The sequence below is a fragment of the Kitasatospora sp. NPDC091207 genome, from assembly GCF_044768625.1.
Lineage (GTDB): Bacteria > Actinomycetota > Actinomycetes > Streptomycetales > Streptomycetaceae > Kitasatospora.
Genome location: NZ_JBIVVS010000024.1, coordinates 1 through 95,056 on the forward strand (window position 1 = coordinate 1; position 95,056 = coordinate 95,056).

78 protein-coding genes, 1 tRNA gene, 1 pseudogene and 2 riboswitches are annotated in these 95,056 nt (G+C 73.1%); of the genes and pseudogenes, 51 read left to right on the top strand and 29 right to left on the bottom strand.

Annotated features, from left to right (window positions below; all coding sequences use genetic code 11):
* Both ACIQTO_RS30045 and ACIQTO_RS30050 read right to left on the bottom strand, forming a co-directional pair.
* A partial coding sequence (locus ACIQTO_RS30045; RefSeq protein ID WP_402394511.1) for a trypsin-like serine protease occupies positions 1–218 on the bottom strand: 218 nt, incomplete at its 3' end.
* A 208-nt stretch (positions 219–426) separates the two neighbouring features.
* A complete protein-coding gene (locus tag ACIQTO_RS30050) occupies positions 427–912 on the bottom strand; it encodes a hypothetical protein (RefSeq protein ID WP_402394513.1) in 486 nt (161 codons plus the stop codon).
* 480 nt (positions 913–1,392) lie between these two features.
* Between ACIQTO_RS30050 and ACIQTO_RS30055 the strand changes: the two genes are divergently transcribed.
* From ACIQTO_RS30055 to gdhA, 3 genes are all read left to right on the top strand, one after another.
* Positions 1,393–4,962 carry a chemotaxis protein gene (locus ACIQTO_RS30055; protein ID WP_402394516.1) on the top strand — a complete coding sequence of 1,190 codons (3,570 nt, stop codon included), beginning with the start codon at positions 1,393–1,395 and terminating at the stop codon, positions 4,960–4,962.
* Positions 4,963–4,972: 10 nt separating this feature from the next.
* Complete coding sequence (locus tag ACIQTO_RS30060) at positions 4,973–5,377, top strand: hypothetical protein (RefSeq protein WP_402394518.1); 405 nt, start codon at positions 4,973–4,975, stop codon at positions 5,375–5,377.
* Between the two features lie 289 nt (positions 5,378–5,666).
* On the top strand, positions 5,667–7,046 hold the full coding sequence (gene gdhA, locus ACIQTO_RS30065) for an NADP-specific glutamate dehydrogenase (protein WP_402394521.1): 1,380 nt from the start codon (positions 5,667–5,669) through the stop codon (positions 7,044–7,046).
* A gap of 97 nt (positions 7,047–7,143) precedes the next feature.
* Here the strand turns inward: gdhA and ACIQTO_RS30070 are convergent, their stop codons facing one another.
* Positions 7,144–8,634: a hypothetical protein gene (locus tag ACIQTO_RS30070; protein WP_402394523.1), complete on the bottom strand. Its 1,491-nt coding sequence runs from the start codon at positions 8,632–8,634 to the stop codon at positions 7,144–7,146.
* A 670-nt stretch (positions 8,635–9,304) separates the two neighbouring features.
* Here ACIQTO_RS30070 and ACIQTO_RS30075 point away from each other — a divergent pair.
* The 4 genes from ACIQTO_RS30075 to ACIQTO_RS30090 all read left to right on the top strand — a co-directional run bounded on the left by ACIQTO_RS30075 (position 9,305) and on the right by ACIQTO_RS30090 (position 14,082).
* Positions 9,305–9,529, top strand: coding sequence for a hypothetical protein (locus tag ACIQTO_RS30075; RefSeq protein ID WP_402394525.1), 225 nt, complete (start codon positions 9,305–9,307; stop codon positions 9,527–9,529).
* Positions 9,530–9,889: 360 nt separating this feature from the next.
* The gene (locus tag ACIQTO_RS30080; protein WP_402394528.1) at positions 9,890–12,430 is read left to right on the top strand and encodes a tetratricopeptide repeat protein; all 2,541 of its coding nucleotides are present in this window, start codon (positions 9,890–9,892) and stop codon (positions 12,428–12,430) included.
* 195 nt (positions 12,431–12,625) lie between these two features.
* Positions 12,626–13,495 carry a GyrI-like domain-containing protein gene (locus ACIQTO_RS30085; protein WP_402394531.1) on the top strand — a complete coding sequence of 290 codons (870 nt, stop codon included), beginning with the start codon at positions 12,626–12,628 and terminating at the stop codon, positions 13,493–13,495.
* A gap of 83 nt (positions 13,496–13,578) precedes the next feature.
* Positions 13,579–14,082 (top strand): DinB family protein, encoded by a 504-nt coding sequence (locus tag ACIQTO_RS30090; protein WP_402394534.1) that lies wholly within the window; start codon positions 13,579–13,581, stop codon positions 14,080–14,082.
* Between the two features lie 27 nt (positions 14,083–14,109).
* Here the strand turns inward: ACIQTO_RS30090 and ACIQTO_RS30095 are convergent, their stop codons facing one another.
* On the bottom strand, positions 14,110–14,829 hold the full coding sequence (locus ACIQTO_RS30095) for an amidohydrolase family protein (RefSeq protein WP_402394536.1): 720 nt from the start codon (positions 14,827–14,829) through the stop codon (positions 14,110–14,112).
* A gap of 222 nt (positions 14,830–15,051) precedes the next feature.
* On the opposite strand from ACIQTO_RS30095, the gene ACIQTO_RS30100 reads away from it, so the two are divergent.
* Together ACIQTO_RS30100 and ACIQTO_RS30105 are read left to right on the top strand one after the other, a co-directional pair.
* Positions 15,052–15,960, top strand: coding sequence for an NADP-dependent oxidoreductase (locus tag ACIQTO_RS30100; RefSeq protein WP_402394538.1), 909 nt, complete (start codon positions 15,052–15,054; stop codon positions 15,958–15,960).
* A 12-nt stretch (positions 15,961–15,972) separates the two neighbouring features.
* Complete coding sequence (locus tag ACIQTO_RS30105; RefSeq protein ID WP_402394541.1) at positions 15,973–16,740, top strand: VOC family protein; 768 nt, start codon at positions 15,973–15,975, stop codon at positions 16,738–16,740.
* Between the two features lie 34 nt (positions 16,741–16,774).
* Here ACIQTO_RS30105 and lnt read toward each other — a convergent pair whose 3' ends face one another.
* Together lnt and cobN are read right to left on the bottom strand one after the other, a co-directional pair.
* Positions 16,775–18,391, bottom strand: coding sequence for an apolipoprotein N-acyltransferase (lnt, locus tag ACIQTO_RS30110; RefSeq protein WP_402394544.1), 1,617 nt, complete (start codon positions 18,389–18,391; stop codon positions 16,775–16,777).
* Between the two features lie 92 nt (positions 18,392–18,483).
* Entirely contained in the window at positions 18,484–22,098 is a 3,615-nt protein-coding gene (gene cobN / locus ACIQTO_RS30115; RefSeq protein WP_402394547.1) for a cobaltochelatase subunit CobN, read from the bottom strand.
* A gap of 155 nt (positions 22,099–22,253) precedes the next feature.
* Positions 22,254–22,327: riboswitch (cobalamin riboswitch) on the bottom strand.
* Between the two features lie 143 nt (positions 22,328–22,470).
* Here cobN and ACIQTO_RS30120 point away from each other — a divergent pair.
* The 5 genes from ACIQTO_RS30120 to ACIQTO_RS30140 all read left to right on the top strand — a co-directional run bounded on the left by ACIQTO_RS30120 (position 22,471) and on the right by ACIQTO_RS30140 (position 28,706).
* Positions 22,471–23,685 (top strand): cobalamin biosynthesis protein CobG, encoded by a 1,215-nt coding sequence (locus ACIQTO_RS30120; protein ID WP_402394549.1) that lies wholly within the window; start codon positions 22,471–22,473, stop codon positions 23,683–23,685.
* The gene (locus ACIQTO_RS30125) at positions 23,682–24,308 is read left to right on the top strand and encodes a precorrin-8X methylmutase (RefSeq protein WP_402394552.1); all 627 of its coding nucleotides are present in this window, start codon (positions 23,682–23,684) and stop codon (positions 24,306–24,308) included. Before ACIQTO_RS30120 ends, ACIQTO_RS30125 begins: the two co-directional genes overlap by 4 nt.
* On the top strand, positions 24,305–25,819 hold the full coding sequence (locus tag ACIQTO_RS30130) for a precorrin-2 C(20)-methyltransferase (RefSeq protein ID WP_402394553.1): 1,515 nt from the start codon (positions 24,305–24,307) through the stop codon (positions 25,817–25,819). The genes ACIQTO_RS30125 and ACIQTO_RS30130 overlap by 4 nt, the downstream gene beginning before the upstream one ends.
* Positions 25,820–25,909: 90 nt before the next feature.
* Positions 25,910–27,034 carry a cobalt-precorrin-5B (C(1))-methyltransferase gene (locus ACIQTO_RS30135; protein ID WP_402394764.1) on the top strand — a complete coding sequence of 375 codons (1,125 nt, stop codon included), beginning with the start codon at positions 25,910–25,912 and terminating at the stop codon, positions 27,032–27,034.
* A 142-nt stretch (positions 27,035–27,176) separates the two neighbouring features.
* A complete protein-coding gene (locus tag ACIQTO_RS30140; RefSeq protein ID WP_402394556.1) occupies positions 27,177–28,706 on the top strand; it encodes a UDP-N-acetylglucosamine 1-carboxyvinyltransferase in 1,530 nt (509 codons plus the stop codon).
* An 83-nt stretch (positions 28,707–28,789) separates the two neighbouring features.
* Here the strand turns inward: ACIQTO_RS30140 and ACIQTO_RS30145 are convergent, their stop codons facing one another.
* Genes ACIQTO_RS30145 through cbiE form a run of 4 tightly spaced genes read right to left on the bottom strand, consistent with a single transcriptional unit; the run spans position 28,790 to position 32,079 of the window.
* Positions 28,790–29,293: a DinB family protein gene (locus ACIQTO_RS30145; protein ID WP_402394558.1), complete on the bottom strand. Its 504-nt coding sequence runs from the start codon at positions 29,291–29,293 to the stop codon at positions 28,790–28,792.
* A gap of 40 nt (positions 29,294–29,333) precedes the next feature.
* Positions 29,334–30,086, bottom strand: coding sequence for a cobalt-precorrin-6A reductase (locus tag ACIQTO_RS30150; protein ID WP_402394560.1), 753 nt, complete (start codon positions 30,084–30,086; stop codon positions 29,334–29,336).
* A complete protein-coding gene (gene cobM / locus ACIQTO_RS30155; RefSeq protein ID WP_402394562.1) occupies positions 30,083–30,844 on the bottom strand; it encodes a precorrin-4 C(11)-methyltransferase in 762 nt (253 codons plus the stop codon). The genes ACIQTO_RS30150 and cobM overlap by 4 nt, the downstream gene beginning before the upstream one ends.
* Entirely contained in the window at positions 30,841–32,079 is a 1,239-nt protein-coding gene (cbiE, locus tag ACIQTO_RS30160) for a precorrin-6y C5,15-methyltransferase (decarboxylating) subunit CbiE (protein WP_402394563.1), read from the bottom strand. The genes cobM and cbiE overlap by 4 nt, the downstream gene beginning before the upstream one ends.
* Before the next feature lie 187 nt (positions 32,080–32,266).
* On the opposite strand from cbiE, the gene ACIQTO_RS30165 reads away from it, so the two are divergent.
* Positions 32,267–33,727, top strand: a complete 1,461-nt coding sequence (locus ACIQTO_RS30165; protein WP_402394565.1) for a catalase — start codon at positions 32,267–32,269, stop codon at positions 33,725–33,727.
* A gap of 123 nt (positions 33,728–33,850) precedes the next feature.
* Here the strand turns inward: ACIQTO_RS30165 and ACIQTO_RS30170 are convergent, their stop codons facing one another.
* Positions 33,851–34,321, bottom strand: a complete 471-nt coding sequence (locus ACIQTO_RS30170; protein WP_402394567.1) for a gamma-glutamylcyclotransferase family protein — start codon at positions 34,319–34,321, stop codon at positions 33,851–33,853.
* Between the two features lie 168 nt (positions 34,322–34,489).
* Between ACIQTO_RS30170 and ACIQTO_RS30175 the strand changes: the two genes are divergently transcribed.
* Positions 34,490–35,479, top strand: a complete 990-nt coding sequence (locus ACIQTO_RS30175; protein WP_402394569.1) for an EamA family transporter — start codon at positions 34,490–34,492, stop codon at positions 35,477–35,479.
* Here the strand turns inward: ACIQTO_RS30175 and ACIQTO_RS30180 are convergent.
* A complete protein-coding gene (locus ACIQTO_RS30180) occupies positions 35,433–36,038 on the bottom strand; it encodes a dihydrofolate reductase family protein (protein WP_402394571.1) in 606 nt (201 codons plus the stop codon). The two genes, ACIQTO_RS30175 and ACIQTO_RS30180, sit on opposite strands and share 47 nt — an antisense overlap.
* 105 nt (positions 36,039–36,143) lie before the next feature.
* On the opposite strand from ACIQTO_RS30180, the gene ACIQTO_RS30185 reads away from it, so the two are divergent.
* Positions 36,144–36,719: a TetR/AcrR family transcriptional regulator gene (locus tag ACIQTO_RS30185; RefSeq protein ID WP_402394574.1), complete on the top strand. Its 576-nt coding sequence runs from the start codon at positions 36,144–36,146 to the stop codon at positions 36,717–36,719.
* Positions 36,720–36,962: 243 nt separating this feature from the next.
* Here ACIQTO_RS30185 and ACIQTO_RS30190 read toward each other — a convergent pair whose 3' ends face one another.
* Positions 36,963–38,033, bottom strand: a complete 1,071-nt coding sequence (locus ACIQTO_RS30190) for a PhlD (protein WP_402394577.1) — start codon at positions 38,031–38,033, stop codon at positions 36,963–36,965.
* Between the two features lie 656 nt (positions 38,034–38,689).
* Between ACIQTO_RS30190 and ACIQTO_RS30195 the strand changes: the two genes are divergently transcribed.
* Positions 38,690–39,529, top strand: coding sequence for a phytanoyl-CoA dioxygenase family protein (locus tag ACIQTO_RS30195; protein ID WP_402394579.1), 840 nt, complete (start codon positions 38,690–38,692; stop codon positions 39,527–39,529).
* A 105-nt stretch (positions 39,530–39,634) separates the two neighbouring features.
* Positions 39,635–40,213: a DUF6309 family protein gene (locus ACIQTO_RS30200; protein WP_402394581.1), complete on the top strand. Its 579-nt coding sequence runs from the start codon at positions 39,635–39,637 to the stop codon at positions 40,211–40,213.
* A gap of 59 nt (positions 40,214–40,272) precedes the next feature.
* Here the strand turns inward: ACIQTO_RS30200 and ACIQTO_RS30205 are convergent, their stop codons facing one another.
* Positions 40,273–41,022, bottom strand: a complete 750-nt coding sequence (locus ACIQTO_RS30205; protein ID WP_402394583.1) for an SDR family oxidoreductase — start codon at positions 41,020–41,022, stop codon at positions 40,273–40,275.
* A gap of 238 nt (positions 41,023–41,260) precedes the next feature.
* Between ACIQTO_RS30205 and ACIQTO_RS30210 the strand changes: the two genes are divergently transcribed.
* On the top strand, positions 41,261–42,628 hold the full coding sequence (locus tag ACIQTO_RS30210) for an aspartate aminotransferase family protein (protein ID WP_402394586.1): 1,368 nt from the start codon (positions 41,261–41,263) through the stop codon (positions 42,626–42,628).
* A 107-nt stretch (positions 42,629–42,735) separates the two neighbouring features.
* Here ACIQTO_RS30210 and ACIQTO_RS30215 read toward each other — a convergent pair whose 3' ends face one another.
* The 5 genes from ACIQTO_RS30215 to ACIQTO_RS30235 all read right to left on the bottom strand — a co-directional run bounded on the left by ACIQTO_RS30215 (position 42,736) and on the right by ACIQTO_RS30235 (position 49,107).
* On the bottom strand, positions 42,736–43,260 hold the full coding sequence (locus tag ACIQTO_RS30215) for a hypothetical protein (protein ID WP_402394588.1): 525 nt from the start codon (positions 43,258–43,260) through the stop codon (positions 42,736–42,738).
* An 87-nt stretch (positions 43,261–43,347) separates the two neighbouring features.
* Entirely contained in the window at positions 43,348–45,009 is a 1,662-nt protein-coding gene (locus tag ACIQTO_RS30220; RefSeq protein WP_402394591.1) for a dipeptide ABC transporter ATP-binding protein, read from the bottom strand.
* 15 nt (positions 45,010–45,024) lie between these two features.
* A complete protein-coding gene (locus ACIQTO_RS30225) occupies positions 45,025–46,017 on the bottom strand; it encodes an ABC transporter permease (RefSeq protein ID WP_402394594.1) in 993 nt (330 codons plus the stop codon).
* A 146-nt stretch (positions 46,018–46,163) separates the two neighbouring features.
* Entirely contained in the window at positions 46,164–47,921 is a 1,758-nt protein-coding gene (locus tag ACIQTO_RS30230) for an ABC transporter substrate-binding protein (protein ID WP_402394597.1), read from the bottom strand.
* Between the two features lie 181 nt (positions 47,922–48,102).
* Entirely contained in the window at positions 48,103–49,107 is a 1,005-nt protein-coding gene (locus ACIQTO_RS30235; RefSeq protein ID WP_402394600.1) for an ABC transporter permease, read from the bottom strand.
* Between the two features lie 296 nt (positions 49,108–49,403).
* Positions 49,404–49,500: riboswitch (ZMP/ZTP riboswitch) on the top strand.
* Between the two features lie 29 nt (positions 49,501–49,529).
* On the opposite strand from ACIQTO_RS30235, the gene ACIQTO_RS30240 reads away from it, so the two are divergent.
* A complete protein-coding gene (locus ACIQTO_RS30240) occupies positions 49,530–51,038 on the top strand; it encodes a glycine hydroxymethyltransferase (protein ID WP_402394603.1) in 1,509 nt (502 codons plus the stop codon).
* A 129-nt stretch (positions 51,039–51,167) separates the two neighbouring features.
* Here the strand turns inward: ACIQTO_RS30240 and ACIQTO_RS30245 are convergent, their stop codons facing one another.
* Positions 51,168–52,607: an aldehyde dehydrogenase family protein gene (locus tag ACIQTO_RS30245; RefSeq protein WP_402394605.1), complete on the bottom strand. Its 1,440-nt coding sequence runs from the start codon at positions 52,605–52,607 to the stop codon at positions 51,168–51,170.
* Between the two features lie 721 nt (positions 52,608–53,328).
* Here ACIQTO_RS30245 and ACIQTO_RS30250 point away from each other — a divergent pair.
* On the top strand, positions 53,329–54,318 hold the full coding sequence (locus ACIQTO_RS30250) for a class I SAM-dependent methyltransferase (RefSeq protein ID WP_402394607.1): 990 nt from the start codon (positions 53,329–53,331) through the stop codon (positions 54,316–54,318).
* A gap of 113 nt (positions 54,319–54,431) precedes the next feature.
* On the opposite strand, the gene ACIQTO_RS30255 is transcribed toward ACIQTO_RS30250, so the two are convergent.
* Together ACIQTO_RS30255 and ACIQTO_RS30260 are read right to left on the bottom strand one after the other, a co-directional pair.
* Entirely contained in the window at positions 54,432–56,099 is a 1,668-nt protein-coding gene (locus tag ACIQTO_RS30255; RefSeq protein ID WP_402394610.1) for an APC family permease, read from the bottom strand.
* A gap of 292 nt (positions 56,100–56,391) precedes the next feature.
* Positions 56,392–56,476, bottom strand: a tRNA-Leu gene (locus tag ACIQTO_RS30260).
* A 510-nt stretch (positions 56,477–56,986) separates the two neighbouring features.
* Between ACIQTO_RS30260 and ACIQTO_RS30265 the strand changes: the two genes are divergently transcribed.
* Entirely contained in the window at positions 56,987–57,454 is a 468-nt protein-coding gene (locus ACIQTO_RS30265; protein ID WP_402394766.1) for an ATP-binding protein, read from the top strand.
* An 8-nt stretch (positions 57,455–57,462) separates the two neighbouring features.
* Here ACIQTO_RS30265 and idi read toward each other — a convergent pair whose 3' ends face one another.
* Positions 57,463–58,116: an isopentenyl-diphosphate Delta-isomerase gene (idi, locus tag ACIQTO_RS30270; protein ID WP_402394612.1), complete on the bottom strand. Its 654-nt coding sequence runs from the start codon at positions 58,114–58,116 to the stop codon at positions 57,463–57,465.
* Between the two features lie 466 nt (positions 58,117–58,582).
* Between idi and ACIQTO_RS30275 the strand changes: the two genes are divergently transcribed.
* The 15 genes from ACIQTO_RS30275 (at position 58,583) to ACIQTO_RS30345 (ending at position 76,297) form a co-directional block, all read left to right on the top strand.
* Positions 58,583–59,338, top strand: coding sequence for a sugar phosphate nucleotidyltransferase (locus ACIQTO_RS30275; protein WP_402394615.1), 756 nt, complete (start codon positions 58,583–58,585; stop codon positions 59,336–59,338).
* On the top strand, positions 59,326–60,387 hold the full coding sequence (locus ACIQTO_RS30280; RefSeq protein ID WP_402394618.1) for an iron-containing alcohol dehydrogenase family protein: 1,062 nt from the start codon (positions 59,326–59,328) through the stop codon (positions 60,385–60,387). The genes ACIQTO_RS30275 and ACIQTO_RS30280 overlap by 13 nt, the downstream gene beginning before the upstream one ends.
* 91 nt (positions 60,388–60,478) lie before the next feature.
* Positions 60,479–61,216, top strand: coding sequence for a CDP-alcohol phosphatidyltransferase family protein (locus ACIQTO_RS30285; RefSeq protein ID WP_402394768.1), 738 nt, complete (start codon positions 60,479–60,481; stop codon positions 61,214–61,216).
* Positions 61,217–61,281: 65 nt separating this feature from the next.
* On the top strand, positions 61,282–62,127 hold the full coding sequence (locus tag ACIQTO_RS30290; protein WP_402394770.1) for a glycosyltransferase family 2 protein: 846 nt from the start codon (positions 61,282–61,284) through the stop codon (positions 62,125–62,127).
* Positions 62,128–62,320: 193 nt separating this feature from the next.
* Entirely contained in the window at positions 62,321–63,262 is a 942-nt protein-coding gene (locus ACIQTO_RS30295; protein ID WP_402394621.1) for an ABC transporter permease, read from the top strand.
* Positions 63,255–64,064, top strand: a complete 810-nt coding sequence (locus ACIQTO_RS30300; protein ID WP_402394624.1) for an ABC transporter ATP-binding protein — start codon at positions 63,255–63,257, stop codon at positions 64,062–64,064. The genes ACIQTO_RS30295 and ACIQTO_RS30300 overlap by 8 nt, the downstream gene beginning before the upstream one ends.
* A 343-nt stretch (positions 64,065–64,407) precedes the next feature.
* Positions 64,408–65,355, top strand: a complete 948-nt coding sequence (gene hpnC, locus ACIQTO_RS30305) for a squalene synthase HpnC (protein ID WP_402394773.1) — start codon at positions 64,408–64,410, stop codon at positions 65,353–65,355.
* A 41-nt stretch (positions 65,356–65,396) separates the two neighbouring features.
* Positions 65,397–66,254: a presqualene diphosphate synthase HpnD gene (gene hpnD, locus ACIQTO_RS30310; protein ID WP_380576959.1), complete on the top strand. Its 858-nt coding sequence runs from the start codon at positions 65,397–65,399 to the stop codon at positions 66,252–66,254.
* A 145-nt stretch (positions 66,255–66,399) separates the two neighbouring features.
* On the top strand, positions 66,400–67,833 hold the full coding sequence (hpnE, locus tag ACIQTO_RS30315) for a hydroxysqualene dehydroxylase HpnE (RefSeq protein WP_402394626.1): 1,434 nt from the start codon (positions 66,400–66,402) through the stop codon (positions 67,831–67,833).
* 134 nt (positions 67,834–67,967) lie between these two features.
* Positions 67,968–69,056 carry a polyprenyl synthetase family protein gene (locus ACIQTO_RS30320; RefSeq protein ID WP_402394628.1) on the top strand — a complete coding sequence of 363 codons (1,089 nt, stop codon included), beginning with the start codon at positions 67,968–67,970 and terminating at the stop codon, positions 69,054–69,056.
* Positions 69,057–69,063: 7 nt separating this feature from the next.
* The gene (gene shc, locus ACIQTO_RS30325; protein WP_402394630.1) at positions 69,064–71,181 is read left to right on the top strand and encodes a squalene--hopene cyclase; all 2,118 of its coding nucleotides are present in this window, start codon (positions 69,064–69,066) and stop codon (positions 71,179–71,181) included.
* A complete protein-coding gene (locus ACIQTO_RS30330; RefSeq protein ID WP_402394633.1) occupies positions 71,178–71,870 on the top strand; it encodes a 1-hydroxy-2-methyl-2-butenyl 4-diphosphate reductase in 693 nt (230 codons plus the stop codon). The genes shc and ACIQTO_RS30330 overlap by 4 nt, the downstream gene beginning before the upstream one ends.
* Positions 71,871–71,872: 2 nt before the next feature.
* Entirely contained in the window at positions 71,873–72,898 is a 1,026-nt protein-coding gene (gene hpnH, locus ACIQTO_RS30335) for an adenosyl-hopene transferase HpnH (protein WP_380576930.1), read from the top strand.
* A 92-nt stretch (positions 72,899–72,990) separates the two neighbouring features.
* Positions 72,991–74,901, top strand: a complete 1,911-nt coding sequence (gene dxs / locus ACIQTO_RS30340; protein ID WP_402394636.1) for a 1-deoxy-D-xylulose-5-phosphate synthase — start codon at positions 72,991–72,993, stop codon at positions 74,899–74,901.
* Positions 74,891–76,297, top strand: coding sequence for an aspartate aminotransferase family protein (locus ACIQTO_RS30345; protein ID WP_402394638.1), 1,407 nt, complete (start codon positions 74,891–74,893; stop codon positions 76,295–76,297). Before dxs ends, ACIQTO_RS30345 begins: the two co-directional genes overlap by 11 nt.
* 67 nt (positions 76,298–76,364) lie before the next feature.
* Here ACIQTO_RS30345 and ACIQTO_RS30350 read toward each other — a convergent pair whose 3' ends face one another.
* Positions 76,365–76,637 carry a DUF6343 family protein gene (locus ACIQTO_RS30350; RefSeq protein ID WP_402394641.1) on the bottom strand — a complete coding sequence of 91 codons (273 nt, stop codon included), beginning with the start codon at positions 76,635–76,637 and terminating at the stop codon, positions 76,365–76,367.
* Positions 76,638–76,711: 74 nt separating this feature from the next.
* Between ACIQTO_RS30350 and ACIQTO_RS30355 the strand changes: the two genes are divergently transcribed.
* The gene (locus ACIQTO_RS30355; protein WP_402394644.1) at positions 76,712–76,900 is read left to right on the top strand and encodes an I78 family peptidase inhibitor; all 189 of its coding nucleotides are present in this window, start codon (positions 76,712–76,714) and stop codon (positions 76,898–76,900) included.
* Here the strand turns inward: ACIQTO_RS30355 and ACIQTO_RS30360 are convergent.
* A complete protein-coding gene (locus tag ACIQTO_RS30360; RefSeq protein WP_402394647.1) occupies positions 76,851–77,636 on the bottom strand; it encodes a phosphatase PAP2 family protein in 786 nt (261 codons plus the stop codon). The two genes, ACIQTO_RS30355 and ACIQTO_RS30360, sit on opposite strands and share 50 nt — an antisense overlap.
* A gap of 232 nt (positions 77,637–77,868) precedes the next feature.
* A complete protein-coding gene (gene fabG / locus ACIQTO_RS30365; protein WP_402394650.1) occupies positions 77,869–78,636 on the bottom strand; it encodes a 3-oxoacyl-ACP reductase FabG in 768 nt (255 codons plus the stop codon).
* A gap of 393 nt (positions 78,637–79,029) precedes the next feature.
* Here fabG and ACIQTO_RS30370 point away from each other — a divergent pair, with 393 nt between their 5' ends.
* Positions 79,030–79,926 carry a MarR family winged helix-turn-helix transcriptional regulator gene (locus tag ACIQTO_RS30370; protein ID WP_380576937.1) on the top strand — a complete coding sequence of 299 codons (897 nt, stop codon included), beginning with the start codon at positions 79,030–79,032 and terminating at the stop codon, positions 79,924–79,926.
* A 132-nt stretch (positions 79,927–80,058) separates the two neighbouring features.
* Here the strand turns inward: ACIQTO_RS30370 and ACIQTO_RS30375 are convergent, their stop codons facing one another.
* Positions 80,059–80,922 carry an aldo/keto reductase gene (locus ACIQTO_RS30375; RefSeq protein ID WP_402394651.1) on the bottom strand — a complete coding sequence of 288 codons (864 nt, stop codon included), beginning with the start codon at positions 80,920–80,922 and terminating at the stop codon, positions 80,059–80,061.
* A 323-nt stretch (positions 80,923–81,245) separates the two neighbouring features.
* On the opposite strand from ACIQTO_RS30375, the gene ACIQTO_RS30380 reads away from it, so the two are divergent.
* The 11 genes from ACIQTO_RS30380 to ACIQTO_RS30430 all read left to right on the top strand — a co-directional run bounded on the left by ACIQTO_RS30380 (position 81,246) and on the right by ACIQTO_RS30430 (position 91,939).
* Positions 81,246–83,018, top strand: a complete 1,773-nt coding sequence (locus tag ACIQTO_RS30380) for an ABC transporter transmembrane domain-containing protein (protein WP_402394654.1) — start codon at positions 81,246–81,248, stop codon at positions 83,016–83,018.
* Between the two features lie 43 nt (positions 83,019–83,061).
* The gene (locus ACIQTO_RS30385) at positions 83,062–84,834 is read left to right on the top strand and encodes an ABC transporter ATP-binding protein (protein ID WP_402394657.1); all 1,773 of its coding nucleotides are present in this window, start codon (positions 83,062–83,064) and stop codon (positions 84,832–84,834) included.
* A gap of 116 nt (positions 84,835–84,950) precedes the next feature.
* A complete protein-coding gene (locus tag ACIQTO_RS30390; protein ID WP_402394660.1) occupies positions 84,951–85,196 on the top strand; it encodes a LapA family protein in 246 nt (81 codons plus the stop codon).
* Positions 85,197–85,228: 32 nt separating this feature from the next.
* The gene (locus tag ACIQTO_RS30395) at positions 85,229–85,957 is read left to right on the top strand and encodes an amino acid ABC transporter ATP-binding protein (RefSeq protein WP_402394776.1); all 729 of its coding nucleotides are present in this window, start codon (positions 85,229–85,231) and stop codon (positions 85,955–85,957) included.
* 24 nt (positions 85,958–85,981) lie between these two features.
* On the top strand, positions 85,982–86,860 hold the full coding sequence (locus ACIQTO_RS30400; protein WP_402394779.1) for a glutamate ABC transporter substrate-binding protein: 879 nt from the start codon (positions 85,982–85,984) through the stop codon (positions 86,858–86,860).
* A 12-nt stretch (positions 86,861–86,872) separates the two neighbouring features.
* Entirely contained in the window at positions 86,873–87,517 is a 645-nt protein-coding gene (locus ACIQTO_RS30405) for an amino acid ABC transporter permease (protein ID WP_402394663.1), read from the top strand.
* Positions 87,514–88,377 (top strand): amino acid ABC transporter permease, encoded by an 864-nt coding sequence (locus tag ACIQTO_RS30410; RefSeq protein ID WP_402394665.1) that lies wholly within the window; start codon positions 87,514–87,516, stop codon positions 88,375–88,377. Before ACIQTO_RS30405 ends, ACIQTO_RS30410 begins: the two co-directional genes overlap by 4 nt.
* A gap of 113 nt (positions 88,378–88,490) precedes the next feature.
* The gene (locus tag ACIQTO_RS30415; RefSeq protein WP_402394669.1) at positions 88,491–89,405 is read left to right on the top strand and encodes a LysR family transcriptional regulator; all 915 of its coding nucleotides are present in this window, start codon (positions 88,491–88,493) and stop codon (positions 89,403–89,405) included.
* A 120-nt stretch (positions 89,406–89,525) separates the two neighbouring features.
* Positions 89,526–90,092, top strand: a complete 567-nt coding sequence (locus tag ACIQTO_RS30420) for a cysteine dioxygenase (RefSeq protein WP_402394672.1) — start codon at positions 89,526–89,528, stop codon at positions 90,090–90,092.
* A 13-nt stretch (positions 90,093–90,105) separates the two neighbouring features.
* A complete protein-coding gene (locus ACIQTO_RS30425; RefSeq protein ID WP_402394782.1) occupies positions 90,106–91,143 on the top strand; it encodes a YeiH family protein in 1,038 nt (345 codons plus the stop codon).
* An 85-nt stretch (positions 91,144–91,228) separates the two neighbouring features.
* Positions 91,229–91,939 carry a spermidine synthase gene (locus ACIQTO_RS30430; RefSeq protein WP_402394674.1) on the top strand — a complete coding sequence of 237 codons (711 nt, stop codon included), beginning with the start codon at positions 91,229–91,231 and terminating at the stop codon, positions 91,937–91,939.
* Between the two features lie 31 nt (positions 91,940–91,970).
* Here ACIQTO_RS30430 and ACIQTO_RS30435 read toward each other — a convergent pair whose 3' ends face one another.
* Entirely contained in the window at positions 91,971–94,241 is a 2,271-nt protein-coding gene (locus ACIQTO_RS30435) for a glycosyl hydrolase family 18 protein (RefSeq protein WP_402394676.1), read from the bottom strand.
* A gap of 373 nt (positions 94,242–94,614) precedes the next feature.
* Positions 94,615–95,056: pseudogene (locus tag ACIQTO_RS30440) on the bottom strand (hypothetical protein); the annotation flags it as partial.

The window sequence follows — 95,056 nt, forward strand, 5'->3', positions numbered from 1 at the left end:
GACGCGGCGGTGATGATCCAGTTGCGGTCCAGCAGCGCACCGGTGCAGGAGCGGACGTTGTCGCCGATGGTGAGCTTGGCGGTGTAGGCGTAGGCGCCGTCCGCGGCCGGGTCGCCGGCGACGGCGTTGGCGGGGCTGCCGGCGAAGGTGCTGAGTGCGCAGGCGGCGGCAACGGCTGTGCCGAGTGGCCGCGACGAAAAGGGGGCCTTGCGAGACATGGTTCGTTCGCCTCAGGTTGAGAGGGGAGGAGGTTCTCAGGGGGCAGGTGGTCGAGGCGGGAATCGAGGTGACTGCCACGAACGGTCGGAGTGATTCCGGCCTGGACGAGTGCGGCAGGAGAGAATCCAGAATTGACGATCCATCAATTCATTTTCACTGTCGAGATGCCTTTATGGAGCCGCCCCACTATCTGGGTGCAGGGCCGGGTCAGCCCGTGATGCGAAGTTCCACCAGGGTGGAGCGAGATCCACCGATCGTGCCCTCGCCGACGCTCTTGTAGCCACCCTGGGCCACCGTCACATTCTGGGTGGCGCCGGCGGCGGTGAGGTTGGCGCTGATGGGGTGGTCGGCGGCCTCCAGGGCGAATACCCGGGGGATCTCCATCGTCAGAAAGCCGCCGGGGCCGGTGGCCTGGAAGCAGGCATCGCCATTTGTTGTGTAGACCTTGATCTGCTGAGCGGCAGGATTGCAGTCGGCGAGCAGGAGGAAGCCGTTCCCCCGGATGATCTTGATGTTCCGTTCCTGCAGGATCTCTGCGGCGCCGGGGTAGGCGAAGTCCTCGACTGCGGGCGGCTGCAGGTCCGGGTCGGCGGAGGCGGCGGCGGCCGAGGCCGGGGCGGAGGTGGGGGAGGCGCCCGAGGCCAGGGCCGGTGCGGCGACGGCGGCCAGGAGAATGCCGGAGGCCGAAGCCATGAGGATTCGGCGGAGACGGACGGACACAGTGCTTCCCTTCGCGCCGCCCTGTGGCGGCAGTGGATTGTGGTCGCGCATGGCTGACGCCCTGTCGGGAACATGCGCCAAGCTCGCAAAATAGTGGATCCGGCGGATGCTTCGTCAAGTCGCTGTGGTGCTTGTTCGCTGACGGCTGGAGAGTCTCCTCAGATGCACCCTGGTTCGTGTCGATAGGCAGCCAATGGTGGTAATTGCCCTGGTTGTCGCACACTTCGCCCCGGGTGTCGACCAGTGGACACAAACTGATTGGCAAACAGACATGAAGGCGTGTTAGAGATCCTCTTCGGCATCGAGATTCGGTGCTCGCGGCGAGTGTCGCGAATCGACAAGACGGGTGCTACCTTGACGCGAGGAATGCGTGCGAAGGGTGGTGCGGGTCGCGGGTCCGGAGCGATACGCGCGCTGGCCCTTTCTCTGCTCCCAACTACCCTCCTGGCGGGGATGATCGCCTCGCCGCCACAGGCTTTCGCGGACGGCGTGACGCCGCCCGCGGCGGATGCGGGCTCGTTCCCGCAGACCGACCGGGGACGGGTGGTCCAGCTGTGGATGAACGGTGGTCCGGGTGTCCGGGCCGCCGCCGAGGTCGCCCTGACTGGTAGCGATGCCGATGTGCAGAAGTTCCTGTCGCAGGCGTCGGCCGAGCAGTTCCAGGACAACCGGGTCTCCGTCGCCCAGTTCGCCGGTATCGGGGGAACTGGGCTTCAGGACGCTGCCAGGCAGGCCCTCAGAGGGACGCCGGATCAGGTGACCTCCTTTCTGAAGGACGGCTGGAAGGCCCCGCTGTACCAGGACCAGCGCGTCCGGGTCGCACAGATCATCAGCACTGGCGGTCCCCAGGTCCAGGAGGCCGGTCGTGCGGCGCTGAACGGTACTCCCGAGTCGATCAAGTTGTTCCTGGAGGCAGGTCAGTACGACCAGCGTGACCAGGACGAGCGTGTCCAGCTGGCCCAGATCCTCAGCATCGGCGGGCCCTCGGTCATCGCAGCCGGTCGGATCGCGCTCAACGGCACGGCGGACGACATCCACGAGTTCCTCGAAGTCGGCCAGCACGTCGCGCGCAACCGCGATCAGGAGACCCTGACGGTCGCCCAGCTGGCGGAGCAGGCCAAGGCCGCCGGCCTTCAGGCCGCTGCCCAGACCCAAGCAGCCAAGGAGGCTTCGGCCCGAGCGGTCAAGGCCGCCGAATCGGCGAAGGACGCGGCCGCTGAGGCCGCTGCCCAGACCCAGGCCGCCAAGAACGACTCCCAGCGCGCGGCCTCGTGGGCCGAGCGTGCCGCCTCGGCCGCCGAGCAGGCCTCCAACGCGGCGCAGCAGGCCATCGGCGCGGCTCGTGCGGCGAACAACTCGGCCAGGGTAGCGGCGAGTGCGGCCTCCCAGGCCGCGTCCGCGGCGGCGGGAGCCGCCCGAGCGGCGACACGAGCACAGGCGGCGGCGACCGGTGCGGCCACCGACGCCGGCAAGACGGCGGCAGCTCGCCAGGCGGCGACGGACGCGCGCACCGCCGCCGACGGCGCCGACGAGGCGGCCGACGCAGCGGAGCAGGCTGGCGTCGCCGCCGTGGCCGCGGGCTCGGCGGCCAAGGACGCGCTGAGTGCCGGCCAGAACGCCGGTGCCGCGGCGGATGCCGCCGACCAGGCAGGCGGCTACGCCTCTCAGGCCGGTGTCCAGTCCTCGACGGCTTCCCAGGCGGCGGCCGCTACCAAGCGCCACGCGCAGGAGGCCACGCGGGCCGCCAATGCGGCTCAGGTACTCGCGGCCAAGTCGGTCACCGCCGCCAACGAGGCGCGCGATGCGGCCCGGTCCGCTGCGACGCACGCGCGCGCGGCCGCTCAGGCGGCGGACAACGCCGCCGCCCACGCCGGCGAGGCCGCCAATGCCGCGGAGCAGGCGACCAACTACGCCGCCGCGGCGGACCAGTCCGCAGCCGAGGCAACCTCCGCCGTGGCCAAGGCGAAGGCCACGCACGACCTCACCCTGCAGATCGAGGCCGAGGGGCTGACCGCCCGGACCAACGCCGGCGTGGAGAAGGCGAAGGACCAGAAGTGGCAGGAGGACCAGCAGAAGGCCGCGCTGGCCGCCGCGACCCAGAAGTCCAAGGACGTCGAGACCCAGGCCCGGAGCCTTGCTGTCGAGGCCGCCAAGCCGGCCGCCGACCCGGCGGCGATCGCCGTCAAGGGCCGGCAGGTCGCGGTCCTGACCCTCAAGTCCGGTGCGTCATGGGCCCGTACCGCAGCGGGAATCGCCCTGGCCGGCGACGACACCAAGGTCGTCGAGTACGCCCGCACCGGATGGACGACGGCCGGTCAGAGTGACGAGCGCCAGGCCGTCGTGCGGCTGGCCGCCACGACCCGCTCCGATTCGATCGCCGCTGCGGCGCGTACCGCACTGGACGGGAACGATCCTGCCAAGGTGACGGAGTTCCTGGCGAGTGGCCAGTACCAGGCCGCCGTCCAGGAGCTGCGCGTGTTCATCGCGAAGATCATTTCTGTGGGCGGCACGGGCGTTCAGGAGGCCGGTAGGGCCGCACTGGCCTCGGGAGCCACCGACAAGTACCGGGAGTTCATCGCCACCGGGCAGTACGAGGCGCGCTACCAGGACGAGCGCGTACGTGCCGCCCAGCTCATCGACAGCGGCACTCCGGAGGTCGTCAACGCCGCCCGGATCGCACTCGTGGGTCCGGCCGCTTCGCTGCACTCCTTCATCCAGTTCGGTCAGTTCCAGGCCCAGCGCGAGGACCAGTTGGCGGCCGCCCACGCCGCGCAGATCGAGCAGGTGATCGCGGAGGCTTCGGCGGTGGCCGCCACGGCTCGCCAGAACGCCTCGGAGGCGGGACAGGCGGCGGCCACGGCGCGCGGCGCGTCCGAGCAGGCGGCCGAGTACAACCGTCAGGCCCAGGCCTCGGCCGCCGAAGGCCAGACGTACTCCAACCAGGCAGCCCAGTCCGTCAAGGCCGCCGACGCGTCCGCGGCGAGCGCCGCCCAGTCCGCGAAGACCGCGCGCAAGGCCCAGTCCGACGCCGCCGCGGCGGTCAGCCGGGCGATCAACTCCGCCGCGAGTGCGCAGTACTCGGCGAACTGGGCCGGCCAGTCGGCCGGTGCCGCCCGCACCGCCGCCAAGAACGCCTTCGACTCCGCGATCGCCGCTCAGCAGGACCGGGACGCTGCCGATAGGGCCTACCAGGACACCTTCGCCCGGACGGTCGAGCTGCAGCGTAAGGACATGGCCGACTGGCTTCGCCTGCAGGACAACCTTCGCCAGGCGCAGGCCCAGAACCAGCAGGGGCAGCCGCAGGGCGAGAAGGACGACAGCTGGATCCCGTCCTGGCTCTCCGGAGGCGTCGACAAGGCCTGGGACATGGCCAAGCCGTTCTTCAACAAGGACATCTGGATCGGCGCGGGCGAGACCGTTCTCGGCGGGGCCATGGTCGGTACCGGTGCGACGGAGGACTTCGCCGGCGGCGTCGTCTGCCTGACCGGGGTCGGCTGCGTGGCCGGCGCTCCGGCTATTGTGATGGGCACCACGATCATCGCTGGCGGAGCCTACGTCACGGCCGACGGGCTCGATCGGTTCAACAACGGGATCAAGACCGCGCTGCGGGAGGCTCAGGAGAGCGGGAGCGCCAGCCGTGGGGCTTCCCACCCCATCGACGAGTCGCTGAAGACCTTCAGCGAGCCCGAGCGCAAGATCGCTGATCTCCTCGCAGGGGAAGGCCGCCATGTCAAGGCGATCCCGGAGTCGACCGTAGAGGGGCAGAAGATGTACGACGCTCTTGTCGACGGAGTCCCCACGGAGATCAAGAGCCTTAAACCAGGGGCTACCGCCAAAACCGTCAAGAACCGGCTCAACGATGCGAAGGAACAAGCTTTGGATGCTGTCCTTGACGTCCGTGGTACTGGGCTTGACGAGGCTGGCGCCCGTGAGGGTGTCGAGGAATTCCTCACGCGGAACCGCCCGGGACGGATGAACTTCATCCGTGTCGTCGGCGACAACTTCAACATCACGTGGCCGTAGGGGTCGTTCGGTGAGTAGCAGTCATTACCTCTTCCTCCAGCCCGTCGATTCGGGCGTTGACCTCCTCGTCGATCTCGGTACCGCCTGCGGAAGCGAGCTGCGTCGAGTCGACAATGAGTACATGGACCACGTCACGACGGTCGACGGTGGTACACGTGCCGAACTGAGGCTCTCGCACCCCTTCGAGGAGGACCAGGGCATTCCCTTCGAGCGGTTCCAGGCAGTGTTGGAGGTCCGGGACATCGACAGGGACATGGACCGCCAGCTGGCCGTCGCACGAAGGATCGTCCGACACCTCGCGGACACCAAGCGGTACTGGGTCGTCCTCGTGTACGAGCTCCAGTCGTACATCGAGTCGGCGGCACCGGGTGAGACCGGATCGCAGATCTGGCCTCCGGCGGTGAGCCGCCCGTAGGACGGGTCAGGAAGGGGCGGTGGACATCCACGTGGATGTCCACCGCCCCTTCCGCATGCCCGGGGGCAGCGGGCATGGGCCGCCGCCCCCGGACATCCTGGTTTCAGCATGTGGATGGGGTCGGACATCGGGTGTTAACACTGGAAGACTCACCCCCGTAACAGCGGTCCGGTAAGCCGCTTCGGCGTGCCTGACAGTGCGATGCCCTCAATGGCGAGGGGGACCGCCGGCGTTCCCGTGGGGGGCGCCTCGCGCGTGATTTTCGACGACCACGGAAGGTCCAGATCTGATGCCGGTCACCCCGTACTCCTCGGCGTCCTCCGACGCCGGGACCAGTGTCATCGAGTCGCTCTACGCCGAGATCCTGCGCCGCAACCAGGGCGAGCGGGAGTTCCACCAGGCCGTTCGGGAGGTGCTGGAGACCCTCGGGCCGGTGCTGGCCCGGCGGCCCGAGCTGGTCGACGCGCGGATCGTCGAGCGGATCGCCGAGCCCGAGCGTCAGCTGATCTTCCGGGTGCCGTGGTCGGACGACCGCGGCGGGATCCACGTGAACCGGGGCTTCCGGGTGGAGTTCAGCAGTGTCCTCGGGCCCTACAAGGGCGGGCTGCGCTTCCACCCGTCGGTGAACCTCGGCATCGTGAAGTTCCTCGGCTTCGAGCAGATCTTCAAGAACGCCCTGACCGGCATGCCGATCGGCGGCGGCAAGGGCGGCGCGGACTTCGACCCGAAGGGCCGCTCGGACGCCGAGATCATGCGGTTCTGCCAGTCCTTCATGACCGAGCTCCACCGGCACCTGGGCGAGTACACCGACGTCCCGGCCGGGGACATCGGCGTCGGCGGCCGGGAGATCGGCTACCTGTTCGGCCAGTACAAGCGGATCACCAACCGCTACGAGTCCGGTGTCCTCACAGGTAAGGGCCTCGGCTGGGGCGGCGCGCAGGCCCGGACCGAGGCGACGGGGTACGGCTGCGTGCTGTTCACCGCCGAGATGCTGCGCACCCGGGGCGAGAGCCTGGAGGGCCGGCGGGTGGTGGTGTCCGGTTCGGGCAACGTCGCCGTCTACGCGATCGAGAAGGCGCAGCAGCTCGGCGCCACCGTGGTCACCTGCTCCGACTCCTCGGGCTACGTGGTGGACGAGAAGGGCATCGACCTCGCGCTGCTCAAGGAGGTCAAGGAGGTCCAGCGCGGGCGGGTCTCCGACTACGCGCGGCTGCGCGGCAGCCATGTGCGGTTCGTCGAGGGGCCGGGGGTGTGGAGCGTGCCGGGCGAGGTCGCGCTGCCCTGCGCGACCCAGAACGAGCTGGACGAGGCGGACGCGATCGCGCTGGTCCGCAACGGGGTGAAGGCGGTCGCCGAGGGCGCCAACATGCCCACCACCCCCGAGGCGGTGCGGGTCCTCCAGGAGGCCGGGGTGGCCTTCGCGCCGGGCAAGGCGGCGAACGCGGGCGGTGTCGCCACCAGTGCGCTGGAGATGCAGCAGAACGCCTCGCGCGACTCCTGGACCTTCGCCCACACCGAGGCGCGGCTGGCCGAGATCATGCGGCACATCCACGACTCCTGCTACACCACGGCCGAGCGGTACGGCCACCCGGGCAACTACGTGGTGGGGGCCAACATCGCCGGCTTCGAGCTGGTCGCGGACGCGATGCTGGCGCAGGGCCTGATCTGATCCTGAGCGGCCGCGCCCCCGGCCCGTGACCCCTCCTGTGCCCGCTCCGTTCCGCTACCCGACCGGAGCGGGCACAGAACCGGCGCGACCGTCACGCCTACCCGTCGAGCGCCGCCACCAGGCGGTCCAGCACCGGCGGCGGCAGAGCCGGGTTGGCGGCGGCCTCGTGGGCGAGTTCCTCGTCGTCGAGGAGTTCGACGAGCCGCCGCGGCGACAGGCGCGGGTGCCGGGCGGCGTCGGCCCGTACGTCCGGATCGGGGTCCGCGGACAGCTGGGCCACCGTGCCCGGAGGGGTCTGTGGGCTGAGGAGGGCGAGCCGTCGGACCATGGGGTCCGCGGCCCCGGCGTAGCCGGCCAGGTCCTCGGTGGGGAAGTTCGGACGGGTCGTCAGCGACCACCGCTCGCGGCCGGTGTATGCCAGGAAGCTGTCCAGTAGCAGCTCGGCCGGGGCTTGCGGGTGGTTCTGGGCGAGCAGGACCCGCACGCCCGGATCCGCGTCGCACGAGAGGCGTGCCACGAGGTCCGGCGGCAGGCCGGGGTCATGTGCGGCCCGGCGACGCAGCAGAGGGTGACCGCTGAGGGCGTAGTGGCGGGACCGCGCCGGATCGTACATCCGGGCAGGGATGTCGAAGCGGCCGAAGGTCTCGTCCGAGCTCACCCGGTAGTCGATCGCGGCGCGTTCCTCCTCCGTGAGCGCCGGATGCACCGAGATCCGGGTGCGGACCGCCGAGTCGGTGTCGGTGGCGAGGGCCCGCCGCTGTTCAGCCGTCAGTTCCGGTCGGCCCGCGACCGTCTCGCGTACCTGGGGGTCCGGATCCCGGGCGAGCAGCGCCAGGACGTCGAGCGGGAGGCTCGGGTTGCCGGCGATCATCGCCAGATCCTCGCGCCCCACCGGGGCTGCCAGCACCTGTTCCACCACGCGGCGGGAGAGTGCGCCGTGCATCAGCAGGTGGGTCCGCGCATGGCAGGCCCGGTCCGGGAGCACGCGCTCGACGTACTCGGGGTCGAGGTCCCTGCCGTTGCGCAGGGCGTGCTCGCGCACCTCTTCGTCCGGGTCGGCGAGCAGGGCCGACCGTTCCCGCGGGGTCAGTTCCGACCACCAGTCGCAGGCGAAGGCCCTGACCTTCGGCTCGGGATGCGACGGAAACGTCCACCGCGCCGACCTCGGGACCTGTCGGTAGAGCGTGTCGAGGTGTTCGCGGTCGTAGGTCGTGAGAATCCGGACCACCGTGTGCTCCGGGAGTTCGCTGCGCCCGTGCGAGAAACCCGGTCCCTGAGCGAGCCGGGCGCGGACCAGCCAGTGGGCGTCGTCCACCAGTCGCGCGCGCTGGGCGGGGTCGATGTGCGGGTTGGCGGCGAAGAAGCTCCGGGTGCGGTGGTCGGGGTGGGTGAGCACCGCGTTCACCACCTCCTCCGGCAGGTCCCGGTCCCGGCAGAGGGTCATCCGCACGGCGGCCGAGTCGCAGGCGAGCAGTCCGAGCAGCACGTCCGTACCGGCGGTCGGGTTGAGTGCCACCCCGGCGAGCCGACGGGCCGGCAGATCGGCGGCCTGCCAGATCGCCTCGGCCGTGCGTGGACGATGACTCATGACCGACAACTCCCCCTGGACGAGCGAAGCGCCGATTCTAGCCCCGGGAGACAGGTGGGGAGGGCGACGGCGACTGCTCCGACGCGCTGTGCCGTTCAGCTCGTTCTTCACCCTTGGCGTGCTGCGACGGGAGCGGCGCGTGCTGAGCCGGAGGCCGGCCAGACGGTCGATCGTCGGTGCACGGCCGTGGTTCCGGACCGGTCGTGCGCTGTGGCCGGGAGAGCAGGGGGAGAGCAGGTGTCGATCCGTCCGCTCCGCGGGGTCGGTACGACGAGTTGCGATGAGATTGAGCCGGACGCAGCGCTGGTCCGATGGGTGAGGCCCGTCGGCGGACGTGCTCCGACCAGCGTGGATGGTCCGGAGGGCAGTCGTGTTTGTTGCACCGAGGTCCGGACGATCACGCAACAACCCGGGGGTGGCGCGATCTGCGAGCCGAAAACCGGACAGGTGCCGCCCCTTGTGGCCGGCCGGTGCGATGCCAGGGCTCTGATCTGCGGAGATTCCGCGCGGTCGGCGCGGGTTGTTTCAAGGTCTGGCGGAGGCGGCGGACCGGCCGTTCGTCCCGGGCCCGGGAGTGTTCAAGACTTGTCCGCACGGTTCGGTGGGGAGCTGCGACTCCGGCCCGATCCGACATGGTGTGAGGGCTGTCGTACCCGTGGAGGGGATTCTGATGGGAGTACCGCGTAGGCGCGGCCAGGCCCGCGATGGTGACGGGCCGGTCTCCGCCGCCGTCGTTGTCCTGGCCGTCGCGGTGCTGGCCGTGTTCGTCGTGCTGGCGGCGATGGGCTTCTCGATCGAGACGATCATCGCGCTGTCGAGCGCCGCCGTCGTGACGGCCGCGGAGTTGGTGAGGCGGCTGGTCAAGGCCGTCGCCGCAGGACGCCGGCGCGGGTGAGCGTCGGCGATGGGGAGGCCGAGGACAGCGGTCGCCGAAGGGGCGGTCGCCGGGCATCTGGCCGCGTACCTGCAAGCCCTGTGCGCGCGTAGCGGGAAGACGTACGCGCAGATGTCCGCTGAGACGTCGCCGCGTGTTTCGGTGTCGACGCTCTCCCGGGCGGCGTCCGGGAGGCGGCGTCCACGGCTGGATGTCGTGAAGGCCTTCGTCCGTGCGTGCGGAGGTACCGCGTCGGAGCTGCGGAAGGCGGAGCGGCTGTGGCGCAAGACACCGACCGGTGCGGAGGCGGGGCACGGGCGGTCCGGTGTCCGCTGGCGGGAGCCCGAGTCGCTGGGGGAGGCGCACCACCTCGGGGAGGTGATGCGCGCGGCGCTGGCGCTGAGTGGCGGCCCGTCGCTGCGCAGGGTTCAGGAGCGGGCCGAGGCGATGGGTCTGAGTCTGTCGCGGAGCACGTTGGGGGATGCGCTGCGGCCCGGGGAGGTGCCCACGTTGCAGGTGTTCTGCGTGTTCATGCGGGTGATCTCGGGCTTCGACGGTTCGCCCGCCGTGGGGTACGAGGCCGACGTGTGGGAGGAGTTGTGGAGGCGTGTCGAGGCCGGGCGGCGGCCGCGGGCCCGTGGTGTGCCGCCGGCCGGCGCCCCGGTGCGGGCCGGTGCGCCGGCGAAGGGGGCGGGCGAGAGCCGCCGGGGATTGCGTCGACCCCGGCTGGCGCCGCCTCAGGAGTGGGTTCGGCCGGGTCCGGTGAGGGACTTCAAGGACTGGTTGCACACGTTGTACGTGGAGGCCGGGGTGCCGTCGTTGGCGGACATCACGGCCGCTGTCCGGCTGGACGACTCGCTGGATTCGGCTCCCAAGCGGGACAGCGTGCGCAGGTTGCTGCGGTCGCCCCATCCCGGGGGGCAGGCGGACGCCGTGGCGGTGGCGGTGGCTCTCGCCGGTCTCGCGGGGGTGGACCCGGCGGTGGTCGGTGGGCAGGCGAGGGAGCTGTGGATTCGTGCGGCTGCGGTCCGGCCGTACGGGCACGCGGTGAGCGAGGTGAATCCGCTGCTGCTGGGCGTGCGGGAGACGTTTGCGCTGCCGGATTCGGAGCGGGAGTTGCCGGCCCTGGTGCCGTACGTGCGACGTCAGCACGACCAGGTGATCGGCGGGGTCGTGCAGAGGGCCGTCGAGGGCCGCAGCGCAATGATCGTCGCCCGTGGGGGACGGGCCGCCGGCAAGACCCGCAGCTGCTGGGAGGCCCTGCAGGGGTTGCCCCGGAACTGGCGTCTGTGGTTTCCCGCGGATCCGTCGAAGGGCGAGCTGGTGGTCGAGGCGTTGTCCCAGGCCGGACCTCGCACAGTGCTGTGGCTCGATGGCATCGACCGGTACTTGGACCGGGCCCTGTGCCACGTCGCCGGGACGGTCCATGCCGAGATTCTGGAGGCGCTGCACGACCCGCGCCGGGCGCCGGTCCTGGTGATCGGCACCGTCTCGGCCACAGCCAGTGTGCTGACCCGGTCGGGCGGGGCCACCCCACAGGCCGACGCCGCGGCCCGGACCCTGATCAGGGACTCGGCCGTCGACATCCGTGAACGGTTCACCGGGGCCGAGCAGGCCGCGCTGGCCGAGGCGGCCGGACAGGATCCGCGGCTGGCCCTGGCGGAGGCCAACGCCCGTGGTCTGGTGGCCCGGTTCCTGTCCACGAGCCGCAATACCGACCCGCTGCTGAAGGTCCAGACGTTTCACACGGCCGTTGAGCGGGGCGACACGGACACGCTGGTCATGGGTGGGGCGCTGCTGCAGCAGTCGGGGCGGTTGGAGGAGGCGGCGACCTGGTACCAGCGGGCGGCCGAGGCCGGTGATGCGCAAGCTCTCGAACCGGCGGCCGCTCTGCTGAGCGAGAGCGGCGCGCCGTACGAGGCTGTCGAGTGGCTGCGGACCCTGGCGGAGGCCGGGGACGATGTCGCCGCGGTCGCGGCCGCGCGACGGCTGCTGCGGGACGGCCGGGACAACGAGGCGATCGCGGTGTACCAGCAGGCCGCCGCGGCCAACGGGACGGGTGACGCGCTACGGGCGGTGGCCTCGCTCATGCGGCGCAACGGCAGGGCCGAGGAGGCGGTGGGGTGGCTGAGGGCCCGGGCCGCCGAGGGCAACGCGATCGCGCTGCGGGAGGCGGCTCACCTGCTGTGGGAGATGGGGGACACGACCAGGGCCCTGAGGTTCTACTCGGACGCGGGATCGGCCGGCGACCTGGAGGCCTGGCGGGAGGCCGCGGAGCGCTTGCAGGAACTGGGGCGGGACGACGAGGCGGTCTTCATGTACCGGGCGGCGGTACTGAAGGGGGACGACCTGAGCGCGCTGCCGCTGGCCGACCTGCTGGCAACGGAGGGGCGACAGGAGGAAGCGCTGGCGATCTACCTGGAGGCCGCGGCGAAGCCGGACCTGGCGGCGATCCGCCGGGCGGCGGCTCTGTACCGGATGACCGAGCGGGGCGATGACGCGCTCCCGTGGTACCGGCGGGCAGCGGAGCTCGGGGACAGGACGGCGTTCATGCAGATCGGGCTGATCCTGAGGGGCAAATGTGACGCGAACGCGCAACGCGTCGACATGGAGCTGGTGGACGGTGCCGTCGCCGCGTTCACCAAGGCCGCGGGTGTGGGGGAACGACATGCCCACCGGGAGGCGGCGTGGTTGTTGTGGAAGTACCGGGGCCTGGAGGCCGCCATCGCCTGGCTGCAACAGCGCGTGCGTGCGAACGACCAGCTGGCTGTACGGGAGATGGCCGATCTCCTTCGGGAGGCCGGGAGGCCGGAGCAGGCCCTGCCGTGGTACCTGGAAGCGGCCGACGGGGGCAGCCAGTCCTCGGCCGGGTATGCGCTGCGTCTCCAGTCGCAGCTGCCTCCCGGTGAGGCGGACGCCTGAGGACACGCAGGCCGGTGATCGGCGGGCGAACGACCCTGAGCGGCCGTGTCCCCGGGCCGTGAGCCGTCCTGTGCCCGCTGCTGTGCCCGTTCCTGTGCCCGTTCCGGTACCCGACCGGAGCGGGCACAGGATGTCGGGTGCGGCAGGGTGGGTCCTTCCTAGGGTGGTGGCAGTGAAGGGAAGGACGGGGTCGGGATGCTGGAGCAGGTCAACCGGGCCATGGAGTACGTCGAGGAGCACCTGGACGGGGCGATCGACGCGGCCGAGCTGGCGCGGATCGCGCGGACGTCGGAGTACCACTTCCGGCGGATGTTCTCCGCGCTGGCCGGGATGCCGTTGTCGGAGTACGTGCGGCGCCGGCGGCTGACCGTGGCCGGGGCCGAGGTGCTCGCCGGCGAGCGGACGCTGCTCGACGTGGCGGTCCGGTACGGCTACACCTCGGGGGAGGCGTTCGCCCGGGCGTTCCGGGCGATGCACGGCGTCGGCCCGGGGGAGGCCCGGCGCGGCGGTGCGGTGCTGCGGTCCCAGCCCCGGATGTCCTTCCGACTCGTCGTCGAAGGGAGTAGCAGCATGGAGTACCGCATCGTGGAGAAGCCCGCGTTCCGGGTGGTCGGCCGACGGGCCCGGGTCCCGTTGGTCCACGAGGGGGTGAACCCGGCCATCGCCGCGTTCATCCGGGGGATCGCGCCGGAGGTCGTCGACCGGATCGCCGCCCTCTCGGACCAGGACCCGGACGGCGTCGTCTCGGTCACCGAGTTCTTCTCGGACAGTCGCGAGGAGGGCGTCGAACTCGACTACTACCACGCGGTGGTGGCGGGTGCGGACACCGTCGTCCCGGACGGTCTGGACGTGCGGGAGGTGCCGGCCGGCACCTGGGCGGTGTTCTCCACCACGGGGGCGTTCCCGCGGGCGCTCCAGGAGATGTGGCGGGACGTCTACACCCAGTGGTTCCCGTCCAATCCCTACGAGACCCGGCCGGGGCCGGAGATCCTGCGCACACGGTTCCCGTCCGACGGTGTGGCCGAGGCGCAGCTGTGGGTCGGGGTGGAGCGCGCCACCCGGTAGAGCGGGGCGCGCGCGGTGAACTGGGCCGGGCCGATGGGGCGTTGACCGTCCCCATCGGCCCGGCCGCCTGTTAGGGTCCGCGCATGACGAAGCGCGTGCCCTTCCAAGGGGCGGAGAAGGAGAGCCTGTTCGTGGCTCTCGACCGGCACCGCGACGCGGTGCTGTGGAAGCTGGAGGGCCTGGACGACGAGCAGCTGCGCCGGCCGATAACGGCGTCCGGGACGACGCTGCTGGGGCTGGTCAAGCACCTCGGTGGCGCCGAACTCGGCTGGTTCTGCCAGGCGTTCGGCCGTGAGACCGGTCCGCTGCCGTTCGACCTCGACGAGGACGACCAGTCCGACATGCGGGTGCGGCCGGACGAGTCCACGGCCGACATCCTGACCTTCTACGCCCGCGCCCGGGCCAGTGCCAACCAGGTGATCGAGGAGTTCGAGCTCGACGATCTCGGCCGGGCCTGGTTCGGCGACGAGGTGTCGCTGCGCTGGGTGCTGATCCACATGGCGACCGAGACCGCCCGGCACGCGGGCCACCTGGACATCCTGCGCGAGCTGATCGACGGACGGACGGGGGACCACGACCGGGGCTGACGCACCGGGGGCGGCCCGGTGCCGCGGTCAGCCCAGGAACCGGCCGTTGCGGGCCACCACCCGCCCGGCCCGGACGACCAGTTCGCGCTCCGGCAGGTCGACCACCACCTGGGGCAGGCACTCGCCCGTCACCAGCATGAAGTCGGCGGGTGAACCCGGGGTGAGGTCGGCGGCGGGCAGGCCCAGCAGTTCGGCGCCCCCGGCGGACGCGAGGGCGAAGCACTCGGCCAGCTGGGTGTCGGTCCGCGCGTCGGTGGTCCAGCCGAGCAGGTGGGCCCGGTGCAGCATGTCGGCGTTGCCGAACGGGCTCCAGGAGTCCCGTACGCCGTCCGAGCCGAGCCCGACCTGGACCCCGTGTGCCGCCAACTCACGGAACGGCAGCACCTGGTGGGCCGAGGGCGCGACCGTGGTCAGCCCGATGCCGGCGTCGGCCAGCCGCTCGGCCCGCTCGGCGAGCGGGGTGCGCTGCCGCTCGTACAGTTCCACGTCGCCCCGGACGTACTCCGGCAGGCCGCTCGCCGGGCGCCGGCTGTACCAGGGCTCGCCCCAGGCGGTCTTGTCCGGGTGGATGTGCGCGTCCACCAGGGTCGGCAGCGCGATCCGCCCGCCGCCCTCCACGACCTCCACCCGCGCGCCCTCGGGCACCCGCTCGACCAGCAGCCCGCCGGCGGCGATCAGCTCGACGGGTGCGGCGCGGCTGTGGGGCCGGATGTCGCGGAAGACGGTGGCGGTGCTGGCTGTGGTCATGGTTCCTCATGGTTGAGGGGGTTTTGTCGGCGACACCAACCAAACGGATCGGGGCGCGGTTCGTCAACGCCCGCCGGCGGGCGAGGCGCCGGACACCCGGCGCCCCCGCCCACCCCCCGGCGGCTCGCACGCCCGTTCGGCCCAGCAGCGGCGGACCGGCGCCGGTCCGGCCCGCATGCTGGGGCGGGGGAACGGGGGCACCGGCGGAGGAGTGGATCGAGGATGGTCAAGGCGTTCGGGTTCGTCGACTACGGCGGGCCGCAGACCCAGGAGTTCCTGGACCGGCCGGTGCTGGAGCCCGGCCCGGGACAGTTGGCGATCGCCGTCCGGGCGGCCGGCGTGAACCCGGTGGACTGGAAGATCCGGCGCGGGCTCCTGGGGCAGGACCGCGTGCTGCCCGCCGTGCTGGGCCAGGAGGCGGCGGGGGTGGTGGAGCGGATCGGCCCGGACGTCACGGGGTTCACCCCCGGCGACGAGGTGTTCGGGATCGCGGCCGCCGGCGCCTACGCGGAGCAGACCCTGCTGCTCGCGGCGATGAGCGCGGTCAAACCCGCGGGCCTCGGCTTCGCGGAGGCGGCGACCCTCCCGGTGGCGGCGGCGACCGCCGACGACGGGGTCCGGGACGTCGGCGTGGGGGCCGGGCAGACACTGCTGATCCTCGGGGTCGCCGGCGGTGTCGGCAGCGCGGCCGCGCAGATCGCCCGCAGCCGGGGCATCCGGGTCGTCGGCACGGCGAGCGACGCCAACCGCGGCTACGTGGAGTCGCTGGGCGCGGTCCAGGTCCGGTACGGCGACGGTGTGGCGGAGCGGATCGGGGCGGTCGCGCCGGACGGCGTGGACGGCATCCTCGACCTGGTCGGCGGGGCCGATCTGCGGGCCGCGGCCGAGACCCTGGCCGACCGTTCGAAGCTGGTCTCCACCGTCGACCCGCCGACCGTGGCGGAGCTCGGCGGCCGGCTCGTCACCCGGGCCACCACACCCGAGTCCCTGGCCGCCCTGGCCGACCTGGTGGCGGCCGGCGACCTGGACGTGCACCTCACCGGCCGGCATCCGCTGGCCCGGGCCGCCGAGGCACTCGCGCAGGTCGAGTCCGGGCACGCACGCGGCAAACTGATCCTCGAAATCGGCTGAGAGCAGGGCGAGATGAAGCAGCGGACGGTGACGGTCGGCGGTCCCTGCTGGGTGGAGCACGGCAGCTCCGACCCGGCGGGCGCCAAGCGGTTCTACGGCGAGCTGTTCGGCTGGCAGGCCGTCGAACTCGACGCTCCGCCGGAGGCCGGCGACTACACCTTCATGAAGCTGGACGGCGCGATCGCGGCCGCCGTCGCCCCGCTCTACGGGGAGGACCAGCCGACGGCCTGGAGCGTCTCCTTCGCGGTCGAGGACGCGGACGCGTCCGCCGCCCGGATCACCGGCGCGGGCGGCAGCATCGTCGTCGAGCCGATGGCGGCGCTGGGCCTGGGCCGGTTCGCGATCGCCGCCGACCCGTCCGGCGCGGTGTTCGGGCTCTGGCAGGGGCAGACGCTGGCGGGCGTCGAGGTGCTCAACAGCCCGGGCGCGCTCGGCTGGGTGGAACTGCTCACCCGGGACCCCGACCGGGCCCGCGCGTTCTACCCGGCGGTGTTCGGCTGGACGGTCCGCCCCTCCGAGGTCTACCCGCAGTGGGGCCTGGCCGACGCCGACTTCGGCGGGATGCTGACGATGGACGACCGCTTCCCGCCACAGGTGCCGCCGCACTGGCTGCCCTACTTCGCGGTCGCGGACGTGGACGTGACCGCCTCCCGGGCCGCCGCCCTGGGCGCCGAGGTCCTGATGCCGCCCACCTCGATGCCGGACGGGCCCCGGGTCGCCGTGCTGCGCGACCCGCAGGGCGCGGCCTTCGCGGTGCACCTGGCGGGGGCGGAGGGCTGAACCACCCCCGGAGCGGGCCGGCTCGGCCGGCCCGCTACTCGGCCTCCGCCTCCGCGGCGGCCCCGGCCCCGGCCCCCGCATCGGCGCCGTCGCCCCGGCGCGCGCCGCGGCCGCCGAGCCGGGCGGTCAGCACCGCACCGGCCGTCACCAGCAGGGCGGCGGCCGGGACCACGTCGCCGACCCGGTCGTACCAGGTCACCGTGGACGGCGCGGTGAGCGGCAGCCGGACCGTCAGGGCGCCGGTGCGGTCCGTCCCGAACCGGGCCAGTTCGCGGCCCTGCGCGTCGAAGGCGGCCGAGACCCCGGTGAGCGAGGCCTGGACGGCCGGGCGGCCGGTCTCGGCGGCCCGGATCGCGGCCAGCGAGACGTGCTGCTCGGGCGCCCAGGTGCGCTGGAAGGTCGAGGTCGAGGACTGGTAGACCAGCAGCCGGGCGCCGTCCCGGGCGGCGGTCCGGGACATGTCGGGGAAGGCCGACTCGAAGCAGATCAGCGCGCCGACCGGCAGCGGCGCCCCGGTGCGGTCGGTGGCCGGGAGGACGTGGAACGCGCTCCCGGGGGCCCGGTTCTCGCCCGCCGCCCGGCTGACGCCGGCGATCCAGCCCAGCAGCGGGCGCAGCGGGATGTACTCGCCGAACGGCACCAGCCGGATCTTGCGGTAGCGGTCGACCGTCCCGGCGGGGGAGATCAGCACCGCGTCCTTGGAGATCCGTCCGTCGGCCTTGCGGGCGTCCTCGCCCGCCAGGATCTCGGCGCCGGTGACGGCGGAGAGGCGGCGCAGCCGGTCCGTCGCGGCCGGGTCGCGGTCCAGGTCGGCGGTGGTGCTGCTCTCGCCCCAGACGATCAGGTCGGCCGGCCGCCCGCCCAGGGCCGCGGTCGCGGTGGCACTGGCCTCGAACCGGGCCTGCGGATCCTCGACGATGCCGGGCTGGACCAGCGCCACGGTGACCGCCCCGGCGCCGGCGGGCGCGGGGCGCAGCGCGAACAGCAGCGGCCCGGCCGCCAGGACGAGCACCGCGGCCAGGGCCGCCAGGGCGCGGGGCCGCCACCCGGTGGCGGTCAGCACGATCAGCACGCCGGTGTTCACGGCCACCACGGCGGCGCTGACCAGCCAGATCCCGCCGACCGAGGCCAGCGCGAGGACGGCCGGGTGCTGCCACTGGGTGGCGCCGAGCAGCGCCCACGGTCCGCCGAGGGCGTGCCAGGAGCGGGCGTACTCGGTGGTCAGCCAGACCGCGGGGACGACCACCAGGGCGGACAGCGCCCGACGTGTGGTCAGCGGCGGGCGCAGCAGCCGCCACACGGCGTACCCCACCCCCGCCTGCAGGGCCCCGAACAGGACCGCGAGCACCGGCAGCGCCGGCCCGATGGACGGGATCAGCCAGTACATCCCGGTGAGGATGAACCCCGCGCCGAACCACCAGCCGCGCACCGCCGCCTCCCGCGCGCCGGGCGCCCGCTGCATCAGCAGCAGGCCGGGCACCAGCGCGACCCAGGCGAGCGCGGCGACGCCGGGGGCCGGGAAGGCGAGCACCGGCACCGCCCCGGCGGCCAGGGCGGCCAGCCGGGCACGGTAGCGGCGGCCCCGGACGGCACGGTCCGGAGCGATGGACGCCCCGAGGGCAGGCCGGGGCAGCGTGAGGCGGCGGGACATGCCCCGTATTGTCCGCTTCGGCGGCGATCACTGCCAGGGTCCTGTCACCCGAACGGGTGATAGGACCCCGGCAGCGACCGGCCGCGGCCGCGTCAGCCCTCGTCGCCCTCCAGATCGCCCTCGGTCTCCAGGAACGCGGCCTGGAGCTGCTCGATCAGCGCCGGGTCGGGCTGTTCCCAGAGCCCGCGCTCGGCCGCCTCCAGCAGGCGCTCGCTGATGCCGTGCAGCGCCCAGGGGTTGGCCTCGGCCAGGAACTCGCGGTTGACCGGGTCGAGGACGTACTCCTGGGTCAGCTTCTCGTACATCCAGTCGGCGACGACCCCGGTGGTGGCGTCGTAGCCGAAGAGGTAGTCGACCGTCGCCGCCATCTCGAAGGCGCCCTTGTAGCCGTGCCGGCGCATCGCCTCCATCCAGCGCGGGTTGACCACCCGGGCGCGGAAGACCCGGGCCGCCTCCTCGGTCAGCGTGCGGGTGCGGACGGTCTCCGGGCGGGTCGAGTCGCCGATGTAGGCGGTCGGGGCCTTGCCGGTGAGCGCCCGCACGGTGGCGACCATGCCGCCGTGGTACTGGAAGTAGTCGTCCGAGTCGGCGATGTCGTGCTCGCGGGTGTCGGTGTTCTTCGCGGCGACGGTGATCCGCTTGTACGCCGTCTCCATCTCCTCGCGGGCCGGCCGCCCGTCCAGTCCGCGCCCGTACGCGTAGCCGCCCCAGACCGTGTACACCTCGGCCAGGTCGGCGTCGGTGCGCCAGTCGCGGCTGTCGATCAGCTGGAGCAGGCCGGCGCCGTAGGTGCCCGGGCGGGAGCCGAAGACCCGGACGGTGGCCTTGCGCTCGTCGCCGTGGACGGCCAGGTCGGCCTGGACGTGGGCCCGCACGTAGTTGTCGGCGTCGGCCTCCTCCTGGGCGGCGGCCAGGCGCACGGCGTCGTCCAGCAGGGCGACCACGTGCGGGAAGGCGTCCCGGAAGAAGCCCGAGATGCGCAGCGTGACGTCGATCCGCGGGCGGCCCAGCTCGGCCAGGGAGATCGGCTCCAGACCGGTGACCCGGCGCGAGGCGTCGTCCCAGACCGGGCGCACACCCAGCAGGGCGAAGGCCTCGGCGATGTCGTCGCCGGCGGTGCGCATGGCGCTGGTGCCCCAGAGCGAGAGCCCGACCGAGGGCGGGAAGGCGCCGTCGTTGTCGGCGGTGTAGCGCTCGACGAGCGAGGCGGCGAGCGCCTGGCCGGTCTCCCAGGCGAGCTTGCTGGGCACGGCCTTCGGGTCGACGGAGTAGAAGTTGCGGCCGGTCGGCAGCACGTTGACCAGGCCGCGCAGCGGCGAGCCGGAGGGCCCGGCCGGGACGAAGCCGCCGCCGAGCGCGTGCAGCACGGCGTCCAGCTCGTCGGTGGTGGCCGCCAGGCGCGGCACCACCTGGGCGGCGGCGAACGCGAGCACCTCGGCGACGGCGTCCGGCAGCCCGGCGGCGACCTTCTCGACGGCCTCCGGCGCCCAGTCCTCGGCCTCCATCGCCTCGACCAGGGCGCGCGCCTGCGCCTCGGCCGCGTCGGTGGCGCCCAGCGTCAGCGCGGCCTCGTCCAGGCCGAGTGCCTCGCGCAGGCCGGGCAGCGCGCTGACGCCGCCCCAGATCTGCCGGGCGCGCAGGATGGCGAGCACGATGTTGACCCGGTCGGTGCCGGCCGGCGCCTGGCCCAGGACGTGCAGGCCGTCGCGGATCTGGGCGTCCTTGATCTCGCAGAGCCAGCCGTCGACGTGCAGCAGGAAGTCGTCGAAGCCGTCGTCCTCGGGGCGCTCGTCCAGGCCGAGGTCGTGGTCGAGCTTGGCGGCCTGGATCAGCGTCCAGATCTGGGCGCGGATCGCGGGCAGCTTGGCCGGGTCCATCGCGGCGATGTTGGAGTGCTCGTCCAGCAGCTGCTCCAGCCGCGCGATGTCGCCGTAGGAGTCGGCGCGGGCCATCGGCGGGACGAGGTGGTCGACCAGGGTGGCGTGCGCGCGGCGCTTGGCCTGGGTGCCCTCGCCCGGGTCGTTGACCAGGAAGGGGTAGATCAGCGGGAGGTCGCCGAGGACGGCGTCCGGGCCGCACTCGGCGGAGAGCGCGGCGGTCTTGCCCGGCAGCCACTCCAGGTTGCCGTGCTTGCCGAGGTGGATGACGGCGTCGGCGCCGAAGCCGCCGTCCTCCTGGGCGGCCGCGATCCAGCGGTAGGCGGCCAGGTAGTGGTGCGAGGGCGGGAGGTCGGGGTCGTGGTAGATCGCGACCGGGTTCTCGCCGAAGCCGCGCGGCGGCTGGATCAGCACCAGCAGGTTGCCGGAGCGGATCGCGGCCAGCACGATGTCGCCGTCCGGGTTCTGCGAGCGGTCGACGTACAGCTCGCCGGGGGCCGGGCCCCAGTGCTCCTCGACGTTCGCGCGCAGGGCCCCGGGGAGGGTGGCGTACCAGCGGCGGTAGTCGGCGGCCGGGATGCGGACCGGGTTGCGGGCCAGCTGGTCCTCGGTGAGCCAGTCCTGGTCGTAGCCGCCGGCCGCGATCAGCGCGTGGATGAGGGCGTCGCCCTCGTGGGAGCCCTCGTCGACGGTGTCCAGCCCCGGCAGGTCCGTGCCGAGGTCCATGCCCTCCGCGCGCAGGCGCGCCAGCAGGCGCATCGCGCTGGCCGGGGTGTCCAGGCCGACGGCGTTGCCGACCCGGGCGTGCTTGGTCGGGTACGCGGACAGCACGAGCGCCAGCCGCCGCTCGGCGGCCGGGATGTGCCGCAGCCGGGCGTGCCGGACGGCGGTGCCGGCGACCCGGGCGGCGCGCTCGGGGTCGGCGGCGTAGACGGTGAGGCCGTCCTCGTCCAGCTCCTTGAAGGAGAACGGGACGCTGATCAGCCGGCCGTCGAACTCCGGGACGGCGATCTGGGTGGCGGTGTCCAGCGGGGAGAGCCCGTCGTCGCTGGCCTCCCACTGGGCGCGCGACCAGGTGAGGCAGAGCGCCTGGAGGATCGGGCGGTCCAGGGCGGCGAGCGCGCCGGCGTCCCAGGCCTCCTCGTCGCCGCCGGCCTGCGCGTCGGCCGGGCGGGTGCCGCCGGCGGCCAGCACGGTGGTGACCAGTGTGTCGGCCTCGCCGAGCGCGGCCAGCAGTTCGGGCTCGGCGCCGCGCAGCGAGGCGCAGTAGTACGCCCGGGCCTGCGCGCCCTGGTCCTCGATCGCCCGGCAGAGGGTGTCGACGAAGGCGGTGTTCCCGCTCATGTGGTGGGCGCGGTAGTAGAGCACCGCGACGATCGGGCCCTCGGTCGTCCGGGCCTCGCGCTCCAGCGGGCCCCAGGCGGGCGCGGAGGCGGGCGGGGCGAAGCCGTGGCCGGTGAGCAGCACGGTGTCGGAGAGGAAGGAGCCCAGCTCGGCCAGGTTGGCGGCGCCGCCGTGGGCGAGGTAGGCGTGCGCCTCGGCGGCGATGCCGGCCGGCACGGTCGACAGCTCCATCAGCTGGGCGTCGGGCGCCTGCTCACCGGTCAGCACGATCACCGGGCGGGGGCCGGCCAGCAGCGCGTCCAGGCCCTCCTGCCAGGCGCGGCGGCCGCCGAGCAGGCGCACCACGACCAGCTCGACGCCCTCCAGCAGGGCGGGCAGCTCCTCGGGCGAGAGCCGGGCCGGGTTGCCGAGGCGGTAGCCGACGGGGCCCTCGGCGGCACGGGCACTGAGCAGGTCGGTGTCGGATGTCGACAGCAGCAGGATCATGCGAAGGCCCTCCCGGCCTCGATGGCGGGCATGGGCACGGGCGACGACGGGGTCGCCCGTGGAGGCACGGGCGACGGCGGGGTCGCGGGCATGCGGCGGCGCATGGCGTCAAGCCTTCCTCGGGGTCCGCGCCCCGGGCCGGTGGAGGACGGCAGGAGTTCCTGGCTTCCACGGCGTTTGAACCGTGGTCACAGTGGCGGGACCGCACCGGGCTTGCACCGGCTTCCTCCCCTGCGCCGTCGCTGGCGTGCGGGCGGCCCGCGGGGCCGCCCGGCAGCATCGTACGGGGTACGGCTGACCTGGGGGAGAGCGGCCGGGAGTGTGACCGGAAGGACAGGGGCAACCGATCGGATCATCTGTATGCTCGCGGCCATGCCACCGACACCCGACGCGACCGCGCCGGGCGCCGCCGTGCCCGACCGGGGCCGCGCGGACGCCTGCCCGGGGGCGCTTCGTCTGCATACCGCCGCCGACGGCGCCCTGGCCAGGGTCCGCCTGCCCGGCGGACTGCTGACGGTCGATCAGGCGCGGGCGCTGGCCGGGGCCGCGGCGGCGCTGGGCGACGGCGCCCTGGAGATCACCTCACGCGGCAACATCCAGCTGCGCGGCCTCGCTCCGGACTGCGGGGCCGAACTCGGCGAGCGGCTGCGGTCGGCCGGGCTGCTGCCCTCCGACACCCACGAGCGGGTCCGCAACATCGTCGCCTCGCCCGGCCCCGGCGGCGGCTACACCGATGTCCGGGCCTGGGTGCGCGAGCTGGACACCAAGCTGTGCGCGAGCCCGTGGGCGGCGGGGCTCTCCGGCAAGTTCCTGTTCGCCCTGGACGACGGCCGCGGTGACGTGGCCGCGCTCAACGCCGATGTGACATTGATCGCAGGACCGGACGGCAGCGCGCTGCTGCGCCTGGGTCGGTCGGCCGCCGCGCGGCCCGTCCCGGCCGCGCGGGCCGTGGACGCGGCGCTGGCGGTGGTCCGGGACTTCCTGGCCGTGCTGCGCGCCACCGGCCGCGAGGCCTGGCACCTGCGGGAGGTCCCCGACCTGCTGCCGGCCGGGACGGTCAGGCTGCCGGCGTTCGCCGGTACGCCGCCGCCGCTCGGCGCGGTGCCCGGCGGCCTGTCGGTCGCCCAGCGCTTCGGCTCGGCCTCGGCCGCGCAGTGGCGGGTGCTGGCCGACGCGGCCGAGGGGGAGCTGCGGCTCACCCCCTGGCGCGGGGTGGTGCTGCCCGGCGCGCCCGCCGCGCGGCTCGCCGACCTGGCGGCGGCCGGCTTCCGGACCGTGCCCGGAGCCGCCTGGGAGCGGGCCACCGCCTGTACCGGGCTGCCCGGCTGCGGGTCGTCCCGGGCCGATGTCCGGGCCGACGCCGCTGGTGCGCTGGAGGCGGCCGGGACCGGCGGCCTGCCGGTGCACTGGTCGGGCTGCGAGCGCCGCTGCGGTCACCCGGCCGGGCGATGGGTCGACGTCCTGGCGACCGGGCAGGGATACCGGGTGGTGGTGCAGGGTGCCCCGCCGGGGCGGGACACCGCCGTGGCTGTGACGAACGAGGAGATGGCCGAGGCGGTCGCCGAGGCCAGGAGGACCACGAAGTGATCGAGTACGAGAAGGACGGCGCGTCCATCTACCGCCAGTCCTTTGCCACCATCCGGGCCGAGGCCGACCTCGCCGCCCTGCCCGCCGACGTGGCCCAGGTCGCGGTGCGGATGATCCACGCCTGCGGCATGACCGACCTGGTCGAGGACCTGGTGTACTCACCGGGCGCGGTCGCCTCCGCCCGCGCGGCCCTGCGCGCCGGGGCGCCGGTCCTCTGCGACGTGAACATGGTGGCCAGCGGCGTCACCCGCAAGCGGCTGCCCGCCGACAACGAGGTGATCTGCACCCTCACCGACCCGTCGGTGCCCGAGCTGGCGCGCCGGATGGGCAACACCCGCAGCGCCGCCGCCATGGAGCTGTGGCTGCCCCGGCTGGAGGGCGCGGTGGTCGCCGTCGGCAACGCGCCGACCTCGCTCTTCCGGCTGCTGGAGCTGATCGAGGCGGGCGCGCCGCGCCCGGCCGCCGTGATCGGCGTCCCGGTCGGTTTCATCGGCGCGGCCGAGTCCAAGGAGGCCCTGGCCGCGCACCCCTCCGGTCTGGAGCACCTGGTGGTGCGGGGCCGGCGAGGCGGCAGCGCGATCGCCGCCGCCGCCATCAACGCGATTGCGAGTGAAGAAGAGTGACGGACGCTCAGCAGACCGGCCGGCTGTACGGGGTCGGGCTCGGCCCGGGTGACCCGTCGCTGGTCACCGTCCGCGCCGCCGAACTCATCGGCAAGGCCGACGTGGTGGCCTACCACAGCGCCCGGCACGGCCGGTCCATCGCCCGGTCCATCGCCGAGCGGTATCTGACGGGCGGTCAGATCGAGGAGAAGCTGGTCTACCCGCTCACGGTCGAGACCACCGACCACCCCGGCGGCTACCGCGGCGCGCTGGACGACTTCTACGAGGAGGCCGCCGGCCGGCTGGCCGCCCACCTCGACGCCGGCCGCGACGTCGTCGTGCTCGCCGAGGGGGACCCGTTCTTCTACGGCTCCTACCAGCACATGCACAAGCGCCTCGCGCACCGCTACCCCACCGAGGTGGTGCCCGGCGTGACCTCGGTCAGCGCCGCCGCCGCCCGGCTCGGGCAGCCGCTCACCGAGGCCGAGGAGACGCTCACCGTCATCCCGGGCACGCTGCCCGAGGAGGAGCTGACCGCGCGGATCGCCTCCGCCGACTCCGCCGTCGTCATGAAGCTGGGCCGCACCTTCCCCACCGTCCGCCGCGCCCTGGAGCGGGCCGGCCGGCTGGCCGACGCCCAGTACGTCGAGCGGGCCTTCATGCCGGGCGAGCGGACCGGTCCGCTGGCCGACATCGACCCCGGGACCGTCCCGTACTTCTCGGTCGCGGTCCTGCCCAGCAAGGTCGCGCCGCTGGAGCACCCGGCCCCGCCGGCCGACGGCCCCGGCAGTGTGACCGTCATCGGCACCGGCCCGGCCGGCCCGCTCTGGCTCACCCCCGAGGCGCGCGGTGCCCTGGCCGCCGCCACCGACCTGGTCGGCTACACCACCTACCTGGACCGGGTGCCCGCGCGCCCCGGCCAGCAGCGCCACGGCTCCGACAACAAGGTGGAGTCCGAGCGCGCCGAGTTCGCCCTCGACCTCGCCCGGCGCGGCCACCACGTCGCGGTCGTCTCCTCCGGCGACCCGGGCGTCTTCGCGATGGCCACCGCCGTCCTGGAGGTCGCCTGCGAGGACGCCTACCGCGACGTCCCGGTCCGGATCGTCCCGGGGATGACCGCCGCGCACGCCGCCGCCTCCCGGGCCGGCGCCCCGCTCGGCCACGACTACGCGGTGGTCTCGCTCTCCGACCGGCTCAAGCCCTGGGAGGTCGTGGCCAAGCGGCTGCGCGCGGCGGCGGAGGCCGACCTCGTGCTCGCCCTCTACAACCCCGGCTCGCGCTCCCGCACCACCCAGGTCGGCCTGGCCCGTGACCTCCTCCTGGAGTACCGGGCCCCGCGGACCCCGGTGGTGATGGCCCGCGACGTCGGCGGCCCGACCGAGCGGGTCCGCACCGTCCGCCTCGGCGACCTCGACCCCGCCGAGGTCGACATGCGGACCATCCTGCTGATCGGCTCCTCGCAGACGCGGGCCGTCGAACGCGGCAACGGCACCCAGGTCGTCTGGACCCCGCGCCGCTACCCGGAGGCGTGAGCGTCCCGCCCCTTCCCGGTGGCGCCGGGAAGGGGCGGGAGAACCGGGGGGAACACGGAGAATCCGGCGGCCCGGACAAGGCGAGGAGCGATCGGCGTGGCTGAGGTCGGTGGACGGGCCGGGCAGCTGAAGAGCAGCGGGCTGCGACCCGGATGGACGACGGGCGCCTGCGCGACGGCGGCGACCAAGGCGGCCTACCAGGCGCTGCTGACGGGCGCGTTCCCCGATCCGGTGGTGATCACCCTGCCGAAGGGGCAGCGGCCCGGCTTCGCGCTGGCCGCCGAGGAGCGGGCGGGCGGCCGGGCGATGGCCGGCGTGGTGAAGGACGCCGGGGACGACCCGGATGTGACGCACGGTGCGCTGATCCGCTCGACGGTGTGGGCGGGGGAACCGGGCAGCGGGGTGGTGTTCCGGGCCGGTCCGGGCGTCGGGACGGTCACCAAGGCCGGGCTGCCGCTGGCCGTCGGCGAGCCGGCCGTCAACCCGGTGCCCCGGCAGATGATCCGGGACGCCGTCGCCGAGGTGGCGGCCGAGTTCGGCGGCGGCGGGGACGTCGTGGTGGAGGTCTCCGTCGACCACGGCGAGGAGATCGCCCGCTCCACCTGGAACCCGCGCCTGGGCATCCTCGGCGGGCTCTCGATCCTCGGCACGACCGGGATCGTCGTCCCCTATTCCTGTTCCGCCTGGATCGACTCCATCCGGCGCGGGGTGGACGTGGCCCGGGCCGCCGGGCGCACCCACGTCGCGGGCTGCACCGGCTCGACCTCGGAGAAGGTGGCCGCCGACGTGCACGGCCTGCCCGAGGACGCGCTGCTGGACATGGGCGACTTCGCGGGGGCGGTGCTCAAGTACCTGAAGCGCCACCCGGTGCCCCGCCTGACCGTCGCGGGCGGCTTCGCCAAGCTCTCCAAGCTGGCCGCCGGCCACCTCGACCTGCACTCGGCGCGCTCCCAGGTCGACCAGGGCCATCTGGCCGCCCTGGCCCGCACCGGGGGCGCCGGACCGGAGCTGGCCGCCGCGGTCGCGGCGGCCAACACCGCCCTGGAGGCGATCCAGCTCTGCCGCGCCGCCGGCGTCCCGCTCGGTGATCTCGTCGCCGAGGCGGCCCGGGCGACCGCGCTCGGGGTCCTGGTCGGCTCACCCGTCACGGTGGACGTCATCTGCATCGACCGGGCCGGCAGCGTCGTGGGCCGGGCGGAGCCGCTCGGGCCCTGAGGGGCTGGGGCGCCGGATCCGTAGCAGGAGTGTGGCGGTGGTGTGCCGATGCCTCGTCAATCCGGAGCAGAAATGGACATAAGTGGCGCAACGCCCACCCTGAGTTCTGTTGCTATCTCAAGCATGAGATATGGTCTGGCGAGTGACAGGCGACTATCTCACCCGTATCGGCACCCTCATCCGCACCGCGCGCCAGCACCGTGGTTGGTCCCAGGCCCAGCTCGGCGAGGCACTCGGCACCAGCCAGAGCGCGGTCAACCGCATCGAACAGGGCAAGCAGAACGTCAGCCTTGAGATGATCGCCCGGATCGGCGAAGCCCTCGACAGCGAGATCGTCTCCCTCGGCTACGCCGGCCCGATGCACCTGCGCGTCGCCGGCGGCACCCAGCTCTCCGGCGCGATCGACGTCCGCAGCAGCAAGAACGCCTGCGTCGCGATCCTCTGCGCCTCGCTGCTGACCACCGGCCGCACCACGATCCGCCAGGTCGCCCGGATCGAGGAGGTCTACCGGATCCTCGAGGTGCTCACCAGCATCGGGGTCAAGAGCCGCTGGACCAACGAGGGCCGCGACCTCGAACTCACCCCGCCCGCCGAGCTCGACCTCGCGGCGATGGACGTCGAGGCCGCCCGTCGCACCCGCAGCGTGCTGATGTTCCTCGGCCCGCTGATGCACCGCGCCGACCGCTTCGCCATCCCGTACGCCGGCGGCTGCGACCTGGGCACCCGTACCGTCCAGCCGCACCTGACGGCGCTGCGCCGCTTCGGCCTGGAGGTCGCCACCACCTCGGGCGCCTACCACGCCTCCGTCCAGCCCGGCGCGCCGATGGACCGGCCGATCGTGCTGACCGAGCGCGGCGACACCGTCACCGAGAACGCCCTGCTCGCCGCCGCCCGGCACGACGGCGTCAGCGTCATCCGCAACGCCTCGCCCAACTACATGGTCCAGGACCTCTGCTTCTTCCTGGAGCGGCTGGGTGTGCGGATCGAGGGCATCGGCACCACCACCCTCACCGTGCACGGCGTGCCGGAGATCACCCGCGACGTCGACTACACCCCCGCCGAGGACCCGGTGGAGGCGATGAGCCTGCTCGCCGCCGCCGTCGTCACCTCCTCCGAGCTGACGATCCGCCGGGTGCCGATCGAGTTCCTGGAGATCGAGCTCGCGGTGCTGGAGGGCATGGGCCTCGACTACGACCGCACCGCCGAGTACCGGGCCCACAACGGCTACACCCGGCTGGTCGACCTCACCGTGCGCCCCTCCAAGCTGACCGCGCCGGTCGACACCATCCACCCGATGCCGTTCCCCGGCATCAACATCGACAACGTGCCGTTCTTCGCCGCGATCGCCGCGTCCGCGCACGGCACCACGATGATCCACGACTGGGTGTACGACAACCGCGCCATCTACCTGACCGAACTCACCCGGCTCGGCGCCGACATCAAGCTGCTCGACCCGCACCGGGTGCTCGTCCAGGGCCCCACCCGCTGGCGCGCCGCCGAGATGGTCTGCCCGCCGGCGCTGCGTCCGGCCGTGGTCATCCTGCTCGCGATGCTCGCCGCCAAGGGCACCTCGGTGCTGCGCAACGTGTACGTCATCAACCGCGGTTACGAGGACCTCGCCGAGCGCCTCAACTCGATCGGCGCCCAGATCGAGACCTTCCGCGACATCTGACGGGCGCCCGGCCGGCCGGCCTCACCCGTCGAGGCCGGCCGGCAGTCCGGCGACGTCCAGCCGCTTTGAAGCGCATGCGCCCGCTACTCCCCGGTCTCGCCGTCCAGGTGCTCGCGCAGCAGGTCGGCGTGGCCGTTGTGGCGGGCGTACTCCTCGATCATGTGGGTGAGGATCCAGCGGAGCGAGAAGGCCTCCTCGCCGTGGTGTCCGAGTACGTCCAACGACTCGGCGGCGGCGACGAGTTCCCGGGCGTGGTCGCACTCGCCGCGCCAGACGGCGAAGGCCTCCTCGGGGTCGGCGGTGTCGACGTCGAACTCGGCGAAGCTGCCGTCGGGGTGCTTCCAGAAGCCGGGCCGGTCCTCGTTGTTGAAGGTGTTGCGGAACCAGCCGCGCTCGACCTCGGCGAGGTGGCGGACGATGCCGAGCAGCGAGAGCGCGGACGGCTGGAGGACGCGCGCGCGGAGCTGGTCGGTGGTCAGCCCGGTGCACTTCATCGCGAGGGTGTCGCGCTGGAAGTCCAGGAAGCTGACCAGGGTGGCGCGTTCGTCGGCGGTCTGCTCGGTCCGGGTGCGTTCATCGTCTCTCATCGGCCCATCCTGGCAGGGCGGGCGACGGACGTCACCCGCCCTACCGAGGAGTGAGACCGCGTGCGGCGAGCCAGCCCAGGGCCGCCGGTACGGACTCGGCGACCGGCACGCCGGCCGGTGGCGCCGGGCGCTCCACGACCACGACCGGCAGGCCGAGTTCGCGGGCCGCGGTGAGCTTGGGGGCGGTCGCGGCGCCGCCGCTGTCCTTGGTGACCACGACGTCGATCAGGTGCTCGCGCAACAGCGCCCGCTCGCCGTCCAGGGTGAACGGCCCGCGGTCGAGCAGCACGTCGAGGGCGGCGGGCACCGGCGGCTCGGGCGGGTCGACCGAGCGGGCCAGGAAGTGCAGGCCGTCCAGGTGGGCGAAGGCGCCGATGCCCTGGCGGCCGGTGGTGAGGAAGACCCGCCGGCCGAGCCCGGGGAGCAGGGCGGCGGCGGCCTCCAGCGACTCCACCGGATGCCAGCGGTCACCCGCCACCCGTGCCCAGCCGGGGCGGCGCAGCGCCAGCAGCGGCACCCCGGTGGTGGCGGCGGCCGCCGCGGCGTTGCGCGACATGACGGCCGCGAACGGGTGGGTGGCGTCGACGACCGCGGCCACCCGCTCGGCGCGCAGCCAGGCGGCGAGCCCGTCCGGTCCGCCGAAGCCGCCGATCCGGACGTCGCCGACGGGCAGCCGGGGGGCGGCGACCCGCCCGGCGAGCGAGCTGGTGACCCGCGCCGGCCCGTCGGCCAGGGCGGCGGCGAGTGCCCGTGCCTCGGTCGTGCCGCCGAGGACGAGCAGGTGGGCCCTCACGCGCCGCAGGGCTCGTGCGGGCGTTCGCGGTCCGCCGAGTAGAGGTGGCTGTCCCGGAACTGTTCGGCGGTCAGGGTCCGGCCGACCAGGATGACGGCGGTGCGGACCACGCCCGCCGCCTTCACCTGCTCGGCGATGGTGGCGACGGTGCCGCGCAGCACGAGCTCGTCCGGGCGGCTGGCCATCGCCACGACGGCGGCCGGGCAGTCGGCGCCGTAGTGCGGCAGCAGCTGCTCGACCACGTCGTCGATGTACCCGGCGGCGAGGTGCAGCACCAGCAGGGCGCCGCTGCGGCCGAGCGTGGCGAGGTCCTCGCCCTCGGGCATCGGGGTGGCCCGCTTGGCGATCCGGGTGAGGATGACGGTCTGGCCGACCGTCGGCACCGTCAGCTCACGCTTGAGCGCGGCCGCCGCGGCGGCGAAGGCGGGCACGCCGGGCACGATCTCGTAGGGCACGCCCGCCGCGTCGAGCCGGCGCATCTGCTCGGCGACGGCGCTGAACACGGAGGGGTCGCCGGAGTGCAGCCGGGCCACGTCCTGTCCGGCCCGGTGGGCGGCGACCAGCTCGGCGACGATGCGGTCCAGGTCGAGCCGCGCGGTGTCGACCAGCCGGGCGCCGGGCGGGCACGCGTCCAGCAGCTCGCGCGGCACCAGGCTGCCGGCGTAGAGGCAGACCTCGGCGCGGGCCAGGATGCGCGCGCCGCGCAGGGTGATCAGGTCGGCGGCGCCCGGGCCGGCCCCGATGAAGTAGACGGTCACGAGCTCGCTCCTGGATCGGTCGAAGGTTTGACGGCGGACCACTGGGTGACCGGCATCGCCTGCCGCCAGCCGGTGAAGCCGCCCACCGGCACGGCGTGCGCCACCGCGAGGCGCAGCAGCTCGCCGCCGTGCCGCCGGTACCACGCGGTGAGCAGGGCCTCGGACTCCAGCGTCACGGTGTTGGCGACCAGCCGGCCGCCCGGCGGCAGTGCCGCCCAGCAGGCGTCCAGCAGGCCGGGCGCGGTGAGTCCGCCGCCGATGAACACGGCGTCGGGGGTGGGCAGTCCGGCGAGCGCCTCGGGGGCGGGGCCGGTGACCACCCGCAGCCGGGGCACGCCGAGCGCGGCGGCGTTGCGCCCGATCCGCTCGGCCCGGACGGCGCTGCGTTCGACGGTCACCGCCCGGTTGTCCCGGTGGGCGCGCAGCCACTCGATCGCGATCGAGCCGGAGCCGCCGCCGACGTCCCAGAGCAGTTCGCCGGGGGCGGGGGCCAGGGTGGCCAGGGTGGCGGCGCGGACGTGCCGCTTGGTCAGCTGGCCGTCGCTCTCGTACGCGTCGTCGGGCAGACCGGGCACCAGCGACGTCCGGGGGCCGTCGCCCAGCGCGACGGCGATGACGTTCAGCGGGTCGCCGCCGGGGTGCGGCCAGCCGTCGGCCGGGCCGTCCAGCTGCCGCTCGTCGGGACCGCCGAGCTGCTCCAGGACCCGCAGCCGGGCGGTGCCGAAGCCGCGGGCGGTGAGCAGCGCGGCGACGGCGGCGGGGGTCTGCGCGTCGGCGCTGAGGACGAGCAGCCGGCGCCCGGGGTGCAGGGCGAGCGTGAGGGTGTGCAGGGGGCGGCCGACCAGGCTGACCACCTCGGTGGCCTCCAGCGGCCAGCCGAGCCGGGCGCAGGCGTAGGAGACGGAGGAGGGGTGCGGCAGGACGCGCAGCCGCTCGGGGCCGACGGTCTCGGCGAGGGTGCGGCCGATGCCGTAGAACATCGGGTCGCCGCTGGCCAGGACCGCCACCCGGCGGGCGGCGTGTGCGGCGAGCAGCCCGGGGACGGCGGGGCGCAGCGGGGACGGCCACGGCACCCGCTCGGCGGCCGCCTCGTCGGCGGGGAGCAGGGCCAGCTGGCGGGGGCCGCCGATCACGACCTCGGCCGCCCGCAGCGCCGCCCGGGAGGCGGTGGCGAGGCCGGGCCAGCCGTCGGCGCCGATCCCGACCACGGTGATCGGTGGTGGCAGCTCGGGCACCGGGGGGCTCCTCGTTCGGTCGTGCGGGTGGTGGCCGGTGAGCGGATGTCGCGCCGGCCGGCCCGCGATGGCGTGGCCGGGGCAGCCTACCTGGCGGTACACGGCCACCCCCTGGTCAGGGGGTGCGCACCCCGGAGGCCGGGGCTAGCGTCGTCCGGGGGTACTGCAGCGCGCAACGGAGGACACCATGTCGGAGTCAGCGGTTCCGTCCACCACGACCAACGCCGGTGTCCCGGTGCCGAGCGACGAGCACTCGCTCACGGTGGGCCGGGACGGCCCGATCCTGCTCCACGACCACTATCTGATCGAGAAGATGGCGCAGTTCAACCGTGAACGGGTGCCCGAGCGGGTGGTGCACGCGAAGGGAGCCGGGGCGTACGGCTTCTTCGAGACCACCGAGGACGTCAGCCGGTACACCGGGGCGACGCTGTTCCAGCCGGGCAAGCGGACCGAGATGCTGGCCCGCTTCTCGACCGTGGCCGGCGAGCAGGGCAGCCCGGACACCTGGCGTGACCCGCGCGGCTTCGCGCTGAAGTTCTACACCGAGGACGGCAACTACGACCTGGTCGGCAACAACACGCCGGTCTTCTTCGTCCGCGACACCATCAAGTTCCAGGACTTCATCCGCTCGCAGAAGCGCCGCCCGGACAACGGCCTGCGCGACCACGACATGCAGTGGGACTTCTGGACGCTCTCGCCGGAGTCCGCGCACATGGTCACCTGGCTGATGGGCGACCGGGGCATTCCGAAGTCCTATCGGCACATGAACGGCTACGGCTCGCACACCTATATGTGGATCAACGCGAGCGGTGAGCGGTTCTGGGTCAAGTACCACTTCAAGACCGACCAGGGGATCGACTTCCTCACCCAGGAGGACGCCGACCGACTGGCCGGATCCGATCCGGACCTGCACCGGCAGGACCTCTGGGAGGCCGTCGAGGGCGGCGACCACCCGTCCTGGACGCTGTACGTCCAGGTCATGCCCTTCGACGGGGCGCCCGGCTACCGGTTCAACCCCTTCGACCTGACCAAGGTGTGGCCGCACGGCGACTTCCCGCTGATCAAGGTCGGCCGGATGACCCTGAACCGCAACCCCGAGGACTACTTCATCCACATCGAGCAGGCCGCCTTCGAACCGTCCGGCCTGGTGCCGGGGATCAGCGTCTCGCCGGACAAGATGCTGCTCGGCCGGATCTTCTCCTACCCCGACACCCACCGGTACCGGATCGGCCCCAACTACGCGCAGCTGCCGCCGAACCGGTCGCACGTGCCGGTCCACTCCTACGCCAAGGACGGGCCGATGCGGTTCGACCCGGCCCGGACCGCCGCGCCGTACGCGCCCAACTCCAAGGGCGGACCGGCGGCGGACGCGCGGCGCTACGACGACCCGGCCGCCGGGTGGCGGACCGCGGGCGAGATGGTGCGCGAGGCGTACTCCTTGCACGCCGAGGACGACGACTGGGGCCAGGCGGGGACGATGGTCCGCCAGGTGCTGGACGACGCGCAGCGGGACCGGCTGGTCTCCAACATCGTGGGCCATCTGAAGGCGGGGGTCAGTGATCCGGTGCTGGAACGCGCGGTGCGGTACTGGCGCAATGTCGACAAAGCGCTTGGTGACCGAGTCGCCTCGGGGGTGGGCAGGCCCTGAGTCCGTCGGGTGCGGGGCCGGGCCGGGCGGGGCGCGCCCCACGGGGTGAGCCCCGCTGTCCCCGTGCCGCCGGGTGTCCGGTCCGGTGCCCAGCCCTCCTGGGGTTCGGCGCTCTCCCGGTGCTCAGCTCTCCCGGCGCTCGTCGCGGCGGGTCCAGTCCCCGGACGCGATGAGCGCCGGGCGGGCGCGCAGGCGGGCGGCGACGGCCGGGCCGGCCAGGTAGACCCAGGCGTCCTCGGTGGCCCCGGCCGCCGTCCGGACGGCCAGCCGCCTGCGGACGTACTCGCCGGTGCCGTCGGCCCGGCAGTCCTCCAGCCGGTCGAGTGCGAGGAGCGCGGCGGCGTACGCGCCGGGGCGCACGGTGATCAGCTCGCCGATCACCCGCCGGCCGGGCGTCCCGTCCGGCGCCGCGTACGGGAAGCCCGGGCCGTCGTGCAGCGCGGCGCCGTCGAGCACGGCGGTCCGGACGTCCGCGCAGCGCCCGGCCAGGTGCACGGCGTGGTTGCGCCCGCCGGTGCGGAGCGTGCCGTAGACGAAGAACGGGAGGGCGGCGCACCGGTCGGCGGACTGGTCGGCGGGCGGTGTGTCGGGCACGTGGCCTCCTGGTACGCGGTCCTCCCGGCTGGGGGAGCGCCCACCGTAGCGCCTGCGCCGCGCGCCCCCGGGGGCGGCCGCGACCGTCTGCTGATACCCACTGGCGCACGGGTGCGCTGATGCGCTGTCATGGCGGGTGACCGCCAGCACCGTCCTAGGGGGACACCCATGACAGCTCCCGTTTCGCGTACGCCCGGCAAGGCCTCGGTCGGCGCCCCGGCCGACGCCCTCCCGGGCCCGGCCGGTCTGGGCGGCGCGGTCTGGCTGGCGCTCGCCGTGGTGTACGTGGTGTGGGGTTCGACCTATCTGGCGATCCGGATCGCCCTGGAGACGATGCCCTCCTTCCTCTCCGCCGGGGCGCGGTTCGTCGTCGCCGGGCTGCTGCTGGCCGGCTTCGTCCTGTTCCGGCAGGGGAGGGCGGGACTCCGGGTGGACCGCCGGCGGCTCGGCTCCTCCGCGCTGGTCGGCCTGCTGCTGCTGACCGGCGGGAACGGGCTGGTGGTGCTCGGCGAGAACTCCGTTCCGTCCGGGCTGGCCGCGCTGCTGGTGGCCGCCGTCCCGCTCTGGATGGTGCTGCTCACCGCGGCGGGCGGTGACCGGCCCAGGCCGGTCGAACTGGCCGGGGTGCTGCTCGGGCTGGTCGGTCTGGCGGTGCTCTCCGCGCCCGCGATCGGCGGGGACATCGCCCCGGGCGGTGTGCTGGTGATCCTCTGCGCCACGCTGACCTGGGCGGCCGGCTCGTTCGCCGCCAAGCGGATACCGATGCCGGGCAACGTCCTCGCGGGGAGCGCGTACCAGATGATCGTCGGCGGGTCGGGCAGTCTGCTGATCGGACTGGCGCGTGGAGAGCAGCACGGGCTGGACCTCGGCGCCGTCTCCACCCGGTCCTGGCTGGCGCTCGGCTATCTGGTGGTGGTCGGCTCGTTGGTCGGCTTCACCGCCTACGCGTGGCTGCTGCAGTCCGCGCCGCTCACGCTGGTCGCCACCTACGCGTACGTGAACCCGGTGGTGGCGGTGCTGCTCGGCTCACTGGTGCTGGCCGAACCGCTGACCGGCCCCACCCTGGCGGGTGGGGCGATCGTGGTCATCGGTGTCTGCCTGGTGGTCAGCGTCAGCCGGCTGTCGGGGCGGGCGCCCCGGACGCCTTCGCGTAGGTGAGGACGACGGCGCCGTTGGGGAAGGCCCGGGTGCCGGCCGGGGCGAAGGTGCGCGGCGAGAAGTCGGCGCGGAAGAGCGGAACGCCGGAGCCGACCGCGACCGGGTACAGCTTGACGATCAGCTCGTCGATCTCGGGCAGGAGTTGGCCGGCGAGGTCGCCGCCACCGCAGAGGTAGATGCCCAGGCCCTCCTCCCGCTTCAGCCGGCGGACCAGGTCGAGCGGGTCCGCCGCGGTGACCTCGACGGCCGGGTCCGGGCTGGTCGTGAGCGAGCGGGAGACGACGATCTGCCGCAGGTGGGCGTAGGGGCTGGTGAGACCGGCGGCCAGGCCCGGCTCGTAGCTGCCGCGGCCCATGAGCACGGTGTCGAAGCGCGTGGTGGACGCGTCCGCCAGGCCGAGTGCCGCGCGGGCGGGGGTCGGTAGGGTGTCGCCGAACTCGCTGACCATGAAGGCCACGAAGTCGTCGGTGAGGAAGGGGTCGAAGAAGCCGTAGGCACCGTCGGGGGCGGCGATGAAGCCGTCGAGGGTGGCGCCGACGTAGTAAGTGAGCTTGCGCATGCACGTCCTTGGAACTCGGCCGAAGGCCCGGTGCCCTCAACCACTCCGGCTATAGTACTCAGTCTGTAGTGGTTGTCCAGGACTTCCTGAAGGAGGATCAGAGCCGTGGTCCAGAACCCCGCTCGTCGTACCGCCCTTGTCGACGCCGCCATCGACGTCCTCGCGCGCGAGGGTGCCCGCGGGCTCACCTTCCGCGCGGTCGACGCCCAGGCGGGCGTTCCCGCCGGCACCGCGTCCAACTACTTCGCCAACCGCGACGCGTTGCTCCACCAGACCGCCCGCCACATCCACCACCGGCTCACCCCGGATCCGGCCGTCATCGCCGGCCTGCTGCGTGCCCCCCGCGACCGCGATCTGGTCGAGGCCCTGATGCACGACCTGCTGGGGCGGATCACCACCGAGCGCTCCGGGTACCTGGCCCTGCTCGAACTGCGCCTGGAGGCCACCCGCCGGCCGGACCTGCGTGGCGAGCTCACCGGCACGATCCGCGAGCAGCTGGAGGCGAACATCGCCTATCACCTGGGGGAGGGGCTCCCCGGCGACCGGGAGACGGTCGTCGTCCTCTACCTCGCGATGACCGGGCTGCTGGTCGAACACCTCACCCTCCCCGAGGTGCTGGGCACGGACGGCCTGGCCGCGCTGGTCGGGACGCTGGTCGAGCGGATCGTGCCCGGCGCGTAGCGGGCCCGGCCGGTGCGCTGCGCCCGGTCGGTGCTCGGTCCGCGGTCGGTGCTCGGTCCGCGGTTGGCGCTCCGTTCGCGATCGCTGTCCGTGTATCCGATCGACGCCGGCCCGGCTGGCGCCGATCGGCAGTCGCGGTAGCGCCCGCTCGGTCTCCTGCCGGTGCTCGGATGCCTGCCAGTGATCGGAGACCTGCCAGCGTTCGGTCTCCTGCCAGTGCTCGGCCGACCGGCGGGTGCCCGCTCAGTCGGCTTCGCCGGTCCAGGTGGCGAGCAGTGCGCTGAGGGCGACACCCGGGCCCAGGCCGAAGACCAGGCCGCGCGCACCGGCGGCCGGGGGCGTCCGGTGGGTCCGGGCCAGGACGGAGAAGACCGTCGCCCCGCCCAGATTGCCCTCCTCGGCCAGCACCGCCCGGGAGTGCCGGAGGAAGGCGTCGTCCACGCCGAGCAGGGTGCCGAGCCGGTCGAGGATCGCCGGTCCGCCCGGGTGCAGCACCCCGAAGTCGAGCTCCCGGCCGTCGTGCCGGTCCAGCCAGGCGAGCAGGGCCGGTCCCAGGTCGGTGACCGAGCGGAGCGAGGACCGGGTGGAGGCGAAGTGGTCGCCGCGCTCGTCGGTCAGTTTGCGGTACCGGTCGACGGTCTGCGGGATGGTGTACTCGAAGCTGTGGTCGAGGCGCAGCCCGGGCGTGCGCCGGTCGCCGGTGACGACGGCCGCGCCGACCATGTCCCCCCAGAGCCCCTTGTAGATCTGGTCCTCGATCGAGGTCTGGGTGTCCTGGTAGAGCGAGGAGAGGGACTCGCCGGCGACCACCAGCACGACACCTCCGGGGTTCGCGGCCAGGTGCTCCTGGGCCGCGATCAGGACATGCGCGCCGCCCGCGCAGGCCAGCTGCGTCATCGGCCGGCGCCTGATGTCCGGGCGGAGTCCGAGTCGCTGCTGGAGGAGGATGTCCAGCCCCGGCATCGCGTCGCCGGTCGCACTGCTGACGACGACGCAGTCGACGTCCTCGGCGTTCACGCCCGCGTTCGCCATCGCCTCGGTGGCGGCGCGCTCCGCGGCGTCCAGCAGGTCGGTCATGGTCGTGGTCTTCCGCTCGGCGGCCGTGCGGTCGGGTGAGGTGACCACCTCGTACGGCTGGAAGTACCGGCGGGTGCCGGGCAGGTTGCTCAGGGCCATCCGCACGGTCTCGGCCTGCCGGGGCGAGTAGCCGGGGTTGCGGGCGAGGATGTCGTCGCGGATCCGCTCGGCCCGGACGACGTGGGGGCCCGCGACCAGGGCCGGTCGGCCGACGTACGCGGTGGTCGGGCTAGGCATGGCGAGGTGTCCTCGGAGCGGTCCGTGCCGCGTCCGGGCGGGCGCGGCAGCCGGCACCCGTGCGGCGGTCGCACGGAGTGCGTCGGCGCGCCGTGACGCACCGTGACACTCGCGGGAGCCCCCACCCGGATACTGACGTACACACGCTACCCGCCCCTTGCGGTAGTTCCACCAATTGGTGGGCCTGATGGGGAGGTGAGGGGCAGCCGGATCCGACGGTCCAGGTCGGCGCAGGGCGCCGCTCTGGTTACGCAGAGTCGCGACCGGATGGGCGAGACGTGGTCACTCCGGTGGGTCGACGACGGCCGCCCTGCGTGTCCCGGCGAGCGTGCCCCCGTTGGCGTCCGGCTGGTCCGGCGGCCCCGCCCGCGGCTGTCCGGCGGCGAATTCTCGGCGCTTTCCTTTGTCGCGGCAGGATTCGGCGTCCGGTACATCCGGGCGGAATCCGGAGTTCCTGAACGTGCGGTCGGTCCAGACCGTTCCCGGCCAGAGCGAAACTATTCGGTCATTGTCCCGGAGTGCTGCATGAGTTCGGCGGCGCCGGGACATCCCTAGTATCTGTTCGGTGGAATTGAGGTGAAGCACCAGGTAACGCGAATCTGCAACCGGTCGTCGCACGAAGTTTCCATGGCCTCCTCGCACGGGCTGTCCCAGCCGTGACCGGACGGGCCGACCGCACCGACAATCCTCTTGGAGTCCGGAGAATGGACAATCAGGGCACCCTCGCAATCGACGCCGATCAGGCCACTCGGTTCTTCGAGCTCGGCTATCTGGTTCTCCCCGCATTCCTGCCGGCCGACCTGGTCGAACGGCTGGAGCCCGAGGTGGACCGCTGGGTGGACAGTGGCCTTCGGGATCGCTCGATCGCGGCCTGCCTCGACCCGGAGTCATTCGGGACCCCCACCGTCCTGGAGATAGAACTGGCCGCCCACGGTGAACTCGTCGGCCACCCTCCGCTGCTCTCGATAATCTCCCGGCTGCTCGGCCCCGAATTCGTCTTCCATCACATGCACAGCAATCGGCAGGCACCCGGGTCGGCCGGCAAGGAATGGCATCACGACTACGAGCAGGGGCCGCAGGCGGACCGTTCGAAAATCATGGTCCACGCCCTGCACTATCTCGGCGGACTGGACCGGACGGTGGGGCCGCTCGTCGTTCTTCCCGGTTCGCACCGGGAACTCCTGGGAAAACGCGCCAGAGTGCATCTCGGCACCGCCGAACTCCCCGGTGAGGTGGTGATCGACGAACTTCCCCCCGGTTCCACCGTGCTGCTCCATTCGGCGCTCTTCCACGCCCGCCGGCCGTCCCCGGTCGGTCGGCGCGGAAAGCGGTACATGGTGGACAGCTCGTACTGCCAGTGCGGCGCCAGCTGGCCGCCGGTCAAGCCGTACTGGCGGCATCTGCTCGCGAGGGGGCGCGCGCTCGGGCTGGACGGCGGGCAGTGGCCCGAGCTGTTCGCCGAACGGCACTTCGCGGAGTGGGTGAAGCCGGACTGACCGACGCGCACCCCCGCTCCCGGCACCCGGTCCCCGCCCCTGCGCGGCACCCCCGGCGCCCCTTGCCCGACACCCCTTGCCCCGACAACGAAGGATCCGCTGCCGATGCGCATTCTCGACCGGCTCGATTTCGACACCGTGCTCCGGCTCTACCGCCGTGACCACCCGGTGGACCGGGAGCACGAGGACAACTCCAACAGCGACGGCGACGCGCATCTGCTCACCGCCGAGGGGATGTTCGGCAGCTGGGGGAGGGTTCTGCTCGATCGCAGGGAGGTGCTGGACACCGTGCTGCCCTGGCACCTCGGCGAGGGCGGCGAGTTGGAGCTCGTGTCCACCGCCGGGATGACCGTCGCCGAGGCGGCGGCCCGGCTGCGCCGGATCGGCGACGGCTACCCCCGGCTGAATCCCTCCTGCGGCCGCAAGCTGAGCCGTCAGGCCGGGGCGCCGTTCACCCCGGTCTTCCTGAGCACCTCGGCCATCGACAGCACCGACTACCAGGGGCTTCGGCGACCGGACGGCCTCACCCACCTCGACGGACTGCACCGCATGATCGCCTGGGAGCTGTACGGCCGGCTCGTCCCGGGCGTCGAGATCGAGGCGTACGTCGCGGGCCTGCCGGCCGGGGCCGATGCCGTCCCGAAGCCCGGCCCGGTCGGGTACGGCGCCCGGGCGGGGGGCTGACGTCCGGACCGAGGGCCCTGTCCGGCCGGTCCTGTCGGGCGGGACCGACCGGACGGGACCTAGCCACGGCCGACGTAGGGCATGGCGCTCGGCATCACCGTGACCGACGCGATGTTCACCCCGAGCGGCAGCCCCGCCATCGTCACCACGGTCTCGGCGACATGGCGGACGTCCATGGTCGGTTCGACCCGGAGGCTGCCGTCGGCCTGGCGGGCGGCGGGCTGCTCCCGGTCGGCGGGCGTCACGTTGCCGATGTCGATCTGCCCGCAGGAGATGTCGTACCGACGGCCGTCCAGGGAGAGGGACTTGGTCAGGCCGGCCACCGCGTGCTTCGCGGCGGTGAACGCGATCGAGTCGGGGCGGGGGACGTGGGCCGAGGGCGCGCCGTTGTTGATGATCCGTCCGCCGCGGGGTGACTGCTCCTTCATCATCCGGTAGGCGGCCTGGGCGCAGAGGAAGCTGCCGGTGGCGATGGATCCGAGTACCCGGCCCCAGTCCTCGGCGGCGACGTCCTCGGTCGGGATGTAGGGCATGGTGTCGGCCGCGTTGTTGAACAGGAGGTCGAGCCGGCCGAAGCGCAGTGCGATCCCGGAGAACAGCTCGCGCACGGCCGCCGGATCGGTGATGTCCGCGGGCATGGGTACCAGACGGTCCGTGAGGGAGGGGCCGGCCAGCCGGGCGGTCTCCTCCAGGGCGTCCTTGCGCCGGCCGACCAGGACGACGGACCAGCCGTCCGCCGCCAGCGCCAGCGCGCAGGCCCGTCCGACGTTGCTGCCCGCTCCCGTCACCACGGAGATCTTCGCGACCACTGATGCAACTCCCTCAAGATTACGAGGACATGACGAGAGATCAGTTTTCGGGTGGACGGTGAGGGCCGTCAAGGGCGCCCATTCGGCCGGACGCCGGCACCGCGCCACCGCGCGGGCGTCACCGCGCACCACCACCGCGCAGGCACCACCACCGCGCACCACCACCGCGCAGGCACCACCGGGCCCGGCCCCGTCGGGCCCGTCCACCCGATCCGATCCACTGGAACAGGAAGAGCGGATGACCACTCGACAGACCTTCCAAGCCGTACCCGACCCCGGCACACCGGTGGGGCCCCGGACCGACACCAGCCGAGCACTGTTCGCCAGGGCCGGTAAGTCCCTGGCCGGCGGAGTCAGTTCGTCCTCCCGGATCACCTCCACCGGCCCGCACCCGTACCCGCTGTACATCGAGCGCGGCGCCGGTGCGCACATCTGGGACGCCGACGGCAACGAGTACGTGGACTTCCTGATCTCCTACGGCAGCGCGGTTCTCGGCCACGCCGACCCCGGCCTCGCCCGCGCGCTGGGCGACGTCCTGCTGACCGGGACGATGTTCGGCACCTGCAACCTGCCGGAGATCGAACTGGCCGAGCAGATCCAGCGGATGGTGCCCTGCGCCGACCTGGTGCGGTACGCCAACTCGGGATCGGAGGCGATCCAGGGGGCGGTCCGGGCGGCCCGCGGCTTCACCGGCCGGTCCAGAATCCTCAAGTTCGAGGGGCACTACCACGGTTGGGTCGACACGCTGGCGATCTCCAACCGGCTCACCGCCGACGAGGTCGGCCCCTACGAGGCGCCGGCGGCGCTGCCGCACTCCCCGGGCATCCCGGCGGGCGTGGTGGACGACGTGCTGGTCTGCCCGTGGAACGACCCGGCGGCGCTGCGCACCGTGCTGGACGCGCACCAGCGCGAGATCGCGGCGGTGATCTGCGAGCCCATCGTCGCCAACAACGCCTGCACCATGCCCGCCCCGGGCTTCCTGGAGGCGCTGCGGGAGGAGTGCACCGAGCGGGGCCTCGTCCTGATCTTCGACGAGGTGTGCACGGGATTCCGTACCGGCCCGGGCGGTGCGCAGGCCCTGTTCGGAGTCGTCCCCGACCTGGCGGTCTACTCCAAGGCGCTCGGCGGCGGGCTGCCCATCGCGGCCTTCGCCGGCCGGGCCGACATCATGGGGGAGGTGGCCGCGAACCGGGTGAAGCACGGCGGCACGTACAACGGCTCCCCGCTCTGCGCCACCGCGGCGCTGGTGACGCTGCAGCGGCTCGCGGACCCGGCGGTCACCGACCGGATCGACGCGGCCGGCCGGCGGATCATGACCGCTGTGCGCCGGGCCGCCCACGACCACCGGGTCCCGTGCGCGGTGCAGGGCGTCGGTGCGATGTTCCAGGTGGTGTTCTCCGCCGACGGCGCGCCGACCAGGCAGTACCGGGACACCCTCACGCTGGACCAGCGGCGCTACGACGCCTTCCGGCACGCCCTGGTGGAGCGCGGCATCCACGTCAACGCGTACGGGCTGGCGTGCTGGTTCGTGTCTGCGGCGGTGACCGAGGACGACATCGACGCGACCTGTGCGGCGATCGACGAGGCGTTCGCGACGATCCGCTGAGGCCGGCGCCGCCGCTCCCCGCGCCGCCGCTCCCCGCGCCGCCGCTCCCCGCACGGCCGCCGGGGAGCGGCGGGCGTCCGGACGGGCCACGAGCCCGCCGTCGCGGCTCAGCCCGCGTTCGCGAGCGCCGCCTGGCCGAGCCGCTCCGCCAGTGCGCCGAAGGCGGCGCCCAGCTCCTCGTCCGCGACCCCGGAGGCATAGGCCTGGAAGGCGAGCGCCGCCTGGGCCTGGACGGCCGGTGTGGCGTAGCCGGGGTCGATCGGGTACGGCTCTCCGGGCGGCCAGGGGAGGGGCCAGTGCCGGGGCCACGGGATGCGCCCGCCCGGCGGGGTCGGGCACCAGTCGTCCCCGACCTCGGTGAGGACGATGCCCGGGTCCCCGCCGGACAGGCGGGCGATGATGGCCGCGTTGGCCACCGCGCCGACCGTCCCGGCGACGGCGAGCCGCAGCTCGGCCGCGCCGGGCGGGAGCGGTTGCGGGTTGAGGCCGGCCGGACCGCTGCCGTGGCCGGCGAGGTGGAGGTGGCGGGTGGCTCCGAGGACGGGCAGGTGCGGGCGGATGCCGTCCAGGGCTTCGGGGTGGAGCCGGCCCAGCAGCTGGAGCAGGGTGGCGGCCTGGCTGACGAGGGTCATCGGGGGCCCCTTCTCTGGGGTGGCGGGAGTCGCTGCCGGTAGCCGATCGTATGCGGATCGGTGCGACGGGCGGCCGCCGACACACCCTCAGTGCGCGGCGGCGAGCAACTCCCTGGTGTAGTCGGTGTGCGGGGCGGTGAACAGCCGGTCGCGGTCCGCGGCCTCGACCAGCCGGCCGCCGTGCATCACCGCGACCCGGTCGCAGAAGTGCCGCACCACGGCGAGGTCGTGCGAGACGAACAGGAAGGCGACGCCCAGGCGTTCGCGCAGCTCCATCAGCAGGTTGAGCACCTGGGCCTGGACCGAGACGTCCAGGGCGGAGACCGGTTCGTCGGCGATGATCAGCCGGGGTTCGGGGGCGAGGGCCCGGGCGATGCCGATCCGCTGGCGCTGACCGCCGGAGAACTCGTGCGGGTAGCGGTCCAGGTGCGCGGCCGGCAGGCCGACCTGCTCCAGCAACTCGGCGGACCGCGCGCGCCGTTCGGCGGGGCCGAGCGAGGTGTGCAGGCGCAGCGGGGTGTCGAGGGTCTGCGCGACGGTGCGGCGCGGGTTGAGCGAGGCGTACGGGTCCTGGAAGACCAGCTGGATCTCGCGGCTGAGCCGGCGGCGCAGGGCCCGGTCGGGGGCGGTGACGTCGACGCCGTCGTAGCGCACCCGGCCGCCGCTCACGGGTTGCAGGCCCGCCAGCACCCGGGAGGTGGTGGACTTGCCGGAGCCGGACTCGCCGACCAGGCCCAGCGTCTCGCCGGGGGCGATCCGCAGGCTCACGCCCTCCACCGCGCGGACGGGCTCGGCGCGTCGGCCGGTGAGGAGCCGCCGCCCGGGGAAGCGGACGGCGAGGTCCTCGACCTCGACGAGCCAGCGGTCGGGGGCGGCGGTCACCCGCTCCGCGAAGGTGAAGGACGGCGACGGGTCCTCGACGGTCGCCAGCGGCGTGCCGGGCACGGTGTCCCGGGTGAGTGCCGCCCCCACCAGGGCCCGGGTGTAGGGCTGTTGCGGCGCGGCCAGCAGCTCGGCGGTCGGCGCGGACTCCACCGGCCGGCCGTCGCGCAGCACCAGGGTCCGGTCGGTCGTCCCCGCGACCACGCCGAGGTCGTGGCTGACCAGCAGCACCGCGGTGCCGTGCTCGCGCTGCAACTCGCCGAGCAGGTCCAGGACCTGCCGCTGGACGCGGGCGTCCAGGGCGGTGGTCGGCTCGTCGGCGATCAGGACGTCGGGGTCGTTCATCAGCGCCATGGCGATCATCACCCGCTGGCGCATGCCGCCCGAGAACAGGTGCGGGTAGTCCCGGATCCGGGCGGCCGGGATGCCGACCCGGTCCAGCATGGCGGCGGCGCGCCGGCGGGCCTCGGCGCGACCGGCGCCGGGGTGGTGCAGCCGGTACATCTCGGCCAACTGCGCACCCACGCCGTGGAACGGGCTGAGCGAGGTGAGCGCGTCCTGGAAGACCAGGGCGATCCGCCCGCCGCGCACCTCGCGCAGCACGGACTCGTCCGCGCCGACCAGCTCCCGGCCGTTGAGCCGGATCGAGCCGGTGACGGTGGTGGTGCGCGGGTCGTGCAGGCCCAGCACGGCCAGCCCGGTCGCGGACTTGCCGGACCCGGACTCGCCGACCAGGCCGAGGACTTCGCCCCGGGCGAGGTCGAAGGAGAGACCGCGGACGGCCTGCACGGGTGCGCCGCCGCGCGGGTCGGCGAAGGCGACGGACAGGTCGCGGACGCTCAGCACCGCTTCGGTGGAGGGGGTCATCGGAACTCCAGGGGGTCAGCTGAGGCGGATGCGCGGATCGAGCCAGGCCACCGCGAGGTCGGCCAGGGCGACGAACAGCACCACGAAGCAGGCGGCGAGCAGCACGGCGCCGACCACGGCCGGCAGGTCCTGTCCGGCGACCGCCTCGGCGGCGAAGGTGCCGACGCCGTTCAGCCCGAACACCGTCTCGGTGATCACCGCGCCGCCGAGCAGCGCGCCGGCCTCCAGGCCGAGCAGCTGCACCAGCGGTCCGGCGGCGCCGCGCGAGGTGTACTTGAGGTGGGTGCGCAGCCGGCCGAGGCCCTTGCCGCGTGCGGTGCGCACGTACTCCTCGTTCATCGTCTCCAGCAGCTGGGAGCGCGAGAGCCGGGCGAACACGGCGGAGTTGACGAAGCCGAGGACGAGCCAGGGCAGCAGCATCCCGCCCGCCCAGGCGGCCGGGTCCTCGGCCGGCGGGGTGTAGGAGGGCAGCGGCAGCAGACCGGTCGAGTAGACCAGCGCCCACTGGGCGACGTATCCGAGGAAGTAGATCTGCACGCTGGCGCCGACCAGGGTGAAGCCGGAGAGCAGCCGGTCCGTCCTGGTCCCGTGGCGCAGGGCGGAGACGAAGCCGGTGCCGAGGCCGAGCAGGAGCAGCACGGCGAGCGCGCCGGCGGTGAGCGAGAAGGTCACCGGCAGGTGGTCGACCAGCGCCTCGGTGACGGGCTGGTGCAGCCGGTAGGAGTAGCCGAGGCAGGGTGCGTCGCAGTGGATGACCGAGCCGTCGACGTCGTTGATGTCCCGCCCGGCCACCACCCCGGCGAGGTAGTCGGTGTACTGGGTGAGCAGCGGCTGGTCCAGGCCCATGCTCTGGCGGACGGACGCGACCTGGCCGGAGTCGCAGCGCGGGCCGCAGGCCGCGCGGGCCGGGTCGGCGGGGGCGGCGTAGAAGAGGGCGAAGGCGGCGGCGGAGACCGCGACCAGGACGGCGAGGGCCTGGAGGGTCCGCCGCAGGGCGAAGGAGAGCATGGCCGGTCCGGGGTCGAGGAGGGGGCGGGCGGAGGGGACGGGAGGGGAGCCGGTGGCCCGGCCCGCGGCACGGGCCGGGCCACCGGGAAGGCCCGGACGTCCGGAGTTCCGGACGTCCGGAGTTCCGGACGTCCGGCGCCGGGGCGTCAGGACTTGAGGTACAGCCAGGCCGGGCTGACCGAGCCGTAGATCGGGTGGACGAACGCCCCGCCGACGTTGCTGCCGCGCAGCTGGTTCATGGTCGGGTAGGCGAAGGGCAGCACCGGCACGTCCTTCATCACGGTCTGCTCCAGCGCGTACAGCTCCTTGGCCTTGGCGCGCGGCTCGCCGATCTGGTTGATCCGGTCGATCTCCTTGTCCACCTCGGCGTTGCGGTAGCGGGCGGAGTTGAGGTCGCTGCCGGCGCGGCCGTCGAAGGAGAACGGGACCAGCGTGGACGGGGTCGGCCAGTCGACCGAGCTGGTCTCCTCGAACAGGTCGTACGGGGAGTCGGCGCGGTGTGCCTCGTCCAGCAGGGCCTTGGGGTCGACCGGCTTCGGCACGATGGTGATCCCGGCCTTGGCGAAGCCCTCGACCAGCACCTGGGCGACCCGCTGCCCGTTCGGCGTGTTGGCGTACGCGTAGGTCAGCGGGGCCGGTGGCTGCTTGGCCTTGGCGAGCGCCTGCTTGGCGGCCTCCGGGTCGCCCTCCGGCCTGGCCGGGTACAGGTCGTACTTCTGCCAGTCGACCAGTGCGGGGGAGCTGAGCGTGGTGGCCAGCTCGCCGACCCGGGTGCCGCCCTGGACCTGGCGCGCCTGCTGGCGCGGGTAGGCGAGGTGCAGCGCCTTGCGGACCTCGACGTCCGGCACCCGCTCGTTGTTGATCACGAGCTGGGTGACGAAGGCGCCCTGCCGGCCCGAGACCACCAGTTCCTTGGCCTTGGGGTCGGTGTCGACGGTCTGGTAGAGCTCGGGGGAGAGCTGGGTGGCCACCGTGGTCGCGTCGGCGCCGCCGTCGCGACCGGAGAGGATCTCCTGGTTGATGTTGAGCGCCTCCTTGCCGAAGGCGAAGACGAACTTCTCCGGGTACTGGTTGCGGATCGGGTCGGTCGCCGCCTTCCAGTGCGGGTTGCGCTCCAGCACCAGCCGGGTGTTCTGGACGTGCTCGACGATCCGGTACGGACCGCTGGAGAACGGCAGGCGGTCGTAGTCCGTGCCGGTGTCCTTGTCCTCGCGCACCGGCGAGGAGGAGGACTGCGCGGCCATGTACGGCACGTCGGCCTGCGGCTGCGGGAAGTGCAGGACGAGGGTGCGGTCGTCCGGGGTCTCGATCGCGGCGAGGTCGCCGTCCTGCGGGCCGCCGTACTTCTTGCGGGCGTCGTCGTAGCTGGCCTCGCCGGTGAGCCACTGCGGCCAGTACGGCGGGCCGACCTCGTAGCCCTTGCCGAAGGAGCGCTCGATGCCGTACTTGACCTGCTGGGAGGTGATCGGCTGGCCGTCCTCCCAGCTCACGCCCTCCTTCAGCTTGTACGTCCAGGTGCGGCCGCCGTCGGCGGAGGTCCCGGTGTCGGTGGCGAGGTCGCCGACCAGCTTGGCCTTGCCGTCCACCACCTGGTACTGGGTCAGCTGGCGGCCCCAGAGCAGCGAGGTGTTGTAGGCGGCTCCCGCGTAGACCTTCTGCGGGTCGAGGTGGCGGAAGTCGGTGGTGTTGTAGATGTTCACGGTGCCGCCCGGGCGGGCGCCGGGGACGGCGGGGGCCGGTCCGGCGCTCTCCTGCTCGGTGCCGAGCGCGGCGGTCAGCGGCGAGGATTCCTTGGCGGCGGCGCCGGCACCGCCGGTGCCGGAGGTGGAGCCCGCGCCGGCCGAGCAGGAGGTCGCCAGCACCGCGGTGGCGATGACGGCGAGGGACGGTTTGATCCAGCGCATGGCGAATCTCTCCTTGCCCCGGGTGACGGGGCGGCTAGGTGAAAGGGAGGAGGGGGAAGCGGTTCTCGAAGGAGGGCCGTCCCTCGGCGGGAGGGTCCTCCCGGCCGGGGGCGCGAACCGGCGGGCGGCCGCGCCCAGGAGTACGGCCGCGCTCAGGTGGCGGCGTCGCCCGGGTGGCGTCTCAGCGGACGGCGCGCGGGTCGAGCGCGTCCCGGACGGCGTCGCCGAGCAGGTTGAAGGCGAGCACGAAGAGCAGCAGCGCCACGCCGGGGAAGAACATGTAGGTCGGGTCGGCCTGGAAGACCTCGGAGCCCCGGGCGATCATCCGCCCCCAGTCCGGGACCGGCTCGTTGATCCCGACGCCGAGGAAGGACAGCACCGCCTCGGAGGCGACGAAGGCCGGCACCGCCATCGTCGTGTGCACCAGGAGCTGCGCCCGGACATTCGGCAGGAGTTCACGGAACACGATATGGAATCCGCTCGCGCCCAGGGCCCGCGCGGACTGCACGAAATCCCTTTCCCGAAGTGACCGGACGGAGGCCCGCAGGGAAAGCGCGAGCGGAATCCAGCCGAACGCGGAGAACACCAGGATCAGGACCAGGAACTGCATCCACTCCGGTTCCGCGGTGCCGGGATCGACCAGCCGGGACTGGATGACGGGGCTGAGCGCGAGCAGCAGGAGCAGCGTCGGAAAGGCCAGCAGGACATGGGAGAGGAAGCCGAAGAGCCGGTCGGTGACCCCGCCCAGGTAGCCGACCGCGACGCCGACCAGCACCCCGAGCGTGGTGGTGACGGCGGCCGCGGCGAAGGCGATCAGCAGCGAGGTGCGGATGCCGTACAGCAGCTGGGTGAGCACGTCGCGGCCGAGTCCGGGCTCCAGGCCGAACCAGAAGTCGCCCGAGATCCCGCCGTTCGGCGCCATCGGCAGCCCGCCGTCGCTGAGCAGGCCGGGCAGGTTCTGGCCGTAGTGCTCGACCGGGTTCCTGCCGTACAGGGCGGCGATCAGCGGAGCGGCGAGCGCGAGCAGCAGGAAGAGCAGGACGACCACGAGGGCGGCGGCGCCGACCCGGTCGCGGCAGATCCGGCGGAGCAGGCCCCGCGGGGCGGGCGCGGGGGCGGGCGTCCCGTCCGCGGGCGCCTCGGCGTCGGCCCCGGGGGGCTCCGTGACTGTCTCGACCGCTGGCATGAGAGGCGTACTCCCCGAATTCTCCGCCGCCCCGTGGGTGAGGGTGCGCTGGTGTGCATTTCCGGACCGGCCTGCGGGGGTTTCCCGGCGGCCTGACGAACGCCATCAGATCGGACATCGGCGGACTTCCGCAAATCATTCCCGGCGGAGTTCGAGTGCAATGTTTCGCGGAATGTGACGGCTTCATTCCGCTGCAATACTGCCGTTGCAGGAGATCGGGCATACCCGGATAAAAGCTCCAGCCCGTCCCGCATTCTGAGATCTCCGCCACACCCGACGGCGCGTTGGTTACGATCCCGGTGAGCCGCGACTGGCGCGCACGGATGGAATCGACCATCGGGAAGCGGCTCCGTGCACCCGCACGCCATGTTGCCGAGCGCCTGGGCCGTCCGTACTCGTCCGTCCGTCACGAGGAGACCGCCTTGGCCACGCCCGCCACCCCCATCACCCCCACCGGCCCCGCCGCCGCCCCGTACGGGGCCGCCCCGCACACCGCCGCGAGCAGCAGCGCCAACACCGCCTTCCGCAGCGCCCTCGACGTCGTCCGCGAGGTGGAACCCCGGATCGCCGTCGCCATCGGCCAGGAGATCGAGGACCAGCGCGCCTCGCTCAAGCTCATCGCCAGCGAGAACTACGCCTCCCCGGCCGTCCTGCTCGCGATGGGCAACTGGCTCAGCGACAAGTACGCCGAGGGCACCGTGGGCCGCCGCTTCTACGCCGGCTGCCGCAACGTCGACACCGTCGAGACGATCGCCGCCGAGCACGCCCGCGCGCTCTTCGGCGCCGACCACGCCTACGTCCAGCCGCACTCCGGCATCGACGCCAACCTGACCGCCTTCTGGGCCGTTCTCTCCCAGCGCGTCGAGAGCCCCGCCCTGCAGCGCGCCGAGGTCCGCAACGTCAACGACCTCACCGAGCAGGACTGGGCCGAGCTGCGCCGCGAGCTCGGGAACCAGCGGATGCTCGGCATGTCCCTCGACACCGGCGGTCACCTCACCCACGGCTTCCGGCCGAACATCTCCGGCAAGATGTTCGAGCAGCGCAGCTACGGCACCGACCCGGTCACCGGACTGATCGACTACGACGCGCTGCGCGCCACCGCCCGCGAGTTCCGCCCGCTGATCCTGGTGGCCGGCTACTCCGCGTACCCGCGGCTGGTCAACTTCCGCCTGATGCGCGAGATCGCGGACGAGGTCGGCGCGACCCTGATGGTCGACATGGCGCACTTCGCCGGCCTGGTCGCGGGCAAGGTCCTCACCGGCGACCACGACCCGGTCCCGCACGCCCACATCGTCACCACCACCACCCACAAGTCGCTGCGCGGCCCGCGCGGTGGCATGGTGCTCTGCACCGCGGAGCTGGCCGAACACGTCGACCGGGGCTGCCCGCTGGTGCTCGGCGGCCCGCTCTCGCACGTGATGGCCGCCAAGGCGGTCGCCTTCGCCGAGGCCCGTCGCCCCGAGTTCCAGACGTACGCCCGGCGCGTGGTGGACAACGCGCAGGCCCTCGCCGAGGGCCTGCTGCGCCGCGGCGGCACGCTGGTCACCGGCGGCACCGACAACCACCTGGTGCTCGCGGACGTCTCCGGCTACGGCCTGACCGGCCGTCAGGCCGAGGCTGCGCTGCTGGACTCCGGCATCGTCACCAACCGCAACTCCGTCCCGCGGGACCCGAACGGCGCCTGGTACACCTCCGGTGTCCGGCTCGGCACCCCCGCGCTGACCACCCGGGGCCTGGGCGCCGGCGAGATGGACGAGATCGCCGCCCTGATCGACACCGTCCTGCGCGGGACGACCCCCGTCGCCACCTCGGCCGGCGCCCCCTCCAAGGCCCAGTACGTCCTGGACGACTCCCTCCGCGAGGGCGTCGCCAAGCGCGCCGCCGACCTGCTCGCGGGCTTCCCCCTCTACCCGGGCGTCGACCTGGTCTGACGCCCGCGCGACCGACCCCCGCGCGACCGACCCCCGCGCGACCGACCCCCGAGGGGCCCGGCACCGCCGGGCCCCTCGGTCACCGCTGGCCGCCTCGCCGCCGCGCGCCGGTCCTGCCCCGTCGCCGGCTCAGTACTGCAGCGACTTGTGCTGCAGGAACTCCTCCAGGCCGTGCCGGCCCAGCTCACGGCCGAGGCCCGAGTTCTTGTAGCCGCCGAACGGCGCGAGCGGGTTGAAGCGGCCGCCGTTGAGGTCGACCTGGCCGGTGTCGAGGCGGCGGGCGAAGGCGGCGGCGGTGGCCGTGTCCGCCGCCCAGACGCCGCCGGCCAGGCCGTACTCGGTGCCGTTGGCCAGTTCGGCGGCGTGCTCCTCGTCGCGGTAGGCCAGGACGGCCAGGACCGGGCCGAAGACCTCCTCCTGGGCCACCGTCATGTCGTTGGTGACGTCGGCGAGTACGGTCGGCAGCACGTAGAAGCCGGTGTCCAGGCCCGCCGGGGCGTCCGCGCCGCCGACGACCAGACGGGCGCCCTCGGCGAGCGCGCCGGTGATGTAGCCGCGCACCCGCTCGCGCTGCCGGGCACTGACCACCGGACCGATCCGGGTCCGCGGATCGGCCGGGTCGCCGGGCACGTACTTGGCGGCCGCCTTCGCGGCCAGCGCCAGCGCCTCCTCGTACTGGTCCTGGTGCACCAGCAGCCTGGTCCAGGCACTGCACGTCTGGCCGGAGTTGGCGAAGACATTGGCGATGTTGACGTTGACCGCGCGGGTCAGGTCGGCGCCGGGCAGCACCACGTTGGCCGACTTGCCGCCCAGCTCCAGTGCCACCCGCTTGATGCCCCGCCCGGCGGTCTCGGCGACGGTCCGGCCGACGGCGGTGGAGCCGGTGAACGAGACCACGTCCACCTCCGGGTGCCCGACCAGCGCCGTACCGGCGGCCGCACCGGTGCCGGTCACCAGGTTGAACACGCCGGCGGGGAAGCCCGACTCGTCGACCAGCCGCGCGAACAGCCGGGCGACCAGCGGGGCGTCCTCGGCGGGCTTGAGGACCACCGGGCAGCCGGCGGCCAGGGCCGGCACCACCTTGGCCACGATCTGGTGCAGCGGGTAGTTCCACGGCGTGATCGCCGCGACCACCCCGGCCGGCTCGGCGAGCACCACCGAGTTGCCGATCCGCTCCTCGAAGGGGTACTCGGCGAGCAGGGCGAGGTACGAACCGGCGACGGCGACCGGCAGGCCCGCGTGCACGGCGGTCGCGAAGCCGATGGGCGCGCCCAACTCGGCGACCACGGTGGCGGCTATCTCCTCCTGGCACCCGGCCAGGCCGTCCCGCAGCCGGGTGAGCGGCGCCAGCCGCTCCTCGCGGGAGGTGGCGGCCCAACCGCGGGCAGCCCGGCGGGCGGCGGCCACGGCGGCGGCCACGTCGGCCGTGCCGCCGGCGGGGACGGTGGCGAGCACCTGCTCGGTCGCCGGGTTCAGCACCGGAATCGACCCGGCGTCCAGGGAGGGCCGCCATTCGCCGTCGATGTACTGGTCGCCGTACTGGGTGCCGTGCTCAGCGTCCTGCTGCACCGGGTGGTCCTCTCGTCTGATCGTCCGTTAAACGAGCGTCGCTAGTCAAAGGGCCAGTCAAGGGCGCCCGGGCGGCCCGGCGCAAGAGCCTGATCACCGCGCCCCGCACACACGCCGGTCCACGCCCCGCGCCGTGCCGGTCCGCGCCCCGCGCCGTGCCCGTCCAGGCCCCGCGCCGTACCCGTTCACGCCGCCCGCCGTACCCGTCCGGGCACGCGCCGCGGCCGGGTCACCGGGCGACCACGCGGCGCGAGCCGCGCGGTCGCCGCCGCCGGCCGACTCGCCCGGACCGCCGGCCGCCCGCCCTGCCGCACCGCGCCGACCGCCGCCGGCGGGGCCGCCGACCGCCGTCGGGGCCGTCGGGAAGATCGTTCCGGCGGACGGTGGCAAACCGGGCGCCCGAACGGCAGTATGGGACGAACCGGTGCTCCCCGTTCCGCTGTCCCCCCGCATGCCCAGATTCACGCATTGGCCGAAAAGGTTCGTGCGACATCTCCTCAACTCCGGACAGTGGGCGGTAGATTGCGGCGCACTCCGGCGCGCGGTACTACCGTGGGCAGCGGGTTCGAGCGGCGTCCGCCCACGCCGGTCCGCAGGCTGCTCCGGAACGCCGGGCGGTGACCTCCGTCGCCGGCTCGCGCGTCCCGTACCACGCGTGTCCGTGCCAGAGATCGTTCCCAGTGGTCGTCCGCATCGTCCGCATCGTGTAAGGAGCAACCTCGTGACCGACGCCGCGTTGAGCGCCGAGCAGAGCCGGCCCGTCGAACCGGCCCTGCTCGATGACGTACCCGGCTGGTTCTGGGACCACGACCGTCATCTCTTCGAGTGGTTCCTCGGCCGCCAGGAGAAGGCCGGCGTCACCGGTGACCTGCTGGAGATGGGCGCCTACCTGGGGCGCAGCGCGATCGTGATCGGCGGCCACCTGCAGCCCTCCGAGACCTTCACGGTCTGCGACCTGTTCGACTCGGACGCCCCGGACGACGAGAACGCCGCCGAGATGTCGATGTCCTACCGGAAGTCGCTGACCCGGACGGCGTTCGAGTCCAACTACCTCTCCTTCCACGACAAGCTGCCGGAGATCATCCAGGCGCCCACCTCGGTGCTCGACGGCGGCCGCATCCCGGCCGGCTCGTTCCGCTTCGTCCACATCGACGCCTCGCACCTGTACGAGCACGTGGTGGGCGACCTCCGGGTGGCCCGGGCGGCGCTGCAGCCGCAGGGCGTGGTGGCCCTGGACGACTACCGCTCCGCCCACACGCCCGGCGTGGCCGCCGCCACCTGGGAGGCGGTGTTCAACCACGGCCTCACCCCGATCGTGCTGACCGAGGGCAAGTTCTACGGCACCTGGGGCGATCCCGAGCCCGCCCAGCGCGACCTGCTGGACCGGGTCGGACTGGCCGAGGGCTGCGAGCTCTCCGCCGAGACCCTCAACGGGCGGCGGGTGCTGCGGATCAACGGCAGCTCCGAGGGCATCGCCCCGTTCCGGCCCTCGCGCCACCGCGACCGGCTGGTCGTCGAGGCCGCCCGGCGGGAGGCCGACCAGGCGAGGGCGGAGGCGCTGCGCGCGCAGCAGGAGGCCGACGTCGACCTCGCCGTCCGCCGCGCCCGGGCCGCCGAGCGCCGCCGCCCCGCCAACGTGGCCAAGCGCGTCGCGGGAGACCTCCTCCCGCCGGTGGTGACCTCCGCCATCCGCCGCGCCCGCCGCGGCTGAGAGGCCGCGGGGGCGAAGGCGTACGCGTGAGCGGAAGGGCGGCCGCGGAAACGCAGCAGGGGGCGCACCGACGGATCGGTGCGCCCCCTGGGTCCGCGTGAGGTGGCCCCGGCTCAGACCCGTGCCTGTTCCCCGCCCTGCCGGGGGACGGCGGCCTGCCCGTCCTGGGCGGTCCCGGCGGCCTCGGCCAGCTCGCGCTTGACGGCGTCCAGTGAGGGGTTGGCCCAGGCGCTGGCCACGCCCCAGCGGTAGAAGGCGAGCCCGATCGCGGCGACGATCAGCAGGTCCCAGCCCTCGGGGAGGTAGCCCCGGCCGCCGAAGTCGGCGCTGCCGGCCCAGGAGACGGCGGCCATCACGAACAGGTAGGCGATCATCCAGGCGCCGGCCTTGAGGTGCGGCTTGAGCTCGGCCCACGGCTTGCGCAGCTCGTACCAGGCCCAGATCGGCAGGCCGGCGGCCATCAGCAGGATGACCTTGCCGGTCAGCGGCCAGCGGGCCCAGTAGAGCACCAGCGAGCCGAAGACCATCGCCACCGGGGCGATCACCGGCATGGCGCGCAGCCGGACCGGTCGCGGCAGCTCGGGCGCGAGGCGGCGCAGCGCCATCACCGCGACCGGGCCGGTGACGTACGAGATCACGGTGGCGACCGAGACGATCTCGGCGAGCGAGCCCCAGCCGCGGAAGACGGCCAGGAAGAGGAAGGCGATCAGCAGGTTGAGCAGCAGGGCCGGCCGCGGGATGCCGGTCTTGGGGTCCACCCGGCCGAAGATCTTGGGCAGGTGGCCGTTGTCCTGCACGCCGTGGATCATGCGCGAGGTGGTGGCGGCGTAGATCATGCCGGTGCCGCTGGGGGAGACGAAGGCGTCCGCGTACAGCAGCAGGGCGAGCCAGTTGAGGCCCCAGGCGATCGACAGGTCGGCCAGCGGGGAGGTGTAGCCGAGCCCGCTCCAGCCGTTGCTCAGGTCCGCCGTCGGGACGGCGCCCAGGAAGGCCACCTGCAGCGCGACGTAGATCACCAGGGCGATCAGGATCGAGCCGATCACGGCCTTGGGCAGCGACTTGCCGGGGTCGCGGGCCTCGCCGGCCAGGTTCAGCGGGGACTGGAACCCGTTGAACGCCCAGACGATGCCGGAGACGGCGACCGCCGTGAACACCGCGCTCCAGCCGTTCGGCGCGAAGCCGCCGTGGTCCGTGAAGTGGGCGGTGTCGAAGTGCGCCAGCAGCAGGGCGCCGGCCGTCAGCGTCGGTACGACCACCTTGAACACGGTGATCGCGGTGTTGGTCTTGGCGAACAGCGTGATCGCGAACCAGTTCAGCGCGAAGTAGCCCACCAGCAGCACGCTCGCCACGGCGACCCCGCTGACCGAGAGCTCCTGCCCGTCGAACAGCCCTCGTGCCCAGCCGAAGTGCCAGGAGCTCATGTACTGGACGGAGGCGGTGGCCTCGCCCGGGATCACCGAGACGATGGCGATCCAGTTGGCCCAGGCCGCCAGGTACCCGGCGAGCGAGCCGTGCGAGTACTGCCCGTACCGCACCATCCCGCCGGCCTTGGGGAACATCGAGCCGAGCTCGCTGTAGGTCAGCGCGATGGTGAGCGCGACCGCGGCCCCGATCACCCAGGCGACGATCGAGGCCGGCCCGGCGAGGCGCGCGGCGCGCTCGGCGCCGAAGAGCCAGCCGGATCCGATGATCGAGCCCAGCCCGACGGCTGTGAGGCTGATGGTGCCGAGCGAACGGCGGTAGTGCTGATGGGAAGCCGTCGTCGACTCGGGCGCGCTCAAGGTATCGGTCCTCTGTCTCCTGGGGTTCCGGACAAACGCACAGCAGACTATGGTGCGAAATAGGACGAAAACCTCAGATAAAGCTCAGATCATCCGATTGTTGCCATCTCGTGTCCGATCATCGGACACGCACGAACCCACCGTCGCCCGGTCGGCCGGCCACTTTCCCCGCCGCGCCCGCCTGCCCGCCTCGCTCCGCGCTCCCGATACGGTTCGGGGCGGAGCTGCGGTTCGGGGCAAAAAGAAATTCCCCGCAGGATCTCTTTCGAGATTCCCACGGGGAATTGTTCTGTGTCCGAGGGGGGACTTGAACCCCCACGCCCGATAAAGGGCACTAGCACCTCAAGCTAGCGCGTCTGCCATTCCGCCACCCGGACGGGGTGTGTGCTTCGGGGGCTTTTTGCTCGCCCCCTTGGCGACAGAGAGAACATTACCAGGGTTCTGGAGTGCTTCTCACCTGCGTTTCCCCGGTCGGGACCACCGGGGTGGCGGGGACGGGTCGCAGGGGTGAGCGAAGCGGTGGTTCCGGGGCGGGAAACGGTCGGACTGGGAGCGGCGTGCGGTCGGAACCGGGCTGGAGTGGTCCGACACGGGCAAGTTGTCGACGGTGCGACCGTGCCACTGGCGGCTCTCCTAGCCTCTGTGGACCGAGGGCGCCATGAGCGGAACGCCTGATTCCCGGGGTCGCGGACGAAGGGCGGCTGGACGTGGAGCAGATCAGCGAGGCGGCGGAGGCCGAGCCGAGACGTGTGGAGAACGTTCCCGGCTGCCCGGGAGTCGCACCGATGGGAGTCACACCGACGGGGGGCGCGCCGGTGCCGGGAACCGTCCCGGTCGCCGGAGTAGCACAGTTGCCGGGAATCGCCCCGGCGGCCGGAGTCGCACAGCTGCCGGCACTCCGGGCCACACGGGCGCCCACCGGCCCGGTCGAAGGGGTGTGGCGCTTCCCGGTGCCGGCGGTGGAGGCCTCGGTGCCGCGGACCAGGCACGCGGTGCGGGACCGGCTGCTGGCGCAGGGGATGGCGGGGGTGCGCTACCAGGAGCTGGTGGACGACCTGCTGCTGATCGTCTCGGAGCTGGTGAGCAACGCCGTGACGCACGCCGCCGAGCTGTCTCCGGAGGTGACCACCGAGCTCACGGTCGGCTCGGGCTGGGTACGGGTGTCGGTCGAGGACGGCGATCCGTACCGGCCGAAGGCCCTGGAGAGCGACGCCGGACGAACCGGCGGGCGGGGGCTGCTGCTGGTGAAGAGCGTCACCCTCCAGGCCGGCGGGGTCTGCGACGTGGAGCGGACGGGGGAGGGCGGCAAGGTGGTCTGGGCCTCGCTGCCCGTCCCCCCCGGGGACGTGCGGTAGCGGGCGGGCTACCAGTCCCGGCCGGCGATCTCGCGGATGCCGGGCAGCGCGGCCTCGAAGACGGTCCGGAACCAGACCGAGAACGGCCGGTCCTCCTGGAGCTCGCGCAGCTCCTGCGCGGACACGAAGGCGAAGTCGTCCACCTCGTCGGGGTTCGGCTCGACCGGGGCGGTGACCAGGCCGACGAACAGGTGGTTCCACTCCCGCTCGATCAGGCCGGAGGCCTCGTCCGGCAGGTCGTACCGGACGGTCCCGGCCTCGCAGAGGAGCGCCGGTGCGACGCCCAGCTCCTCGGCGGTGCGCCGGGCGGCCGCGACGAACGGCGGCTCGTCGGGGTACGGGTGGCCGCAGCAGGTGTTCGACCAGACGCCGGGGGAGTGGTACTTGCCCAGGGCGCGGCGCTGGAGCAGCAGCCGGCCCTGGCGGTCGAAGAGGAACACCGAGAAGGCCCGGTGCAGCCGGCCCGGCTGCTGGTGGGCCCAGAGCTTCTCGGCGGTGCCGGTGGTGACGCCCTCGTCGTCGACGAGCTCCAGCAGGATCTCGGCGCCCGCGGGCGCACCGGCCGCGGCTCCGGGGTCGGCCGACACGTCGGTCTCCACGTCGAGACCGGTGTCGATCTCCGAGGTGAAGTGCGTCGGGTTGGTCGGCGGACTCTGGGGCATGAGGCCTCTTTCGGGGGCAATGGGAGCACCGGTGGCGTCGTGCCCCAGTCTGCCGTACGGGTGGCGGTCCGCAGGCGTCCCACACACAACCGGGCGGATCATGACCGTTCCCGGACCATTCCTGGCATCGGAATGGGCGCCGGATTAGCAGGGGTGTTCGGAATTCGTTCGGCGTGCGTTCGATTCGGCTGGTGTGCGGGGGAGAACCGCCACCTCGGCGGCACCGCTCCTTCACCGGGGCCCGGCCCGGCGCCCGCCCGGGCCCCGGCCGCGTTCGGGCTGGTCGTCGCGGTCGCCTACCATCACATACGACACGGTGCCCGCATCCTCGCCGGCACCGGCGCGCCACCCCGACGGCATTGCGGCGGCGCACGGCCCGGCGGCTTGCGGCAGCGCACAGCCCGACGGTCGGCAGCGGCGCGCGGCCCGACGGATCAGCACAGCACGACGGATCAGGAGACCCCGCATGATCGGCCTCGTTCTGGCAGCCGGCGCCGGCCGCCGGCTGCGCCCGTACACCGACACCCTGCCGAAGGCGCTGGTGCCGGTCGACGGGGAGCGGACCGTCCTGGACCTCACCCTCGGCAACTTCGCCGAGGTGGGCCTGCGCGAGGCGGCGATCGTCGTCGGCTACCGCAAGGAGGCGGTCCAGGACCGCAAGGCGGCCCTGGAGCAGAAGTACGGCGTGAAGCTCACCCTGGTCGAGAACGACAAGGCCGAGGAGTGGAACAACGCCTACTCCCTCTGGTGCGCCCGCGAGCTGTTCGGCGAGGGCCTGCTGCTGGCCAACGGCGACACCGTCCACCCGGCCTCCGTGCAGCGGACCATGCTGGAGGGCAACCTGCGGCTCACCGGGGAGGGCCGCGCCCCCGGCATCCTGCTCGCCCTCGACACGGTGAAGAAGCTCGCCGACGAGGAGATGAAGGTCGTCGTCGACCCGGCCGCGGGCATGCGGCGCATCACCAAGCTGATGGACCCGGCCGAGGCGACCGGCGAGTACATCGGCCTCACCGTGATCAACCCGTCCGCCGCCGCCGACCTCACCGACGCGCTGCTCACCACGTACGAGCGCGACCCGCAGCTGTACTACGAGGACGGCTACCAGGAGATGGTCGACCGCGGCCTGCGGATCGACGTGCAGCCGATCGGCGAGGTCTCCTGGGTCGAGGTCGACAACCACGACGACCTGGCCAAGGCGCGGGAGATCGCGTGCCAGTACTGACGCGGCTGGTGCCGTCGCCGGTCTTCGTCGAGATCCGGCCGGGCGCCCTGGACGCGCTCGGCGGCATCCTCGCGGACCAGCGGCTCTCCACCTCGGGCCGGATCGCGGTGGCGATCAGCAACGGCTCGGGCGCGGTGCTGCGCGAGCGGCTGGAGCCCGCCCTGCCGGGCGCCGACTGGTACAACGTCGACGACGGCAGCCTCGACAGCGCGGTGCGGCTGGCGGACGCGATGCGCGGCGGCCACTACGACGCGATCGTCGGCCTCGGCGGCGGCAAGATCATCGACGCCGCCAAGTACGCGGCGGCCCGGGTCGGGCTGCCGCTGGTCGCGGTCGCCACCAACCTCGCCCACGACGGCATCTGCTCACCGGTCTCGACCCTCGACAACGATGCCGGGCGGGGGTCCTACGGGGTCCCCGGTCCGATCGGCATCGTGGTCGACCTCGACGTGATCCGGCAGGCCCCGCCGCGCTTCGTGGCGGCGGGCATAGGCGACGTCATCTCCAACATCTCGGCCTGCGCGGACTGGGAGCTGTCCCAGGTCGAGACCGGCGAGCCGGTGGACGGACTGGCTGTGGCGATGGCCCGTTCGGCGGGCGAGAACCTGCTGCGGCACCCAGGAAACCTTCAGGATCAGGACCTCCTCACGGCGCTCGCCGAAGCCCTGGTACTGTCCGGCATCGCGATGAACATCGCCGGCAGTACCCGGCCCTCGTCGGGCGCCTGCCACGAGATCTCGCATGCCCTGGACGTGCTGTATCCCAAGCGATCCGCCCAGCACGGCGAACAGGTCGGCCTCGGGGCCGCCTTCGCCAGCTTCCTGCGGGGCGAGCGCGAGCTGACCGGTCTGATCGTGGAGCGCCTGGCGCGCCACGGCCTGCCGGTGACCGCAGCTCAGATCGGCTTCACCGAGGCGGAGTTCACCGAAGCGGTGCACTACGCTCCGAATACCCGCCCGGGCCGCTTCACCATTCTTGAGCACCTCGACCTCTCCCCCTCAGCGATCAGGGACGCGTACGCCGACTATGTCCAAGCCGTCAACAGCTGACCCCGCCACGAAGGGCTCGCCCCCGGCCCCGGTGGATCTGACCCGCCGCCCCTCCGTCGAGGAACTGCGCGCGGTGATCCACCCGGAGGGCATGCTCCAGCGCCGCAGTGCGGAGCACTGGGCCGGCCGCCTCTACATGCGGCGGATCTCGCTGCGGATCACCCGCGTGCTCTCCACCGTGACGGCGATCACACCCAACGGCCTGACCTATCTGATGATGGTCACCGGCATCCTGGCCGGGGTCGCGCTGATCGTCCCCGGCCTCGCCGGCGCGGTCCTCGGCGCCCTGCTCATCCAGGTCTACCTGCTGCTGGACTGCGTGGACGGCGAGGTCGCCCGCTGGCGCCGGCAGACCTCGCTCACCGGCGTCTACCTGGACCGGGTCGGCCACTACATGTCCGAGGCGGCCCTGCTGACCGGCCTCGGCCTGCGCGGCTGCGACCTCTTCCACCGGGCCGGCACCGCCGCCCACTGGGAGTGGGCCTTCCTCGGCACGCTGGCCGCGCTCGGCGCCATCCTGATCAAGTCCGAGACGGACCTGGTGGACGTGGCCCGGGCCCGCAGCGGTCTGACGGCGGTCGAGGACAGCGCCTCGGTGCCGCGTTCGTCCGGTGTGGCCAAGGCCCGCCGGGCGGCCGCCTTCCTCAAGTTCCACCGCCTGGTGGGCGCGGTCGAGGCCTCGCTGCTCATCCTCGCCGCGGGCGTCGCGGACGCCGTGCACGGCGGGCTGTTCTTCACCCGGCTCGCGGTGGTCGTGCTGGCCGCGATCGCCATGCTGCAGACCGTGCTGCACCTGCTGAGCATCGTCCTCTCCAGCAGGCTCCGGTGAGCGCCGTGACCGGCCCGGTGCGGGCCGCCGCCGACACCTTCCGGCTCGGCGCGGTCATCATCACGATGGGCAACCGCCCGGCCGAGCTGAACGCGCTGATCGAATCGGTCCGTGCCCAGGAGGGCCCGGCCGTCGAGCTGGCCGTGGTCGCCAACGGCGCCCCGCTGCCGCCGCTCCCGGCGGACGTGCGCAGCGTCGAGCTGCCGGAGAACCTCGGCATCCCCGGGGGCCGCAACGTCGGCATCGAGCTGTTCGGCAAGGACGGCCGGGAGGTCGACGCCGTCCTGTTCCTGGACGACGACGGCCGGCTGCCGGGCACCGACTCGGCCCGCCTGCTGCGCGAGGCCTTCACCGCCGACCCGGAGCTGGGCATCGTCAGCTTCCGGATCGCCGACCCCGACACCGGCGTCACCCAGCGCCGGCACGTCCCCCGGCTGCGCGCCAGCGACCCGCTGCGCTCCTCCCGGGTGACCACCTTCCTGGGCGGCGCGAGCGCCGTGCGCTGCGCGGTGTTCGAGCAGGCCGGCCAGCTGCCCGCCGAGTTCTTCTACGCGCACGAGGAGACCGACCTCGCCTGGCGCGCGCTGGACGCCGGCTGGGGCATCGACTACCGGGCCGACGTGGTGCTGCACCACCCCACCACCTCGCCGGCCCGGCACGCCTCGTACTTCCACAACGTGGCCCGCAACAGGGTGTGGCTCGCCCGACGGAACCTTCCGGCCCTGTTCGTGCCTCTCTACCTGGGAACCTGGTTCCTGCTGACCCTGGCCCGCCGCCCCTCCCCGGAGGCGCTGAAGGCCTGGTGGGGCGGGTTCCGGGCGGGCTGGCGCGAATCCTGCGGTACGCGTCGGCCCATGCGATGGCGTACCGTTTGGCGACTGACCAGGCTGGGCCGGCCACCGGTCATCTGATCGTATGGTTGGGCGGCCCTACGGTGATTTGAACCGTACGGTTCAGACGTCGTACGGTCGTCCGATCGCAGCGGCCGGTGAGCACGCACCGGCCGGACTCTCCCCCGTGATCCGAGTGGATCCCCCTCGGCGCAAGGCCGGCGGACCCCCGCCGACCGGCCCGCCCCGACCCGATCCCGCGCGAAGGACGAATGTGTCGACAGTGAGTGAATCCGTCAGCCTCTCGGCCCCGAGGGGGGCAGACGCGGGCCTGACCCCCAAGCAGCTTGCGGACAAGTACGGTCTGGCGGTCAGCGGCAGACGGCCCGGCCTGATCACCTACTCCAAGCAGCTGTGGGCCCGGCGGCACTTCATCTGGGCCTTCGCCACCGCCCGCCTGGTGGCCCAGTACACCGACGCCAAGCTCGGCCAGCTCTGGCAGGTCGTGACCCCGCTGCTGAACTGCGCGGTGTTCTACCTGGTCTTCGGTGTGATCCTGAAGAGCAAGGACGGCTTCCCGGACGGCACCTACACGGCGTGGCTGTGCATCGGTGTCTTCGTCTTCCAGTTCACCCAGAACGCGGTGCAGTCCGGCACCCGGGCGATCTCCGACAACCTCGGGCTGATCCGCGCGCTGCACTTCCCCCGTGCCTCGCTGCCGATCGCCTTCACGGTGATCCAGCTCCAGCAGCTGCTGATCTCGATGGTCGTGCTGGTCGGCGTCGTGCTGGCCAGCGGCATCGAGCCCGGCCGCACCTGGCTGGCCGTGGTCCCGGCGCTCCTCCTGCAGTCGCTGTTCAACACCGGGGTGGCCCTGGTGATGGCCCGGATCGGTGCCAAGACCAGTGACATCTCGCAGCTCATCCCGTTCGCGATGCGGGCCTGGATGTTCCTCTCCGGCGTGATGTTCAGCATCCAGGACAAGATCAGCACCTGGCCGGAGTTCTGGCAGAAGGTGATGCAGTTCAACCCGGCCTCGGTCTACATGGACCTGCTCCGGCACGCCTTCGCGCCGGTCATCTACAACAAGCACGTCCCCCAGCACCAGGTGCTCCCGCCGCACCAGTGGACGTACGGCATCCTCTGGGCGGTCGGAATGTTCGTGATCGGATACGTCTTCTTCTGGAAGGCCGAGGAGGAGTACGGCCGTGGCTGACACCGACCTGCGAAAGGGACTGACCGTGCGGGACGCCGACGTCGCCCGCGAGCCCACCGTGGTCGTCGACGACGTCCACATCGTCTACCGGGTGCACGGCGCCGGCTCCGGCAAGGGCAGCGCGACCTCCGCGATCAGCCGCATCGTCAGCCGCAAGCGCTCCTCCGGCGTGCGCGAGGTGCACGCCGTCAAGGGGATCAGCTTCACCGCCTACAAGGGCGAGGCGATCGGCCTGATCGGCTCCAACGGCTCCGGCAAGTCGACCATGCTGGCCGCCATCGCCGGCCTGCTGCCGACCGAGAAGGGCGGCATCTACACCAACGGCCAGCCCTCGCTGCTGGGCGTCAACGCGGCGCTGATGAACGAGCTCACCGGCGAGCGCAACGTCGTCCTCGGCTGCCTGGCGATGGGAATGACCCCGGCCCAGGTGCGCGAGCGCTACAACGACATCGTCGAGTTCTCGGGCATCAACGACAAGGGCGACTTCATCTCCCTGCCGATGCGCACCTACTCCTCCGGCATGGGCGCCCGGCTGCGGTTCTCCATCGCGGCGGCGAAGACCCACGACGTGCTGCTGATCGACGAGGCGCTGGCCACCGGCGACCAGGCCTTCCAGCAGCGCAGCAAGAAGCGGATCGACGAGCTGCGCGGGTCCGCCGGTACGGTCTTCCTGGTCAGCCACGACAACAGCTCGATCCGCGAGGTCTGCGAGCGGACCATCTGGATCGAGGCCGGCGAGCTGGTGATGGACGGCCCGACCGAGGAGGTCGTGAGCCGCTACGAGCGCGGCGACCGGCCGTAGCACCGCGGGCCCCGTACGGAGGGCCGGTGACCGGGGCAGCCCGGTCACCGGCCCTCCGTCGTTCGCCCACCCCCGGCCCGGTCCCCCGCGGCGACCCCGGGGTAGCCCGGGTGGCCCGCCGCTGGGCGGGTGAGCGCCCCCGCGCGCCGGGTGGGGCGCCCTTCTCCGGCGCGGCCGGTGGTGTCAGGCTGTAAGGCGCGGGGGTGGTGTGTCGGAGGTGACCCCCGATATCGGACGCGTGTCCGACTCGGGCCGGTCGTACCGAGCGGTGTAGAACGGGGGAGTGACAGCAGTGTCGGCTTCGGCCCAGCCCAGTAGTGAGTCCCGGCCCGGCGACGGGGCGGTGGACGGTTCAGCGGGAGAGACGCTGGACAAGGCGAGCGCGGAGAACTTCCCGGTCGCCCCCTTCTTCCTGCCCGCCGCCTGGCGCGACGACCTGATGGCGGTCTACGGCTTCGCCCGGCTGGTGGACGACGCCGGCGACGGTGACCTGGCCGACCCGGCCGGCGCCGCCCGGCTGCTCGGGGTGGCCGGGCGGCCCCCCGCCACTCCTTCGGCCCAGTCCGGCCCGCCGGGTCCGGCGGAGGTCGCCTTCCGGCTCGCGCTGCTCGACGGGCTGGAGCGGGACCTCGACCGGGTCTTCGAGACCGCCCTGCGTCCCGGGTCCGCCGAGGCCCCCCGCCACCCGCTGATGCGCGGGCTCGTCCCGCTGGTCGACCGGCACGCGCTCACCCCGGAGCCGTTCCGCCGTCTGATCGAGGCCAACCGGGTGGACCAGACCACCGCCCGCTACGCCACCTACCAGGACCTGATCGGCTACTGCAGGCTCTCCGCCGACCCGGTCGGCCGCCTGGTGCTGGGCATCGCGGGCGTCGCCACCCCCGAGCGGATCGAGCTCTCCGACGCCGTCTGCAGCGGCCTCCAGGTGGTCGAGCACATCCAGGACGTCGCCGAGGACCTCGCCCGCGGCCGGATCTACCTCCCGGCCGAGGACCTGGCCCGCTTCGGCGTCACCGAGACGGACCTCGCCGCCCCGGCCGCCGGCCGCGCGGTGCGCGAGCTGATCGCCCACGAGGTGGACCGGGCCCGCACCCTGCTGGACCGCGGCGCGCCATTGGTAGGTACGGTTCGGGGGAGGCTTCGACTGCTCCTGGCGGGATTCACCGCCGGCGGGTACGCGGCCCTGGCAGCCGTCGAGGACGCCGGGTACGACGTGCTCGCCCAGCAGACGAAGCCGGACAAGCGCCGCCTCGCAGTGCGGGCGGCGGCCATCTTCGCGAAGGGAAGGTGAACGCCCGAGTGGCGGCATCACCACTGGCGTCGGCGCAGGTCATGGCGGCGTACCGCTACTGCGAGGCAGTCACCGGACTGCAGGCCCGCAACTTCAGCTACGGCATCCGCCTGCTGCCGGAGCCGAAGCGGCTGGCCATGTCGGCCCTCTACGCCCTGGCGCGGCGGGTCGACGACATCGGCGACGGCGAGCTCCCGGCCGATCGCAAGGCCGAGGCGCTGCTGCGCACGCGCGAGCTGCTGGACGAGATCCGGGCCGGCTCGGTCGCGGAGGACGACACCGACCCGATCAAGGTCGCGCTGGCGGACACCGCCCGGCGGTTCCCGATCCCGCTCGGCGGCTTCGACGAACTGATCGACGGCGTCGAGATGGACCTCAAGGGCGCCGAGTACCAGACGTACGAGGAGCTCAAGGTCTACTGCCGCTGCGTGGCCGGCGCGATCGGCCGGCTCTCGCTCGGCGTGTACGGCTGCGACGACCCCGAGCGCGGGGCCCGCTACGCCGACACCCTGGGCCTGGCGCTCCAGCTCACCAACATCCTGCGCGACCTGCGCGAGGACGCCCTCAACGGCCGCACCTACCTGCCCGCCGAGGACCTCGCCCGGTTCGGCTGCGAGCAGGGCTTCGCGCTGCCCCGGCCGGCGGTCGGCGCCGACTTCACCGGCCTGGTGGCCTTCGAGGCCGCCCGGGCCCAGGCGGCCTTCGAGGAGGGCCTGCGGCTGCTGCCGATGCTCGACCGCCGCAGCCGGGCCTGCACCGCGGCGATGGCCGGGATCTACCACCGGCTGCTCGGCCGGATCGCGGCCGACCCGGAGTCCGTCCTGCGCGGCCGGGTCTCGCTGCCGGGCTGGGAGAAGGCGTACGTGGCGCTTTCCGGGCTCGCCGGGGGGCGTTCTTGATTCTCGCCGCAGTTCTGTCACGCTGTGTCAGCGGGGAATCACTTATGGGTAGAGCCGTGTTGACCACCGTGTTGGGCTACACCGTGTTGACCACGAGCGCCCCGGCCAGGACCGGGTCGGGCGCCGGATGCGAGGGGGAGGGCCGATGACCGGGCGAGCCGATGCCGCGCGCCCGGCCGCTGTCGTGGTCGGCGGCGGCCTGGCCGGCATCACCGCCGCACTCCGGCTGGCCGAGGCCGACCACCGGGTCACCCTGGTCGAGGGCCGCCCCCGGCTGGGCGGCCTGGCCTTCTCGTTCCAGCGCGGCGAGCTGACCGTCGACAACGGCCAGCACGTCTACCTGCGCTGCTGCACGGCCTACCGGGGCCTGCTCGACCGCCTCGGGGCCGGCCGGCTGGTCCATCTCCAGGACCGGCTGGACATCCCGGTGCTCGGGGTGTCCGGGCCCGCCGACGCACCGGTGCGCACGCTCGGCCGGCTCCGCCGGGCCGGCCTGCCCGTGCCGCTGCACCTGGCCGCCAGCCTGGCCCGCTACCCGCACCTGAGCGCGGCCGACCGCGCGAGGGTGGTCCGCGGCGCGCTCGCCCTCCAGGGCCTCGACCTCGCCGACCCGGCGCTGGACTCGGTCTCCTTCGGCGACTGGCTGCGCCGCAACGGGCAGAACGAGCGCACCCTCGCCGCCCTCTGGGACCTGGTGGGCGTGGCCACCCTGAACGCCCGGGCCGGCCAGGTGTCACTGGCGCTGGCCGCGATGGTCTTCAAGACCGGCCTGCTCTCCGACCCGGGCGCCTCCGACATCGGCATGGCCGCCGTTCCGCTCGGCGTGATCCACCACGACCGGGCGCTCGCCGAGCTGGAGCGGGCCGGCGTCACGGTGCTGCTGCGCGCCCGGGTGACCGAGGTCAAGCCGTCCGCACCGCAGCACGCCGTCCGGCTGGAGGGCGGCGAGCTGCTCGCCGCCGACACGGTGGTGCTGGCCGGCGCCCAGGACACCGCGGCCGCCCTGCTGCCGCCCGACGCCGTCGACGCCCAGCACCGGCTGGCCGACTTCGGCACCGCGCCGATCCTCAACGTGCACGTGGTCTACGACCGCGAGGTGCTGCGCCGCCCGTTCTTCGCCGCGCTCGGCTCGCCGGTGCAGTGGGTCTTCGACCGCACCCCGCACTCCGGGCTGGCCGGGACGGAGCTGGGCCGGGCCCACCCCGGTGCCCAGTACCTGGCGCTCTCCCAGTCCGCCGTCCAGGACGAGATCGACCTGCCGGTGGCCGAGCTGCGCCGCCGCTACCTGCCCGAGCTGGCCCGCCTGCTCCCGGCCGCCGCCGGGGCCGAGGTGCTGGACTTCTTCGTCACCCGCGAGCGCACCGCCACCTTCGACCCGGCCCCCGGCACCGCGGCCGTCCGCCCGCCGGCCCGGACGAACGTCCCGGGCCTGCTGCTGGCCGGCGCGTGGACGGCCACCGGGTGGCCCGCGACCATGGAAGGTGCCGTTCGCAGCGGCCACGCCGCGGCCGACGCGGCACTCGCCGGCGCCGGCACCCGGCTTCCGGTGGACCGGGGCGACGGGAGGTGGCCCAGGTGACGCAGGGCCCCACCGCCGGCCCCGGCGACCCCGCGAGATCCGGCCGCCCCGCCGCCGGCCGCACCGGTCTCATCGACATCGCAAGCGCCCGGCCGTCCCGTGCGGCCCGGCACCACCAGGGAGAGGGAACGCACGTGGAGTCACGCACCGGCACTGCCGTCGGAGGCACGGCGCACGCCGAACCGGTCTCGGTGCCGGAGCTGCTCGCCCGCAGCCGCACGCTCTGCACCCCGCCGCTGCGGGCCGCCGCCGCCCGTCTGGCCGCACCGATGGACACCGTCGCGGCCTACCACTTCGGCTGGATCGACCGGGACGGCACGCCTGTCGCGGGGGACGGCGGCAAGGCCGTGCGCCCCGCGCTGGCCCTGCTCTCGGCCCAGTCCGTCGGTGCCCCGGCGGAGGCCGGTGTGCCGGGTGGGGTCGCCGTTGAACTGGTGCACAACTTCTCCCTGCTCCATGATGATCTGATGGACGGTGACGAGACCAGACGGCACCGGGCCACCGCCTGGACGGTCTTCGGACCGGCCCAGGCGATCCTGGTGGGTGACGCCCTGGCTACGCTCGGTACGGAGGTGCTGCTCGACGCCGCCACCGCCGGTGGCGCGAGCCCCACGGACGCCGCGCGCGCCGTCCGCCTGCTCACCACCGCCACCCGGCGGCTCATCGACGGCCAGGCCATGGACGTCGCCTTCGAACAGCGGGACACCGTCACCGTCGCCGAGTGCCTGGAGATGGAGGGCGGCAAGACCGCCGCCCTGCTCGCCGCCGCCTCCGCGATCGGCGCCGTCCTGGCCGGCGCCGACGACCGGGTCTCGGACTCCCTCCAGCGCTACGGCCACCACCTGGGCCTGGCCTTCCAGGCGGTGGACGACCTGCTGGGCATCTGGGGGGCCACCGAGGTCACCGGCAAGCCGCACTGGGGGGACCTCCGCCAGCGCAAGAAGTCCCTGCCGGTCGCCGCGGCGCTCGCCGAGGGCGGCGCGGCCTCGCGCCGGCTCGCCGAACAGCTGGCCGACCCGTCGGGGCGCGGCGAGGAGAGCGAGCCGGAGCTCGCCGCCCGCGCCGCGCTGATCGAGGAGGCCGGCGGCCGCGCCTGGACCCAGGAGGAGGCCCGCCGCCAGCACACGACTGCCCTCGCCGCCCTGGACGAGGTGCCCATGCCCGATGTGGTGCGCGAGCACTTCGTCGCACTCGCCGAATTCGTGGTGGTACGAGAGAGGTGACGTTACGTTGACAGCAACCGCGGACGGCCGGCTCGACCCTGAGTACGATTCCGAGCCGGTCGCGGTGGGCGACCGCCCCCCGGCGCTGCTGAGCGCCGGGCGGTGGCAGCCCGCGGGGCCCGAGGCCGGTGCGGCCGACCGGCCCGACCAGGAGCAGGACGGTCCGGTCTCGGCCGAGGAGGCACTCGCCCGCGCCACCACCCACCTGCTCTCGCTGCAGAGCTCCGAGGGCTGGTGGAAGGGCGACCTGGAGACCAACGTCACCATGGACGCCGAGGACTTACTGCTCCGACAGTTCCTCGGGATCCGGACGGAGGAGCAGACCAAGGCCACCGCGGAGTGGATCCGCTCCCAGCAGCGGGAGGACGGCACCTGGTCCACCTTCCACGGCGGACCGGCCGAGCTCTCCACCACGGTCGAGGCCTACGTCGCCCTCAAGCTCGCCGGTGACGACCCCGCCGCCCCGCACATGCTCGCCGCCGCCCGCTACGTCCGGTCCGCCGGCGGCATCGCGGCCGCCCGGGTCTTCACCCGGATCTGGCTCGCACTCTTCGGCTGGTGGCCCTGGGCACGGCTGCCCGAGATGCCACCGGAGATCATCTTCCTGCCCAAGTGGCTCCCGCTGAACATCTACGCCTTCGGCTGCTGGGCCCGGCAGACCATCGTGCCGCTCACCATCGTCTCGGCCCACCGCCCGGTGCGGCCCGCGCCCTTCCCGCTGACCGAGTTGCACACCGACCCGGAGCAGCCCTTCCCCGAGCGCCCGCTGGCGCCCGCCACCACCTGGGACGGCGTCTTCGAACGCCTGGACAAGGTGCTGCACGCCTACCACCGCCGGGCGCTGCGCCCGCTGCGCCGGCTCGCCCTCTCGCAGGCCTGCCGCTGGATCGTCGAGCGGCAGGAGGCGGACGGCTGCTGGGGCGGTATCCAGCCGCCCGCCGTCTACTCGCTGATCGCCCTGCACCTGGAGGGCTACGAGCTGGAGCACCCGGTGATGCAGGCGGGGCTCTCCTCCTTCGACCGCTTCACCGTGCACACCGAGGACGGCCGGCGCTGGCTGGAAGCCTGCCAGTCCCCGGTCTGGGACACCTGCCTGGCCACCATCGCGCTGGCCGACGCCGGGCTGCCGGCCGACCACCCGGCGCTGGTCTCCGCCGTCGACTGGATGCTCGCCGAGGAGATCACCCGGCGCGGCGACTGGTCCGTCCAGCGGCCCTCGCTCGCCCCCGGCGGCTGGGCGTTCGAGTTCGAGAACGACACCTACCCCGACATCGACGACACCGCCGAGGTGGTGCTCGCCCTGCGCCGGGTGGCCCACCCCGACCCCGCCAAGGTGGGCGGGGCGGTCGACCGCGGGGTCGGCTGGAACCTCGGCATGCAGTCCAAGAACGGCGCCTGGGGCGCGTTCGACGTCGACAACACCAGCACCCTGCCGAACAAGCTGCCGTTCTGCGACTTCGGTGAGGTGGTCGACCCGCCGTCCGCCGACGTCACCGCCCACGTGGTGGAGATGCTCGCCGAGGTCGGCCGGGGCAAGGACCCGAGCACCCGCCGGGGCGTGGAGTGGCTGTTGCGCAACCAGGAGGCCGACGGCTCCTGGTTCGGCCGCTGGGGCACCAACTACATCTACGGCACCGGCTCGGTGCTGCCCGCCCTGGTGGCGGCCGGCGTCCCGGACGAGCACCCCGCGATCCGGCGCGCCGTCCGCTGGCTGGAGGACCGGCAGAACACCGACGGCGGCTGGGGCGAGGACATGCGCTCCTACGAGGACCCGGCCCGCTGGGCCGGGCGCGGCGACTCCACCGCCTCGCAGACCGCCTGGGCGCTGATGGCGCTGCTCGCGGCCGGGGAGGGGCCGGAGGGCCGGGCCAACCCGGCGGTCGTGCGGGGCGTCGACTGGCTGGTCCGCACCCAGCTGCCCGAGGGCACCTGGGACGAGCCGCAGTTCACCGGCACCGGGTTCCCGTGGGACTTCTCCATCAACTACCACCTCTACCGGCTGGTCTTCCCGGTCACCGCGCTCGGGCGGTACCTGCACGGCAGCCCCGCCACCGGCCGGGACACCGCCCCCGGCGCCAAGGGCACCCCTGCCACCGGCAGCCCGGCGATCGGGGCGGCCCGGTGAAGCCTGCCCCCCTGCTGGTGCTCTGCGCGCTCGGCCCCGAGGTCTGGGCCCTGCGCGGAGGGGACTGGCGCGGCGCGGCCGGCGGACCGCCGGTGCTGGTCCGCACCGGCGTCGGCCGCCGCCGGGCCTCCCACACCGTCAGACGACTGCTCACCGCCGTCCCCGGCGGCTACGGCGCCGTCGTGGTGGCCGGATTCGGCGCCGCCGTCGCCCCGGGAATAACACCCGGTGACGTGATCGTTGCGGACGGGGTGCGCGATGCCGAGGGGAACCTCTTCGCGGTCGACTCCGGGCCCGGGCTCAGCCGGGCGCTGACCTCGCGCGGGCTGACGGCCCACACCGGGGTCCACCACACCGCCGACCACGTGGTTCGCGGCCTGGAGCGCCGCGCCCTGCACCTGCAGGGCGCGCTCGCCGTCGACATGGAGGCCGCCGCGGTCCTCGCCGCCCTCCAGGAGATCCGCCCGGCACTGCCCGCCGCCGTCCTGCGGGTGGTGGTCGACACCCCCGAGCGCGAGTTGCTGCGCCCGGGCACCCTGCCGGCCGGCGTCCGCGCCTGGCGCACCCTGCGGGCCACCGTGCCCGCGCTGGTCGACTGGCACCAGCAGAGCCGGGCCCGGCCGGGCGGCCCGGTGTCCGCGACCCTCAACCACCCCACACCCTCGACGCTCCCCCAGGAGGCGAGCTAGCCATGGCCATGCCGTTGCGCCAGACCGTGCGGGTCGGCACCTATCTCATGCAGCAGAAGCTCAAGCGACGGGACAAGTTCCCGCTGATCGTCGAGCTGGAACCACTCTTCGCCTGCAACCTCGCCTGTGAGGGCTGCGGCAAGATCCAGCACCCGGCGGGTGTGCTGAAGCAGCGCATGCCGGTCGCCCAGGCGGTCGGCGCGGTGCTGGAGTCGGGTGCCCCGATGGTCTCGATCGCCGGCGGCGAGCCGCTGATGCACCCGCAGATCGACGAGATCGTCCGCCAGCTGGTGGCGCGTCGCAAGTACGTCTTCCTCTGCACCAACGCGCTGCTGCTGCGCAAGAAGCTGGACAAGTTCACCCCCTCGCCCTACTTCACCTTCACCGTGCACATCGACGGGCTGCGCGAGCGGCACGACGCCTCGGTGGCCAAGGAGGGGACCTTCGACGAGGCGGTGGAGGCGATCAAGGAGGCCAAGCGGCGCGGCTTCCGGGTCACCACCAACAGCACCTTCTTCAACACCGACACCCCGCAGACCATCATCGACGTGCTGGACTACCTCAACGACGACCTCAAGGTCGACGAGATGATGATCTCCCCGGCGTTCGCCTACGAGAAGGCGCCCGACCAGGAGCACTTCCTCGGCGTCGAGCAGACCAGGGAGCTCTTCCGCAAGACGTTCTCCGGCGGCAACCGGCGGCGCTGGCGGCTCAACCACAGCCCGCTCTTCCTGGACTTCCTGGAGGGCAAGGTCGACTTCGAGTGCACCGCCTGGGGCATCCCCAACTACTCGCTCTTCGGCTGGCAGCGCCCCTGCTACCTGATGGCCGACGGGTACGTGCCCACCTACCGCGAGCTGATCGAGAAGACCGACTGGTCGAAGTACGGCCGCGGCAAGGACGCGCGCTGCGCCAACTGCATGGCGCACTGCGGCTACGAGCCGACCGCCGTCCTCGCCACCATGGGCTCGCTCAAGGAGTCGCTGCGCGCGCTCAGCGAGACCGTCGGCGCCAACCGCGGCCGCTGACCGCGCTCCGCCCGGCACGGGGACGCCCCCGTGCCGGGCGAACCCGCCACAGGGGGGCACCACCGTACTGCTCCGAGTCGTGAGGTGAACACATGTCACTGCTCTCCGGCGTCACGTCCCCGGCCGACCTGCGGAAGATCCCGGCCGCCGACCTCCCGCTCCTCGCCGACGAGATCCGCGCCTTCCTGATCGACGCCGTCACCCGGACCGGCGGCCATCTCGGTCCGAACCTCGGCGTGGTGGAGCTGACCATCGCGCTGCACCGGGTGTTCGACTCGCCGTACGACCGGATCGTCTGGGACACCGGCCACCAGAGCTACGTCCACAAACTGCTCACCGGTCGCCAGGACTTCTCGAAACTGCGTTCCAGAGGCGGCCTGTCCGGTTATCCCTCGCGCGCGGAGTCCGAACACGACCTGGTCGAGAACTCGCACGCCTCCACCGCCCTCTCCTACGCCGACGGCCTCGCCAAGGCGGCCCGGCTGCTCGGCCAGTACGACCGGCAGACCGTCGCGGTGATCGGTGACGGGGCGCTCACCGGCGGGCTCGCCTGGGAGGCGCTCAACAACATCGCCGAGGCCCGGGACCGGCCGCTGGTCATCGTGGTCAACGACAACGAGCGCTCCTACGCCAGGACCATCGGCGGCCTCGCCAACCACCTGGCCACGCTGCGCACCACCCAGGGGTACGAGCGCTTCCTCGCCCTCGGCAAGGGGGCGCTGCAACGCACCCCGCTGGTCGGGCAGCCGATCTTCGACGCGCTGCACGGCGCCAAGAAGGGCTTCAAGGACGCCTTCGCCCCGCAGGGCATGTTCGAGGACCTCGGGCTCAAGTACCTCGGCCCGATCGACGGCCACGACGTGGGCGCGGTGGAGCAGGCGCTGCGTCAGGCACGCGGTTTCGGCGGCCCGGTCATCGTGCACTGCCTGACCGTGAAGGGTCGCGGCTACGGCCCGGCCGAGCAGGACGAGGCGGATCGCTTCCACGCCGTCAACCCGATCGACCCGTACACCTGCCTGCCCATCTCGCCCAGTGACGGGGTCTCCTGGACGTCCGTCTTCGGCGAGGAGATGCTCGGGCTCGGCGCGGAGCGGCCGGACCTGGTCGCGATCACCGCCGCGATGCTCCAGCCGGTCGGGCTGGGCAAGTTCGCCAAGGCCTACCCGGAGCGGATCTTCGACGTCGGGATCGCCGAGCAGCATGCCGTGACCAGCGCGGCCGGGCTGGCCACCGGCGGGCTGCACCCGGTGGTCGCGGTGTACGCGACCTTCCTCAACCGGGCCTTCGACCAGGTGCTGATGGACGTCGCGCTGCACCGGCTGGGCGTGACCTTCGTGCTCGACCGCTCCGGGGTGACCGGGCCGGACGGCGCCTCGCACAACGGCATGTGGGACATGTCGATCCTGCAGGTCGTCCCCGGTCTGCGGCTGGCCGCCCCGCGCGACGCCGACCAGCTGCGGGCCCAGCTGCGTGAGGCGGTGGACGTGGCGGACGCGCCGACGGTGGTGCGGTTCCCGAAGGGGAACATCGGGCCGGCCGTGCCGGCCGTGGAGCGCATCGGCGGCGTCGACGTGCTGCTGCGGACCGGTGAGCTGCCGGAGATCCTGCTGGTCGCCGTGGGCACCACGGCGGCCGCCGGGCTGGACGCGGCGCGGCTGCTGCTGGCCGAGGGGTTCACCGCGACGGTCGTCGACCCGCGCTGGGTCAAGCCGGTCGACCCGGCCCTGCCCGCGCTGGCCGCCGCGCACCGGCTGGTCGTCACGGTCGAGGACAACGGCCGGACCGGCGGTGTCGGTGCGGCGGTCGCCCAGGCCCTGCGGGACGCCGACGTGGACGTCCCGGTGCGGGTGCTCGGCCTGCCGCAGGAGTTCCTCGGCCACGCCGCCCGGGGCGAGATCCTGGAGGAGACCGGCCTGACCGGTACCGGGGTCGCCGCGCAGACCGCTGCCTTCGCCAAGAACCTGCTACCGACCAGAGGAGCGAACCAGCGCCATGCCGGCTGACCCCGACCGCACCGAAGCCCGCTTCGACCTCGCCGCGCTGCTCGCCGAGCGCGGCGGCGAACGGTACGAGCTGCACAGCCGCTACCTCAATCCGCAGCTGCCGCGGATGCTGCACACCATCGGCTTCGACAAGTACTACGAGCGCGCCGAGGGCCAGTACTTCTACGACGCCGAGGGGAACGAGTACCTCGACATGCTGGCCGGCTTCGGCATCTTCGCGCTGGGCCGCCACCACCCGGTGGTGCGCGGGGCGGTCCAGCAGGTGATGGACCTCGGCCTGCCCGACCTGGTCCGGTTCGACTGTTCGCCACTGCCCGGCCTGCTCGCCGAGCGACTGCTCGCCCACGCGCCCGGGCTGGACCGGGTCTTCTTCGGCAACAGCGGCACCGAGGCGGTGGAGACGGCGCTGAAGTTCGCCCGCTACGCCACCGGCCGCCGGCGGGTGCTCTACGCCGACCACGCCTTCCACGGGCTGACCACCGGCTCGCTCTCGGTCAACGGCGAGAGCGGCTTCCGCAAGGGCTTCGACCCGCTGCTGCCGGACACCGCGATCCCGCTCGGTGACCTAGGGGCGCTGGCCAAGGAGCTGAAGAAGGGTGATGTCGCGGCGCTGATCGTGGAGCCGGTCCAGGGCAAGGGCGTGCAGGCCCCGCCGCCGGGCTGGCTGCGTGCGGCGCAGGAACTGCTGCACGAGCACAAGGCGCTGCTGATCTGCGACGAGGTGCAGACCGGCATCGGCCGGACCGGGGAGTTCTTCGCCTACCAGCACGAGGAGGGCGTGCTCCCCGACCTGGTCTGCGCGGCCAAGGCGCTCTCCGGCGGCTACGTGCCGGTCGGGGCGACGCTCGGCAAGGGCTGGATCTTCGAGAAGGTCTACTCCTCGATGGACCGGGTGCTGGTGCACTCGGCCAGCTTCGGCGCCAACGCGCAGGCGATGGCGGCGGGCCTGGCGACCCTGGAGGTGATGCGGGACGAGAAGGTGGTGGAGAACGCCCGCGCCGTCGGGGACCGGTTCCGGGAGCGGTTGACCGCGCTGGTCGACCGGTACGAGTTGCTGGCCGAGGTCCGCGGTCGCGGGCTGATGATCGGGATCGAGTTCGGCCGGCCGAAGTCGCTGAAGCTGCGGACCGGGTGGACGGCGTTGCAGGCGGCGCGCAAGGGCCTGTTCGCGCAGATGGTGGTCGTCCCGCTGTTGCAGCGGCACCGGATCCTCACCCAGGTCTCCGGCGACCACCTGGAGGTGATCAAGCTGATCCCGCCGCTGATCATCACCGATCGTGACGTGGACCGGTTCATCGACGCCTTCACCGATGTGATGGACGACGCGCACCGGGGGAGCGGCCTGATGTGGGACTTCGGGCGGACGCTGGTGAAGCAGGCGGTCGGCAACCGCTGAGCGGGCGTGGGGACGACGGAGTGGGAAGTCGGACGGGCCGACTTCCCACTCCGTGGGAGATACCGCGTCAGAGCTCGGTCCGGCGGCGCCGGATGACCACGACGAGATCGACGACGGCGAACAGGGTGAGGATTCCGCAGGCCACGGCGAATCCGGTGAGGGTGCCCCGGCTGGGAGCGCCGTACGCCGGAGCGTTGGCGGCCCACACCGCGAAGGCCACCGTGGCGATGGCGAACAGCGGCGTGAAAGTCAGCGAGAGCAGATAGCGCAGTTTGAGGTCGCTCCGGGCGGTCCTGGGTTCGGTGCCGCTCTTCCAGCGCCGCGGCGTGGTGGCTCGCATACCCGTGCACCTCCCGTCGGCCGGGTGCGGTCTACGATTCCAGCGTACGTCCGGGTGCGAGCGGGGGAGGGCCGATGTCGGAAGCGGACGCGGAGGGCTACGCGGGGCTGCGGGTGGAGCGGGCGGAGGAGCTGGCCCGTCGGCACGGCTGGGCATCCGTCCGGGTGCTGCCGCCCGGGGCGATGATGACCATGGACCACCGGGAGGGGCGGCTCAACCTCGCGGTGCGCGACGGGGTGGTGGAACGCAGCTGGGAGGGGTGAGCGCGGGCCCGCGCCGCCGGGCGATCCGGTCCTCGACGCCGTGCACCAGGGGTTCCAGCAGGGGCAGCGCGAGCAGCACCAGCAGGCCGGCGGCCCAGCCGGCCAGGACGTCGGTGACCCAGTGGGTGCCGAGGTAGACGGTGGTGAGCCCGACCGAGGCGGCGGTGGCGCCCGCGAGTGCCGCGCCGCAGCGCCGCCAGCGGACCGCCAGGTAGGCCAGCACTCCCCAGGTGACCACGGCGTTGGCGGTGTGCCCGGAGGGGAATATGGTGCCGCCGGAGAAGACTTCGGGCGAGCCGACGTAGTGGGCGTAGTGCGGGCCGAGCCGGCCGGTGACGATCTTCACCGTGCCGACCGTGACGTTGAGCAGCAGCAGCGCCGCGCCCATCACCAGCAGCGGGCGCAGCCGCCGCAGCCGGTGGGCCCGCCAGCCGAGCCAGGCGAAGGCGGCGACGGCGGACGGGCCGCGCTGCCCGGCCACCACCCAGTTGTCGAGCAGCGGCTCCAGGTGGGGCCACCGTTCGTAGGGGCGGGCGAGGCCCACGGCCCAGTCGAGGTCGACCAGCGGGGTGTCGAGGAGGACGCCCACCACCACGACCAGATAGCCGAGCGCGGTGAGGGCCAGCAGGCCGGTCCACCGTCGGCCGGGCGGTGACCGACGGGGTTCTCCGGGGGTGCGGCGTGGGCGCTTGCGGCGGGTGGTCGGGTTCTCTCGCAATTCACTCGGCGCTTGCACGCCGGTGACCCTACCCAGCGGGTCGGCGCGGCTCCCGGCAGGATTCGGAATTCTTCGGGGAGGCGTTTGAATGACCGGATCGCCGTCATTCCCGTCCGATTTTCCGATGTTCTCCTATCGCTTTTCTGAGCGGTTTTCGATCAGGCATTCCCCTGGGCCGGCCGAGCGAACGGAGTGGGAGACCGGCCTCGCCGGTTCCCACTCCGTGGTAACCCTGTGTAGGTTCGTCGGGTCAGTCGAGCGGGCCGCCGGCCACGTAGATGACCTGGCCGGACACGAATCCGGCGCCCTCGCCGGCCAGGAACGAGATGGTGTTGGCGACGTCCTCGGGCACGCCGACCCGCTGGACCGGGATCTGCGAGGCGGCGGCGCGCTTGAACTCCTCGAACTCCATCCCGACCCGGGCGGCGGTGGCCGCCGTCATGTCGGTGGCGATGAATCCGGGGGCGACGGCGTTGGCGGTGATCCCGAATCGGCCCAGTTCGATCGCCAGGGTCTTGGTGAAGCCCTGGAGGCCGGCCTTGGCGGCGGAGTAGTTGGCCTGGCCGCGGTTGCCCTGGGCCGAGGACGAGGACAGGTTGATCACGCGGCCGAAGCCGGCGTCCACCATGTGCTTCTGCACCGCGCGGGTCATCAGGAAGGCACCGCGGAGGTGAACGTTCATGACCGTGTCCCAGTCGGACTCGGACATCTTGAAGATCAGGTTGTCGCGCAGGACGCCCGCGTTGTTGACCAGGACGACCGGGGCGCCCAGTTCGGCGGTGATCCGGTCGACCGCGGCCTGCACCTGTCCGGCGTCCGAGACGTCCGCCCCGACGGCGAGGGCCCGGCCGCCGGCGGCGGTGATCCGGTCGACGACGTCCTTGCCGGCCGTCTCCTCCAGGTCCAGCACGGCGACGGCGTAGCCGTCGGCCGCCAGGCGCTCGGCGGTGGCGGCGCCCAGACCGCGCGCGGCGCCGGTGACGACGGCGACCCTGGGTGCGGTGCTCTGCTCGGTCATGCTCGCTCTCGTCTCTCTCGGATCTCGCCGGGAGGCTCCCGAGGAGTCGCCCGGCGGAGGGTGGACCGCTGAGTGGGCCATACCCTACCGGCGAGTAGGGTGCGCGGCCAGGGCGGAAGACGCAGGTGACCGAGGGTAAGGACCGGCCGGTCGGCTTTCTCCGGCGAACGGGTTACCGACGGGTCGGCACGGCGCGTAAATATGCCAATGTTGCCGAACCTGCGTCTACTATCCGCCCCCGCCTGCCAGCGAGGGCCTGCCGTTTGTATAGTGTCCGCCAGCAGCCACCGGCTGCACGGCTGGAGCGCCCTCCCTCACAGCGGGACGCCCACTCGCCGTTACTGCCCCACCCGGGTGTCCCACACACACCGGGTGTGACATCGGGACGGATACATGGTGCTGGGGGAGATCCCGACGACCCGCGTGTCCGCGCGACTGCAGCAGTCGCCCGGGCACCTGATCCGCGTTGCACAGCAGGTACACACCCGTCTGTGGTCCGAACACGTCGGAGCCGATCTCACGGCTCCGCAGTTCGCCGTTCTGCTGGTCCTCGCCCTCGAACCGGGTGCTGACCAGCGGACGGTCGGCGAGCGCGCCTCGCTGGACAAGGCCACGATGGCCGAGATGGTCGCCCGGCTGGTCCGGCGCGGCCTGGTGCTGCGACGCCGCGATCCGGCCGACGGCCGGCGCAAACTGCTCGCTCTCTCGCAGAGCGGCGCACAGGCGGTGCGCGAGGCCACCGGCGGAGTGGTCCGTGTGCAGCGCACGCTCTTCGAGCCGCTCGTGGCCGAGGAGCAGCTGGAGATTGTCCGGGTGATGGCCAAGATAGCCAGGCTTGAACCCGCCGCGGTCGCCGTCCTCACCGACGCGCGACCGATGCTGGACGCCCAGCGGGCGATCGGCTATCTGATCAGGGTGAGCCAGCAGGTGCACACCAAGCTCTGGTCGGAGCACGTCGGTTCGGAGCTGACGGCGCCGCAGTACGCGGTGCTCGACGCCCTCGAACTGGAACCGGGCGCGGACCAGCGCACGGTCGGTGAGCTGGCCTCGCTGGACAAGGCCACGATGGCCGAGATGGTCAGCCGGCTGGTCCGGCGCGGCCTGGTGCAGCGCCGGCGCGACCCCTCGGACGGGCGGCGCAACCTGCTGTCGCTCTCGCCGGCGGGTCAGGACCTGCTGCACCGCTCGGCGGCGGGCGTCGCCCACGTCCAGCGGCTGCTGCTCGCTCCGCTGGACGAGGACGAGCACGAACCCGCGATGGCTCTGATCGCCAAGGCGGCCAGACTCTAGGCTCCGCCTTCGAGTTCCAGCCAAAACGATTCGCCAACGTACCGAAGGCCGCCGACCCGAATGTGGGAAGGCGGCCTTCGGTATTGACGGACGTTCAGGAGCGCGGCGCCGGAGCCGCGCTCACCGAGCGTGTCAGTTCCAGTCGAACTCCTGCGGGTCCGGGCCGATCCGCACGTTGGAGGCGATGCCGGCGATCGCGACGAGGTCGGCCGCGTCCAGCTCGAAGCCGGCCACGTCCAGGTTCTCCTTGATCCGGGACGGGGTGACCGACTTGGGGATCGCGACGATGCCGCTCTGCAGGTGCCAGCGGAGCACCACCTGGGCCACCGTGCGGCCGTGCTTCGCGGCGATCCGCACCAGCGCGGGCTCGGCGAGCAGCTCCTTGCCCTGGCCCAGCGGGCTCCAGGCCTCGGTGGCGATGCCGTGCCGGGCGTGGAAGGCGCGCAGCTCGTCCTGCGGGAAGTACGGGTGCAGCTCGACCTGGTTCAGCGCCGGGGCGACGGAGGCCTCGCTGAGGAGGTGGGCGAGCTGCTCGGGGCCGAAGTTCGAGACGCCGATCGACGTGACCCGGCCGTCGGCCCGGAGCTCCTCGAACGCCTTCCAGACGTTCAGGTAGCTGCCGTGCATCGGGCGCGGCCAGTGGATCAGGTAGAGGTCGAGGTACTCCAGGCCGAGCTTGGCCAGCGAGGCGTCGAACTCGCGCTTCACCGCGTCGCGGCCCTGCGGGCCGGACCAGTCGCGGGTGCCGGAGTTCCAGAGCTTGGTGGTGATGTAGAGGTCCTCGCGGGCGACGCCGCCCGCGATCGCCCCGGAGATCGCCTGGCCGGTGCCGGCCTCGTTCTCGTAGATCGCGGCGGTGTCGATCGAGCGGTAGCCGGTCTCGATGGCGGTGCGGACGGCGGCCGTGGCCTCCGCGTCCGGGACCTGCCACACGCCGAAGCCCAGCTGCGGGATCTGCGAGCCGTCGTTGAGGGTGACGCTGGGGATGGTGCTCACGGGAAGGGGTGCCTCCGGTTAGTCCCTATGGTTCGAGTGGACCAACCGGCGTGCTGTCCGGATTGTTCCCGTCCGGCCGAAGAAATTTCCGACGCGTTGTACCGGCGTGCGCAGGCTGTTGCGAGGGGGGCGCGCGCCGCGGAAAACCTGTTGCGCAGATCACAGTCGCCTTGGCAGGCTCGCTGCCATGACCTCCTGAGCAGCCCCTCCGGCCGTGACCGCACCGGCCCCCCTTCCCGCGTTCCTCCTTTCCCGTGCTCCTCGCGCCACCGCGCGACGAGCGCGTCCGTGCCAATCGCCCGTACCATCCGTAACGGAGCGTCATGCCGCTCAAGACCCTGCCGCTGGCCGACCCCGGCGACCCGGACCTCTCCTCCCCCCTCGCGTTCCTGCGCTGGCTTCAGCGCAGCCAGCGGCGCGGGCAGGTGCTCGCCACCTGCTGGTCGCTGCTGGAGATGGGCAGCCGGGCGGCCCTACCGCTCCCGGTCGGCCTCGGCGTCCAGGCCGTCGTGGACGGTGACGCGGCCGGCCTCCGGTGGGCCGGCGCCGCCGTGCTCGCCCTGGCCGTCGTCGCCGCCTTCGGCGCCGTCATGCTGCACCGCCAGGCGGTGTGGAACTGGATCCACGCCGCCACCCAGGTCCGCCAGCTGGTCTCCCGTCAGGCCTCCCACCTCGGCGCCGGCCTGTCCCGGCGGATCGCCACCGGTGAGATCGTCGCCGTCGGCAGCGGGGACGTGGAGAAGATCGGCTGGTACGTCGAACTGGTCGCCCGGTTGCGCGGCGCGGTGATCGTCTGGCTGGCGGTCAGCGTCGCGGTGCTGGTCACCGAACCCCTGCTCGGCCTGGCCGTCCTGCTCGGCGTCCCGGTCCTGGCCGCCTCGGTCTGGCCACTGCTGGGCCCGTTCGAGCGGCGCTACTCCGAGCAGCGCGCGCTCGGCGGCAAGGCGACCGAGCTGGCCGCCGACACCGTGGCCGGCCTCCGGGTGCTGCGCGGCATCGGCGGTGAGGAGCTGTTCCTCGACCGCTACCGGGCGGCCTCCCAGAAGGTCCGCACGGCCGCCGTCCGCTCGGCCCGGGTCTGGTCGCTGATGCAGGCCCAGCAGGTCCTGCTGCCGGGCCTGTTCGTGGTCGGCGTCACCTGGTACGGAGCCCGGCTGGCCGCGCGCGGGGAGATCGGGATCGGCACCCTCGTCGCCGTCTACGGCGCCACCGCCTACCTGGCCTCGCCGCTGCGGATCCTCGGCGAGGCCGCGCACGCCTGGAGCGTCGCCCGGGTCTCCGCCGGGCGGGCCGCCCGGGTGCTCTCGCTCAGCCGGACGACCGGCACCGCCGAGGCCGTGCTGACCGGGCCCGACCGGGCCGACCTGTTCGACCCGGCCTCCGGGCTGACCGCCCGGGCCGGTGAGCTGACCGCCGTCGTCTGCGGCGACCCGGACTTCGCCGGGGCGCTCGCCGAGCGGCTCGGCGGGCACGTCCCGTCGGCCGAGGGCGAGCGGCGGGAGGTCTCCGTCCGGCTCGGCGGCACCGAGCTGGACGCCGTCCCGCTGGCCCAGGCCCGGGCGGCGGTGCTGGTCCACGACAAGGAGCCGGTGCTGCTCTCCGGCACCCTGGCCGAACTCTTCGACATCCCCGCCTCGGGCCGGGTCACGCCCGCCGAGGCCCTGGCCGCCGCCCGCGCCGAGGACGTTCTGGACGCCCTCGTGGACGGCTCGCCCGAGTGCGAGGGGGACGCCATGCGGGCCGGGATCACCGAGCGCGGCCGCTCGCTCTCCGGTGGCCAGCGCCAGCGGCTGGCGCTGGCCCGCGCGCTGCTGGCCGACCCGCCGGTGCTCGTCCTGGACGAGCCCACCAGCGCGGTCGACGCCCACACCGAGTCCCGGATCGCGACCGGGCTGCGCAAGAGCCGGGAGGGGCGCACCACGGTGGTGTTCGCCACCAGCCCGCTGCTGCTGGACCAGGCGGACCGGGTGGTGCTGCTCCAGGCCGGCCGGGCCACCGCGGCCGGCCGCCACCGCGAGCTGATGCGCACCGAGCCCGCCTACCGCGCCGTGGTCACCCGGGACGAGGAGCCGGCAGCGGTCGGGGAGGCCGTATGAGCAGCCCGTCCGTCCGCCGCCCCGCCCAGCCGAGGAGCACCGTATGAAGCCCCCCGTCCATCAGGAGCAGGGACCGGCCACCACCCTGCCGGTCGGCTCGCCGACCGCCGTCCGGGCCTACCTGCGGCTGCTCGCCCGGCGCCACCGGGCCGGATTCGCCGCGGTGGTGGGCCTGCACTCGGTGGCCACCGTGGCCGCACTGGTCGGGCCCTGGGTGCTCGGCACCCTGGTCGAGTCGCTGGCCACCGGCACCGCCGAGTCCACCATCGCGGTCGCCGTCGCCTGGTACCTGCTGGCGCTGGTGGTGCAGTCCGCCTTCACCTGGTGGTCGCGGCTGCGCGGCAGCGTCCTCGGCGAGCGTGTGCTGGCCGACCTCCGGGAGGACTTCCTGGTCCGGTCGGTGACGCTGCCGACCGGCGTCCTGGAGCGGGCCGGTACCGGGGACCTCGTCTCCCGGGGCACCACCGACATCGACCGGCTCGACAAGTCCGTCCGCGAGGCGGTGCCCGAGCTGGCCGTCGCCGTGGTCTCGCTGCTGCTGGTGCTCGGCGCCCTGGTGGTGACGTCGCCGCTGCTGGCCCTCACCTCGCTGATCGGCCTGCCGCTGCTGCTGGCGAGCTCCCGCTGGTACTTCCGGCGGGCCCCGCAGTCCTACCGCAACGAGTCGGCCGGCTACGCCGCGGTGAACACCGTGCTGGCCGAGACGGTCGACGCCGGGCGGACGGTCGAGACCCTGCGCCTCGGCGACGAGCGGGTCCGGTTGACCGACCGCAAGCTCGGCGAGTGGCTCGACTGGGAGCGTTACACCCTGTGGCTGCGGTCGGCCTGGTTCCCGACCATCGAGGCGGTCTACACCCTGGCCGTGCTCGGGACCTTGATGCTCGGCGGCCTGTTCACCCTGCGGGGGTGGATCACCGTCGGCCAGTTGACCACCGGGGTGCTCTACGCCCAGGCGCTGACCGGCCCGGTCGACCTGATCCTGCGCTGGTACGACGAGCTGCAGATCGGGCAGGCCTCGCTGGCCCGGCTGGTCGGGGTCCGCGAGGTGCCCGAGCACGAGAGCGACGAGGACGCCCGCCCGGACGGCCGGCAGGTCCGGGCGGAGGGCGTGCGGTTCGGCTACCGCGAGGGCGCCGACGTGCTGCACGGCATCAGCCTGGACGTCGCCCCGGGCAGCCGGGTCGCGCTGGTCGGGCCCTCCGGCGCGGGGAAGTCCACCCTGGGCCGGCTGCTGGCCGGGATCTACGCGCCCGGCCGGGGCCGGGTGACGCTCGGCGGGGCGGCGCTCTCGCGGATGCCGGCCGAGCGGGTCCGGGCCCAGGTGGCACTGGTCAACCAGGAGCACCACGTCTTCGTCGGCACCCTGCGGGACAACCTGCGGCTGGCCGCGCCGGAGGCGGCCGACACCGAGCTGCGCGCCGCGCTGGACGCGGTGGACGCCGGGGGCTGGGTGGACGCGCTCGCGGAGGGGCTGGACACCGAGGTCGGCTCGGGCGGCGCCGCGCTGACCGCGCCGCAGGCGCAGCAGCTGGCGCTGGCCCGGCTGGTGCTGGCCGACCCGCACACCCTGGTCCTGGACGAGGCCACCTCGCTGCTGGACCCGAGGGCCGCCCGGCACCTGGAGCGCTCGCTCTCCCGGGTGCTGGAGGGCCGGACGGTGATCGCCATCGCGCACCGGCTGCACACCGCGCACGACGCGGACGTGATCGCCGTGGTCGAGGGCGGGCGGATCAGCGAGTACGGCAGCCACTCCGAGCTGGTCGCGGCCGGCGGTCCGTACGCGGCGCTCTGGCGCTCCTGGCGGGACGAGCGGTAGCCGGCGGCCGGCCTCGGTGAGGCGGCGCGAACCCGCACGGGGGCGAGTTGCCCCGTGCGGGTTACTCCCGGGCGCGTAACCGGACAAGTCGGCCGATCGGCCCGCAGACTGCGCGTGTGACCAAGATTTCAGACGGTTCGTCCGGCTCCAAGCGCAGCGAGATCGCCGGCATCCCCACCCGGTACATCGGGATCGGCGTCATCGTCGTGCTCGCGCTGTGGTTCCTGTTCGCCAACCTCGACAAGGTGAAGATCCAGTTCTGGGTGTTCACCGTCACCGCGCCGCTCTGGATCGCCCTGCTCGCCACCCTGCTCGCGGGCGGCGCGCTGGGCTGGCTGCTGAAGGGGCGGCGCGACAAGTGACCGCGGCGCCGGGGCCGTCCGCGTTCGAGCCGCTGATCGAGATGCGCGGTGTCAACAAGCACTTCGGTGAGTTGCACGTGCTGCGGGACATCGAGCTGACGGTGGGGCGCGGCGAGGTCGTGGTGGTGATCGGACCCTCCGGCTCGGGCAAGTCCACGCTCTGCCGGGCGATCAACCGGCTGGAGCCGATCGAGTCCGGCACCATCACGATCGACGGCCGGCCGCTGCCCGCGGAGGGCAAGGGTCTCGCCCAGCTGCGCGCCGACGTCGGGATGGTGTTCCAGTCCTTCAACCTGTTCGCCCACAAGACCGTGCTGCAGAACGTCTCGCTGGCGCCGATCAAGGTCCGCGGCCGGCCGCGGGCGGAGGCGGACGCGAAGTCGCGGGCTCTGCTGGAGCGGGTCGGGCTGGTCGCGCAGGCGGACAAGTACCCGGCGCAGCTCTCCGGGGGCCAGCAGCAGCGCGTCGCGATCGCCCGCGCGCTCGCCATGGAGCCGAAGGCGCTGCTCTTCGACGAGCCCACCTCGGCCCTCGACCCCGAGATGATCAACGAGGTGCTGGACGTCATGCGCCTGCTCGCGCACGAGGGCATGACCATGGTGGTGGTCACCCATGAGATGGGGTTCGCCCGCGCGTCGGCCAACCGGGTGGTGTTCATGGCCGACGGGCGGATCGTCGAGGACCGTGCCCCCGAGGACTTCTTCGGCGCTCCGGAGAGCGACCGCGCCCGGGACTTCCTGTCCAAGATCCTGAAGCACTGAGGCGGCGCCGTGACGAGGAAGTGGATGCTCGCCGCCGCGGCCCTGATCGCCCTGCTGGCCGGCTGCGGCAAGGAGGGCACGCCGCCGCCGAAGGGCCCGCAGCCCAGCGCGCTGCCCAGCTACCAGGTGCGGGACGCCGCCGGCCTCACCGGCTCGCCCACCCTGGACGCGGCGCGCGCCCGGGGGCACCTGGTGGTGGGGGCCAAGGAGGACCAGCCCTACCTCGGCCAGAAGAACCCGGCCACCGGGGAGTACTCCGGATTCGACATCGAGATCGCCAAGATGGTCGGCGCCGACCTGGGCTTCGCCCCCGACCGGATCGAGTTCCGGACGATCGCCTCCGCCAACCGGGAGACCGCCCTGCAGAACGGGCAGGTCGACTACTACGTCGGCACCTACACCATCAACGACAACCGCAAGAAGCTGGTCGGCTTCGCGGGGCCGTACTACCTGGCCGGCCAGTCGCTGCTGGTGCGCCGGAACGACGACACCATCCACGGCCCGCAGGACCTGAACGGCAAGAAGGTCTGCTCGGCGGCGGGCTCCACCCCGTACCAGCGGATCCAGAAGCAGTACCCCGACGTCGAGCTGATCGGCTACGACACCTACTCGGCCTGCGTGGACAACCTGATCACCGGCCAGGTGGACGCCGTCACCACGGACAACACGATCCTGATGGGCTACGCGGCCAAGGTGCCGGACGAGCTCAAGGTGGTCGGGCCGCTGTTCTCCGAGGAGCCGTACGGGATCGGTACGCCGAAGGACGACACCGTGCTGCGCGGCGCGCTGAACGACGCCCTGGCGCACCACGAGGAGAACGGCGACTGGAAGCGGGCCTACGACGCCACCCTCGGCCTGTCCGGGGTGCCCGCGCCCAGTCCGCCGCCGATCGACCGGTACTGAGAGGGCCGCGCCGTGAAAACCCTGACCGACAACTGGTCGACCTACTGGGAGGGCTTCCTCGGCACCCTCTCGCTGTTCGCGGTGAGCGCCGTGCTGTCACTGGTGCTGGGCGTGCTGATCGCCGGCTTCCGGGTCTCGCCGGTGCGGCCGTTGCGGGTGTTCGGGACGGTCTGGGTGACGCTGCTGCGCAACACCCCGCTGACCCTGCTCTTCTTCATCGTGGTGCTGGGCCTGCCGCGGTTCGACATCACGCTGCCGTTCTTCACCTTCGCGGTGCTCGCGCTCGGCTGCTACACCTCGGCGTTCGTCTGCGAGGCGATGCGGGCGGGGATCAACACCGTGCCCGGCGGCCAGGGCGAGGCGGCCCGGAGCCTGGGCATGACCTTCGGCCAGACGATGAGCGTGGTGGTGCTGCCCCAGGCGTACCGGTCGGTGGTCGCCCCGATCGGCAGTGTGATGATCGCACTGGCCAAGAACACCGCGATCGCCGGCTCGTTCAGCGTGACCGAACTGCTCGGCAGCTACCGGACCATCAACGAGCTGGGGTACAGCATCGTCTGGACCTTCGTCTGGATCGCCGTCGGCTATCTGATCATCACCCTGGCCGTCAGCGCCGTCTTCAACGTGCTGGAACGACGAGTGGCGGTGTCGCGATGACGGTGGAATCCTCGGCGCTCTACGACATCCCCGGGCCGAAGGCGCTCGCCCGGCACCGGTTGTACGGCGGGATCGCGCTGGTGGCGATCGCCGCGCTGCTCGGGTGGATCGTCTACATGCTGTTCCACACCAACCAGTTCACCTCCCAGAAGTGGATGCCCTTCGAGTACAAGGGCGTCCAGGAGCTGCTGCTGCGCGGGCTGGGGAACACGCTCAAGGCCTTCGGGTGGACGGTGCTGCTCGCGCTGCCGTTCGGCGCGCTGTTCGCCGCCGGGCGGCTCTCCGACCACCGGGTGGTGCGCTGGTTCTCCACCCTGGTGGTGGAGTTCTTCCGGGCCATGCCGGTGCTGGTGATGATCTTCTTCATCTTCGTCGCGCTCAAGGTGGAGCCGCTCTGGGCCCTGGTGGCCGGCCTGGTGCTGTACAACGGCTCGGTGCTGGCCGAGGTGTTCCGGGCCGGTGTGCTGGCGGTGCCCGGAGGACAGCGCGAGGCGGCGTACGCGCTGGGCATGCGCAAGACCCAGGTGATGGCGTACGTCCTGGTGCCGCAGGCCAACCGGGCGATGCTGCCGGCCATCATCAGCCAACTGGTGGTGGCGCTCAAGGACACCTCGCTCGGGTTCCTGATCACCTACGAGGAGTTCCTGCACGCGGGCAAGCTGATCGCCACCAACCTGGACTACGACCTGCCGTTCATCCCGGTGGTGATGGTGATCGCACCGGTCTACATCGGGATGTGCCTGGCCCTCTCCTGGCTGGCCCGCTGGGTCGAGCGCCGCAGCCGGCGCAGCCCGAGCACACAGGGCGGCGCGCCGGTGGCCGAGGCCGGGCTGGTGCTCGGGCTGCCGCCCGAGGAGTAGGAGCGGTGTCGCGGGAACCCTGTAAACCATAGGTACGATCGGGATCAGCTCCGAGAACTCCAAAGTCTGCTTATGATTCCCTCGGACCAGGGGAGCGGGCAGGTGGAGGGGCAGTGGAGCCGGTATTCGACTCGCGGCACATCAGGACCTTCCACGAGGTCGTCCGGGCCGGCTCCTACTCGGCCGCCGCCCGTGAACTCGGCTACACCCAGCCCGCCATCACCCAGCAGATGAAGGCGCTGGAGCGGTCCGTCGGCGTGCCGCTGTTCACCCGGGCCGGGCGCGGGCTGCGCCTCACCGAGGCCGGCGAGGCACTCGCCCGGCACGCCGAGCTGATCCTCGGCAGCCTCGCCGCCGCCCAGCAGCAACTCGGCGCGCTCGCCCGGCTGCGCGCCGGGAGAGTCCGGGTCTGCGCGTTCCCGAGCGCCAACGCGACCCTGATACCCCAGGCGATGGCCCGGCTGCTCGCCGAACACCCCGCGGTCCGGGTCGAACTGCTGGAGGCCGAACCGCCCGACTCCGTGCAGCGGCTGCTGCGCGGCGAGTGCGACATCGCGCTGGCCTTCCGCTACCCGGGCGCCCCCGCCGAGCTGCCGCCCGAGCTGGACGAGATCCCGCTGATGGAGGACCTGCTCACCGTGCTGCTGCCGGTCGGCCACCCGCTCGGCCGCCGGCACGCCGTCCGGCTCGCCGACCTCGACGGTGAGCGCTGGATCGCCGGCTGCCCGCGCTGCCGGGCCAATCTGCTGCACGTCTGCGCGGAGGAGGGCTTCGCGCCCGACATCGTCTTCTCCACCGACGACAACCTCGCGGTGCAGAGCCTGGTCGCCGCCGGGGTCGGGATCGCGCTGATGCCCGCGCTGGTGCTCTCCTTCATGTGCCACCGCAAGGTCACCGGGCGCGCCGTCGAGCCGCACCTGCGCCGCCAGGTGAGCGCGTACGTGCTCCGCGAGCACCGCCGGATCCCGGCCACCGCGCTGGTGCTGGACAACCTGCGGTCCGCGGCCGCGGCGCGGGTGGGCTGCTGATCGGCGTCGGGCCACGGATGACGGCGGGTCGCTGATCGGCGTCGACCCATAAGCGGGGGTTGGGAAAGACGAACGAACCCTCCTTGGACGTGATGGGTCGTCCGGGTCGAACCTGCTGCCATGACACCCTCAGCCACGGTCGGCGGCGACCGGCTCACCGAGCGAATGACCGCCCTGGTCGGCGAGATCCGCGCGGTCGTGGACCGCGGCCTGCCGCCGGAACTCACCGCCTACCTGGTCGGCGAGCGGCTCGCCCCGCACCTGGGGGACCCCGACCTGCTCACCGACGCGCAGCGCGAGGGCGATCCGGAGCGCTACCGCCAGCACGTCCTGCACGCCGAGGCCGACGGCGGCTTCTCCGTCGTCGCGCTGGTCTGGCTGCCCGGCCAGCAGACCCCGATCCACGACCACGTTTCCTGGTGCGTGGCCGGCGTCCACCAGGGCCAGGAGAGCGAGACCCGCTACCGGCTGGTCTCCGACGGGCGCACCGCCCATCTCGTGGAGACCGACCACGTGGTCGGCCCGGCCGGCAGCGTCGCCGCCTTCGCCCCGCCCGGCGACATCCACCTGGTCCGCAACGCCTGTTCCGCCACCGCCATCTCCATCCACGTCTACGGCGCCGACGTCGCCCGGCTGGGCACCAGCATCCGGCGCGTCTACCGGCTGCCCGCCGACGACCGGCGGTGAGCGCGCCGTGGCACTGATCCTCCGGGACCGGCACGTCCGCACCCGAGCCCTGCCCCCGCTCGGCGGGGACGCCCCCGGGCTGCTGCTCGCCGCGCTCGGCGTGGCCGCGGCGCTCGCCGTGCACGCGGCCGTCCCTGCCGTGCCCAAGCTGACCGCCGCCGTGGTGCTCGGGACGGCCGCCGCCCACCTGCCCGGCCTGCGGCCGGTGGTCCGCGGCGTGGCGCGGCCCGGTCTCTCCACCGCCGGGCGGCGGCTGATGCGGCTCGGCATCGTCCTGCTCGGGCTCAAGCTCGGCCTGGACGATGTGCTCGGCCTCGGCTGGGCCACCGTCGCCATGGTGATCGCCGTCGTGGCCGCCACCTTCGCCGGCACCCTCTGGCTCGGGCGCCGGCTCGGCCTGCCCGGCGACCAGCCGCTGCTCGTCGCCACCGGGTACTCGATCTGCGGGGCCTCGGCCATCGGCGCGGTCAGCCAGGCGGCCGGCAGCGAGGAGGAGGACGTCGCCGCCTCCGTCGCGCTGGTCACCCTCTGCGGCACCCTGGCGATCGCCGTCCTCCCGCTGCTCCACCAGCCGCTCGGGCTCGGCGACGCCGAGTTCGGGCGCTGGGTCGGGGCCAGCGTGCACGACGTCGGGCAGGTGGTCGCCACCGCGCAGACCGGGGGCGCGGGTGCGCTGCGCGAGGCGGTGCTGGTCAAGCTGATGCGCGTGGTGCTGCTGGCGCCGCTGGTCGCCGGGGTCGCCGTCGCGGTGCGGCGGGCACGCCGGGACACCCCCGCGGCCACCGGCAAGCGGCCGCCGATCGTGCCGCTCTTCGTGGCCGGCTTCCTCGCGATGATCGCGCTGCGGACCACCGGCGTGCTGCCCGACCGCGCGCTCACCCTGGCCGGGGACGCGCAGGAGCTGCTGCTGGCCGCGGCGCTGTTCGGCCTCGGCAGTGCGGTGCACCTGCCCACCCTGCTGCGCACCGGCGGGCGGATCGCCCTGCTGGGCCTGGCCTCCTGGGTGATGGTCGCCGGCGTCAGCTACGCGGGGGTGCTGATCACGACGTGACCGGCCCGGCCGGGACCTCCGCTATTGTCGGGCGGGTACGCGTTCGCCGAGCCGTTCCGTACCCGAACCTGGGAGGAAGCGCCGCATGTCCACCGCACTGCCCGAACGGGACGGTCACGAGGCCGTCGTCACGCTCGACCGGCGGGAGGGCCCGTTCGGCGAGGTGGTACTGCGCCGGCGCGGGGGGCACTTCGAGATCATCGCCAACGGCTGCTTCCTGATGGACACCGCCGACGGCCGCTCCGAGCGGCTGCTGATCCAGGCCGCGCTGGACGAGCTGGACCGGACCGGCGCCGCGGTGGAGCGGCCCTCGGTGCTGATCGGCGGGCTCGGCGTCGGCTTCTCGCTGGCCTACGCGGTGGCGCAGGCGCGCTGGGGCCGGATCGCGATCGTCGAGCGCGAGAACGCGATCATCGACTGGCACCGGAGCGGACCGCTCGGCGCCTTCTCCGACGGCGCGCTGGACGACGAGCGGGTGGTGGTGCTCCACACCGACCTGCTGGAGTACCTGGCGGCGGCGGACGGCGAGCGCTACCACGCGCTCTGCCTGGACATCGACAACGGTCCGGACTGGACGGTCACCGACTCCAACGCCGGGCTCTACGGCGCCGACGGGCTGGCCGTGCTCCGGCACCGGCTGCTGCCGGGCGGGGTGCTGGCGGTCTGGAGCGCGCAGCCCTCCCCGGACTTCGAGGAGGCGCTGCGCGCGGCGGGCTTCTCGGACGTGGTCACCCACGAGATCGAGGTGGCCCGGGGAGTGCCGGACGTGGTGCACCTGGCCCGCCGCGCCGACTGAGCGGCTCGCCGGGCCAGGTCGGGCCCGCGGTCTACTTCAGGCCGTTGTCCACCGCGGCCATCAGCTCGCCGTTGGGGGTGTCCCCGTCGAAGGCCCAGATCATCGCGCCGGCCAGCCCCTGGGACTTGATCCAGGCGGTCTTGCGGGCGATCTCGATCGGGTCGTCGTAGGTGTAGAAGACCGACCCGTTGTAGATGTACGCGTGGCCGGCCACCGGGTCCCGGTAGATGGTGTAACCACCGCCGGTGGCCATCTGCTTGAGCTTCTTGTAGTCCTCGAACCCGGCCTCGTAGGTCCCCGGGCCGGGGCCCGTGGCCGACTGGAACAGACCGTTGGTGGTGCCGCGCGGCACACCCGTCCAGCCGCGCCCGTAGAACGGGATGCCCAGCGTCAGCTTGCTCTTCGGGGCGCCGCCGTTGACGTAGGCGCCGATGGCGATCTCGGAGCTGAACTGGCGGTCCGGGGTGCTCGGGTCACCGGCCGCGAGCTTGATGGCGGACTGCTGGTTGGTGCTCATCTCCCAGCCGCCGTGGTAGTCGTAGCCCTGGATGGTGGCGAAGTCGAAGGCGCCGAACAGGCCGGGGATGTCGATACCCGCGGTGATCTTCGCCGGGTCGGCCGGGAGGAAGGCGCTCAGCGTGTAGTGCGTGCCGGTGGTGGTGCCGAGCGCGTCCAGCTGGCGGCGGAACTCCTGTGCCAGCAGGGTGTAGTTGGCCTTGTCGGTGGGCCGGAAGATGTTCCCGTCGTGGCCGCCGGAGGCCGGCCACTCCCAGTCGAGGTCGATGCCGTCGAAGATGCCCGCCGCGCTGCCCGCGCCGCCGCGGCCGTCGATGACCGGCAGGTTGCCCTTGATGTACATGTCGATGCAGGAGCTGACCAGCGCCTTGCGGGAGGCGTCGGTGGCGGCCGCGTCGGAGAACCACTTGCTGTACGACCAACCGCCCAGCGAGATCTGGATCTTGAGGTTGGGGTACTTGGCCTTGAGCTGCTTCAACTGGTTGAAGTTGCCGGCCAGCTTCTGGTCCCAGGTGTCGGTGGTACCGGCCACCGAGCTGCCCGCGTCCCAGCCCTTGCCGAAGTCGGCCCAGGCGTCACCGGCGCCGTCACCCGCGTTGGGGTCGTTGTCCGGCCCGGCCGCCTTGTTGGTGATGAAGCACTGCTTGGTGGTCGGGTGGATGTTGGCGAAGGCGTAGTTGAGCGTGGTGAGGCGGCCGGCCGAGCCGGAGGTGTCGAGCTGCTTCACGCTGTAGCCGCGGGCGTAGATGCTCCACTGGGTGAAGTAGCCGATCTTCAGCGCGCCGGGGTTGCTGCCGCCGGGCTGGGTCTTGCCGGTCACCGCGTTCGAGGCCGGGGAGACGTTGCCGGCCGCGTCGCGGGCCTTGACGGTGAAGGTGTACGAGGTGTCCGGTGCCAGGTTGCCCACGGTGGCGGAGGTGCCGGTGACGGTCGCGGCGAGTCCGGTGCCGTTGTAGACGTCGTAGGCGGTGACGCCGACGTTGTCGGTGCTGGCCCCCCAGGTGAGCGAGACGCTGTTGGCGTCCGAGCCGGTGACGACCGGGGTGCCGGGGGTGCTCGGGGCCTGCTTGTCCGGGTCGGTCGGCGGCTTGGTGGTCGCGCTCACCGGTCCGGCGGCGGCCGAGCGGTTGCCCGCCGCGTCGAAGGCCTGGACGGTGAACTGGTAGGCGGTGCCGGCGGTCAGGCCCTGGACGGTGACGCCGGTGGCGGTGCCGTCCGTGGTGGCCACCTTGGTGGTGCCCTGGTACACGTCGTACCCGGTGACCGCGACGTTGTCGGTGCTCGCGGTCCAGGACAGGTCGACCGTGGTCTGGGTGGTGGTGCCGGCCTGGAGGCCGCCCGGTACGCTCGGCGCGGTCTGGTCCCCGCCGGTGCCGTCGCACGGCTGGCCGTTCAGCTTGCAGTTGAGCAGCGGCTTGTAGGCACCCGAATAGGCGATGTTGAAGCCGAAGTTGTAAGTGCCGCCGGGCGGGAGGTTGGCGGCCCAGCCGGGGTTCTTCACCGTGATGTGCGAACTCGCCGTCGTGTAGGTCGCGTTCCAGAGCGAGGCGACGGTGTTCGCGGCCGGCAGGTCGAACTCCAGGGTCCAGCCGGTCAGGGGAGCGCTGGATCCGTTGGTGACGGTGTAGCTGCCCTCGTAGCCGCTGCCCCAGTCGCTGCCCTTGGTGAAGGTCGCCGTGGCGGAGCCGGCGGCGTGGGCGGCGGTGCTGGGCAGGGAGACGGCGAGCAGGGGGACGAGCAGGGTCCCGGCCGCCAGCAGGGGCAGCTTGATCCGACGTCTGCGCATGGATGTGGCTCCTGTCCTGGGGCTTCCGGGTAGGCCGGATCGCCCCGTTACCTGTGGGGAGGTGTCAGGTGCGTGGAGCTGCGTGCGGGAGCTCCGGGCCGTGGGGCGGCGCGGAACCGGAGCCCTCGGCCGTCGGGGTGCCGTGAGGATCCTGTGCTCCCCGAGGGTAGGGAGCCGGTCGGCAACTGGCAATAGGTCTGTACCAGTTGACGGTTGTGAACATGGCAGGACGGGCCGCGCGGGCCGGGTCGGACGGGCCTCCGGACCCGGCCCGGCCTGCCACGACGGGTGCGCGACGACGACGGGCGGCCGCCCCCCCTGCTCGGGGCGGCCGCCCGGTGCGGCGGTCCGGCTTCGGGTGCCGGCAAGGTGCTCAGCCGAAGGGGCTGGTCTCCGGCGCGGCGGTCGGCGCGGCCTCGGGAGCGGCGGGGGTGAGGGCGTCGGGCGGCAGCGGGGCGAAGGGGTTGAAGTCCGGCGGCGGGACCATGACGGGGGTGCCCTTGGGCCGGCGGTCCGGGTCGTCCGCCGCGTCCTCGGCCACCGGGCCGGCGGTCGGCAGGGTGACGGTCGGCGCGGGGACGGTCGGCGGGGCCGAGGGCGGCGGCGGTACCGGCGCCGCCTGCTGCGGGAGGGTGGTGCCGAACGGGTCGTTCGGCTGGTCGACCGTCACCGTGCCGAACGGGTCGACGGCCTGGACGGCGGTCGGCGCGGCCTCGGGGGCGGCGGGGGTGAGGGCGTCGGGCGGCAGCGGGGCGAAGGGGTTGAAGTCCGGCGGCGGGACCATGACGGGGGTGCCCTTGGGCCGGCGGTCCGGG

Excerpts from the sequence above, each read along its gene's own strand:
- ACIQTO_RS30235 (WP_402394600.1), bottom strand. The coding sequence starts at position 49,107 with ATGCCAGCGGTCGAGACAGTCACGGAGCCCCCCGGGGCCGACGCCGAG.
- ACIQTO_RS30350 (WP_402394641.1), bottom strand. The coding sequence starts at position 76,637 with ATGCGAGCCACCACGCCGCGGCGCTGGAAGAGCGGCACCGAACCCAGG.
- ACIQTO_RS30070 (WP_402394523.1), bottom strand. The coding sequence starts at position 8,634 with ATGAGTCATCGTCCACGCACGGCCGAGGCGATCTGGCAGGCCGCCGAT.
- ACIQTO_RS30105 (WP_402394541.1), top strand. The coding sequence starts at position 15,973 with ATGAAGCAGCGGACGGTGACGGTCGGCGGTCCCTGCTGGGTGGAGCAC.
- fabG (WP_402394650.1), bottom strand. The coding sequence starts at position 78,636 with ATGACCGAGCAGAGCACCGCACCCAGGGTCGCCGTCGTCACCGGCGCC.
- ACIQTO_RS30355 (WP_402394644.1), top strand. The coding sequence starts at position 76,712 with ATGTCGGAAGCGGACGCGGAGGGCTACGCGGGGCTGCGGGTGGAGCGG.
- ACIQTO_RS30075 (WP_402394525.1), top strand. The coding sequence starts at position 9,305 with ATGGGAGTACCGCGTAGGCGCGGCCAGGCCCGCGATGGTGACGGGCCG.
- idi (WP_402394612.1), bottom strand. The coding sequence starts at position 58,116 with ATGCCCCAGAGTCCGCCGACCAACCCGACGCACTTCACCTCGGAGATC.
- hpnE (WP_402394626.1), top strand. The coding sequence starts at position 66,400 with ATGACCGGGCGAGCCGATGCCGCGCGCCCGGCCGCTGTCGTGGTCGGC.
- cobN (WP_402394547.1), bottom strand. The coding sequence starts at position 22,098 with ATGATCCTGCTGCTGTCGACATCCGACACCGACCTGCTCAGTGCCCGT.
- ACIQTO_RS30145 (WP_402394558.1), bottom strand. The coding sequence starts at position 29,293 with ATGAGAGACGATGAACGCACCCGGACCGAGCAGACCGCCGACGAACGC.
- ACIQTO_RS30220 (WP_402394591.1), bottom strand. The coding sequence starts at position 45,009 with ATGACCCCCTCCACCGAAGCGGTGCTGAGCGTCCGCGACCTGTCCGTC.
- ACIQTO_RS30370 (WP_380576937.1), top strand. The coding sequence starts at position 79,030 with ATGGTGCTGGGGGAGATCCCGACGACCCGCGTGTCCGCGCGACTGCAG.
- lnt (WP_402394544.1), bottom strand. The coding sequence starts at position 18,391 with ATGTCCCGCCGCCTCACGCTGCCCCGGCCTGCCCTCGGGGCGTCCATC.
- ACIQTO_RS30380 (WP_402394654.1), top strand. The coding sequence starts at position 81,246 with ATGCCGCTCAAGACCCTGCCGCTGGCCGACCCCGGCGACCCGGACCTC.
- hpnD (WP_380576959.1), top strand. The coding sequence starts at position 65,397 with ATGGCGGCGTACCGCTACTGCGAGGCAGTCACCGGACTGCAGGCCCGC.
- ACIQTO_RS30165 (WP_402394565.1), top strand. The coding sequence starts at position 32,267 with ATGTCGGAGTCAGCGGTTCCGTCCACCACGACCAACGCCGGTGTCCCG.
- ACIQTO_RS30200 (WP_402394581.1), top strand. The coding sequence starts at position 39,635 with ATGCGCATTCTCGACCGGCTCGATTTCGACACCGTGCTCCGGCTCTAC.
- ACIQTO_RS30275 (WP_402394615.1), top strand. The coding sequence starts at position 58,583 with ATGATCGGCCTCGTTCTGGCAGCCGGCGCCGGCCGCCGGCTGCGCCCG.
- ACIQTO_RS30095 (WP_402394536.1), bottom strand. The coding sequence starts at position 14,829 with ATGACCACAGCCAGCACCGCCACCGTCTTCCGCGACATCCGGCCCCAC.
- ACIQTO_RS30385 (WP_402394657.1), top strand. The coding sequence starts at position 83,062 with ATGAAGCCCCCCGTCCATCAGGAGCAGGGACCGGCCACCACCCTGCCG.
- hpnH (WP_380576930.1), top strand. The coding sequence starts at position 71,873 with ATGGCCATGCCGTTGCGCCAGACCGTGCGGGTCGGCACCTATCTCATG.
- ACIQTO_RS30180 (WP_402394571.1), bottom strand. The coding sequence starts at position 36,038 with ATGCGCAAGCTCACTTACTACGTCGGCGCCACCCTCGACGGCTTCATC.
- ACIQTO_RS30215 (WP_402394588.1), bottom strand. The coding sequence starts at position 43,260 with ATGACCCTCGTCAGCCAGGCCGCCACCCTGCTCCAGCTGCTGGGCCGG.
- gdhA (WP_402394521.1), top strand. The coding sequence starts at position 5,667 with ATGCCGGTCACCCCGTACTCCTCGGCGTCCTCCGACGCCGGGACCAGT.
- ACIQTO_RS30050 (WP_402394513.1), bottom strand. The coding sequence starts at position 912 with ATGGCTTCGGCCTCCGGCATTCTCCTGGCCGCCGTCGCCGCACCGGCC.
- ACIQTO_RS30100 (WP_402394538.1), top strand. The coding sequence starts at position 15,052 with ATGGTCAAGGCGTTCGGGTTCGTCGACTACGGCGGGCCGCAGACCCAG.
- ACIQTO_RS30290 (WP_402394770.1), top strand. The coding sequence starts at position 61,282 with ATGGGCAACCGCCCGGCCGAGCTGAACGCGCTGATCGAATCGGTCCGT.
- ACIQTO_RS30230 (WP_402394597.1), bottom strand. The coding sequence starts at position 47,921 with ATGCGCTGGATCAAACCGTCCCTCGCCGTCATCGCCACCGCGGTGCTG.
- ACIQTO_RS30080 (WP_402394528.1), top strand. The coding sequence starts at position 9,890 with ATGCGCGCGGCGCTGGCGCTGAGTGGCGGCCCGTCGCTGCGCAGGGTT.
- ACIQTO_RS30400 (WP_402394779.1), top strand. The coding sequence starts at position 85,982 with ATGCTCGCCGCCGCGGCCCTGATCGCCCTGCTGGCCGGCTGCGGCAAG.
- ACIQTO_RS30085 (WP_402394531.1), top strand. The coding sequence starts at position 12,626 with ATGCTGGAGCAGGTCAACCGGGCCATGGAGTACGTCGAGGAGCACCTG.
- ACIQTO_RS30420 (WP_402394672.1), top strand. The coding sequence starts at position 89,526 with ATGACACCCTCAGCCACGGTCGGCGGCGACCGGCTCACCGAGCGAATG.
- ACIQTO_RS30175 (WP_402394569.1), top strand. The coding sequence starts at position 34,490 with ATGACAGCTCCCGTTTCGCGTACGCCCGGCAAGGCCTCGGTCGGCGCC.
- ACIQTO_RS30225 (WP_402394594.1), bottom strand. The coding sequence starts at position 46,017 with ATGCTCTCCTTCGCCCTGCGGCGGACCCTCCAGGCCCTCGCCGTCCTG.
- ACIQTO_RS30345 (WP_402394638.1), top strand. The coding sequence starts at position 74,891 with ATGCCGGCTGACCCCGACCGCACCGAAGCCCGCTTCGACCTCGCCGCG.
- ACIQTO_RS30410 (WP_402394665.1), top strand. The coding sequence starts at position 87,514 with ATGACGGTGGAATCCTCGGCGCTCTACGACATCCCCGGGCCGAAGGCG.
- ACIQTO_RS30435 (WP_402394676.1), bottom strand. The coding sequence starts at position 94,241 with ATGCGCAGACGTCGGATCAAGCTGCCCCTGCTGGCGGCCGGGACCCTG.
- ACIQTO_RS30055 (WP_402394516.1), top strand. The coding sequence starts at position 1,393 with ATGATCGCCTCGCCGCCACAGGCTTTCGCGGACGGCGTGACGCCGCCC.
- dxs (WP_402394636.1), top strand. The coding sequence starts at position 72,991 with ATGTCACTGCTCTCCGGCGTCACGTCCCCGGCCGACCTGCGGAAGATC.
- ACIQTO_RS30285 (WP_402394768.1), top strand. The coding sequence starts at position 60,479 with ATGCTCCAGCGCCGCAGTGCGGAGCACTGGGCCGGCCGCCTCTACATG.
- ACIQTO_RS30430 (WP_402394674.1), top strand. The coding sequence starts at position 91,229 with ATGTCCACCGCACTGCCCGAACGGGACGGTCACGAGGCCGTCGTCACG.
- ACIQTO_RS30090 (WP_402394534.1), top strand. The coding sequence starts at position 13,579 with ATGACGAAGCGCGTGCCCTTCCAAGGGGCGGAGAAGGAGAGCCTGTTC.
- ACIQTO_RS30190 (WP_402394577.1), bottom strand. The coding sequence starts at position 38,033 with ATGCCTAGCCCGACCACCGCGTACGTCGGCCGACCGGCCCTGGTCGCG.
- ACIQTO_RS30120 (WP_402394549.1), top strand. The coding sequence starts at position 22,471 with ATGCCACCGACACCCGACGCGACCGCGCCGGGCGCCGCCGTGCCCGAC.
- ACIQTO_RS30210 (WP_402394586.1), top strand. The coding sequence starts at position 41,261 with ATGACCACTCGACAGACCTTCCAAGCCGTACCCGACCCCGGCACACCG.